The organism is Stenotrophomonas sp. KH_052, from assembly GCF_057838755.1.
Genome location: NZ_CM174475.1, coordinates 1,489,418 through 1,603,240 on the forward strand (window position 1 = coordinate 1,489,418; position 113,823 = coordinate 1,603,240).

At 66.8% G+C, this 113,823-nt stretch carries 100 protein-coding genes and 3 tRNA genes (2 of these 103 only partly in view); 39 read left to right on the forward strand and 64 right to left on the reverse strand.

Features of this window, described 5'->3' with window-relative positions; all coding sequences use genetic code 11:
• The 15 genes from rseP to AC3ITW_RS06885 form a co-directional block, all read right to left on the reverse strand.
• A protein-coding gene (rseP, locus tag AC3ITW_RS06815) for an RIP metalloprotease RseP (protein ID WP_004151030.1) crosses the window boundary here: on the reverse strand, positions 1–231 show its beginning. Its footprint begins 1,128 nt before the window's first position; the window shows 231 of its 1,359 coding nt (coding positions 1–231); its start codon is at positions 229–231; its stop codon lies off the left edge, out of view.
• 55 nt (positions 232–286) lie between these two features.
• Entirely contained in the window at positions 287–1,477 is a 1,191-nt protein-coding gene (locus AC3ITW_RS06820) for a 1-deoxy-D-xylulose-5-phosphate reductoisomerase (protein WP_448122738.1), read from the reverse strand.
• Between the two features lie 2 nt (positions 1,478–1,479).
• Positions 1,480–2,316 carry a phosphatidate cytidylyltransferase gene (locus tag AC3ITW_RS06825; protein ID WP_489390169.1) on the reverse strand — a complete coding sequence of 279 codons (837 nt, stop codon included), beginning with the start codon at positions 2,314–2,316 and terminating at the stop codon, positions 1,480–1,482.
• Positions 2,313–3,080, reverse strand: coding sequence for a polyprenyl diphosphate synthase (gene uppS / locus AC3ITW_RS06830; protein WP_489390170.1), 768 nt, complete (start codon positions 3,078–3,080; stop codon positions 2,313–2,315). The genes AC3ITW_RS06825 and uppS overlap by 4 nt, the downstream gene beginning before the upstream one ends.
• 5 nt (positions 3,081–3,085) lie before the next feature.
• On the reverse strand, positions 3,086–3,640 hold the full coding sequence (frr, locus tag AC3ITW_RS06835) for a ribosome recycling factor (RefSeq protein ID WP_004151064.1): 555 nt from the start codon (positions 3,638–3,640) through the stop codon (positions 3,086–3,088).
• Positions 3,641–3,736: 96 nt separating this feature from the next.
• On the reverse strand, positions 3,737–4,465 hold the full coding sequence (gene pyrH, locus AC3ITW_RS06840; RefSeq protein WP_012510513.1) for a UMP kinase: 729 nt from the start codon (positions 4,463–4,465) through the stop codon (positions 3,737–3,739).
• 120 nt (positions 4,466–4,585) lie between these two features.
• Entirely contained in the window at positions 4,586–6,124 is a 1,539-nt protein-coding gene (locus tag AC3ITW_RS06845; RefSeq protein ID WP_004151067.1) for a GGDEF domain-containing protein, read from the reverse strand.
• Between the two features lie 257 nt (positions 6,125–6,381).
• Positions 6,382–7,257: a translation elongation factor Ts gene (tsf, locus tag AC3ITW_RS06850; RefSeq protein ID WP_004151069.1), complete on the reverse strand. Its 876-nt coding sequence runs from the start codon at positions 7,255–7,257 to the stop codon at positions 6,382–6,384.
• A 125-nt stretch (positions 7,258–7,382) separates the two neighbouring features.
• Positions 7,383–8,186, reverse strand: a complete 804-nt coding sequence (gene rpsB, locus AC3ITW_RS06855) for a 30S ribosomal protein S2 (RefSeq protein ID WP_012510514.1) — start codon at positions 8,184–8,186, stop codon at positions 7,383–7,385.
• Positions 8,187–8,406: 220 nt separating this feature from the next.
• On the reverse strand, positions 8,407–9,120 hold the full coding sequence (locus AC3ITW_RS06860) for a fimbrial biogenesis chaperone (protein ID WP_004151077.1): 714 nt from the start codon (positions 9,118–9,120) through the stop codon (positions 8,407–8,409).
• Positions 9,120–9,359, reverse strand: coding sequence for a hypothetical protein (locus AC3ITW_RS06865; RefSeq protein ID WP_012510516.1), 240 nt, complete (start codon positions 9,357–9,359; stop codon positions 9,120–9,122). The genes AC3ITW_RS06860 and AC3ITW_RS06865 overlap by 1 nt, the downstream gene beginning before the upstream one ends.
• Positions 9,360–9,440: 81 nt before the next feature.
• Positions 9,441–10,460: a Csu type fimbrial protein gene (locus AC3ITW_RS06870; RefSeq protein ID WP_004151079.1), complete on the reverse strand. Its 1,020-nt coding sequence runs from the start codon at positions 10,458–10,460 to the stop codon at positions 9,441–9,443.
• Positions 10,457–12,886: a fimbria/pilus outer membrane usher protein gene (locus AC3ITW_RS06875; RefSeq protein ID WP_081307553.1), complete on the reverse strand. Its 2,430-nt coding sequence runs from the start codon at positions 12,884–12,886 to the stop codon at positions 10,457–10,459. The genes AC3ITW_RS06870 and AC3ITW_RS06875 overlap by 4 nt, the downstream gene beginning before the upstream one ends.
• Positions 12,837–13,571 carry a fimbrial biogenesis chaperone gene (locus AC3ITW_RS06880; protein ID WP_004151081.1) on the reverse strand — a complete coding sequence of 245 codons (735 nt, stop codon included), beginning with the start codon at positions 13,569–13,571 and terminating at the stop codon, positions 12,837–12,839. Before AC3ITW_RS06880 ends, AC3ITW_RS06875 begins: the two co-directional genes overlap by 50 nt.
• Before the next feature lie 10 nt (positions 13,572–13,581).
• Entirely contained in the window at positions 13,582–14,109 is a 528-nt protein-coding gene (locus tag AC3ITW_RS06885) for a Csu type fimbrial protein (protein WP_004151083.1), read from the reverse strand.
• A 173-nt stretch (positions 14,110–14,282) separates the two neighbouring features.
• On the opposite strand from AC3ITW_RS06885, the gene map reads away from it, so the two are divergent.
• Genes map through dapE form a run of 6 tightly spaced genes read left to right on the forward strand, consistent with a single transcriptional unit; the run spans position 14,283 to position 21,245 of the window.
• Positions 14,283–15,125, forward strand: a complete 843-nt coding sequence (gene map / locus AC3ITW_RS06890) for a type I methionyl aminopeptidase (protein ID WP_046983130.1) — start codon at positions 14,283–14,285, stop codon at positions 15,123–15,125.
• 20 nt (positions 15,126–15,145) lie between these two features.
• Positions 15,146–17,755, forward strand: a complete 2,610-nt coding sequence (locus AC3ITW_RS06895; protein ID WP_489390352.1) for a [protein-PII] uridylyltransferase — start codon at positions 15,146–15,148, stop codon at positions 17,753–17,755.
• Complete coding sequence (dapD, locus tag AC3ITW_RS06900) at positions 17,755–18,846, forward strand: 2,3,4,5-tetrahydropyridine-2,6-dicarboxylate N-succinyltransferase (protein WP_489390171.1); 1,092 nt, start codon at positions 17,755–17,757, stop codon at positions 18,844–18,846. Before AC3ITW_RS06895 ends, dapD begins: the two co-directional genes overlap by 1 nt.
• A gap of 2 nt (positions 18,847–18,848) precedes the next feature.
• Complete coding sequence (locus tag AC3ITW_RS06905; RefSeq protein WP_012510521.1) at positions 18,849–19,718, forward strand: hypothetical protein; 870 nt, start codon at positions 18,849–18,851, stop codon at positions 19,716–19,718.
• Positions 19,719–19,749: 31 nt separating this feature from the next.
• A complete protein-coding gene (locus AC3ITW_RS06910) occupies positions 19,750–20,121 on the forward strand; it encodes an arsenate reductase (RefSeq protein ID WP_012510522.1) in 372 nt (123 codons plus the stop codon).
• Entirely contained in the window at positions 20,118–21,245 is a 1,128-nt protein-coding gene (gene dapE / locus AC3ITW_RS06915; protein WP_012510523.1) for a succinyl-diaminopimelate desuccinylase, read from the forward strand. The genes AC3ITW_RS06910 and dapE overlap by 4 nt, the downstream gene beginning before the upstream one ends.
• A gap of 80 nt (positions 21,246–21,325) precedes the next feature.
• Here dapE and AC3ITW_RS06920 read toward each other — a convergent pair whose 3' ends face one another.
• A complete protein-coding gene (locus AC3ITW_RS06920; protein ID WP_012510524.1) occupies positions 21,326–22,204 on the reverse strand; it encodes a tetratricopeptide repeat protein in 879 nt (292 codons plus the stop codon).
• Between the two features lie 335 nt (positions 22,205–22,539).
• Here AC3ITW_RS06920 and asnB point away from each other — a divergent pair, with 335 nt between their 5' ends.
• Complete coding sequence (gene asnB, locus AC3ITW_RS06925; RefSeq protein ID WP_012510525.1) at positions 22,540–24,231, forward strand: asparagine synthase B; 1,692 nt, start codon at positions 22,540–22,542, stop codon at positions 24,229–24,231.
• 100 nt (positions 24,232–24,331) lie between these two features.
• The gene (locus AC3ITW_RS06930) at positions 24,332–25,720 is read left to right on the forward strand and encodes a cation:proton antiporter domain-containing protein (RefSeq protein WP_041864491.1); all 1,389 of its coding nucleotides are present in this window, start codon (positions 24,332–24,334) and stop codon (positions 25,718–25,720) included.
• 82 nt (positions 25,721–25,802) lie between these two features.
• Here the strand turns inward: AC3ITW_RS06930 and AC3ITW_RS06935 are convergent, their stop codons facing one another.
• Complete coding sequence (locus AC3ITW_RS06935; protein ID WP_012510527.1) at positions 25,803–28,130, reverse strand: penicillin acylase family protein; 2,328 nt, start codon at positions 28,128–28,130, stop codon at positions 25,803–25,805.
• Between the two features lie 127 nt (positions 28,131–28,257).
• Here AC3ITW_RS06935 and bfr point away from each other — a divergent pair, with 127 nt between their 5' ends.
• On the forward strand, positions 28,258–28,746 hold the full coding sequence (bfr, locus tag AC3ITW_RS06940) for a bacterioferritin (protein WP_004151115.1): 489 nt from the start codon (positions 28,258–28,260) through the stop codon (positions 28,744–28,746).
• Between the two features lie 304 nt (positions 28,747–29,050).
• Here the strand turns inward: bfr and parC are convergent, their stop codons facing one another.
• Positions 29,051–31,294 carry a DNA topoisomerase IV subunit A gene (gene parC, locus AC3ITW_RS06945; RefSeq protein ID WP_489390172.1) on the reverse strand — a complete coding sequence of 748 codons (2,244 nt, stop codon included), beginning with the start codon at positions 31,292–31,294 and terminating at the stop codon, positions 29,051–29,053.
• A 60-nt stretch (positions 31,295–31,354) separates the two neighbouring features.
• Positions 31,355–32,236, reverse strand: coding sequence for a helix-turn-helix domain-containing protein (locus tag AC3ITW_RS06950; RefSeq protein WP_012510528.1), 882 nt, complete (start codon positions 32,234–32,236; stop codon positions 31,355–31,357).
• Between the two features lie 172 nt (positions 32,237–32,408).
• On the opposite strand from AC3ITW_RS06950, the gene emrR reads away from it, so the two are divergent.
• The 4 genes from emrR to emrB are packed head-to-tail and all read left to right on the forward strand — an operon-like array spanning position 32,409 to position 37,132.
• A complete protein-coding gene (gene emrR / locus AC3ITW_RS06955) occupies positions 32,409–32,852 on the forward strand; it encodes a multidrug efflux system transcriptional regulator EmrR (RefSeq protein WP_025877626.1) in 444 nt (147 codons plus the stop codon).
• Positions 32,849–34,345, forward strand: coding sequence for a multidrug efflux transporter outer membrane subunit EmrC (gene emrC, locus AC3ITW_RS06960; RefSeq protein ID WP_489390173.1), 1,497 nt, complete (start codon positions 32,849–32,851; stop codon positions 34,343–34,345). Before emrR ends, emrC begins: the two co-directional genes overlap by 4 nt.
• A gap of 11 nt (positions 34,346–34,356) precedes the next feature.
• Positions 34,357–35,535: a multidrug efflux MFS transporter periplasmic adaptor subunit EmrA gene (emrA, locus tag AC3ITW_RS06965; protein ID WP_046983118.1), complete on the forward strand. Its 1,179-nt coding sequence runs from the start codon at positions 34,357–34,359 to the stop codon at positions 35,533–35,535.
• 7 nt (positions 35,536–35,542) lie between these two features.
• Positions 35,543–37,132 (forward strand): multidrug efflux MFS transporter permease subunit EmrB, encoded by a 1,590-nt coding sequence (emrB, locus tag AC3ITW_RS06970; RefSeq protein WP_012510532.1) that lies wholly within the window; start codon positions 35,543–35,545, stop codon positions 37,130–37,132.
• A 132-nt stretch (positions 37,133–37,264) separates the two neighbouring features.
• Here emrB and AC3ITW_RS06975 read toward each other — a convergent pair whose 3' ends face one another.
• The 3 genes from AC3ITW_RS06975 to AC3ITW_RS06985 all read right to left on the reverse strand — a co-directional run bounded on the left by AC3ITW_RS06975 (position 37,265) and on the right by AC3ITW_RS06985 (position 38,909).
• On the reverse strand, positions 37,265–37,543 hold the full coding sequence (locus AC3ITW_RS06975) for a hypothetical protein (protein WP_012510533.1): 279 nt from the start codon (positions 37,541–37,543) through the stop codon (positions 37,265–37,267).
• Positions 37,544–37,872: 329 nt separating this feature from the next.
• Positions 37,873–37,959: transfer RNA gene (locus AC3ITW_RS06980), tRNA-Leu, on the reverse strand.
• A gap of 50 nt (positions 37,960–38,009) precedes the next feature.
• Complete coding sequence (locus AC3ITW_RS06985) at positions 38,010–38,909, reverse strand: LysR family transcriptional regulator (protein WP_012510534.1); 900 nt, start codon at positions 38,907–38,909, stop codon at positions 38,010–38,012.
• A gap of 99 nt (positions 38,910–39,008) precedes the next feature.
• On the opposite strand from AC3ITW_RS06985, the gene AC3ITW_RS06990 reads away from it, so the two are divergent.
• Positions 39,009–39,755 (forward strand): sulfite exporter TauE/SafE family protein, encoded by a 747-nt coding sequence (locus AC3ITW_RS06990; RefSeq protein WP_012510535.1) that lies wholly within the window; start codon positions 39,009–39,011, stop codon positions 39,753–39,755.
• 82 nt (positions 39,756–39,837) lie between these two features.
• Here the strand turns inward: AC3ITW_RS06990 and AC3ITW_RS06995 are convergent.
• Positions 39,838–39,924 (reverse strand) — tRNA-Leu (locus AC3ITW_RS06995).
• A 205-nt stretch (positions 39,925–40,129) separates the two neighbouring features.
• Positions 40,130–40,214, reverse strand: a tRNA-Leu gene (locus AC3ITW_RS07000).
• A gap of 128 nt (positions 40,215–40,342) precedes the next feature.
• Between AC3ITW_RS07000 and rnr the strand changes: the two genes are divergently transcribed.
• The 3 genes from rnr to rlmB all read left to right on the forward strand — a co-directional run bounded on the left by rnr (position 40,343) and on the right by rlmB (position 44,342).
• Positions 40,343–42,802, forward strand: a complete 2,460-nt coding sequence (gene rnr / locus AC3ITW_RS07005) for a ribonuclease R (protein WP_012510536.1) — start codon at positions 40,343–40,345, stop codon at positions 42,800–42,802.
• A 103-nt stretch (positions 42,803–42,905) separates the two neighbouring features.
• Positions 42,906–43,400: a GFA family protein gene (locus AC3ITW_RS07010; RefSeq protein ID WP_012510537.1), complete on the forward strand. Its 495-nt coding sequence runs from the start codon at positions 42,906–42,908 to the stop codon at positions 43,398–43,400.
• 198 nt (positions 43,401–43,598) lie between these two features.
• Positions 43,599–44,342 (forward strand): 23S rRNA (guanosine(2251)-2'-O)-methyltransferase RlmB, encoded by a 744-nt coding sequence (gene rlmB, locus AC3ITW_RS07015; protein WP_012510538.1) that lies wholly within the window; start codon positions 43,599–43,601, stop codon positions 44,340–44,342.
• Positions 44,343–44,501: 159 nt separating this feature from the next.
• On the opposite strand, the gene AC3ITW_RS07020 is transcribed toward rlmB, so the two are convergent.
• Genes AC3ITW_RS07020 through AC3ITW_RS07030 form a run of 3 tightly spaced genes read right to left on the reverse strand, consistent with a single transcriptional unit; the run spans position 44,502 to position 49,134 of the window.
• Positions 44,502–45,941 carry an efflux transporter outer membrane subunit gene (locus tag AC3ITW_RS07020; RefSeq protein WP_004151307.1) on the reverse strand — a complete coding sequence of 480 codons (1,440 nt, stop codon included), beginning with the start codon at positions 45,939–45,941 and terminating at the stop codon, positions 44,502–44,504.
• Positions 45,938–47,896 (reverse strand): MacB family efflux pump subunit, encoded by a 1,959-nt coding sequence (locus AC3ITW_RS07025; RefSeq protein WP_489390174.1) that lies wholly within the window; start codon positions 47,894–47,896, stop codon positions 45,938–45,940. The genes AC3ITW_RS07020 and AC3ITW_RS07025 overlap by 4 nt, the downstream gene beginning before the upstream one ends.
• Positions 47,893–49,134, reverse strand: coding sequence for an efflux RND transporter periplasmic adaptor subunit (locus AC3ITW_RS07030; RefSeq protein WP_489390175.1), 1,242 nt, complete (start codon positions 49,132–49,134; stop codon positions 47,893–47,895). The genes AC3ITW_RS07025 and AC3ITW_RS07030 overlap by 4 nt, the downstream gene beginning before the upstream one ends.
• 204 nt (positions 49,135–49,338) lie before the next feature.
• On the opposite strand from AC3ITW_RS07030, the gene AC3ITW_RS07035 reads away from it, so the two are divergent.
• The 3 genes from AC3ITW_RS07035 to AC3ITW_RS07045 all read left to right on the forward strand — a co-directional run bounded on the left by AC3ITW_RS07035 (position 49,339) and on the right by AC3ITW_RS07045 (position 54,687).
• On the forward strand, positions 49,339–50,067 hold the full coding sequence (locus AC3ITW_RS07035; protein WP_057498358.1) for a response regulator: 729 nt from the start codon (positions 49,339–49,341) through the stop codon (positions 50,065–50,067).
• A 6-nt stretch (positions 50,068–50,073) separates the two neighbouring features.
• Positions 50,074–51,483 carry an ATP-binding protein gene (locus AC3ITW_RS07040; RefSeq protein WP_489390176.1) on the forward strand — a complete coding sequence of 470 codons (1,410 nt, stop codon included), beginning with the start codon at positions 50,074–50,076 and terminating at the stop codon, positions 51,481–51,483.
• Between the two features lie 177 nt (positions 51,484–51,660).
• Positions 51,661–54,687 (forward strand): ligand-binding sensor domain-containing diguanylate cyclase, encoded by a 3,027-nt coding sequence (locus AC3ITW_RS07045; RefSeq protein WP_100434343.1) that lies wholly within the window; start codon positions 51,661–51,663, stop codon positions 54,685–54,687.
• 95 nt (positions 54,688–54,782) lie between these two features.
• On the opposite strand, the gene rnt is transcribed toward AC3ITW_RS07045, so the two are convergent.
• The 11 genes from rnt to pstS (AC3ITW_RS07100) form a co-directional block, all read right to left on the reverse strand.
• Complete coding sequence (gene rnt, locus AC3ITW_RS07050; protein WP_004151343.1) at positions 54,783–55,433, reverse strand: ribonuclease T; 651 nt, start codon at positions 55,431–55,433, stop codon at positions 54,783–54,785.
• A 159-nt stretch (positions 55,434–55,592) separates the two neighbouring features.
• Positions 55,593–56,114 carry an HvfX family Cu-binding RiPP maturation protein gene (locus AC3ITW_RS07055; protein WP_012510545.1) on the reverse strand — a complete coding sequence of 174 codons (522 nt, stop codon included), beginning with the start codon at positions 56,112–56,114 and terminating at the stop codon, positions 55,593–55,595.
• Positions 56,115–56,141: 27 nt separating this feature from the next.
• Positions 56,142–56,897 (reverse strand): HvfC family RiPP maturation protein, encoded by a 756-nt coding sequence (locus AC3ITW_RS07060; RefSeq protein ID WP_012510546.1) that lies wholly within the window; start codon positions 56,895–56,897, stop codon positions 56,142–56,144.
• Positions 56,890–57,765: an HvfB family MNIO-type RiPP peptide maturase gene (locus tag AC3ITW_RS07065; RefSeq protein ID WP_012510547.1), complete on the reverse strand. Its 876-nt coding sequence runs from the start codon at positions 57,763–57,765 to the stop codon at positions 56,890–56,892. Before AC3ITW_RS07065 ends, AC3ITW_RS07060 begins: the two co-directional genes overlap by 8 nt.
• A complete protein-coding gene (locus AC3ITW_RS07070) occupies positions 57,752–58,108 on the reverse strand; it encodes a hypothetical protein (protein WP_012510548.1) in 357 nt (118 codons plus the stop codon). The genes AC3ITW_RS07065 and AC3ITW_RS07070 overlap by 14 nt, the downstream gene beginning before the upstream one ends.
• A gap of 258 nt (positions 58,109–58,366) precedes the next feature.
• Positions 58,367–59,080 (reverse strand): phosphate signaling complex protein PhoU, encoded by a 714-nt coding sequence (gene phoU, locus AC3ITW_RS07075; protein ID WP_087986238.1) that lies wholly within the window; start codon positions 59,078–59,080, stop codon positions 58,367–58,369.
• 91 nt (positions 59,081–59,171) lie between these two features.
• Entirely contained in the window at positions 59,172–60,002 is an 831-nt protein-coding gene (gene pstB, locus AC3ITW_RS07080; protein WP_005408788.1) for a phosphate ABC transporter ATP-binding protein PstB, read from the reverse strand.
• A gap of 19 nt (positions 60,003–60,021) precedes the next feature.
• Positions 60,022–60,885 (reverse strand): phosphate ABC transporter permease PstA, encoded by an 864-nt coding sequence (pstA, locus tag AC3ITW_RS07085; protein ID WP_004151398.1) that lies wholly within the window; start codon positions 60,883–60,885, stop codon positions 60,022–60,024.
• Positions 60,885–61,853, reverse strand: a complete 969-nt coding sequence (gene pstC, locus AC3ITW_RS07090) for a phosphate ABC transporter permease subunit PstC (protein ID WP_012510550.1) — start codon at positions 61,851–61,853, stop codon at positions 60,885–60,887. The genes pstA and pstC overlap by 1 nt, the downstream gene beginning before the upstream one ends.
• Positions 61,854–61,935: 82 nt before the next feature.
• Positions 61,936–63,024 carry a phosphate ABC transporter substrate-binding protein PstS gene (pstS, locus tag AC3ITW_RS07095; RefSeq protein WP_180889254.1) on the reverse strand — a complete coding sequence of 363 codons (1,089 nt, stop codon included), beginning with the start codon at positions 63,022–63,024 and terminating at the stop codon, positions 61,936–61,938.
• A 642-nt stretch (positions 63,025–63,666) separates the two neighbouring features.
• Entirely contained in the window at positions 63,667–64,683 is a 1,017-nt protein-coding gene (gene pstS, locus AC3ITW_RS07100; protein WP_049421598.1) for a phosphate ABC transporter substrate-binding protein PstS, read from the reverse strand.
• Positions 64,684–65,236: 553 nt separating this feature from the next.
• Here pstS (AC3ITW_RS07100) and AC3ITW_RS07105 point away from each other — a divergent pair.
• Positions 65,237–66,469 carry a porin gene (locus tag AC3ITW_RS07105; protein ID WP_004151438.1) on the forward strand — a complete coding sequence of 411 codons (1,233 nt, stop codon included), beginning with the start codon at positions 65,237–65,239 and terminating at the stop codon, positions 66,467–66,469.
• Positions 66,470–66,549: 80 nt separating this feature from the next.
• Here AC3ITW_RS07105 and nth read toward each other — a convergent pair whose 3' ends face one another.
• Genes nth through AC3ITW_RS07120 form a run of 3 tightly spaced genes read right to left on the reverse strand, consistent with a single transcriptional unit; the run spans position 66,550 to position 68,382 of the window.
• Positions 66,550–67,242, reverse strand: coding sequence for an endonuclease III (gene nth / locus AC3ITW_RS07110; RefSeq protein ID WP_100434348.1), 693 nt, complete (start codon positions 67,240–67,242; stop codon positions 66,550–66,552).
• Complete coding sequence (locus AC3ITW_RS07115) at positions 67,242–67,595, reverse strand: hypothetical protein (RefSeq protein ID WP_100434349.1); 354 nt, start codon at positions 67,593–67,595, stop codon at positions 67,242–67,244. Before AC3ITW_RS07115 ends, nth begins: the two co-directional genes overlap by 1 nt.
• Before the next feature lie 4 nt (positions 67,596–67,599).
• The gene (locus AC3ITW_RS07120; RefSeq protein ID WP_100434350.1) at positions 67,600–68,382 is read right to left on the reverse strand and encodes an enoyl-CoA hydratase-related protein; all 783 of its coding nucleotides are present in this window, start codon (positions 68,380–68,382) and stop codon (positions 67,600–67,602) included.
• Between the two features lie 167 nt (positions 68,383–68,549).
• Between AC3ITW_RS07120 and AC3ITW_RS07125 the strand changes: the two genes are divergently transcribed.
• From AC3ITW_RS07125 to AC3ITW_RS07135, 3 genes are all read left to right on the forward strand, one after another.
• A complete protein-coding gene (locus AC3ITW_RS07125) occupies positions 68,550–69,251 on the forward strand; it encodes an FKBP-type peptidyl-prolyl cis-trans isomerase (RefSeq protein WP_004151465.1) in 702 nt (233 codons plus the stop codon).
• Between the two features lie 184 nt (positions 69,252–69,435).
• The gene (locus AC3ITW_RS07130) at positions 69,436–70,239 is read left to right on the forward strand and encodes a CoA pyrophosphatase (RefSeq protein ID WP_012510554.1); all 804 of its coding nucleotides are present in this window, start codon (positions 69,436–69,438) and stop codon (positions 70,237–70,239) included.
• Entirely contained in the window at positions 70,236–71,138 is a 903-nt protein-coding gene (locus AC3ITW_RS07135; protein ID WP_012510555.1) for a sulfurtransferase, read from the forward strand. The genes AC3ITW_RS07130 and AC3ITW_RS07135 overlap by 4 nt, the downstream gene beginning before the upstream one ends.
• A gap of 421 nt (positions 71,139–71,559) precedes the next feature.
• On the opposite strand, the gene AC3ITW_RS07140 is transcribed toward AC3ITW_RS07135, so the two are convergent.
• Entirely contained in the window at positions 71,560–72,126 is a 567-nt protein-coding gene (locus tag AC3ITW_RS07140; protein WP_004151497.1) for an N-acetylmuramoyl-L-alanine amidase, read from the reverse strand.
• Positions 72,127–72,198: 72 nt separating this feature from the next.
• Between AC3ITW_RS07140 and AC3ITW_RS07145 the strand changes: the two genes are divergently transcribed.
• Together AC3ITW_RS07145 and rlmKL are read left to right on the forward strand one after the other, a co-directional pair.
• Positions 72,199–72,726, forward strand: coding sequence for an alpha/beta hydrolase (locus AC3ITW_RS07145; RefSeq protein WP_012510556.1), 528 nt, complete (start codon positions 72,199–72,201; stop codon positions 72,724–72,726).
• Between the two features lie 144 nt (positions 72,727–72,870).
• Positions 72,871–75,009, forward strand: a complete 2,139-nt coding sequence (rlmKL, locus tag AC3ITW_RS07150; RefSeq protein ID WP_012510557.1) for a bifunctional 23S rRNA (guanine(2069)-N(7))-methyltransferase RlmK/23S rRNA (guanine(2445)-N(2))-methyltransferase RlmL — start codon at positions 72,871–72,873, stop codon at positions 75,007–75,009.
• Between the two features lie 82 nt (positions 75,010–75,091).
• Here the strand turns inward: rlmKL and AC3ITW_RS07155 are convergent, their stop codons facing one another.
• From AC3ITW_RS07155 to aptA, 7 genes are all read right to left on the reverse strand, one after another.
• On the reverse strand, positions 75,092–75,421 hold the full coding sequence (locus AC3ITW_RS07155) for a DUF3325 domain-containing protein (RefSeq protein WP_489390177.1): 330 nt from the start codon (positions 75,419–75,421) through the stop codon (positions 75,092–75,094).
• On the reverse strand, positions 75,418–77,055 hold the full coding sequence (locus AC3ITW_RS07160) for a PepSY-associated TM helix domain-containing protein (protein ID WP_100434356.1): 1,638 nt from the start codon (positions 77,053–77,055) through the stop codon (positions 75,418–75,420). Before AC3ITW_RS07160 ends, AC3ITW_RS07155 begins: the two co-directional genes overlap by 4 nt.
• Positions 77,052–77,366, reverse strand: coding sequence for a DUF3649 domain-containing protein (locus AC3ITW_RS07165; protein WP_004151582.1), 315 nt, complete (start codon positions 77,364–77,366; stop codon positions 77,052–77,054). Before AC3ITW_RS07165 ends, AC3ITW_RS07160 begins: the two co-directional genes overlap by 4 nt.
• 107 nt (positions 77,367–77,473) lie before the next feature.
• Positions 77,474–79,699, reverse strand: a complete 2,226-nt coding sequence (locus AC3ITW_RS07170; protein WP_489390178.1) for a TonB-dependent siderophore receptor — start codon at positions 79,697–79,699, stop codon at positions 77,474–77,476.
• Positions 79,700–79,991: 292 nt separating this feature from the next.
• On the reverse strand, positions 79,992–81,278 hold the full coding sequence (locus AC3ITW_RS07175; RefSeq protein ID WP_489390179.1) for a DUF445 domain-containing protein: 1,287 nt from the start codon (positions 81,276–81,278) through the stop codon (positions 79,992–79,994).
• Positions 81,279–81,396: 118 nt separating this feature from the next.
• Positions 81,397–82,275 carry a plasmid replication/partition related protein gene (locus AC3ITW_RS07180; protein ID WP_032127886.1) on the reverse strand — a complete coding sequence of 293 codons (879 nt, stop codon included), beginning with the start codon at positions 82,273–82,275 and terminating at the stop codon, positions 81,397–81,399.
• 63 nt (positions 82,276–82,338) lie between these two features.
• Positions 82,339–83,691 (reverse strand): omega-aminotransferase AptA, encoded by a 1,353-nt coding sequence (aptA, locus tag AC3ITW_RS07185; RefSeq protein WP_489390180.1) that lies wholly within the window; start codon positions 83,689–83,691, stop codon positions 82,339–82,341.
• Positions 83,692–83,857: 166 nt separating this feature from the next.
• Between aptA and AC3ITW_RS07190 the strand changes: the two genes are divergently transcribed.
• Complete coding sequence (locus tag AC3ITW_RS07190; protein WP_489390181.1) at positions 83,858–85,354, forward strand: aldehyde dehydrogenase; 1,497 nt, start codon at positions 83,858–83,860, stop codon at positions 85,352–85,354.
• Positions 85,355–85,507: 153 nt separating this feature from the next.
• On the opposite strand, the gene AC3ITW_RS07195 is transcribed toward AC3ITW_RS07190, so the two are convergent.
• Positions 85,508–86,149 (reverse strand): membrane protein, encoded by a 642-nt coding sequence (locus tag AC3ITW_RS07195; RefSeq protein ID WP_032969408.1) that lies wholly within the window; start codon positions 86,147–86,149, stop codon positions 85,508–85,510.
• A 147-nt stretch (positions 86,150–86,296) separates the two neighbouring features.
• Here AC3ITW_RS07195 and AC3ITW_RS07200 point away from each other — a divergent pair, with 147 nt between their 5' ends.
• Positions 86,297–87,598, forward strand: a complete 1,302-nt coding sequence (locus AC3ITW_RS07200) for an MFS transporter (protein ID WP_004151682.1) — start codon at positions 86,297–86,299, stop codon at positions 87,596–87,598.
• Here AC3ITW_RS07200 and AC3ITW_RS07205 read toward each other — a convergent pair.
• The 4 genes from AC3ITW_RS07205 to AC3ITW_RS07220 form a co-directional block, all read right to left on the reverse strand.
• A complete protein-coding gene (locus tag AC3ITW_RS07205; protein ID WP_004151683.1) occupies positions 87,579–88,040 on the reverse strand; it encodes a bacteriohemerythrin in 462 nt (153 codons plus the stop codon). The two genes, AC3ITW_RS07200 and AC3ITW_RS07205, sit on opposite strands and share 20 nt — an antisense overlap.
• Before the next feature lie 85 nt (positions 88,041–88,125).
• A complete protein-coding gene (locus AC3ITW_RS07210; RefSeq protein ID WP_032969409.1) occupies positions 88,126–89,469 on the reverse strand; it encodes a diguanylate cyclase in 1,344 nt (447 codons plus the stop codon).
• A gap of 94 nt (positions 89,470–89,563) precedes the next feature.
• Positions 89,564–91,126, reverse strand: a complete 1,563-nt coding sequence (locus AC3ITW_RS07215; protein WP_004151685.1) for an MASE1 domain-containing protein — start codon at positions 91,124–91,126, stop codon at positions 89,564–89,566.
• 126 nt (positions 91,127–91,252) lie between these two features.
• Entirely contained in the window at positions 91,253–91,426 is a 174-nt protein-coding gene (locus AC3ITW_RS07220; protein ID WP_489390182.1) for a hypothetical protein, read from the reverse strand.
• 187 nt (positions 91,427–91,613) lie between these two features.
• On the opposite strand from AC3ITW_RS07220, the gene AC3ITW_RS07225 reads away from it, so the two are divergent.
• Positions 91,614–92,072: a hypothetical protein gene (locus AC3ITW_RS07225; RefSeq protein WP_229298184.1), complete on the forward strand. Its 459-nt coding sequence runs from the start codon at positions 91,614–91,616 to the stop codon at positions 92,070–92,072.
• Positions 92,073–92,231: 159 nt separating this feature from the next.
• On the opposite strand, the gene AC3ITW_RS07230 is transcribed toward AC3ITW_RS07225, so the two are convergent.
• Entirely contained in the window at positions 92,232–93,824 is a 1,593-nt protein-coding gene (locus AC3ITW_RS07230; protein WP_004151688.1) for an MASE1 domain-containing protein, read from the reverse strand.
• A 225-nt stretch (positions 93,825–94,049) separates the two neighbouring features.
• Positions 94,050–95,327 carry an NAD(P)/FAD-dependent oxidoreductase gene (locus tag AC3ITW_RS07235; protein WP_154354665.1) on the reverse strand — a complete coding sequence of 426 codons (1,278 nt, stop codon included), beginning with the start codon at positions 95,325–95,327 and terminating at the stop codon, positions 94,050–94,052.
• A 161-nt stretch (positions 95,328–95,488) separates the two neighbouring features.
• On the opposite strand from AC3ITW_RS07235, the gene AC3ITW_RS07240 reads away from it, so the two are divergent.
• The 3 genes from AC3ITW_RS07240 to AC3ITW_RS07250 all read left to right on the forward strand — a co-directional run bounded on the left by AC3ITW_RS07240 (position 95,489) and on the right by AC3ITW_RS07250 (position 98,842).
• Positions 95,489–96,250, forward strand: a complete 762-nt coding sequence (locus tag AC3ITW_RS07240; protein WP_004151711.1) for a gamma-glutamyl-gamma-aminobutyrate hydrolase family protein — start codon at positions 95,489–95,491, stop codon at positions 96,248–96,250.
• A complete protein-coding gene (locus tag AC3ITW_RS07245) occupies positions 96,247–97,641 on the forward strand; it encodes a glutamine synthetase family protein (protein WP_012510574.1) in 1,395 nt (464 codons plus the stop codon). Before AC3ITW_RS07240 ends, AC3ITW_RS07245 begins: the two co-directional genes overlap by 4 nt.
• A 91-nt stretch (positions 97,642–97,732) precedes the next feature.
• Positions 97,733–98,842, forward strand: a complete 1,110-nt coding sequence (locus tag AC3ITW_RS07250; protein ID WP_004151739.1) for a polyamine ABC transporter substrate-binding protein — start codon at positions 97,733–97,735, stop codon at positions 98,840–98,842.
• Between the two features lie 56 nt (positions 98,843–98,898).
• Here AC3ITW_RS07250 and AC3ITW_RS07255 read toward each other — a convergent pair whose 3' ends face one another.
• Complete coding sequence (locus AC3ITW_RS07255) at positions 98,899–100,299, reverse strand: flavin-containing monooxygenase (RefSeq protein ID WP_489390183.1); 1,401 nt, start codon at positions 100,297–100,299, stop codon at positions 98,899–98,901.
• A 273-nt stretch (positions 100,300–100,572) separates the two neighbouring features.
• Between AC3ITW_RS07255 and AC3ITW_RS07260 the strand changes: the two genes are divergently transcribed.
• The 4 genes from AC3ITW_RS07260 to AC3ITW_RS07275 all read left to right on the forward strand — a co-directional run bounded on the left by AC3ITW_RS07260 (position 100,573) and on the right by AC3ITW_RS07275 (position 104,925).
• Positions 100,573–101,709, forward strand: coding sequence for an ABC transporter ATP-binding protein (locus AC3ITW_RS07260; protein ID WP_489390184.1), 1,137 nt, complete (start codon positions 100,573–100,575; stop codon positions 101,707–101,709).
• A complete protein-coding gene (locus AC3ITW_RS07265) occupies positions 101,706–102,638 on the forward strand; it encodes an ABC transporter permease subunit (RefSeq protein WP_012510577.1) in 933 nt (310 codons plus the stop codon). The genes AC3ITW_RS07260 and AC3ITW_RS07265 overlap by 4 nt, the downstream gene beginning before the upstream one ends.
• Complete coding sequence (locus tag AC3ITW_RS07270; RefSeq protein WP_008267688.1) at positions 102,635–103,477, forward strand: ABC transporter permease subunit; 843 nt, start codon at positions 102,635–102,637, stop codon at positions 103,475–103,477. The genes AC3ITW_RS07265 and AC3ITW_RS07270 overlap by 4 nt, the downstream gene beginning before the upstream one ends.
• Positions 103,478–103,560: 83 nt before the next feature.
• On the forward strand, positions 103,561–104,925 hold the full coding sequence (locus AC3ITW_RS07275) for an NAD-dependent succinate-semialdehyde dehydrogenase (RefSeq protein WP_153675219.1): 1,365 nt from the start codon (positions 103,561–103,563) through the stop codon (positions 104,923–104,925).
• 161 nt (positions 104,926–105,086) lie between these two features.
• Here AC3ITW_RS07275 and AC3ITW_RS07280 read toward each other — a convergent pair whose 3' ends face one another.
• From AC3ITW_RS07280 to AC3ITW_RS07310, 7 genes are all read right to left on the reverse strand, one after another.
• Positions 105,087–106,109 carry a magnesium and cobalt transport protein CorA gene (locus AC3ITW_RS07280; protein ID WP_489390185.1) on the reverse strand — a complete coding sequence of 341 codons (1,023 nt, stop codon included), beginning with the start codon at positions 106,107–106,109 and terminating at the stop codon, positions 105,087–105,089.
• A 6-nt stretch (positions 106,110–106,115) separates the two neighbouring features.
• Positions 106,116–107,366, reverse strand: coding sequence for a lipoprotein N-acyltransferase Lnb domain-containing protein (locus tag AC3ITW_RS07285; RefSeq protein WP_004151955.1), 1,251 nt, complete (start codon positions 107,364–107,366; stop codon positions 106,116–106,118).
• Positions 107,363–108,244 carry a CorC family transporter gene (locus AC3ITW_RS07290; RefSeq protein WP_004151956.1) on the reverse strand — a complete coding sequence of 294 codons (882 nt, stop codon included), beginning with the start codon at positions 108,242–108,244 and terminating at the stop codon, positions 107,363–107,365. Before AC3ITW_RS07290 ends, AC3ITW_RS07285 begins: the two co-directional genes overlap by 4 nt.
• Before the next feature lie 64 nt (positions 108,245–108,308).
• Entirely contained in the window at positions 108,309–108,866 is a 558-nt protein-coding gene (locus AC3ITW_RS07295; protein WP_004151957.1) for a hypothetical protein, read from the reverse strand.
• 28 nt (positions 108,867–108,894) lie between these two features.
• Positions 108,895–109,503 carry a hypothetical protein gene (locus tag AC3ITW_RS07300; RefSeq protein WP_032969419.1) on the reverse strand — a complete coding sequence of 203 codons (609 nt, stop codon included), beginning with the start codon at positions 109,501–109,503 and terminating at the stop codon, positions 108,895–108,897.
• A gap of 41 nt (positions 109,504–109,544) precedes the next feature.
• Complete coding sequence (gene ybeY / locus AC3ITW_RS07305; RefSeq protein ID WP_004151960.1) at positions 109,545–110,030, reverse strand: rRNA maturation RNase YbeY; 486 nt, start codon at positions 110,028–110,030, stop codon at positions 109,545–109,547.
• On the reverse strand, positions 110,027–111,013 hold the full coding sequence (locus AC3ITW_RS07310; protein WP_032969420.1) for a PhoH family protein: 987 nt from the start codon (positions 111,011–111,013) through the stop codon (positions 110,027–110,029). The genes ybeY and AC3ITW_RS07310 overlap by 4 nt, the downstream gene beginning before the upstream one ends.
• 518 nt (positions 111,014–111,531) lie before the next feature.
• Here AC3ITW_RS07310 and AC3ITW_RS07315 point away from each other — a divergent pair.
• From AC3ITW_RS07315 to AC3ITW_RS07325, 3 genes are all read left to right on the forward strand, one after another.
• Positions 111,532–112,482 (forward strand): HlyD family secretion protein, encoded by a 951-nt coding sequence (locus tag AC3ITW_RS07315; protein WP_032969421.1) that lies wholly within the window; start codon positions 111,532–111,534, stop codon positions 112,480–112,482.
• A gap of 65 nt (positions 112,483–112,547) precedes the next feature.
• Positions 112,548–113,426, forward strand: coding sequence for an ABC transporter ATP-binding protein (locus AC3ITW_RS07320; RefSeq protein WP_004151963.1), 879 nt, complete (start codon positions 112,548–112,550; stop codon positions 113,424–113,426).
• On the forward strand, positions 113,423–113,823 hold the start of the coding sequence (locus AC3ITW_RS07325; RefSeq protein WP_489390186.1) for an ABC transporter permease. Its footprint extends 712 nt past the window's final position; 401 of the gene's 1,113 nt are visible here — the first part of the coding sequence; its start codon is at positions 113,423–113,425; its stop codon lies off the right edge, out of view. The genes AC3ITW_RS07320 and AC3ITW_RS07325 overlap by 4 nt, the downstream gene beginning before the upstream one ends.

A 113,823-nucleotide genomic window follows, 5' to 3' on the forward strand; every position in this document is an offset into this window, starting at 1 on the left:
CTCGCGTTCGTCGAGGAACTTCACGTAGCCACCCAGCGGGATGGCGGCAATGGCGAACTCGGTGCCGTGCTTGTCGCGACGCGACCACAGCGGGCGCCCGAAGCCGACCGAGAAGCGCAGCACCTTGACCCCGCACAGGCGGCCGATCCAGTAATGCCCGAATTCGTGGAAGGTGACCAGCAGCCCGAGGCTGACAATCATCCACCAGACCGATCCGATGAAATCAGTCATGCAGGCTCACATTGGCGGGCAGGGGCGGCGTCGTCATGCTGGGCGAGGCGTTCGTTCAGGCGGCGGCGATGGTGTTCAGGGTGAGCTGGCGTGCCCGCTGGTCGGCGGACAACAGAACCTCAAGTGTATCGGCTGCTTGGGTCGGCAGTGTTGAAAGAGCGTTAGCAACCAGTTCCGGAATGGTCAGGAAACCGATCCGGCCCTGAAGAAACGCTGAAACCGCCTCTTCATTGGCGGCGTTCAGCACGGCCGGGGCGGTGCCGCCGGCCTGCATGGCCTGCCAGGCCAGCGCCAGGCACGGGAAGGCCTCGGTATCCGGGGCCTCGAAATCGAGCCGGCCCTGCGCCAGCAGGTCCAGCCCGGCCACGCCCGATTCGATGCGCTGCGGCCAGCCGAGGCCAACGGCCAGGGTGGTGCGCATGTCCGGCAGGCCCATCTGGGCCAGGGTCGAACCGTCAACGAACTCGACCAGCGAATGGACCAGGCTCTGCGGGTGCACCAGCACTTCAATGCGCTCGCCGGGGACGCCGAACAGGTGGTGGGCCTCGATCACTTCCAGGCCCTTGTTCATCAACGTCGCCGAATCGACCGAGATCTTCGGGCCCATCGACCACTTCGGGTGGGCTATGGCCTGCGCCGGGGTGACCGCGGCGAGGTCGGCGCGGCTGCGGCCGCGGAATGGACCGCCGGACGCAGTGAGCAGAATGCGACGCACGCCGGCGCCATCGACACTGGCGTCGCGCGAGCGCAGGCACTGGAAGATCGCGCTGTGCTCGCTGTCGATCGGGATGATCTCGGCGCCCGCCTGCTGGGCAGTACGGGTCAGCAGTTCGCCGGCCAGCACCAGTGATTCCTTGTTGGCCAGCAGGATGCGCTTGCCGGCTGCAGCAGCGGCCAGGGTCGAGGACAGCCCGGCGGCACCGACAATCGCCGCGACCACGGTGTCGCAGGCGTCGCTGGCAGCCAACTGGTCCAGCGCGGCATGGCCGGCGTGGGCCTCGGTGGACAGGCCGGCTTGGCGCAGGCCGTCGCGCAGCTCGGTAAACAGCGATTCGTCGGCGATCACCGCATGCACCGGCTGGTGCTGCCGGCACAGCGCCAGCAGCGCCTGCACCTGGCGGCCGGCGGCGAGCACGGTGGCCCGGTAACGCTGCGGATGGCGGGCGATCACGTCGAGCGTGGAGGCACCGATCGAGCCGGTGGCGCCGAACACGGCGACCCGGCGCAGGTCTGCGACAGCATTCATGGTCAGAACCCGAAGATTTCCTTGCCCAGCGCGAACACAGGCACGGCGGCGAGAACACCGTCGACACGGTCGAGCACGCCACCATGGCCCGGGATCAGGTGTCCCGAGTCCTTGGCACCGGCGTGGCGCTTGATCAGGCTCTCGAACAGATCGCCCAGCACCGAAGCGAACACCGCCACCACCGAGGTGATCATCAGGCCCGGCAGGTGTGCGATGTCGATGCCGGCCAGCCAGCCCAGGCCGACGGCCACGGCGACACCGGCCAGCAGGCCACCGAACAGGCCTTCCCAGGTCTTGTTCGGGCTGATGCGCGGGGCCAGCTTGTGCTTGCCGAAGTGACGACCCGCGAAATAGGCGCCCGAATCGGCGGCCCAGACCAGCGCCAGCGCGGCCAGCAGCCACAGGTGGCCCTGCTTGCCAGGCGGATCGCCACCAGCGTGGATCAGTACCAGCGCGGCCCAGGCCGGGACGATGGCCAGGGTGCCGGCCAGCATCTTCACGATCCGCGAGGGCGCCGAAGGCTGTGCGCCGAAGTTGAAGAAGCGCAGCCAGACCAGCGCTGCCAGCCACCAGGCAACGCCGGCCAGGGTGGTGATCTGGAACAGCACCAGCGTGCTGCCATCGGCCCAGACCAGCAGCACCATCAGCAGCAGGTTCAGCACCAGCAGCACGGTACGCGCCAGGGTGTCTTCGATCCCGGCCAGTTTCAGCCACTCCCACAGGCCGATCAGCAGCACGGCAGCGGCGGCGGCGGCCAGCCATTGCGTCGGCAGCAGCAGGATCGCGGCAATGGCGACCGGCGCCATGATCAGCGCGGCGAGGACTCGGGTCTTGGTCATGGGCTGGTGGTCTCGGTGGCCAGTGCGGCGATCTGGGCGCTGGTCAGGCCGAAGCGGCGCTCGCGGCTGCCATAGGCGTCCAGCGCCTGTTGCAGCAGGGCGGCGTCGAAGTCCGGCCACAGTGCCTCGGTGAACCACAGCTCGGTATATGCCAGCTGCCACAGCAGGAAGTTGCTGATGCGGGTGTCGCCACCGGTGCGGATGAACAGGTCCGGCGGTGGCAGATCGGCCAGCGCGACCTGGCGGCCCAGCAGCGATTCGTCGATCTGTTCGGGCAGCAGGCGGCCTGCCGCGACTTGGGCGGCCAGTTCGCGCGCGGCACGCGCGATGTCCTGGCGGCCACCGTAACTTGCGGCGATCGACAGGGTCAGGGTGGTGTTGTCGGCGGTGCGCTGCTCGGCCAGCTGCATGCGGCTGACCAGCCCGGCGCCGAAGCGTTCGCGCTCGCCGATGAAGCGCACGCGCACGCCACGCCGATGCAGCTCGTCCACTTCGCGATCGAGCGCGCCGAGGAACAGCTTCATCAACGCATCGACTTCTTCCTGCGGCCGGCCCCAGTTCTCGCTGGAAAAGGCGAACAGGGTCAGCGCCGGGATGCCCAGTTCAAGGCAGCGCTCGATGGTGCGGTTGACCGCGCGCGCGCCGGCACGGTGGCCGATCACGCGCGGACGACGGCGCTGCTGTGCCCAACGTCCATTGCCATCCATGATGATGGCGATGTGGCGGGGCAGGGCAGCCGGCAGCGGAGGCGGGACTGAAGGCATCGACTTCAGACCGACAGCAGTTCTTTTTCCTTGTCGGCGACGACCTTGTCGACGTCCTTGATATTGGCGTCGGTCAGCTTCTGGATGTCGTCTTCGCCGCGCTTCTTCTCGTCTTCGCTGATCGCCTTGTCCTTGTCCAGCTTGGCGATTTCCTTGTTCGCGTCCTGGCGGATGTTGCGGATCGCGATCTTGGCGCCTTCACCTTCCTTCTGCACCTGCTTGGCCAGCTCCTTGCGGCGCTCTTCGGTCGGCGGCGGCATGTTGATGCGGATCGCGGTGCCCAAGGTGTTCGGGGTGAACTCGGCGTTGTAGAGACCCTTCTCGATCTCCTTGATCATGCTCTTGTCGAACGGCGTGACCAGCAGCGAGTGGGCGTCGGCGTTGGAGATCGACGCAACCTGGTTCAGCGGGGTGCTGGCATTGCCGTAGGCATTGACCGTGACGCGGTCCAGCAGGGCCGGCGTGGCGCGGCCAGTGCGGATCGAGGTGAGGGTGTGCTTCAGAGCGTCGATGCTCTTGGCCATGCGCGTCTGCGCGTTGTTCTTGATGTCGTTGAGCATCGCCCGGTCCTGGGTGTAACTGGAATCGGGCGATTATAGGCGAATACGGGACGCTGCCGGGCCTGAATCGGCCCGCAGCTCGCCTGGCGCTCAGGCTCAGGCCGGATCGCGGCCCTGGACCAGGGTGCCGATGTTCTCGCCGTTGAGGATCTTCAGCAGCTCACCGGGCTGGCCCATGTCGAATACGCGCATCGGCAGGTCGCTGTCGCGGGCCAGCGCGAAGGCGGCGGTATCCATCACTTCCAGGCCGCGGCGGATCACTTCGTCGTAGCTCAGGCTGTCGAAGCGGACCGCGTCGCTGTACTTGTTCGGGTCCTTGTCGTAGACGCCATCGACCTTGGTCGCCTTCAGCAGCAGGTCGGCGCCGATTTCAATGGCGCGCAGGGCGGCGCCCGAATCGGTGGTGAAGAACGGGCTGCCGACGCCGGCGGCGAAGATCACCAGGCGGCCCTTTTCCAGGTGGCGGATGGCGCGGCGGCGGATGTAGTCCTCGCACACGTCGTTGATCTTGATCGCGCTCATCACGCGGGCCTTGGCGCCCAGCTTTTCAAGGGCATCCTGCATGGCCAGCGCATTGATGACCGTGGCCAGCATGCCCATCTGGTCGCCGGTGACCCGGTCCATGCCGCCGGCGGCCAGGCCGGCGCCGCGGAAGATGTTGCCGCCACCGATCACCAGTGCCACTTCCGCACCGGCCTGCTGGGCTTCGATGACTTCGCGGGCCAGGCGGTTGATGATCTTCGGGTCGATGCCGTAGTCCTCATCTCCCATCAGCGCCTCCCCGGACAGTTTCAGAAGGATGCGGCGATAGGCGAGCTTGGACATAGGGACCTCGGGTGCGTGGAAATCGCGGGCGATTCTACGCGCATGCAGCGTTGCGCCAAAGTGTTTTGTGCACTGCGGCGTAAAATACCGGCGTTCACCCCGGTCATCCGGGGCGTTCGTTCAGCCCAGTTCGGCGCCGGCAGTGGCTGACAGCTCGTCGTGGCCGAGGGCGCCGGGCGAGCGGGCGATCACCCGGTTGCGGCCCAGGTTCTTCGAGCGGTACAGCACGTCGTCGGCGGCGCGCAGCAGGTCCTGCACGTCAGCGAAGCGCTCGTAGCCGCCCTGGGTGGCCACGCCGGCGGAGAAGGTGACGAACAGCGGCCCGCTCTCGATCTCGGCCATCGGCGTGGCAACGATGTTGGCCAATACCCGGCGGATTACGTCCAGTGCCACCGATTCGCTGGTGTTGGGCAGCAGCGCAACGAACTCCTCGCCGCCGAAGCGGGCTACGGTGTCGCTGTTGCGCAGCTGGCCCTGCAGCTTGCCGGCGAAGGCCCGCAGCACTTCGTCGCCGGTCAGGTGGCCGTGCGCGTCGTTGATCTTCTTGAAGTCGTCGAGGTCGATGAAGGCCACCGACAGTGGCCAGCCCTGGCGGCCGGCGCGCAGGAATTCCTGTTCCAGCACCGCCTCCAACTGGCGGCGGTTGAGCACGCCGGTCAGTGCGTCGCGGTGCGCCTGGTCGGCCAGGCGCTTGGCCCGGGCCTCGAATTCGTCGGCGCGACGACGTGCCTGGTCGGCATCCTGCAGTTCGCGCAGGTTGCGCAGGGTCGCCAGTTCCTGGGCGTGGTCGATCAGTTCGCGCACCCGCGACGGCGAGTTCAGTCCGGCCTCGAACAGGCTGGCGATGTCCGGCAGGGCGGCACTGATGCGGGCCAGCACCTGGTCGAAGCGGGCGCTGTCCAGCTCCAGGCGGTCGTGAACCTGCTGCAGAGCGCGTTCGCGGGCAGCGTCGGCATCGCTATCCAGCCAGATGTCGGCCACCGCGCCGGACAGCTGCACGCACGCCTGGAACGGCGATTCGGCAGCGCCTTCGTCCTCGCTGTGGCTGATGCTTTCCACCAGGTAGCGCGGCAGGCCCCATTGTTCGGCCACCCAGGCGCCGACATCGGCGTGGCTGCAGCCCAGTTCGCTGCGCTCGCGCGCCACCAGGTCGGTGTTGTCGCCGGCCTCGCGCAGCAGCGGCAGGTAGCGTTCCGACTCGGCCTGGGCCAGGCACAGCACGCCGAGGTCCTGCAGCAGGCCGGCCAGCATCAGCTCCTCCAGCCGGCGCAGGCCGCGGGCCTGGCCCAGCTGGCTGGCGGCCAGTGCGCTGAGGATGCTGCGCTTCCAGGCGCGCTGGCGCAGGTCGTGGTCGGCACCGGCACCGCCGGTCAGGCCCTGGGTGACGGTGAAGCCCAGAGCGAGGCTGATCGTGGCGTTCAGGCCGAGCATGGTCAGTGCCTGGCCGAGGTTCTCGATCCGGCGGCGGCTGGCATACAGCGGCGAATTGGCGATGCGCAGCATGCGAGCGCTCAGCGCCATGTCGATGGCGATGATGTCGGCGGCGGTGGCGATGTCCGCTTCCGGGTCCTGGGCCAGTTCGATGATGCGCAGGGCAATACCGGGTGGCGAAGGCAGGTTGCGGCAGAGCGCCAGGGCAGCTGTCAGCTCAGGAGGCATGTCGGGTCGTTCAATTCCATTAGGACAAGAATACCTAGGATTGCATCACAGTCTGCGACTTTCGTTCCTGCTATGTGACTGTGGATTCCCTGCGCCGAGTATCGGCCTGATTCGCGCGCAACGCAAAGGTGTCGGTGTGCGCACCAGCGGTGCGCATCCACCGGCGGGGCATGGGTTCACCCCTTGGCCCGTACATAAAAAAAGAGCCGCGGTTTCCCGCGGCTCCTTCTGGTCGCATCACAGCCGGGAGGCTGGAATCAGACCTGCATCGCCTTGGCAACTTCGGCGGCGTAGTCTTCCACCACCTTCTCGATGCCTTCGCCGACGACCAGCAGCTTGAAGCCTGCCACGTCGGCGCCAGCGGCCTTGACCACCTGCTCGACGGTGGTGTCGCCCAGCACGTAGGTCTGGCCGTACAGGGTCACGTCGCTGACGATCTTGTTGATCTTGCCGCTGATGATCTTTTCCAGGATGTCGGCCGGCTTGGCCTTGTCCTTTTCGGACATCTTGGCCAGCTCGATTTCCTTTTCCTTCTCGACGAACTCGGCCGGGACGTCCGCAGCCTTGTTGTGCGGCGGCTTCAGGGCAGCCACGTGCATGGCCAGGCCACGGGCCAGCTCGACGTCGCCGCCGACCAGGTCGACCAGCACGCCAACCTTGCCGTTGGTGTGGACGTAGGCGCCGATGGTGTTGTTGCCATCAACCTTCACCATGCGACGGATCTGGATGTTCTCACCCAGGGTCTGCACGGCGGTGGCGCGGGCTTCTTCAACGGTGCGGCCGTCGGCCAGCTTGGCAGCCTTCACAGCTTCGACGTCGTTGGCGCCCGATGCCAGGGCGGCAGCGGCGACGGAATCGACGAAATTCTTGAAGTTGACGTCGTTGGCGACGAAGTCGGTTTCCGAGTTGACTTCGACCAGCACGGCCTTGCCGCCATCCTGGGCCAGGCCCAGACGGCCTTCGGCGGCCACGCGGTCAGCCTTCTTGTCGGCCTTTGCAGCGCCGGACTTGCGCATGGCTTCAGCAGCGGCGTCGATGTCGCCGTTGGCTTCGGTGAGAGCCTTCTTGCATTCCATCATGCCGGCGCCGGTGCGCTCGCGCAGTTCCTTGACCAGGGAAGCAGTGATTTCCACGGGATTACCTCACGAAAGAAAGGGGTTGGGCCGGCATGGTGGCCGGCCCGTGTGACAGTGTCCTGTCGTCGCGCCATCGGCAGCGGACAGGACAGGTGGGCGCGTGGCGCCCACCGGGGCCTGGATCAGGCCTGGGCTTCGCCCTTGTCGGCAGCAGCCTTCTTGGCCGGAGCGCGGCGGGCCGGCTTGGCGTCTTCGGCCGGAGCGTCGGCGAACTCTTCTTCACGGACGGTAGCAGCGTGCGGAGCAGCAGCCTTGCCTTCCAGCACGGCGTCGGCAGCGGCGCGCGAGTACAGCTGCACGGCACGGATGGCGTCGTCGTTGCCCGGGATCGCGTAATCCACCAGTTCCGGGTTGTAGTTGGTATCAACCACGGCGATGACCGGGATGCCCAGCTTCTTGGCTTCCTTGATGGCGATGTCTTCGTGGCCGATATCGATCACGAAGATGGCGTCCGGCAGGCGGTTCATGTCCTTGATGCCGCCCAGCGAGGCTTCCAGCTTGTCGCGCTCGCGACGCAGGCCCAGCACTTCGTGCTTGACCAGCTTTTCGAAGGTGCCGTCGGTTTCACCGGCTTCCAGTTCCTTCAGGCGGGCAACCGACTGCTTGACGGTACGGAAGTTGGTCAGGGTGCCGCCCAGCCAACGCTGGTTCATGAACGGCATGCCGCAACGCTCGGCTTCTTCCTTGATGGTTTCGCGGGCGCTGCGCTTGGTGCCCAGGAACAGGACGGTGCCGCGCTTCTGGGCAACCGACGAGATGAAGTTCATCGCATCGTTGAACAGCGGGACGGTCTTTTCCAGGTTGATGATGTGGATCTTGCCGCGGGCGCCGAAGATGTACGGAGCCATCTTCGGGTTCCAGTAGCGGGTCTGGTGGCCGAAGTGGACGCCGGCTTCCAGCATCTGACGCATGGTGACCTGGGGCATTGCAATACTCCTGATATGGAACCGGCGATTCCGCCCGCGGGGATAGGTATGCGGGACGCGTGGAAGCGCGGATGGTTCCGGGGTTGGGCTTCCCTGTTGCCTCCGTGGCCGAACTCCTTGCGGAGCACCCCGGCACGGATGGGGGCAGCAGGTGTGGATTCACCGGTGACGTCCGGTGTGGACGATGTCCCGCGCACAAGGCGGCAGGTCATCCCGGCGATTATAGCCCGGCGGCGGCGGCGGCCGCAAATGACGGGGGAGCGGCCTCCAGCGCGGCCTCGCCGGCATGGTTCAGGCGGGCCCTGAATCCCCCGCCCGCGTAGGCATCGGCTCGCCATGGAAGCGTCCACATGCGGGCGCGCCCCGGCAGCACGTAGCCGGCCAGCCCGTCGATCAGGTGCTGGCGGTGGCCGCGGGAATCAACAAACACCAGGTCCACCAGCTGGGCACGGCCGGAGCCGCCATTATGCAGCCACAGCTGCGGGGGCAGGCCGGGAGGGGAGCGCACCTGCACCTGCAGGGCTGCTGTCACCGGGGTGGGTGGGTCCAGGAACACCGGCAATGAGTAGCGGATGGCCAGCGCAGATGGCAGGTCTGGCGCCGGGCTTATCACCAGCCGGTAGGCCCGCTGCACGCCGGCCGGGGGCGGGGCCAGGCTGACCAGGCGGAGCCTCTGCCGCTGGCCTGCAGCGATCTCCAGTCGGGCCGGGCTCACGGCCACGTCGTCGGCGGGCAACAGCACTTCGCTCTGCTCCTGTTGCTCCCAGCGGTACAGTCGGGCCTGGCCGCTCCAGCCGGTGGCGTCGGTGTTGCGCAACCACAGTTCACCGTCGGCGCGTGCAGCCGACAACCGCACTTCGGTGCTGGACAGCTCCAGGCCGTAGCTGAGGCGCGGTACAGCTGACAGCGCCAGACACAGCAACAGGCGCAGCATCAATAGGTCACCGTCACCAGGGTAGCCGCCGCCTCCGCGGGTGGTGCGGGCGTCAGCGCCTGCACTTGTGGTGGCACCGGTGTGGGGGCGTCGCTGCGTTGCAGGGGCTGCGCGCGTGCATCGGTGATCCGCAGGGTGATGGTCAGGCTGTCCTGTGCCGGCAGGGCGGCAGGTTGTGCGGACCCTACGCAGGGTGCCGTGCCGACGAAGGCGAGGGCGAGAAGGAAACGCAGGTGCATCACATGGAAGGGCGGAAGGGACGCAGCCGGTATCGGCGCATGCGCGGCGATCTGTAATCGGCGGCGGCAGGCAGTGAGTCGTCAGTAGGTAATGGTAACCGTGACCGTATCGGTATAGGCGCCCGGCGGTGTGGAGGTCGCAGGCGTTGGCGCGACCCGGCCGTAGATGGTGAGGTTCTGGGCGGACCCATTGCCTGTCCCGGCCACCGTGCTGGTGTTGAGCACGTTGCCCCAGCGCAGTGTGCGGGCCGCGTTCTGGTACAGCTCATAGGGCACGGTCGCGCCGGTAGTGCCCACGCGCATGCGCCGATTGCCGCTGCCATCGGCATTGCTGCCATTGTCCAGGCCGATCTGGAACGGGCTGCGGTTGACGCAGGTCAGGCTGAACACCGCCGTGCGGTCGATGTTTGCCAGGACCGTGCCGGTGCTGCTGCCAAAATCCATCGGTGCGGTTACATAGGTGCCGCAGGCTGGATTGACCGTGGCGTTGGCGATCACCGACATCGTCGCGGTGATCAGGCCCGAGTTGCCGGTGACGGTGGGGGAAGTCACGGTGCAGTTGGCCGGGTAGGGCGGCGTACCCAGCAGGGGTTCGTTGTAGGCGTACTGGAATGTCGCCGCCAGGGTGCTGGTGAATGTGCCGGCCGACAGCACCTGGCTGGCGGGATAGCGGCCATAGAGGATGACCGTGCCCGACCCCGATCCACCCAGCGCCGGCACCGGGTACTGCATCTGGTACATGGCCCAGGCCGGACTGCTGGCAACGCTGCTGCCGATCACGGTGGTGCGGTTGGCGTCGCTGTAGATCTGGTAGTTGAGGCGGTCGCCGAAGCTGTTGGCGAACGTGCGCGATGGCGTGATGGTGGTGCCGCCCGTTCCCGCCGGCAGGCCCACGCAGAAGGTGACGCGTACATTGGCCAGCAGGGCGACGGCTCCGGTGGTGCAGGTGATGGTGAAGGAGGTGGTGGTATCGACCAGGCCGTTGGAAACCGTGCCGAAGGCCAGGGTGGGGCTGCTCAGCGAACAGCTGGTCGCGGCCTGCGCGGGCAGGGCCTGCATGCCCAGCCACAGCGCCAGCAGCGCACCCAGTAGACGGATCATGGCCGTGGCTCGGCGATACAGCGCACCGCCGGCAACCGGCGCGTGCCCGCTGCCGGCCGCTGCACCTGCGCACGGCAGCGGCCGAGCTCACTGTCGATCAGCAGAGTCGCCGCCTCGGCGCTGAACTCCAGCCAGGCCTGGCCGTCGTGCCCGATAACGGTCGGTGCGATGCCCTGACCCTGCACCCGTGCACCCAGCGGCAGTGGTTTGCCATCGGCGTCTGTCAGCGTCAGCAATGCACCATGCGATTGCCGCAGCGGGAACTCCACCCGCATGCCGGCGCTCTGGCGCGGGGTAGCAAGTGTCTCCACCTGTTCGGCGCGCAGATCGGCGGGCAGGCCAAGGGTGTCGATGGTCAAGCGGTTGCGCTGCCACGACAGCAGGGGGGTGACCAGCAGCAGGCCCTTGTCATCGGTGACGCCTACCGGACGGTTCTCCAGCAGCACCGGAACGCCGGGGCGGCCGGTGGACACCACCGCGAAGGCATCGGGTACCTCGCGCGCGGCGAACACGCTGCCGGCCATCCATACCAGGCTGCCGCTGGCATTGCCGTAAGCGAAGGTCTGGCCGCTGTTGCGGGAAATGCCGGCCGAATAGCGGCCATGAGCGCCCAGTGCGCCAATCTCGGCCAGGCCGCCGCCATCATCGCGTGCCTGCAGGCGCCAGCCGGGGCCGCCGCGGCTGCCATCGCCGGGCACCGGGCGCATGATCTCGGCACTGGCGTAGTGGCGCTCGCCATTGCGCTGGGCCGACAGGCTGGCCTGGCGATCCTCGCCAAGCCGGGTGCCCAGCGATAGATAGACGCTGCGGTTGCGCCGCTGGTCGATGTCCTGGGTGGCTGACAGATAGGCATTCCAGCGGCCGAACGCGCGCGACCAGAACAGGCTCAGGTAGCGGCTGCGGCTGAAGGGCAGCGCCTGCGGCGGCGCCGGCTGCGGTGCGTCCAGCAATGGTTGCGGCTGGTCCAGGCGCAGGTAGCTGATGCTGAACGAGCCCAGATGCTCCAGGTCAACGCCGAAGGAGGCCTGCTCGCTCACCCGGGGCGGTACGTTGTCCTGCAGGCTGCCCAGATCGCGGTAGTCGCCGCTGGTACGGCGGCTGGCCAGATTGACGTTGAAGCGGCGGTTGTTCCAGTTGTAGCCCATGCCGTACTGGCGGCCATTGCGCTGGCCGTCGCGGCTTTCGCTCCAGTTGGCGCTGAGCACACCGGCCCGCCCCAGCAGCCAGGCGCCGCCAAGCCCTGCGTTGACGATGCCGCCTCCGCCTTCGGCATGGGCCTCTGCAGTGAAGCGGTTGTTGACGCCCCGTCGCAGGGTGGCGCTGGCAACCGTGTCGGCGTCGTAGCGGAAGGAGTGGATGCCATAGTCGCGCCGCAGCCGGCCGATGCCCGCCGACCAGTCGGACAGGCCGGCGCCCAGCAGCTGCTGGGTGCCGTAGAAGGAGAAATCCAGCGTCTGCATGCGGCCGAACGCATCGGTGACCACCACCTGCGCCGTGCCCGTGCCGTTGATGCCTGGCTGCGCCGCCAGCTGGAACGGGCCGACCGGCACCTGCCCGCTGTATTGGCGCAGGCCGTCGATGTACAGCTCGACACTGGAGGGGACCACCGCCTCGCCGAGGAAGGCCGGCGTCGGGGTCAGGATACGGTACGGCTGCAGCCCGTAGTTTCGACCGATCTGGATGCCGGCCATGCGCGCCGGCCGTGACCATTCCAGAAAGCCGCTGTAGAAATCGCCTACGGTCAGGGTCAGTGCCTGCTCTGGCAGGTCCAGGCGCCAGCTGGTATCCAGCCGAACCGATTCCTGCTGCCAGCCCTCGCCGGGCAACTGGTAGCTGCGCATCAGTGTGGTGTTGCGCAGGGTGCCGTTGCCGAACCCGAACAGGCGCAGGTCGCTGTTGAGGCTGACGTTGCCCAGCCCGTCGCTGTGGCTAGCATAGACGTCGTAATTGAGAGCCATGCCCGGCGATACCTGCGCCTCCGGAGCGGTCTCGCTGCCCCTGCCCAGCTGTGCCACCGGCAGCTGCAGCTGCTGCAGCGGCACCTGCAGGTCGAGAACCTGAAGGCTGGCGTCGTAATGCACCACCAGCTGCGCGATCTGATCCAGATAAACCGGTGCATCGCCCTGCACCGGAAAGCCGAGCTGGCGCAGCGTGGCAGCGGGCGCCTGCAGTCGCCCGGCCTGCTCGTGGAACAGCAGCAGCCCGCGCGGGGCGTGGTTGAGGCTGGTGTCCAGGTACAGCGCCTGCGGCGCGGTCAATGGTGTGGGGGCCGGCAGCGAGACTTCAGCGGAGATGTCGGCGCCAGCCGGCAGTCCGCGGCCGGCGCCATGCACGGAAACCGATGCCAGTCCGGTGCAGCAGGCCAGCACGCAGGCCTCAGCGAGCCGGCGGCGTCGTGGGCAGGGGCGTAAGCTGCGACCCACCATTGATCCTCGCACTGAAGATGCCGCCTGCCAGTTGTGCAGGGGCCTGCTGCAGCGCCCAACGCATGGTCTGCCCGGGCAGCACATAGCCGACCAGGCCAGGCAGCAACGGCGTGCTGCGTTGGCCCAGCAGGACGGCCAGGTCGGCGACCTGCGCCTGTCCATCGCCGCTGTTGTGCACTTCCAGCATTGCCGGGCCGGCACCGTCCTGGATCAGCCGCGCCTGCAGCCGGGGTGCGGGTGGCTTGCCCTCGGGTTGCACGAACACGGGAATGGAATAGCGCAATACGAACTGCATCCCCTGGCGGGTGGGGTCATAGGCAGGGATCTCATCGACGATGACCCGGAATGCCTGCTGGACGGCGGGAGCGCTGGCATCGACGCGGACCAGGCGGACCAGCTGCCGCTGGCCGGCCGCCAGTGACTGCATGGGCGGGCTGGGCAGCAGGGCGTCACTGGCTTCCAGCTGGTCACGCCCGTCGGCCTGCTGCCATCGGTAGATACGCACCTGCACCTGCACCGGCTCGGTGCCGCTGTTGCTGATCCACAGCGCCTCGGCGTTCTGGTTGGCGCGCAGTTCGAACTGGGTGGGGGATACCTGCAGGCTGGCCGCCATGCAGAAGGCAGGCGGCAACGCGAGCACCATCAACGCCAGCTGTTGCAAGCGGCGTCCGCGGGGCATTGGCATCAGCACGCCCTCAATAGGTGATGGTGGCGGTGATGGTGTCCTGGTAGGAACCTGGGGCGGCGTTGTTGACGCTGGGGTTGGCCACCTGGCCATACACCTGGTAGACCTGGTTGGCGCCGGTGCCGGTGCCGGCCACGGTGTTGGTCCCGGTGCTGGCCCCCCATACCGTGTTGTGGCCCGAATCCTGATAGAGCTGGTAGCCGACGAAGTTGTTGGCGGTCACCCCGGAGTCGGTGTTGCGCATGCGGCGGGTGGTCACATCGCCGGCGGTGCCTGGGTTGAGGCCGGCATTGAGCGCGATCGTGTAGGGAGTGGTCACGCTGCACTGGGCAGTTACCGTGCCTTGCGCATTCAGCGGGGTGACGGAGCTTGAATCAGCATTGCCGAAGTTGACGTTGGTCGCCGCAGCCGCGGTGATGGTGCAGGCCTTGTTGATGGTCAGCAGCACGTTGAAAGTGACGGTGTCGGCAGCGGCGACGGGGCCGGCAACCAGCAGGGCCAGGACCAGGGCCAAGGGGAGACGAACTGTGGATCGCATGGACAACCTCCCTGACCCGAAGGTCTGTTGAACAGAGCGAAGACGGCACGTTCGGCGCCGCTTTGACGACAGTGGCCCCAGCTTAGGCATCGCAAGTGTCTGTATTCCGTGAGAATCGGGGAATCGAAAGGGTGTTGATCATCACGCTTTCACATTCCTTGCCGGAACCGTGCATGGCCCGGATCGCCAGTTGGGTGGCGTTCGTTCAGATTGCGGCCGGATCGGCGATAATGGGCGCCATGAGCGTGAATCTGAAAACCCCGCAGGAAATCGAGATGATGCGAGTCGCCGGCCGCCTGGCCAGCGAAGTGCTCGACATCGTCACCCCCCACGTCAAGCCCGGTGTCACCACCGAGGAACTGGACCGGATCTGCCACGACCACATCGTGAACGTGCAGGGCACCATTCCGGCCAACGTCGGCTACCGCGGCTTCCCGAAGACCGTGTGCACCTCGGTCAACAACGTCATCTGCCACGGCATTCCCAGCGAAGGGAAGGTCCTGAAGGATGGCGACATCATCAATATCGACGTCACCGTCATCAAGGATGGCTGGCACGGCGACACCAGCCGCATGTTCTTCGTCGGCACCCCCTCGGTGATGGCGCGGCGGCTGGTGGAAGCCACCTACGAAGCCATGTGGCGCGGCATCCGCGCGGTGCGTCCGGGCGCGACGCTGGGCGACATTGGCCATGCCATCCAGAGCTATGCCGAAGGTGAGCGTTTCAGCGTGGTGCGCGAGTACTGCGGCCACGGCATCGGCAAGGTCTACCACGACGAACCGCAGGTGGTGCACTACGGCCGTCCCGGCCAGGGCCTGGTACTGCAGCCGGGCATGACTTTCACCATCGAGCCGATGATCAATGAGGGCACCCGCTACAACAAGGTGCTGCCGGATGGCTGGACCGTGGTGACCAAGGACCGCAAGCTGTCGGCGCAGTGGGAGCACATGATCGCGGTCACCGAGACCGGCGTCGACGTGCTGACCCTGTCGCCGGGCGAGTCGCAGGTCTCCTGAGGATGCTGCCGGCGAGTTCGCTGCTGGACACGCCGGCCGCGTCGCTCAATGACACGGACTGGGCTGCTGCCGCGCGCCAGGCGCTGCAGCAGGCCGACGCGCGCCTCTACCGCCGCTTCGACCAGGGCGACAACATCGAGCGCCTGCTGGCGCTGCGAGCGCGCGCTGCCGACCACCTGATCCGCCTTGCCTGGCAGCGATGCCTGCCCACCGACAGCGGCCTGTCGCTGTTCGCGGTGGGCGGCTACGGGCGTGGGGAACTGTTCCCGTGTTCGGACATCGACCTGCTGGTATTCGGAGAGCCGGCGGCGCAGCTGGCCCACGAGGCCGCGCTGGCGCGCCTGTTCGCGCTGTTGTGGGATTGCGGGCTGGCGGTCAGCCACGCCGTGCGCTCGGCCGCGCAGTGCCGTGAGGCTGCTGCCGACCAGACGGTGATGACCGCACTGATCGAGGCGCGCCCGATACTTGCCGAAGATGCGATCCGGCGCGCGCTGCGCGAAGCCATCGATGACCGTGAGCTGTGGCCGGCGCGTGCGTTCTTCCTGGCCAAGCTGGAGGAACTGCGCAACCGTCACCAGCGTTTCGGCGACACCGCCGACAACCTGGAGCCCGACCTGAAAGATGGTCCCGGCGGCCTGCGTGACCTCAATACGCTGGGATGGATGGCGCTGCGCGCGTTCGGTGTGCGCGATCTGGAAGCGCTGGTCGGGTTGGGCCACCTGGGGGCCGACGAAGCGGCTGCACTGAAGCGCGAGCGCGCGGTGCTGGCACGCCTGCGCTTTGGCCTGCACCTGGTGGCACGTCGCCCGGAAGAGCGCCTGCGCTTCGATTACCAGAAGACCCTGGCCGCGCGCCTGGGCTTCGAAGACGACGCCGAGAACCTCGGTGTCGAGAAAATGATGCAGGGGTTCTACCGCGCCGCACTGGTGGTGCGCCGGATCAGCGACCGCCTGCTGCAGCGCTTCGAGGAGCAGTTCGATGGCGAGGCACAGCCGGAACCACTGACCGTTGGTTTCTCCCTGCGTCGTGGCTATCTGGCCGCCAACGAGGCCGAATGGCCGCGTGGCGACATCGGCCAGGTATTCGCGCTGTTCGCCGGTTGGGCCAACAACCCGCAGGTACGCGGCCTGCATTCGTTGACCGCGCGCGCGTTGGCCGAATCGTTGCCACTGCTGCCGGCCTACGACCAGGCCGATTCCGATGCACGCGAGCATTTCCTGGCGCTGCTGCGCGGTCAGCGCCCGGTCGATACGCTCTCGCGCATGGCGCGGCTGGGCGTGCTCGGGCAGTGGATTCCCGCCTTCGCCCAGGTCAGCGGGCGCATGCAGTTCGATCTGTTCCATGTCTATACCGTCGACCAGCACACGCTGATGGTCCTGCGTAACATCGGCCTGTTCGCCAGCAGCCGTGCCGACGAGCGCTTCTCGATCGCGCACGAGGTGTGGCCACGCCTGCGCAAACCGGAACTGCTGTTGCTGGCCGGCCTGTTCCATGACATCGCCAAGGGCCGTGGCGGTGATCACTCGGAACTGGGGGCGGTCGATGCGCGTGCGTTCTGCCAGGCGCACGGACTGAGTGCCTCCGATACCGAGCTGGTCGCGTGGCTGGTCGAGCAGCACCTGCGCATGTCCATGACCGCGCAGAAGCAGGACATCGCCGATCCGGTGGTGATCCATCGCTTCGCCACCCTGATCGGCAGCCGTGATCGTCTGGACTACCTGTACCTGCTGACCTGCGCCGACATCGCCGGCACCAGCCCGAAGCTGTGGAACGCATGGAAGGACCGGCTGCTGGCCGACCTGTACTTCGCCACGCGGCGTGCGCTGCGCGAGGGCCTGGAGCATCCGGTACCGGCCGCCGAGCGCGTGGCCGAAGCACGTGACAGCGTGCGCGCACTGGTGCGCGAGCAGGGTTACGACGACGCCACCATCGATCGCCAGTTCGCGGTGATGCCCGACGAAGGCTTCATCCGCCTGCGCCCGGAGCAGCTGGCCTGGCAGGCCGCTGCCCTGGTGCCGGTGAAGCAGGGGCAGGCGCTGGTGAAGGTGCGCCGGATCAGCGTCGACGATCCTGCGCTGGAAGTCTTCGTGCATTCGCCGGACCGCGACGGCCTGTTCGCCGCGATCGTGATGACGCTGGACCGCAAGGGCTACGGCATCCACCGCGCACGCGTGCTGGACGGTCCGGCCGATACCATCTTCGATACCTTCGAAGTGAACCCGGCCGATACCTTCGCCGATGGCAGCAGTGCCAACCTGGAAGCGGCGCTGCGCGAGGCACTCAGTGGTGACCTGTCGCGCCTGCGGCCGTCACGCCGGGTGGTGCCACGGCAGCTGCGGCACTTCCGCTTCGCCCCGCGCATCGAATTCCGCGATGAGCCGGGCGCAACCCGTTTCGCCTTGGTCGCCCCCGACCGCCCCGGCCTGCTGGCCGATGTGGCGTTCGTGCTGCGCAATCAGGGCCTGCGCGTGCATGATGCGCGCATTGCCACGTTCGGCGAACGCGCCGAAGACACCTTCGTGATCAGTGACGAACACGACCTCCCCCTGACTGAACCTGCCCGGCAGCAGCTGCATGACGCGATGCTGGCCTGCCTGGACCCTGATCGAAACGCCGGAGACCCCGCCTGATGGCCACCAAGCCCGCCAAGAAAGTTCCACAACAGCCGAAGGCTGGTCAGACCGCCGCGACCCCCAAGAGCGCAGCGGCCCGGAAAACTGCTGCCGTCACGCCGGCCGCGAAGAAGGCCGCTGCGCCGAAGAAGGCCGCTGCAGTGAAGGCCCCGGTGAAAAAAGCCGCAGCAGCGAAGAAGGCTCCGGCCAAGAGCGCTGAAACCACGCGCGCCGAGACCATCGCCCGCAAGTCGCTGCGCAAGCCGGCGTCGCCGGGCGTGGAAGAACTTAAGTTCGGCATCGAGAGCGCCTTCGAGCGCCGCGCCACGCTGACCCTGCACGAGCTGGAAGGCTCGACCAAGCCGCTGGTCAACCGCGTGATCGATGGCCTGGAGAGCGGCGAATTCCGCGTTGCCGAGCCGGACGGCCACGGCGGCTGGAAGGTCAACGAGTGGCTGAAGAAGGCGGTGCTGCTGTATTTCCGCGTCAATGACATGGCCGTGGTCGACGCAAAGCCGGCGCCGTTCTGGGACAAGGTCGAATCGCGCTTTGCCGGCTATGACGAGGCGAAGTTCCGCCGTGGCGGCGTGCGCGTGGTGCCGGGGGCAATCGCCCGCCGCGGCACCTACTTCGGCAAGGACGTGGTGCTGATGCCGAGCTTCACCAACATCGGCGCCTACGTCGGCGAAGGCACCATGGTCGATACCTGGGCCACCGTGGGTTCGTGCGCGCAGATCGGCCAGCATTGCCACCTGTCCGGCGGCGCTGGCATCGGCGGTGTGCTGGAACCGCTGCAGGCCAGCCCGACCATCATCGAGGACCACTGCTTCATCGGTGCGCGTTCGGAAGTGGTGGAAGGCGTGGTGGTCGGCCACCACAGCGTGATCGGCATGGGCGTGTTCCTCAGCCAGAGCACCCGCATCTACAACCGTGCCACCGGCGAGATCAGCTACGGCTACATCCCCCCGTACAGCGTGGTGGTGTCCGGCTCGTTGCCGAGCAAGGACGGTACCCACTCGCTGTACTGCGCGGTGATCGTCAAGCAGGTTGATGCCAAGACCCGCAGCAAGACCAGCGTCAACGACCTGCTGCGCGGCCTGGCCGACTGAAGGTGATTGCGCCGGAGGATCTGGCGCAGTCCGCGATCTACCGGCATCCGTCCGACACCCTGGTCGGGCGGATGCTGCCGCGCCTGCTGCACGCTCCGCGCTGGACCCGGCTGCGCCGCGCACTGTCGCGGCGCTGGCCGATGCTGGCGCTGGTCAGTGACGTGCGCGATGTGGTCTACGTGAGCTGGTGGGTCGACGTACGCCACGCACCAACGCCGCCACCGGGCCATCATTACGTGGTCCATGCCGGACGTACGCCTTACACCATCCTCAGCTACCGTCACGGCCACTTCGGGCCGGCGTTGGCCGGGCCGCTGCGTTTCCTGATGCCGTCGCCAAGGCAGAGCAACTGGCGCTGGTACCTGCGCCGCGACGACGATCCGGACGGAACGCCGGTGGTGCTGTTCGATCGCAATGTGATGGACCAGCTGCCCTTCGTGGCTGGCGCGCGTGCGTTCAGCGATGCCATGCAGCCGCATCTGCCCACACGCTTCGAGCATGTGGTGCGCACCGATGGCGATGGGTACACCCTGATCGAAGGCGGGCAGGGCAGTGCGCCGAGGTTGCACCTGCAGTGGCAGGCCGCTGCAGGCCGGGAGGATGCGGCGGCGTGGTCGGCGGCCTTCGGCGGGCACCAGGCCGTGCTGCGTTTCGTCACCTGCCAGGACGAGGCCATCGCCCGTACCTGCGACGCCCGCTGGGCCAGCACCCGCATCGCGCTGCCGGTGGAGATCGCACAGCTGCAACCGCTGCAGCTGGAAGGCGAACCGCAGTGCCCGCGCCTGCAGGCAATGGGCGTGGCGCTGCACGAGGGGCTGGCCTTCCGGCTGCCAAGGGTGCCGTTCCGGGTCGTGTCCGAGCGCCTGTTGTGAGATTCTGGCCCTCTGTTTTCCAGCATCACAGATGGCCATGAGCACCACTGTCTACGGTTTGAAGAACTGCGATACCTGCAAGAAGGCGACCAAGTGGCTGGACCGCTTCGGCGTGCCGTACACCTTCGTCGACTACCGCGACAACAAACCCAGCCCGGAAACGCTGCTGGCATGGGCGGCGCAGCTGGGTGGCCTGGCCGCGATGGTCAACAAGTCCTCCACCACCTGGCGGCAGCTGCCGGACAACCGCAAGGCCGCCGACTCCGAGGCCGAATGGAAGCTGCTGCTGCGCGAGTACCCGCAGCTGATCAAGCGTCCGCTGGTGGTCACTGCCGATGGCACGGTCAGCCAGGGGTTCAGTGACAACGGTTTCAAGGCCCGCTTCGGCGTGGGTGACGCATGAGTGCGGTCCTCGACCTGACCTGCGAACTGATCGCACGACCCTCGGTGACGCCGGATGATGCTGGCTGCCAGACACTGCTGGCGGCACGCCTGAAGCAGGCCGGGTTCCAGTGCGATCACCTGCGCCTGGGCGAGGTCGACAACCTGTGGGCGACCCATGGGCAGGGTGCGCCGGTGCTGGTGCTGCTGGGCCACACCGACGTGGTGCCGCCCGGCCCGCGCGAGGCCTGGGCCAGCGATCCGTTCACGCCGCAGATCCGTGAGGGTGTGCTGTACGGCCGTGGCACCGCCGACATGAAGGGCAGCGTGGCGGCGTTCGTGGTGGCCGCCGAGCAGTTCGTGGCCGCGCATCCCGATCATACCGGCACGCTGGCGGTGCTGCTGACCAGCGACGAGGAGGGCGATGCCATCGATGGCGTGCGCCACGTTGCACGGCTCTTCGCCGAGCGCGGCCAGCGCATCGACTGGTGCATCACCGGCGAGCCGTCGTCGACCGCGACGCTGGGTGACCTGCTGCGCGTGGGTCGTCGCGGCAGCCTGTCGGCCAAGCTGCGCGTGCAGGGCGTGCAGGGTCATGTGGCGTATCCGGAGAAGGCACGTAACCCGATCCACCAGGCGGCGCCGGCCCTGGCCGAGCTGAGTGCGCGGCGCTGGGATGACGGCTACGAGAGTTTCCCGCCGACCAGCCTGCAGATCTCCAACATCCATGCCGGTACCGGTGCCAACAATGTGATTCCCGGCGAGCTGGAGGTGGATTTCAACATCCGCTACAACCCGCACTGGGATGCGCCGAAGCTGGAGGCGGAGATCACTGCACTGTTGGACCAGCATGGCCTGCAGTACACGCTCAAGTGGCATCGCAGCGGTGAGCCGTTCTACACCCCGGAAGGCACGCTGCGTGCGACTGCGCGCGCGGTACTGGCCGAGCACATCGGCCGCGCACCGGAAGAAAGCACCGGCGGAGGCACCTCCGATGCACGCTTCATCGCGCCGCTGGGCGCGCAGTGCATCGAAGTGGGGCCGGTCAACGCCAGCATCCACCAGGTGGACGAGAACGTGCGCGTGGACGAGCTGGAAGCACTGCCGGGGTTGTACCAGCGGCTGGTGGAACGGTTGCTGGTGTGAGCCCCGCAGTGGGGATGCCTCGATCCTGCTGAGGTGGGTGCCGACCGTTGGTCGGCACGCCTCCCGCCGGGGCCGCTTCTCTACTCCGAAAAAATGAAGAACGGCGGCTCGATCGCCTTCTTCCAATAACTTGGCGCGGCCATGTAGAAGTGCTGCGCCTCGGCGCGCGCGAACCAGCGCGCCGCAGCATCGGTGTCCTTCTCCACGCCCGGCGCACTCCGGCCCAGCAGCAGCCCGGCGAAGTACTGGCCGAACACATTGCCCCTCTCACCGGCGCGCTGGTACAGCTGCAGGGCACGGGCAGGATCGCGTGGCAGGCCGACGCCCTTTTCAAGCAGCGCGCCAAGATCGACCTGTGCGTCGGCGTCGCCTGCAGCGGCGCGGCGTTGGATCCTCGCCACCAGCGGATGCACGGTATCGCCTGTGGCCGCTACCGCACCGGGCAGTCCCGACGATGACGACGCATAGCGCTGGTAGACCATCGCGCGCAGGTCCCAACGCAGTGCGCGCTGGGCGTCGTCGCGCTCGCGATAGGCCTTGGCCAGGTCGAAGAACGCGTACGGATTGCCGTGATTGGCGGCGGCCAGAGACCAGCGTTCGCCACGTCGCCAGGACGCGCGCAGCACCGGTGCTGGGTTGATGTGTGGACTGTCGGCATACCGCAGCGTGCCGGAGGTCCAGATCCGGCCCAGCGCCTCTTCCGCCTTGGTGTTGTGGAAGCTCCAGGGCGTGACCGCCGCGGCGCGCTCGTAGTAGGTGACGGCGCGCAGATCGTTGAAGCGCTCGAAGGTCCGCGCGGTTTCCCAGGCACCGTCGAAGCTGCCATCGGTTCCGCGTTGCTCCAGTGCCTGCTGCTGGTCCAGCTGCAGTGTGGAGGGGGGGGGCAGGCTCTGGCAGGCGGCCAGGCTTAGGCAGAGCAGGGCGGCCAGCGCCCCGGTGCGTCCATTGCGGTGTTGCATTCCTGTTACACGGTTCAGGGCGGGCCATTATGCGCTCCAGGCGTGGTTGCCGACGCAACTGTTGCACCGCGCCGGAAACCGGGGTAGGGTCGATGCCATGTCGATCCGCTTGGCCACCGCCGTCAATAACAACAACCGCAATAATCTGCGCGCGAATAATCGTGCGCGGCCGATGCGGGACTGCGCCCTGGGTAGATAGACAGCAACACACGCCCGGACACCAGAAAACCCGCATCAGCCGATGCGGGTTTTTTTGTGCCCGGGTGCAGTCCCACCCGGGCCTGGTTGCCGGTCGAACACCTTCCCCGTGAAATCCCCACAACAGGAGCTCTGCCATGTGTTCGATCTTCGGAATCTTCGGCCTGCAGGCCGGTGACGATCTTCCCGCCCTGCGCCGCCATGCGCTGGAACTGTCGCAGCGCCAGCGCCACCGTGGCCCGGACTGGAGCGGCGTGTACCTCGACGAAGGTGCGCTGCTGGTCCATGAGCGGCTGGCCATCGTCGACCCGGCCGGTGGTTCGCAGCCGTTGTTGTCGGCCGATGGCCAGCTGGCGCTGGCGGTCAACGGCGAGATCTACAACCACCAGCAGCTGAAGGCCACGTTGACCACCGCCTACGACTTCCAGACCGGTTCGGACTGTGAAGTGATCAACGCGCTGTACCGTCAGGGCGGTACGCCAGCACAGTGGCTGGAACAGCTCAACGGCATCTTCGCCTTCGCCCTGTGGGATCGCGATGCTGGCCGTGTACTGGTGGCACGCGATCCGGTCGGCGTGGTGCCGCTGTACTGGGGTCACGATGCACATGGCCGGCTGCGCGTAGCCTCGGAAATGAAGGCACTGGTCGATACCTGTGCCGATGTCGCGCAGTTCCCGCCGGGCCACTATTTCGACAGTGCCAGCGGTGAGCTGGTGCGCTACTACCAGCAGCCGTGGCGGGACTATGGCGACGTGCAGGGCCGCCAGGCCGACCTCGCCGAGCTGCGCCAGGCTTTCGAACATGCGGTGGAACGCCAGCTGATGAGTGACGTGCCGTACGGCGTACTGTTGTCCGGCGGCCTCGATTCGTCGCTGGTGGCGGCGGTGGCCGCGCGCTATGCGCGCCGCCGCATCGAGGATGGCGGGCAGACCGAAGCCTGGTGGCCGCGCCTGCATTCGTTCGCGATCGGCCTGAAGGGCTCGCCCGATCTGGCGGCCGGGGCGATCGCTGCCGAGGCACTCGGCACCGTGCATCACGGCTTCGAATACACCTTCGAGGAAGGCCTCGATGCGCTGCCGGAGGTGATCCGCCACATCGAAACCTATGACGTCACCACCATCCGTGCCTCCACGCCGATGTTCCTGCTGGCGCGGCGGATCAAGGCGATGGGCGTGAAGATGGTGCTCTCCGGCGAAGGCAGCGATGAGATCTTCGGTGGCTACCTGTACTTCCACAAGGCGCCGGATGCACGCGAATTCCACGACGAGCTGGTACGCAAGCTCGATGCCCTGCACAACTACGATTGCCTGCGCGCCAACAAGTCGATGATGGCCTGGGGCGTGGAGCCGCGTGTCCCGTTCCTCGACCGCGAGTTTCTCGACGTGGCGATGCGCTTCGATGCCGCGCACAAGATGGTCGGTGCCGGCTTCGGTGGGCGCCGCATCGAGAAGGCGGTGCTGCGCGAAGCATTCGAGGGCTACCTGCCGGACAGCATCCTGTGGCGGCAGAAGGAGCAGTTCAGCGATGGCGTCGGCTACGGCTGGATCGACGGGCTGAAGGCGCATGCCGAAGCGCAGGTGAGCGACCGTGTGTTGGCGGCAGCGGACAAGCGCTTCGCGCACAACCCGCCGCAGACCAAGGAGGCGTACTACTACCGCCACCTGTTCGAGCAGTTCTTCCCGAGTCGTGCTGCGGCGGAGACCGTGCCGGGCGGCAAGTCGATTGCCTGTTCGTCGCCGGCCGCCATTGCCTGGGATGCCAGCTTCGCGGCAGCGGCGGACCCCTCGGGCCGCGCGATTGCCGGCGTGCACGAGCAGGCACTGGCCTAAGTCCCAAAAAGGGGACGGAGGGGATTAAGTCGTTTTTGCCACAAACGACTTAATCCCCTCCGTCCCCTTTTTCGTATCATCGCCCCCTGCACATTGGGGAATGTTCATGGGCGTACAGACCGGGGGCCAGGCGCCGCCGATGAAATGGGGATGGCGTTATCTGGCCTGGGCCGGCGTGCCATTGCTGGCCGGGGTGCTGCTGGCGCGGTATGCCGGGCCGGCAGCGCCTGCGGCGGTCGCCCGTGCCTCGGTAGCCGCCGAAGGCAGCTGGGCGCAGCACCTTGCCTCACCGCTGGGCCTGTTCCTGCTGCAGCTGCTGGTGCTGCTGCTGGTGGCCAAGGGCGCGGGCGCGCTGCTCAAGCGCTTTGGACAACCGGCGGTGATCGGCGAGATGGCCGCTGGCCTGATGATGGGGCCGCTGGTGCTCGGCAGCCTGCTGCCGCAGCTGCATGGTGCCTTGTTCCCGGCCAGTTCGCTGGGGCCGCTGGGCATGCTCAGCCAGCTGGGCGTGCTGATGTTCCTGCTGGTGGCCGGTGCCGAGCTGGACCTGGCGGCGCTGCGTGGCCGCCGGCGCTTCGCCTTCACGGTCAGCCATGCCGGCATCGCGGTGCCGTTCGTGCTTGGCGTCGCCCTGGCGATCTGGCTGTATCCGCAGCACGGCCCGCAGGGCGTGGGCTTCACTGCCTTCGCGCTTTTCGTTGGTATTTCGATGAGCATCACCGCGTTCCCCGTGTTGCTGCGCATCCTTGCCGATCGTGGGATCACACAGACGCCATTGGGTCAGACCGCGATCGCCTGCGCGGCATTGGGCGATGCCACCGCCTGGTGCCTGCTGGCCTTGATCGTCGCTGCGGCCCAGGCCAGCGGCTGGTTGCCGGCCAGCCTCAACCTGCTGTGCGTGGTCGTGTTCGTGGCGCTGATGCTGGGGCTGGTGAAGCCGTGGTTTGCCCGCCAGCAGATCGCGCCGGGCCGTGAGGGACGTTGGCTGCTGGGCATCCTGCTGCTGTCGCTGGCCAGTGCGCTGGTCACCGAGATGCTGGGCATCCACGCCCTGTTCGGTGCATTCGCTGCGGGCGTCGCGGTATCGTCCAACGCGCAGCTGCGCGACCTGTTGATGGCCCGCGTCGAACCGTTCGCGGTGACCCTGCTGCTGCCGTTGTTCTTCGCCATGACCGGCCTGCGCATGCGCGCCGATGCGCTGCAGGCCAGCGATATCGTGTTGTGCGTGGTGGTGATTGCGGTGGCCACGGCCGGCAAGCTGCTGGGCACCTTCAGTGCCGCACGCAGCGCCGGCATGCCCACACGCGAAGCGTGGCGGCTGGGCGCGTTGATGAACACCCGTGGCCTGATGGAGCTGATCGTGCTCAACCTGGGCTACGAGCTGGGCCTGCTCGGCGACCGCCTGTTCGCGGTGCTGGTGATCATGGCGTTGGTGACCACGGCGATGACCGGGCCGCTGCTGAACCTGATCGAGCGACGCCGGGGCTGAGCGCTGGACGGTAGTGCCGGCCGCTGGCCGGCATCCAGGCTGGTGTGTCCAGCATCATGAGGTTGCCGGCCAGCGGCCGGCACTACCGCGCTGGCACCAGCGTCATCGTGTGCTGCGCTTTGCCGGGCAGGAACGGCGTCGGCCGCCCATGCACCCAGTCTTCGTGGCCGGCGCCCCAGTACGGCGACAGCGGGTGCCCGCTCTGGCCGCCGGGCATGTGCACGATGCCGTCGGCCTCGTGGCCGGGCGAAACCACCATGCGTTCGGAGGCGCCGAAGTTGGGCGTCTGCACGCGCGGCATGTCACGGTCGCCGGGCAGCGGGTCGGCGGGCATGCACAGCCAGCGCTTGGCGACCTCGGGCAACGCCCGTGTGACAGGGTGGCAGAGCGCCGCGGTGTTGCGCTCTCCCCAGGTGCGCTGGGCCAGTGGGCCCTGCTTGGCCAGCTCGCTCTCGGTGCGGCGTGCGGCATCAAGCAGCAGCGCGTCCCAGCTGTCGTAGGCCGGTGGCAACAGGTTGGCGGGGCGTTGCTGCAGCATCGGCCAGGCCACACCTTCAAGTTGTGCCAGGCGTGGGTCCAGATAGTCATCGCCCAGCTGCGCGTTGGCCGGTGCCAGCAGTGCATCGGACAGGGTATCCATCACCTGCGTTCGGAACTCGCGCACCACCCGGTAGCTCACCGAGCTGGCCGAGGCCCGGCCGCCCCATTGGTGGCTGACGGACTTCAACCGCTTCAGCGCAGGATCGTCACTGCGTTCGATGACGTCATGCAGCAACGCCCACCAGCGCTGCAGAAACACGGCGCGATCATCGAGCTGGATCGCCAGCAGGTCGTGTTCGTCGAAGCGGTCCTGGATGGCGAGCAGATCGCGGATCTGCTGCGCACGCGCGCCGAGGTCATAGCCACCGTTGCCGACGGTAGCCAGCGCCTCGCCGTCGAGGACGCGACCGTTGGCGGTCCACAGGCGATGGTTGGGGGGATCGATCAGCGCCGGCGAGGCATCGCTGCGGATCGGCCACGGCGCGCAGTCCTGGTTGCTGGCGGCATTGAAGCCGGCCGGTGCACAGCCGGGGCCGCGGTCAGGACGGGCACCGATCAGCCGCCAGGCAATGCGTCCGCTGCGGTCGCCGACCACCAGGTTCTGCGCAGGAATGCCGGCGCGGTCGGCGAAGTGCAGGGCGCCGTCCAGGTCGCCGGCACGGGCCAGGTCACCGAAGTCCAGGCGCACCGCGCCGGGCAGGTGTGCGACCCAACGCAGCGCATCGCCGCTGCCATCGACATGGGTGTGCAGGATCGGCCCCCAGGCGGTTTCGCGCACCGGAAACACCACATCGGCCTGGCCGGCCACCGCAATGCGTTCCTCGTGCACGGTGACGGCGGCGTTGGCCGGTTCCGTGCGGTAGTCCGCCGTGTCGATGTAGCTGTTGGTGAAGCCCCAGGCGACGTGGCCGTTGCTGCCGACAATTACCGCCGGCAGGCCAGGCAGCGAGAAGCCGGTGACGTCGACCTGGCCGCCAGCAGCCTGCGGGTCGGGGTAACGCAGGCGCACCCGGAACCACAGGCCAGGCGCGCGCAGGCCCAGGTGCATGTCGTCGGCGACGATCGCGCGGCCGTCGGCAGTGAGTGCGCCGGCCACCGCGAAGTTGTTGCTGCCGATGACGTCCGCCTCCTCCTGCTCGGTGCCCTGCTTTCCCTTCAATGTGCGCAGATCGAGCTGGCTTGCATCGGGCAGGGCCGCGTTGCCGGTGGCTTCGCCAAACAGCGGTGCATCCCATTCGGTGCCGTCGTGGGCGATCAGCGCGTACAGCGCCGGCGGCACCACCGCGCGGATGCGGCTCAGGGCAAGCTCGGTCTGGTTGTTCGGGTCCTGCAGGTCGGCGTACATGGCCAGGCCGGCCAGCACGCTGTCACTGGCCTGCCACGGCTGTGGCGATTGCCGCAGCAGCAGGTAGGCCCACGGTCGCACGGAGAGATCGGTCAGGCCCTCGTTGACCCCTCCGACGTAGGCGCTCACGGCTTCGATGTTGTCGCCCAGCGCAGCCTGCATGTTCGCCTCGGTGCGCGCGCGCAGCCGGTGCACGCGCATGCGCTTGTCGGCGTCGATGGCCTTCGGCCCGAACAGCGCCGACAGCTCGCCGGCGGCACTGCGGCGCATCAGGTCCATCTCGAAATAGCGCTCCTGTGCGTGCACGTGGCCGAGTGCACGCATCGCGTCGGCCTGACTGCCGGCAGTGATGGTGACCACGCCCAGCGCATCGCGCTCGATGGTGACCGGCCTGGCCAGCCCAGGCAGTGCATGTTCGCCGTCGAGGTCGGCCAGGCTGCCGCGCAGCAGCAGCCACAGGCCCAGTACGGTAACCAGCACGATGGCGATCAGCACGCCCAGCACCCAACGCCATGTACGTCGCATCGCACGTCCTTTCCGAACTCGTGGGCCGATTGTAGCCGCAGGCGCAACTGCGACTGATTCCGATTAGATCACCGTATTTTGAAATGCGGCACCCTATGTCACATCGATTCACAGGAGCCCCCCCCCCATGAAAGGCAACCCGGACGTCATCGCCTGCCTGAAGGAACTGCTGCGCGGCGAACTCGCTGCCCGCGACCAGTACTTCATCCATTCCCGCCGCTACGAGGACCAGGGCCTGTTCGCGCTGTACGAACGCCTGAACCACGAGATGGAAGAGGAAACCCAGCACGCCGACGCGCTGCTGCGCCGGATCCTGTTCCTCGGCGGCGACCCGGACATGCGCCCGCATGCCACCGAGCCGGGCAAGACCGTGGAGGAGATGCTGCAGAAGGATCTCGACACTGAATACGCGGTTCGGAACAATCTCGCCGCCGGCATGAAGCTGTGCGAAGAGAAGGGCGACTACGTGAGCCGCGACATGCTGCTGGCGCAGCTGAAGGACACCGAGGAAGACCACGCCTGGTGGCTGGAACAGCAGCTGGGCCTGATCAAGCGCATCGGCCTGGAGCTGTACCAGCTGAGCAAGATCGACGGCAACGGCGCCCCGGCGCACTGAGCCGGCACCGCTCACTGTAGAGCCGACCGCTGGTCGGCTGCATTTCGCAGAGCAGCCGACCAGCGGTCGGCTCTACCAGAAGAAGCACAGCGTTCTGTCGCCCGCCAGCATCGGAGCACCGCCAGCCAGCCTTCGCCAGCCAGCTGCTCCACCGCCCGCCAGCCGACAACGAAAAAGCCGGGGAATGCCCCGGCTTTTTCGTGTCTGATCTCCGGCAAGGCGTGTCAACCAAGGTTGACACCTACCAGGGACGTTGCCCGGGGTCAGAGCCCGTTCCGACGGAACGGGATCCGACCCCCAGCCCTCATTCCACCGACAGCCCTTCGACCTTCTGCCAGCCACGCGGCAGCAGGTGGCCGCGGGTGGCGCGGGCGCCGAGGTAGGCGTCGAGCTCGTTGAACTTCAGCCCCATCGTGCGCTGCCCGCTGCGTACCTGCAGGGTCTGCCCCGGGCTGATCGCCACGATGGCGACCACGCGTTCGGTGGCGAGCTTGGCCTTGGGGATCTCGATGATCTTGTTGCCCTTGCCCTTGTCCAGTTCCGGCAGGTCGTTGGCGGCGATTGCCAGCAGGTTGCCCGAACTGGTCACCGCCACGATGCGGTCGGTGGCGACGTTGGCCACCACCGACGGGGTCAGCACGGTCGAACCGGCTGACAGGTTCAGCATCGCCTTGCCGGCCTTGTTGCGGCCGATCAGGTTCTCGAAGCGGGTGACGAAGCCGTAGCCGTGGGTGGAGGCCAGCACGAAGCGGGTCTCCGGCTCGGCGCTGGCCAGGGTCACGAAGCTGGTGCCCGCGGCCGGCGAGAAGCGGCCGGTCAGCGGTTCACCGTTGCCACGCGCGGAGGGCAGGGTATGCACCGGCGTCGAGTAGGCGCGACCCTCGCTGTCCAGGAACGCGACCTGCTGGGTGCTGCGTGCGCGCACCGCACCCTGCAGCGCGTCGCCATCGCGATAGGACAGCGTCGAGGCATCGATGTCGTGGCCCTTGGCGGCGCGGATCCAGCCCTTCTCGGACATCACCACCGTCATCGGCTCGCTCGGCACCAGCTCGGTCTCGTCGATGGCCTGCGCGGCCTGGCGCTGCACCAGCGGCGAACGGCGTGCGTCGCCGAATTTCTTGGCATCGGCGGTCAGTTCGTCGCGGATCAGCTTCTTCAGCTTGGTCTTGCTGTCGAGGGTGCCGAGGATCTTCTCGCGCTCCTTGGCCAGCTCGTCCTGCTCGCCACGGATCTTCATCTCTTCCAGGCGCGCCAGCTGTTTCAGCTTGGTTTCCAGGATGTACTCGGCCTGGTCGTCGGACAGGCCGAAGCGCGCGATCAGCGCGGCCTTCGGTTCGTCCTCGGTCCGGATGATGTGGATCACCTCATCCAGGTTGAGGAAGGCGACCAGCAGGCCTTCCAACAGGTGCAGGCGGCGCTCGACCTTCTGCAGGCGATGCTGCAGGCGGCGGGTGACCGTGTTGCTGCGGAAGGTCAGCCATTCGCTGAGCAGCATCTTCAGGTTCTTCACCTGCGGACGGCCGTCCAGCCCGATCACGTTGAGGTTGACGCGGTAGCTGCGCTCCATGTCCGTGGTGGCGAACAGGTGGCCCATCAGCTGCTCGGCGTCGACGCGGTTGGAACGCGGCACCAGCACCACGCGCACCGGGTTGGCGTGGTCGGACTCATCGCGGATGTCTTCCAGCCACGGCAGCTTCTTGGCGCGCATCTGCGCGGCGATCTGCTCGATCACCTTCGACGGCGACACCTGGAACGGCAGCGCGGTGACCACGATGTTGTTGGCTTCCTTGGTGAAGGTCGCACGCGCACGCACGCTGCCGTTGCCGGTCTCGTACATGTTCCGCAGGTCATTGGCCGCAGTGATGATCTCGGCGCTGGAGGGGTAGTCCGGTCCCTGCACGTGCTCGCACAGGTCGCGCACGCTGGCCTCGGGGTTGTCCAGCAGGTGCAGCAGCGCGCTGACGATCTCGTTGAGATTGTGCGGCGGTACGTCGGTGGCCATGCCTACGGCAATGCCGGTGGTGCCGTTCAGCAGCAGGTGCGGCAGCCGCGCCGGCATCCAGGTCGGCTCCTGCAGGGTGCCGTCGAAGTTCGGCGCCCAGTCGGTGGTGCCCTGGCCCAGTTCGCCCAGCAGCACTTCGGCAATCGGGGTCAGCTTGGATTCGGTGTAACGCATCGCCGCGAACGACTTCGGGTCGTCGCTGGAGCCGAAGTTGCCCTGGCCCTCGATCAGCGGGTAGCGGTACGAGAACGGCTGCGCCATCAGCACCAGCGCCTCGTAGCACGCGCTGTCGCCATGCGGGTGGTACTTACCGATGACGTCACCGACGGTGCGCGCGGACTTCTTCGGCTTGGACGCGGCATTCAGGCCCAGCTCGCTCATCGAATAGATGATGCGGCGCTGTACCGGCTTCAGGCCGTCGCCGATGAACGGCAGGGCACGGTCCAGGACCACGTACATCGAGTAGTCGAGGTAGGCGCGTTCGGCGTACTCGCGCAGCGGCAGTTGTTCGAATCCGTGGAACACGGGGCGGGCAAGATCGGTCATGCGGCGTTGTTACCTATTGTCGGGAGGCGGCGACGGCGGTCGCCGCTCGCAATCCTGTGATTATCCGGATGCGGCCGGGGATGCCAAGCCGCGCGCAGGGTCCAGCCCGGTTTCCAGGCCATGCCCGGCCCGCGCCAGGTAGCGCCCTGGCGGCAAACCGAAGTGGCGGCGGAACACGGTGACGAAGGCGCTGGCGCTGCTGAAGCCCAGCGCGTGGGCGATATCGGCCACGCTGCGGCCGTCGGTCAGCTGGCGCAGCGCCTCGGACAGGCGGGCCTGCTGCCGCCACTGGGCGAAGCTGAGCGTGGTCTCGTCGCGGAAGTGGCGGGTCAGGCTGCGCGGCGACAGGCCCGCCCAGTGCGCCCATTCGGCCAGGCTGCGCTCGTCGGACGGGTCGGCCAGCAGCTGCGATGCGATCTTCAGCAGGCGCCGGTCGTGCGGCATCGGCAGGTGCATGCGCTGGCGCGGGGCGGTGCGGATTTCGTCCAGCAGCACATCAATGATGTGCTGGCGCTCAGGGGTGGTGGCATAGCCCAGCGGCCATTCGCAGATACGGTCGGCCAGCGCCTGCGCCAGCTTGGACAGGCCCAGCACGCAGGGGTCGGAGGGCAGGGCGGCGCAGGCGGGCGCGGCCAGCGCCATGCCCCAGCCACGCAATGGCCCGTCGAGGGTGACCGTATGCGGCTCCAGCGGCGGCATCCAGCCGGCCGAACCCGGCGCCAGCGACCACGTGCCGTGCGAAGTGCGGGTGGTCAACAGACCGCGCTCGACACAGATCAGCTGTGCGCGCTGGTGGTGATGCCAGTCCACTTCACGGACCAGGCCCTGCGGGCTGTCGAAGCGGAAAGCGACAACCGGAGGGCCGTCATTGCGCTCGAACCAGTCCAGTGCGTCATCACGCAGCAGGCGCTTGGGAGGGGGGATTTCTGCCTTGTTCATCATATCCGCTGGCTGAAATGTGTCATCCATTGGCTGAATTGTACTACCGGGCCAGCTGAGTGGGCCATTAAGGTGAGCGCCTTCACTGATCCAGCCCACTGCTGCAACACAGCATTCGATGCCAGATCGAATATTTCCATTGAGAAATATTTTTTTTGGAAGAGAATGCTCCCCCATGATCTGTCCTGCAACCACTCCCCCCAGCTTCGGCCTGCTGCTGCGCCAGGTGCGCGACGGCCTGGTCCGCCAACTCGACGCCTCCATGGCTGAAGAAGACCTCGGCATCGGCTTCACCCACTACATCGGGTTGAAGGTGCTTTCGAACATGGCGCCGTGCACGGCCAATGAACTGGCCCAGGCCATCGACCAGGTGCCCAGTGCGGTGACCCGTCTGCTGGACAAGCTGGAGGCACTGGGCTGCGTACGCCGCGAGCCGCATGCCCAGGACCGGCGTGCGCTGCAGATCGTGCTGACCGATGAAGGCCGCGCGCTGTGGGCGCGGCTGAAGCTGCGTGGCGACGCGGTGATGGATTACGCCCTGCGTGACCTGTCCGCCGACGAACGCACGCAGCTGCTGTCCCTCCTTACCCGAATCCGCGATTCCCTGACGACCCCATGAACCCGATCCCGCATTCCACTCTCCGCCGGTCCGGGCGCGCGCTGCTGGTATCAGCGCTGGCCCTGGCCTTGGCCGCCTGCGCCAGCAGTCGTGGCCTCAACCCGCAGGGCCATGTGCTCGAAGTGGACAGCCTGCACAGTGAACGCACCCTGGCCGACACCGACCTGAGCGCCACCGGCTTCCCGGCGCAGGACTGGTGGAAGGCACTGGGCGATGCGCAGCTGGACGCGCTGGTCGCCGAGGGCCTGGCCGGCCACCCGAGCCTGGACGCTGCCGATGCGCGCCTGCGCCAGGCGCAGTCGCAGGTCGGTACCGCGCGTGCCGATCGCCTGCCCAGCCTGTCGGTGTCCGGTGGCTACACCGGTCTGCGCCTGCCCGAGTCGATGGCCGGCAGCGAGATGGGAGGCCATTACGCTGGCAGCAGCCAGGTCGCGTTTGATTTCAGCTATGGCGTGGACCTGTGGGGCGGCAAGCGCGCTGCCTGGGAGGCCGCCGTGGATGGCGCGCATGCCGCCACTGTTGAAGCCCAGGCCGCGCGCCTGAACCTGTCGACCGGCATCGCCCAGGCCTATGCCGACCTGGCCTACGCGTGGCAGCTCAACGACGTGGCCGAGGAAGAGCTGACCCGCTCGCAGAAGTCGCTTCAGCTGACCCGCCAGCGCCGCAGCGCCGGCATCGACAGCGACCTGCAGGTGCGCCAGGCCGAGGCCCGCGTGCCGGCCGCGCAGCAGCAGGTGCTGGCCGCACAGCAGCGCATCGACGCCGCCCGCACCGCGCTGGCCGCCCTGGTCGGCAAGGGCCCGGACCGCGGCCTGTCGATCCAGCGTCCGCAGGCATTGAACCCGATGGCGCTGCAGCTGCCGGGCGTGCTGCCCAGCGAGCTGCTCGGCCGTCGTCCGGACATCGTTGCCGCGCGCTGGCGCGTGGAAGCGGCCGACAAGCAGATCAAGGTCGCCAGGACCAAGTTCTACCCGAGCTTCAACCTGACCGCACTGGCTGGCGTGGTCGCACCGAACGTGGGCGACCTGCTGAAGAGCAGCTCCACCTACGCCTATATCGGCCCGGCGCTGAGCCTGCCGATCTTCGAAGGCGGCAAGCTGCGCGCCAACCTGGCCAACACCGATGCGCAGTACGACCTGGCGGTGGCCAACTACAACCAGACCGTGCTCGATGCACTGCGCGACGTGGCCGACCAAGTCAACGCGGTGCGCTCGCTGGCGCAGCAGTCGCAGGCACAGCAGCAGGCGGTGGACACCGCACGTTCGGCCTTCGACCTGGCCCAGCAGCGCTATCGCGCCGGCATCGGCAGCTACCTGGACGTGCTGACCGCGCAGTCCACCCTGCTGCAGTCACAGCAGCAGCTGGCCGGCCTGCAGTCGCAGCAGGTGCAGACCTCGGTGCGCCTGAGCAAGGCGCTGGGCGGTGGTTTCCAGCCCAGTGATGCCGACCGCGCTGCGCCGCTTGCTTCCCATTCCGATTCCTCGCATTCCTGAAGATCCCTGCCATGAGCCAGACCCAAGACACTGCGGCCCCGGCCGCCCCCAACCGCCGCGGCAATCTGCTGCGCGGCCTGTTCGTGATCGTCGTGCTGCTGCTTGCCGCACTGGCGCTGTGGTATTTCATGTTCGGCCGTTGGTTCGAAGAAACCGACGACGCCTACGTGCAGGGCAACCAGGTGCAGATCACCCCGCTGGTGGCCGGTACCGTGGTCGCCATCAACGCCGATGACGGCATGCGCGTGGAGCGCGGACAGCTGCTGGTGCAGCTGGATCCGTCCGACACCGCAGTAGCCCTGCAGCAGGCCGAAGCCAACCTGGCCAAGACCGTGCGCCAGACCCGTGGCCTGTACCGCAGCGTGGAAGGTGCGCAGGCGGACTTGAACGCCCGCCAGGTGACCCTGAAGCGCGTGCGCGACGACTTCGCCCGCCGCAAGGATCTGGCCACCACCGGCGCCATCTCCAACGAAGAACTGGCCCACGCCCGCGATGAGCTGGCCGCTGCCGAAGCGGCCGTGGCCGGTTCGCGCGAGACGGTCGAGCGCAACCGCGCGCTGGTCGACGACACCGTGATCGCCACCCAGCCGGATGTGCAGGCCGCCGCTGCGCAGCTGCGCCAGGCCTTCCTCAACAACGCCCGCGCCGGCATCGTCGCGCCGGTTACCGGCTACGTGGCCCGTCGTTCGGTGCAGGTCGGCCAGCGCGTGCAGCCCGGCAATGCCCTGATGGCGGTGGTGCCGACCGAGCAGATGTGGGTCGAGGCCAACTTCAAGGAAACCCAGCTGCGCCACATGCGCCTGGGCCAGGAAGTGGAGCTGAAGTCGGACCTGTACGCCGGTGACGTGAAGTACAAGGGCCGCATCGACAGCCTGGGCCTGGGCACCGGCTCGGCGTTCTCGCTGCTGCCGGCACAGAACGCCAGCGGCAACTGGATCAAGATCGTGCAGCGCGTGCCGGTGCGTATCGCCATCGATGCCAAGCAGCTGGCCGAACATCCGCTGCGCATCGGCCTGTCGATGAAGGCTGAAGTGAGCCTGCGCGACCAGAAGGGCGAAGTGCTGCCGAGCACCCCGGCCAAGGGCACGGTGTTCGACACCGACGTGTATGCCAAGCAGCTGCATGATGCCGACGAGGTGATCCACACGATCATCCAGGGCAACCTGCCGCAGCAGGCGAAGGTGGGCTGAGGTCGCCATGTCCGCACAAGCTCCAGCCGCGCCCGGCACTCCGGGCGCACCGGCGGCGCCGGGTGCGGCCTCCGGGTTCCTGCCGCCCAGCGTCGCCCTGTGCACCATCGGCCTGGCAATGGCGTCGTTCATGCAGGTGCTCGACACCACCATCGCCAACGTCTCGCTGCCGACCATCGCCGGTAATCTCGGTGCCAGTTCGCAGCAGGCGACCTGGGTCATCACCTCGTTCGCGGTCAGCACGGCCATCGCGCTGCCGCTGACCGGCTGGCTCAGCCGTCGCTTCGGCGAACGCAAGCTGTTCGTCTGGGCCACGCTGGCGTTCGTCATCACTTCGCTTCTGTGCGGCCTGGCGCAGAGCATGGGCATGCTGGTGCTGTCGCGTGCGCTGCAGGGCTTCGTGGCCGGCCCGATGTACCCGATCACGCAGTCGCTGCTGGTCTCGATCTATCCACGCGAGAAACGCGGACAGGCGCTGGCGCTGCTGGCGATGATCACCGTGGTGGCGCCGATCTGCGGGCCGATCCTCGGTGGTTGGATTACCGACAACTACAGCTGGGAATGGATCTTCCTGATCAATGTGCCGCTGGGTATCTTCGCCGCGCTGGTGGTGGGCAACCAGCTGAAGGGGCGCCCGGAGCACATCGAGAAACCGAAGATGGACTACGTCGGCCTGGTCACGCTGGTGATCGGTGTCGGCGCACTGCAGCTGGTGCTCGACCTGGGCAACGACGAAGACTGGTTCTCGTCGATGAAGATCGTGGTGCTGGCCTGCGTGGCGGTGGTGACGCTGACCGTGTTCCTGATCTGGGAATTGACCGACAAGGATCCGATCGTCGACCTGAAGCTGTTCCGGCACCGCAACTTCCGCGCCGGTACGCTGGCAATGGTGGTGGCCTATGCGGCGTTCTTCAGCGTGGCGTTGCTGATCCCGCAGTGGCTGCAGCGTGACATGGGCTACACCGCGATCTGGGCTGGCCTGGCGACGGCGCCGATCGGCATCCTGCCAGTGATCATGACCCCGTTCGTGGGCAAGTATGCATCGCGCTTCGACATGCGCATGCTGGCAACCATCGCCTTCGTGTTCCTGTCGATGACCAGCTTCCTGCGCTCCGGCTTCAACCTGCAGGTGGACTTCCAGCACGTGGCCGGCGTGCAGCTGATCATGGGCATCGGCGTGGCCTTGTTCTTCATGCCGGTGCTGCAGATTCTGCTGTCGGACCTGGATGGCCGCGAGATCGCGGCGGGCTCCGGCCTGGCCACGTTCCTGCGTACGCTGGGCGGCAGCTTCGCGGCATCGTTGACGACGTGGCTGTGGGCGCGCCGTACCCAGGTGCATCATGCGGACCTGACCGAGCATATTTCGGTCTACCAGCCGGGCATGCAGGACCAGGTAGCGGCGATGGGGCAGGGCGACCTGCAGCATGGCGCAGCGGTACTGAACAACATGATCAACCACCAGGCTTCGCAGATGGGCTTCAACGACATCTTCTTCCTGCTGGGCTGGATCTTCCTGGCGATCATCACCTTCCTGTGGCTGGCCAAGCCGCCGTTCGGTGCCGGTGCCGGTGCAGCCTCTGCGGGCGGCGGGCACTGATCAATCATTGTTGATGAAAGACAAAACCCCGCCGGAAGGCGGGGTTCTTGTTTGCGTGTTGCTGTCAACGCCAGGTCATGTCTGTCAGGTGGCGTACCGAAGGACATCCAGGGCACGCGCATTGGTGCGAGTCTAGCGTGTGCGATATACGCGCTTGAAAACCACGCGATCGCGGAACAGCTGGGCCAGCGCCCACATTCCTGCCACAAGCACGACGCCGCCGCTGACCCAGCCGGCAGTGGCCTGCGGGTGGCTGCCGACGAATGCGCCGCAGACAAGGGCGGCAACAGAAACAACCGCGTACGCTTCCCTGGAAGCGCCATAGTGGACTTCGGCCTGGCATCCCACGCAGACGCTTACGCCGTGGTTGGAGGCAGTGTGGCAGTGGGGGCAGATGATGCTGCGCTGCATGGAGCGTCCTTTATTGGGGGAAGGCGCGCAGGGGCAGGGCATGGTGGGGTAGCTGCACCCGGCACCCGAGAATCTGCCTGCCGGAGGCGAGGAATCGCGAGTGGATTCCGTCCAGGAGAAGTACGAATTCGAACGAAACGTGGAATGAATCCCGAAAAGGTTGTCGTTCAGGGCGTGATAGCGACGCGCCGGTGGGAGCTCGCACGAGCAGATGGCTGCCAGGGAGGTGCCGGATACGACACGCTGAGCGGCAATCGCAATGCATCGCGCATCCCAAACTGCAGGCATGAAAAAACCCGCTTGCGCGGGTTTGATCATTTGCTGAGTCATGGTGCCCAGGAGAGGACTCGAACCTCCACGAAGTTGCCCCCGCTAGCACCTGAAGCTAGTGCGTCTACCAATTCCGCCACCTGGGCGACTCAGGAGAAGAATTTTGCGGCATGGCAGCGAATGTGTCAACACTGTTTCACACTTTTTTTTCTGCTTCGACGCCGAGGTGCAGCAGCAGGCTGCGCATCGGTGGTGACAGCGCTTTCCAGTGTGCGAAACAGGCGCACAGGCGACGCTGTGCCCACGCATCGGCAAGCGGCACCGCAACGGTATGCGTACTGCGCCGATGCTGGCGGGCGATGGAGCGCGGCACGATACCGACGCCGATGCCATGGCCGATCATGATGCACACGCCTTCGAAGGTTTTCATGCGGATGCGGACGTCGAGACGGCGCCCGATGTCGTGCGCCTGGTCCTCGATGTAGGTCTGCAGTGCGTTGCCATCGGCCAGGGCGACGAAGGTCTCGCCGGCAACATCGGCGAAGGCCACGCTGCGCCGCGATGCGAAGCGGTGGTCTGCGGGCAGCAGCATCACCAGCGGATCTTCGGCAACCACGTGCTGCTGCAGCCCGTCAGCGTCGACCGCGTCGCTGATGATGCCGGCCTCGGCCTGGCCGGCACTGATCGCGCGTACAACCTCAGGGCTGGTGCGTTCCAGCAGTTCTACATGCAGTCGCGGCCGTTCGGCCAGCCAGGGGGCCAGCCGCGACGGCAGGTAGTTGGTCAGTGCGGCGGTATTGGCGTACAGGTGCAGGGTGCCGCGCGCGCCGTGGGCGAACGCCTGCATTTCGCCGCGCAGCTGCGCCTGCTGCTGCACGATCAAGCGTGCATGGTGGGCGAGAGCGGCGCCGGCTTCGGTGAGGCTGACGCCGCGCGGATGGCGGTTCAGCAGTACGGTGCCGGCATCGGCTTCGATCGTGCGCAGGCGTTCGCTTGCTGAAGCCAGTGCCAGGTTTGCCTGCGCTGCACCGGCCGTGATGCTGCCCGCCTCGGCAATCGCCAGGAACAGGCGCAGGTCGGCAATGTCCATCCGCATGGGTTGTCCTCCTCGTGACACCAGAGCCTTCGGTTCAGCCGAAGGCAGGGCCGGGAAGACCGCATTGTGCGCCGATGGCCCGCCCGATCCAATGACGGCATGAACGAAACGACGTACTTCTATTCCCTGCTGGTGGCGGTGTTCGTGCTGGCCGGTGTGGTCAAGGGCGTGACCGGCATGGGCCTGCCTACGGTGGCGATGGGCCTGCTGGGCGGCGCGCTGTCACCGGTGGCGGCGGCATCGATGCTGTTCATCCCGACCTTCGTCACCAATGCGTGGCAGTTGTTGTCCGGCCCCTCACTGGGCCACATCATGCGGCGCCTGTGGCCGATGATGCTGGCGGTGGTGGTGGTGACGCTGGGTTCGGCCGCGTTGCTGGTACGGGTGGATCGCACCTGGTCGCGCATGGCCTTGGGAATGGCGCTGGTGATCTATGCCGCGTACGCGCTGTTTGCACCGGTGTTCCGGGTGCCAGAACGGCGCGAGCGCTGGCTGGGGCCGCTGGTGGGTGCACTGTCCGGCATGGTGACTGGTGCGACCGGCGTGTTCGTGATGCCGGCGGTGCCGTACCTGCAATCGCTGGGGCTGCAGCGCGAAGAGCTGGTGCAGGCGCTCGGGCTGGCGTTCACCGTATCGACGATTTCACTGACGACGGGTCTGGTGCTGCATGGCGCGTTCGGTATCCAGCAACTGGGCCTGAGCGCATTGGCGGTGGTGCCGGCACTGCTGGGCATGTGGCTGGGGCAGGTGATCCGGCAGCGGATCAGCGCACGCGTGTTCCGTGCGTGTTTCCTCGGGTTCCTGCTGCTGCTCGGGCTGGAGCTGGTGCTGCGGCCGTTGTTCTGAAGGAGGTCGCGGTCGACTCTACAGAGGCCCGAATCACAGGCAAGAAAAAACCCGCTTGCGCGGGTTGTTTTCTTTCTCGACATGGTGCCCAGAAGAGGACTCGAACCTCCACGAAGTTGCCCCCGCTAGCACCTGAAGCTAGTGCGTCTACCAATTCCGCCATCTGGGCGTCGAGGAGGAGAATTATGGGGTGTTGTTACGGGGGTGTCAACACCTTTTCTGGACCCAGGGTCGGATCCCGTTTCGCGTGCGGAACGGGCTCTGACCCTATCTCACTCGCCTGGGGTCAGAGCCCTTTCCTGTGGAAAGGGGGCCGACCCTGCCGCCGGATTTCAGGCAAAAAAAATCCCCGCCGAAGCGAGGAGTTTTTTCGTTGGTGCCCAGGAGAGGACTCGAACCTCCACGGTTTTACCCGCTAGTACCTGAAACTAGTGCGTCTACCAATTCCGCCACCTGGGCGTTCCAGAGGCGCAATTGTGAAGATGAATTGGCAGGCTGTCAACGACTTCCCTGAATCTTTTCACGCAGATTCTTCAAAAGGCACGCTGACCCGTTCTGCACGCCGTCAACGGCTACCATGTAGGGCGATGACTACCAAAAAACCAAGCAAGGGCGGGACCACGTCCCGCAGCCAGGCCCCTAAGAAGGGCGCCAAGGCGGGCGCAGCCCGCACCACCAAGCCGGGCAAGCCGCTGCCGGGCTGGCTCCCGGAATTGGCCGACGGTGGCGCTCCGCCACGTGGCCGCAGGATCCGTAGCGCTGATGCCCCGGGCCCGGCCCCTGGCCGCAAGCTGCCGCCGACCGGCAAAGTGATCGACGATCCTTATGCCGCCCGCGAAGCAGAGAAATACGAACAGCCCATCGCCAGCCGCGAGGCCATCCTGGCCCTGCTGGAACGTTGCGAAGGGCCGCAGACTGCCGAGGAGCTGGGTGCACGCCTGGGCCTGGGCGCGCCTGACCGTGCCGAGGCGCTGTCGCGCCGGCTCGGCGCCATGGTCCGTGACGGCCAGCTGGTGCAGAACCGCCGCGGCGGCTTCGCACCGATCCAGACCCTCAACCTGGTCACAGGCGTGGTGATCGCCAACCCGGAAGGGTTCGGCTTCCTGCGTCCGGTCGAGGGCGGCGACGACCTGTTCCTGCCGCCGTATGAAATGCGCAAGGTGATGCACGGCGACAAGGTGCTCGCCCGCGTTACCGGCATCGACCACCGTGGCCGACGCGAGGGCAGCATCGCCCGCGTGCTGGAACGTGGCATGACCCGTCTGATCGGTCGCTTCAGCATCGAGATGGGCATCAATTACGTGGTGCCCGATGACAAGCGCATCCAGCGCAACGTGCAGGTACCGCCGGATCAGACCGGTGGTGCGCGCGACGGCCAGCTGGTGGTCTGCGAACTGACCCAGGCGCCGGACAGCCGGCGTCCGCCGATCGGTCGCATCATCGCGGTGCTCGGCGACAAGCTGACCGCCTCGCTGGTGGTGGAGACCGCCATCCACGGCCATGAACTGCCGTTCGAGTTCCCGCAGGAGGTGTTGGACGAAGCCGCGTCGGTGCCGCTGGTGGTCGAGCCGGCGATGATCGGCGACCGCGTCGACCTGCGCAGCACGCCGCTGGTCACCATTGATGGCGAGGACGCCAAGGATTTCGACGACGCGGTGTACTGCGAGCCGAACGCCGATGGTTTCCGCTTGGTGGTGGCCATTGCCGATGTCTCCAACTACGTGCGTCCCGGCACGCCGCTGGACGAGGAGGCACAGAAGCGTGCGACCTCGGTGTACTTCCCGGGCTTCGTGGTGCCGATGCTGCCGGAGACCCTGTCCAACGGTATCTGCTCGCTGATGCCGAAGGTCGACCGCATGTGCTTCGTCTGCGACATGCAGATCGATCGCGATGGCGTGGTTTCCCACTCGCGCTTCTACGAAGCGGTGATGAATTCGCACGCACGCCTGACCTACACCCAGGTCTGGCAGGCGGTGGGCGAGGACGATGCTGGCGCGAAGGCGTTCATCGGCGACCTGCTGCCGCAGGTGCAGCGCCTGCACCAGCTGTACAAGGTGCTGGCCAAGGCACGCGCCAAGCGCGGCGCCATCGAGTTCGAGAGCAGCGAAGTACGCTTCGTTCTGGACAACCGTGGCGAAGTGACCCAGGCCGGGATGCTGGTGCGCAACGACGCACACAAGCTGATCGAGGAATGCATGATCGCGGCCAACGTGGAGGCAGCAAAGTACCTGCTGTCGCGCCATGTGCCGGCCCCGTACCGTGTGCATGAGAAGCCGCCGGAGACCAAGTACGCCGACCTGCTGGAGTTCCTGAAGGAATTCAAGCTGAGCCTGCCGCCGTGGTCGAAGGTGCGCCCGGGTGATTACACCAAGCTGCTGAAGAAGATCCGCGACCGCCCCGATGCAACGCTGCTGGAGTCTGTACTGCTGCGCAGCCAGAGCCTGGCCGTGTACAGCCCGGACAACAATGGTCATTTCGGCTTGGCACTGGAGGCGTACGCGCACTTCACCTCGCCGATCCGTCGCTATCCCGACCTGCTGGTGCATCGCGCGATCAAGCACGCGTTGTCCGGCAAGCCGCTGGACAAGTTCACCTACAACGCGCGCGAGATGGCGGCGTTGGCGCTGCAGTGTTCCGAGCGCGAGCGCCGTGCCGACGAGGCCGAACGCGAAGTCGACGAGCGCTACCGCGCGGCGTGGATGGAAAAGCACGTGGGTGGCCAGTTCGATGGCGTGATCAGCGGCGTGACCAGCTTCGGTCTGTTCGTTGAGCTGGCCGATTCGAAGGTGCAGGGCCTGGTCCACGTGACCCAGTTGCCGCAGGACTATTACAAGTTCGATGCGACCCGCAAGACGCTGACCGGTGAACGCCGTGGCAGCAGCTACCGATTGGGTGACCAGGTACGCATTCTGGTGCTGAAGGCCAGCATGGAAGAACGCAAGATCGACTTCCGCCTGGTCGAGCACAAGGGCGAGGAAGAGGGTGACGGCCTGCCGCCGCTGCCCGAGCGTGGCAAGCCGGCCAAACGCACCAAGAAGCAATATTGAAAGGTGTGCCGACCAACGGTCGGCACCCACCTCACCCGGTCGGCACCTATCTCACCCGGTAGGTGCCAACCTTGGTTGGCACGACGTTTCGGAGGAACGCACCATGCAGGGCCAACCCGAATACAGCGGCGGCTGCCAGTGCGGCGCGATCCGCTTCCAGGCGCGCGGTGAACTGACCGACAGTTCGATCTGCCATTGCCGGATGTGCCAGAAGGCGTTTGGTGCCTACTACGCGCCGCTGGTCTCGGTGCGCGGCGTGCAGTTCAGCTGGACCCGCGGACAGCCCCGCTATTTCCAGTCGTCCAACGTGGTGCGGCGTGGTTTCTGCGCCGACTGCGGTACCCCGTTGACCTATGAAGCCCCCGACGGCGTGGCCGTGGCCGCTGGTGCCTTTGACCAACCCGAACGCCTGCCGCCGACGATCCAGTACGGGGTGGAGCGCAAGCTGGGGTTCGTCGACAGCCTGTCCGGCCTGCCGGCGCGGCGCACCGAGGAGGACATCGCGGCCTTGGAGTTCCTGGCCACGATCGTGTCCCACCAGCACCCCGACCACGACACCCCGCACTGGCCGCCACGCAGCCGCTCCGCCGAAGGCTGAGCGGCGGGTAGCGCCGGGCCGTGCCCGGCGAGCAAAGGCGTGCGGACCAACAGTCCGCACCCACCCGGACCAACGGTCTGCACCCACCCGGACCAACGGTCTACACACACCGGGTAGCGCCGGGCCATGCCCGGCGAGCGCGCAGCGCGGTCGGCGCCGATGCTCTACCATAGCCACCCCCTTTCCGGTCCTGCCCGCATGAGCAAGAACAGCCAGTGGATCGTCGGCGTCAACGCCGTCGCCTCCTCCATCGAGAACGACGCCGAGAACGTCCGCGAAGTGCTGGTCGAGGCCGGTGCGAAGAACCCGCGCCTGACCGAGATCGAGGAAAACGCCCGCCGCAAGGGCATCGACGTGCGCAAGGTCAACAGCCAGGCGCTGGACGGCGTGGGCGGTTCAGTACGCCACCAGGGCGTGGCCGCACGCTATGCCGCGGCCCGGACCTACAGCGAGAACGAGCTGGAAGGCCTGGTCACGGCCGCCGAAGGCAAGGCCCTGCTGCTGGTGCTGGACGAGGTGCAGGACCCGCACAATCTCGGCGCCTGCCTGCGTTCGGCTGCCGCTGCCGGTGCCACCGCGGTGATCATTCCCAAGGACAAGTCGGCCTCGGTGAATGCCACCGTGCGCAAGACCTCGGCCGGTGCCGCCGATCTGATCCCGGTGGTGGCGGTGACCAACCTGTCGCGCTGCCTGAAGGATCTGCAGAAGCAGGGCGTGTGGATCTACGGCCTGGCCGGTGAAGCCACCGCCTCGCTGTACCAGCTGGACCTGAAGGGCAACATCGCCCTGGTGCTGGGCGGCGAAGCCGACGGCCTGCGCCGCCTGACCCGCGAGAACTGCGATGGCCTGGTCAAGATCCCGATGCCGGGCGAGATCGAGAGCCTGAACGTCTCCGTCGCCGCCGGCGTCAGCCTGTTCGAGGCCGTGCGCCAGCGCGGTTGATCGGCTTTCCGGTAGCGCCGGGCCATGCCCGGCGGATTGCTTCGCCGGGCATGGCCCGGCGCTACCAGCGATCCGATTCACGCATGGCGTGGATCGGCCGTGTCGACCAAGGTCGACACCTACCGGTAGTCGCCAACCTTGGTTGGCGCTCCCGCCGCCTCACCCCGCGCTGCCGCCCAGTGCCTTGAACAAGGTCACGTCGTTGTTCAGCTGGCCTTGGCGCACGCGCGCCAGCGACAGCTCGGCGTCGCGCCGGGTCTGCTGTGCTTCCAGCCAGGTGCGCAGATCGGTGGCACCCACGCGGTAGCGCACTTCCTGCGCGCGCTCCACTTCCACCGCTTCGTCGTACGAGGCCTGCGAGGCCGCGACCTGGCGGACCAGCTGCTCGCGTGCCGAGAGTGCGTTGTCCACTTCCGAAAGCGCGGTGTACAGCGTCTTGCGGAAATTGGTTGCAGCAATCTGGTACGCGGTGCCGGCGATGTCCGTATCCAGCTGCGCGCGCTGCAGGTTGAGGAACGGCAACGACAGGCCGGCGCCGAGCGTGGCCACCGGGTTGCGCAGCACATCGCCCAGCGAGGTTGCACTGGAACCGAGGCTGCCAGTGAGGCTCAGCGCAGGGTAGTACTGGGTGGCGGTGACCTTGATGGTCTTCAGGCTGTTGCGCAGCCGCAGTTCGGCCGCGCGCAGGTCGGGACGGCGGCCAAGCAGGTCGGTCGGAAGGCCCTCGGCGATGCTCGGGCTGCGAGCGCCGAGCAGGTCCTGGGGTTCGTCCTGCTGCGGCCACGGCGTGCCGTCCAGCAGGACCGTCAGCGCATTGCGCACTTCCACACGCTGCTGTTCCAGCGCGCTCTGCGAGGCGCGTTGCGACTGCAGGTTCTGCAGCGCCTGGCGCACTTCCAGGCGCGATACCGCACCGGCGTCGAAGCGTGCCTGCACCAGTTCGCGGGTGCGCTCCAGCCGCTCCAGGTTGGCCTGGCCGGTGGCGATCGACTGGTTGAGGTAGGCCAGCGTCCAGTACTGGGTGATGCTGTCGCCGATCACCAGCAGCGCGGTGTTCTGCCGGTCTTCCTCGCTGGCCTCGGCTTCCCAGCGGGCGATGTCGCGCTGGGTGCGCAGGCGGCCCCACAGGTCCACTTCCCAGCCCAGCGAGACGCCGGTGGAATAGCTGCGGCGCCAGTCGTCGGCCTGGTCGGTGGCGCGGCTGGCGCTGCCACTCACACCTGAAGACGAAGGCTGCGGCCACAACGCGTTGCTGGCCAGGCCAGCCTGCAGGCGTGAGCGCTGCACGGCCAGGCCGGCGGCGGCCAGATCGCTGTTGGCCGCCAGTGCCTGCGCCACCAGGCGGTCCAGTCGTTCATCGCCGAAACCGGTCCACCAGGTGTCCTGGCGGATGTCGCGCCCCGGAGTATCCAGGCTGCTGCGCGGATCGTCGGCGGGCGCATTGAGGGTGGCGTCGCCACGACCGTAAGTCGCCGCCACGTCGGGGGCCTGCACCGGATAGCGGCCCATGGATGCGCAGCCGGACAGGGCGAGCAGTACAGCGCCCGCCAGCAGCAGGCGCGAGGGGGCAGGGAAGGGCAGTCGGGTCATCATCTTCATTCGCGGGCCAGGGCCTCCACCGGGTCGAGCTGCGCGGCGTTGCGCGCGGGCAGGAAGCCGAACGCCACGCCGATCAGGGTCGAGCAGGCGAACGCGGCAACGATCGAGGCGGTGGAGAACAGCACCTGGAAGTCGCTGGCGAAGCGGCCGATCATCGAGCCCAGCAGCAGGGCCAGGCCGATGCCGAGCACGCCGCCGAGCAGGCACACCAGCACTGCTTCGATCAGGAACTGCTGGCGGATATCACTCTGCCGTGCACCGACGGCCATGCGCACGCCGATCTCGCGGGTACGCTCGGTCACCGACACCAGCATGATGTTCATCACGCCGATGCCGCCCACCAGCAGCGCGATGGCAGCGATGGCGCCGATCAGCAGGGTCATCGTGCGCGTGGTCTGCTCGATGGTCTGGCGGATCTCGGCGCTGTTGCTGAGGAAGAAGTCCTCGGTGCCATGGCGCATGGTCAACAGGCGGGTGATCGCTTCCTGTGCCGCATCCATCGGCGTGGCGTCGTCCACGCGCACGGTAATGCTGGACACGTGGCTCTGGCCGAGCATGCGCGACATCACCGTGGTGTACGGCAGCCACACGCTCAGGCTGGTGCTGCCGCCGAACCCGAAGCTCTGGCGCTTGGCCACGCCGACCACGCGTGCCGGCACGTTGCCGAGCAGGATCACCTGGCCGATCGGATCGACATCGGGGAAGAACTGGGTCTGGGTGTTCTCGTCGATCACCGCGACCTGGCCGAGGCCCTTCACCGCATCGGCATCGAAGAAGCTGCCGCTGAGCAGGGTCACGCCCTTGACCCGGAAGAACTGCTCGCCAACGCCGCTGACCTGGGCGGTGGAGGACTGGTTGCGGTAACGCGCGGTGACCGAGGTCGACACGCTGGGGGTGGCGCTGTCCACGTAGCTCTGCTTTGCCAGTGCATCGGCGTCGCTGGCCTTGAGCGTCTGTACCCGCGCCGAGCGCATGTCGCCGAACCCGCGGCCGGGGTAGACGTCGATGGTGTTGGTACCCAGCGCACTGATGTTCTGCAGGATCTGCTGCTGCGAGCCATTGCCCAGCGCCACCACCGAGACCACCGAGGCGATGCCGATGATGATGCCGAGCATGGTCAGGAAGGTGCGCAGCCGATGTGCATTCATCGCCAGCAACGCCATGCGGAACGCTTCGGTGAAGCGGTCGCGCGCGGCCCGCCAGCTGTTGCCGCGGGCGACGCCGGTGCTGGCCTCGCGCTGCGCGCGGTAGGTCGGTGCATTCGGATTGGCGCGGTCGGCGATGATCTCGCCGTCGCGGATCTCGATGATGCGCTGCGCGTGTTCGGCCACGCTCATGTCGTGGGTGACGATGATGATGGTGTGGCCTTCGGCGTGCAGCTCGCCGAGGATCGCCATCACTTCCTCGCCGGATTTCGTGTCGAGCGCGCCGGTCGGTTCGTCGGCCAGGATCACCTCGCCGCCGTTCATCAGGGCACGGGCGATCGACACGCGCTGCTGCTGGCCGCCGGACAGCTGGCCCGGCTTGTGGTGCATGCGGTCGCTCAGGCCCAGCCGCTGCAGCAGTTGTTCGGCACGCGCGTTGCGCACCGGGCCGGGGCTGCCGGCGTACACCGCCGGCACTTCCACGTTGCCGCGTGCATCGAGGTCGCCCAACAGGTGGTAGCGCTGGAAGATGAAGCCGAAATGCTCGCGGCGCAGTTCGGCCAGCTCGTCCGGCGCCATCTTCCCGGTTTCGCGGACGGCCACCTGGTAGCTGCCACGGGTGGGACGATCGAGGCAGCCGAGGATGTTCATCAGCGTCGACTTGCCTGAGCCGGACTGGCCGACGATGGCCACCATCTCACCGGCGTGGATGTCGAGGTTGACGTCACGCAGCACGGCGATCACATCGTCGCCGGCCGGGAATTCGCGTCGCAGGTCACGCAGGCGCAGCAGCGGCGCCGTCGTGCTCATCGGCGCCCCATGCCCGGGCCGCCGACCCGCATCTGCATGCCGCCGCGGTTGCCGCCGCCGGCGCTGGCACCGGCCGCACCGGCTTCGCCGACCACTACGCGCTCGCCTTCCTTCAGTCCCGACAGGATCTCGGCCGAGGCGCCGTTGTTGATGCCCACGGTAACCTTGCGCGGCTGCGGCTGGCCCTTGTCGTCCAGCACCCGCACCATGCGCTCGTCGCCACGGCGCTTCGGCCCCAGTGCCACCGCCGGCACCATCAGTACGCCCTTGGCCTGCTTCAGCAGTACCGAGACCTGCGCGGTCATGTCGATGCGCAGGGTGCCATCCGGGTTTTCCACGTCGAACAGCGCGTTGTAGTACACCGCGCTGCTGGAGCTGGAACTGGACGAGCTGCTGGAACTGGACGAACTCTCGTTGGCGATCGAGGCCGGCGCCGGATTGATCTGGCGCAGCGTGGCGTGGTACTTGCGATCCGGATCGCCCAGCGTGGTGAAGTACACCGGCATGCCGGCCTTGATCTTGACCACGTCGGCCTCGGAGATCTCGGCATTGACGGTGACCACGTCCAGCCGCGCCAGCATGACGATGGTCGGTGCGGTCTGGTTGGCGTTCACGGTGCGACCTTCCTCGGCCACCACCGCCACCACGGTGCCGTCCATCGGCGCGGTGATGCGGGTGTAGGCCAGGTTGGCGCGGGCGGTGCCCAGCTCGGTCTCGCGGCCCTTGATCTGTGCCTCGTAGGACTGCAGCTGGGCACGTGCGGTCTTCAGCTGTGCTTCGGCGGCATCGTACTCCTGGCGCGAGGTGGCCTCGGCGGCCAGCATCTGCTGCTGGCGCGCGAATTCCAGTTCGGCCTGGCGCAGGGTGGCCTGCTGCACGGCGCGCTGGGCGGTGACCTGGTCCAGCGAGGCCTGCGCATTGAGCACCTGGTTCTGCTGGGTGGTGGCGTCGATCTCGGCGATCAGGTCGCCTTCCTTCACGGTATCGCCCAGCTGCACCTTCAGCGATTTGATCTGGCCAGAGGCCTGCGCACCGACGCTGACCAGCTTGTAGGCGTCGATCACACCGGTGGCCTCCACCGTCTGCTCGATGTCACCACGACTGACCGGCGTGGTCGCCACCGCCGGGGCGGCGGGCTTGCGCAGCAGCCACCAGGCGGCTGCGGCGACGATCAAGGCGAGCAGGGCGATCAGTATCAGGCGACCCCGGCGGGTCGCAGGCAGCAGGCGGAACGTCACGTCGTGGCTTCACTCTCGGGGCCGCGGTGGCGGCGTTGGTGGGCATTGTGAAGACCGGGCGATGGACGGCTCAATCCTCAGGGTATGTCTCTATGTAACACTGTCGGTGAATACGCGTAACCACAGGTATCCCGCCCATGGCTGGATACACTGGTACGCATTGCCCCGGATGCGGTTCAGCTGCCGACACGGGATGATCGCGACATGGAGACTGAAAACCCGATGCATCGACTGCTGATCGTCGACGACGACAACGACATCCGCACCCTGCTGGCCGAGCAGCTCGGCCGTGCCGGCTACCAGGTGAGCACGGCCGCCGATGGCACCGCCATGCGCCAGCTGCTGGACCGTGAGCATGTGGATCTGATCGTGCTCGACCTCAACCTGCCTCGCGAGGATGGCCTGACCCTGTGCCGCGACCTGCGCGCGCGCTCGAACACGCCGGTGATCATGCTGACCGCGCGTGCCGAGCCGATCGATCGCGTGCTGGGCCTGGAAATGGGCGCGGACGACTACCTGGCCAAGCCGTTCGAACCGCGCGAGCTGCTGGCGCGCATCCGCAACGTACTGCGCCGGACCGAGGCGTTGCCGGCCAACCTGGAGCCGCTGGCGGTGCGCCGCGCGCGCTTCTCGCGCTGGGTGTTCGACCTGGAGCATCGCCACCTGGTCGATCCGGACGACCGCGTGGTGGTGCTGTCCGGTGCCGAGTTCCGCCTGCTGCGCGTGTTCATCGCCCATGCCAACAAGGTGCTGTCGCGCGAACAGCTGGTCGCGCTCAGCAGCGGCCGCAACTACGAGGCGCAGGATCGCGCGATCGACCTGCAGGTCAGTCGCCTGCGCAACAAGCTGGGCGATGACGGTGGGCCGGATGGCCTGATCAAGACCGTGCGCAACGAAGGCTACGTGCTGGCCTCCTCGGTGAACCTGGAATAAGCCGTCATGAAGCGCCTGCGCCATTTCCTGTCCTCGATGGTCGGGCGGTTGTTCGTCATCCTGCTATTGGGGATGAGCGTGGCTGCGATCGGCGCGACCATGCTGGCCACCTCCAAACGTCAGCAGGAGTTCGAGCGGCAGAACCTGAACCGCATCGCCGACCGCCTGCAGGGCTACGTCAACCTGCTCGATGGCAATCCCGAACTGCGCGAGCGACTGCTTGAGATCGGTGGGCCCAGCGTGCGGGCGCTGCAGCCCGGCGCGCGCCTGGGGCGGGCGGATACCGCACTGATGGAAGTCCTGGATGACCGGCCCGGCCCGGTGTCGCGCGCGCATGTGCATTTCACCTCGTTCCGTTCCTGCATTCCCAAGCTGCAGGATCTGCTGCCGCCACCGCCGCCGGGGCACCGACGGCATCCGCGTGAGCGCGATCCGGCCTTCATTCCGCCCAAGTGCCGCGCGGTCGATGTGACGCTCAACGACGGTACGCTGCTGAAGCTGGCGCTGGATTCGCCAGCAGTGGCCCACAACGGCATTCTGGCCGTGGACCCGTGGTTCCTGACCCTGCTGGTGCTGGCGATTGCCGTGCTGGCCTATATCGTTGCGCGCATGGCCAGTGCGCCGCTGCAGGAGCTGGCGGCGGCCGCGGAGGATCTCGGCGACGATCTGCAGCGCGATCCACTGCCGTTGCGCGGGCCGCGCGAGGTGCAGCGCGCCGCCGAGGCCTTCAATGCCATGCAGCACCGCCTGCAGCGGCACCTGGCCGAACGCACGCAGATGCTGGCGGCGATCACCCATGACCTGCAGACCCCGTTGACCCGCCTGCGCCTGCGCCTGGAGAACGTCAGCGACGAGGTGCTGCGCGAGCGCCTGATCGGCGATCTGGCGGCGATGCAGGCACTGGTGCGCGAAGGCCTGGAGCTGGCCCGCAGCACTGAGAGTGCCGAGCAGCGCGCCGCGCTGGACTTGGATTCGCTGCTGGAAAGCATCGTCGAAGACACGGCCGAGGGCGGCGGCGATGTGGTCTTCGAAGGTGGCAGCGGGGCGGTGCTGATGCTGCGTCCGCTGGCCATGCACCGCTTGTTCTCCAACCTGGTGGACAACGCGGTGATGTACGCCTACCGGGTGCGGGTACGGGTCGAGCGCAGTGGTGGCGCGATCACCGTGGTGGTGGCCGATGATGGCCCCGGCCTGGCCGAAGATCAGCTGGAGGCGGTATTCGACCCCTTCGTACGGGTGGAGACCTCGCGTTCGCGCGAGACCGGCGGTGCCGGGCTGGGCCTGACCATCGCCCGCGCCCTGGCCGAAAAGGATGGTGCTCGCCTGTGGCTGCGCAACCGCGCCGAAGGTGGGCTGGAAGCGGTGGTGCAGTGGCCGGCAAGCGCGCAGGTGACGCCACCGGGGCGCGGCGGCTGAGTATCGCCGTCCCCGAGCGGTGACGCCGGGGGCGGGGTTTCGCCTATCATCTGCGTACTTCCCCAGTTCCTCTTCAATGAGCCAGCCCGTACCCGCCGGCATGCCGTTCCGCGTTGCCCGGCCGTTCCCGCACGCTGCCAGGCCTGGCAGCCGCACCCGGCCACCGCCGCTGCGCTGATGGGCGGACAGGGGGACAACGGGCGCTGGGTGGAGCGCTGTGGCACGGGATTCGGTCGGGCGTTGCGGCAGGGCCTGCTGTGGCTGCTGCTGATGCTGTCCCTGCCGGCCGTGGCGCAGGAGGGCGCACCGCCGCTGCGCGACTACGCCATCGATGTATGGACCTCGCGCAACGGCCTGCCGCACAACTCGCTGCGCGACATCGCGCAGACCCCCGAAGGCCACCTGTGGTTTGCCACCTGGGAAGGCCTGGTGCGTTACAACGGCCTGGATTTCACCGTGTTCGACCGCAGTACCCGACCGGGACTGCGCGACAACGGCATCGGCGCGCTGCTGGTCGACCGCCAGGGCGGATTGTGGATCAGTGATTCACGCGGCAACGTCAGCCATCGCGGCAACGACGGCCAGTGGCGGGTCTGGGAGCATCAGGCCGGTACCCCGCAGGTGCTGATCCAGTCCATGCAGATGGACAGCCAGGGGCGGCTGTGGCTGCTGTACGAGGGCAAGGGCATCGGCTACCTGGTCGCGGACAAGGGCATCGTCTACCAGGCGCCGGCGGCTGACCTGCCGTTGGCGATGAGCTTCACCAAGCTGGTGGTCGATGCACAGGACCGGGTCTGGATCGGCACGCTCGACGGGCTGGTGCTGCGCGACAACGATGGCGTGCTCAAGCGTGCACCGGCGGCCTGGGGACTGGGCGCCGGCAGTGGCCTGTCATGGCCGTACCGGGCGCCGGATGGCGCGTTGTGGATCGTCGCCGGCGAGCGCCTGTACCGCGTGGAGGACGATCAACTGGTGCTGGTGCATCGCCTGCCGGGCCAGTTGCATCTGACCTCGATGCTGCAGGACCGCCATGGCGACCTGTGGCTGGGCACCGAGAACCAGGGGCTGCTGCGCATCTCCTCACATGGCCTGGAGCGGTTGCCGGCTGGCCTGAACCTGCCGGGCGGACGCGTGGTCAGCCTGCGCGAGGATGCCGAGGGCAGCATCTGGGTGGGTGCGAACGGCGGCTTGTACCGCCTGCGCGAAACGCTGTTCAGCAGCTACACCGAGCGCGATGGGCTCAGTGGCGACTACGTGCGCACTGTGTTCGAGGATCGCGACCGCCAGCTGTGGGTGGGCAGTGCCAGCGGCCTGGACCTGCAGGCGGCGGACGGTCGCTTCCGCGCGGTGCCGCTGCACAACCGCGGTGGCAAGGCACCGTCGGTATTGAGCCTGGCGCAGGGCCCGGACGGCGATCTGTGGGTCGGTACCTTCGGCGATGGCGTTTACCGGCTGGGCCGCGATGGTCGCCTGCGCCACACCTATGCAGCGGCCGACGGCATGCCTGGCGGCAACATCCGTGCGATCAGCGTCGACCCGCAGGGCGTGGTCTGGGCCGGCACGCAGAAGGGGGTGGTACGCATCGACGGCGACCGTGTGCAGGTATCGAGCGTGCCGGGCATGCCCAGCGGCCTGATCACCGCGCTCGAGCATGACCACCAGGGCAATCTGTGGATCGGCACCATCGAAGGCATCCGCGTGCTGCGCGGCAACCGCGTGCAGTCGATCGACCTGGCACCGTTGGGCGGTGGCCGCAGCGTGTTCGGTTTCCACCAGCTGGGCGATGCGATGTGGATCAGCAGCGACCGCGGCCTGTACCGCTGGCAGCACGGAACGCTGGCGCGGGTCGGGCTGGAGCAGGGCATGCCGGTGGACGCGGTGTTCCAGCTGGTGCCGGACCGCCTGGGCAACGTCTGGATCAGCAGCAACCGCGGCGTGCTGCGCACCGACATGGCCACGCTCAATGCGGTTGCCGACGGGCGCGCGCCGCGGGTGGTGGTGGAGCGCTACAACGAGATTGATGGCATGGCCAACGCGCAGGCCAACGGCAGCTCCAGCCCCTCGGCGATCCTGCGCCAGGACGGCACGTTCTGGGTGGTCACCGCTGGTGGCCTGAGTACGGTGGATCCGCAGCGCCTGCAGCGTTTCCGCGAACGCCCCTCGCCACCGGCAGCGATCGAAAGCGTGCAGGTGGATGGCGCGCCGGTGCACTGGGAAGGCCCCGAGCGAAATTACATCCCCGGTGGCCGCCGGCTGGCGGTGAGCTATGTCGGCCTGAGCTACCTGATGTCTGACCGGATCCGCTACCGCACCCGGCTGGACGGACTGGATGCCGGCTGGGTCGAGCGTGGCCCACAGCGCAGTGTCGAATTCGTCGGCCTGCCACCGGGCGACTACACCCTGCACGTGGCGGCGGCGCATCCGGGCGGCAGCTGGGCGCAGCAGGAAGCGGTGTGGAGCTTCACCGTGGAGCCGTTCTGGTGGCAGCGACGCAGCGTGCAGGCGCTGGGAGGCCTGTTGCTGCTGGCCGCGCTGGTGGCGCTGTACCGGTTGCTGTTGCAGCAGCTGAAGGCCAGCAACCTGCGCCTGGCGCGGCGTGTGGACGAGGCCACTTTCGACCTGCAGGCCAAGACCGTGCACCTGCAGGCGCTGAACCAGGAAAAGACCGAGCTGGCCGAACGGTTGGCGCGGCAGGCCGAGGCCTTCGAGCGCCAGGCGCGCGAAGACGCACTGACCGGCCTGGCCAACCGCCGTGCCTTCGATGAAACCCTGGCGCGCGACTTTGCCCGTTCGCAGCGCAGTGGCCATCCGCTGTGCCTGGTGGTGCTCGACATCGACCACTTCAAGGACGTCAACGACCGCCACAGCCACAGCATCGGCGATGCGGTGCTGGTGCAGGTGGCAACGGTGATCGCCGCCGCCTGTCGTGACTCGGACCTGCCGGCGCGTACCGGCGGCGAAGAATTCGCGCTGCTGCTCAACGACACACGCCTGGAAGAAGCCGCGCAGCTGTGCGCACGCCTGCGCGGCCTGTTCCACGACCACCCGGATTGGGCCGGCGTGGACGGCCTGCGCGTGACCTTCAGCGCAGGCCTGGTGGAGCTGGATGCCGACGACCGTACCCCGGCGCTGCTGTACCAGCGTGCCGACCGTGCGCTCTACCGCGCCAAGAGCGACGGCCGCGATCGTACGAGTATTGGGTGATCGCATCCACGCATGGCGTGGATCTACCGTCCGGTGAGTGGTGGGTGCGGACCGTTGGTCCGCACTGCGTGGATGCGGTTGCGCCGTTGGCTGGCTTACCGCGGCCAGGCGTTGGCAATCGTGCAGAACAGCCGCGCGGTCTGCTCGGTGTCGTACACCGCGCTGTGCGCCTCGTTCGCATCCCAGCCCAACCCGGCGGCATTGGCCGCACGTGCCAGCACTGTCTGCCCGTAGGCGATACCGGCCAGGGTCACCGTATCGAACACGCTGAAGGGATGGAACGGATTGCGCTTGTGGCCGGTGCGCGCCACGGCGGCATTGACGAAGCCGAGGTCGAAATGCGCGTTGTGGCCGACCAGGATCGCGCGCTGGCAGCCGTACTTCTTCATCGCTGCCCGCACCGGGGTGAAGATGTGGTCCAGTGCCGCCTTCTCTTCCTTGGCCAGCCGGAACGGGTGGTCGAGGATGATGCCGGTCACTTCCAGTGATTTCGGGTCGATCTCCAGGCCCTCGGCCGGCACCACGTGGGCGCTGGCGGTCTGGCCGGGGTAGAGCAGGCCGTTCTCGTCCATCTCGATCGGCACCGCGGCGATTTCCAGCAGCGCGTTGCGCTGGCTGTCGAAGCCGCCGGTTTCCACGTCCACCACCACCGGCAGGAAGCCGCGGAAGCGTTGCGACATCGCGCGCTGCGCCTGGGGAACTGCGGAATCGGGAGCGGCGGCAGGTGCGGGGGTGGGGTCAGTCATGCGTGAATTCTAGCAGAGCGACCCTGAGCGCCCGGCCAGCCTTCGGAGCATGGGTGGAGCGTGTCGACCAAGGTCGACACCTACCGGGGCACCGCGCGCTCAGGATTCCGGTAGGTGCCAACCTTGGTTGGCACACGGTGCGCCGACCAGGGTTGGCGATTACCGGACTGCTGGCCGCGCAGGCGTGGCCGAGGGAGACCACCGCGCCAACCATGCATCCACGCTCAGCCTGCCGGCACCGGTGAAGATCAGCGGCAGCAGCATGGCCATGAACAGCACCGGCAGCTTGAAGTTGCCGAAGCCCTGGTCGCTGATCGCATAGCCCATGGCGAGGTCGGCCAGCGAGTTCCATTCCATTGGCCAGTGCACCGCATAGGTGGCCACCACGGTCAGTACCAGCAGGCTGGCGGCAGCAAATCGGGTACCGAACCCGAACAGCAGGCAGGCGGCGCCGATCAGCTCGAACCAGGTCGCAAGCTGCCAGTTCAGCGCGGCCGGCAGCTGGTCGAACGGGAACGGGAAAGCGTCCTGCAGGTCGGCGAACCAGTTCTGGCCGCGCAGTTTCTCGCGGCCGGATTCGAAGTATTCCCAGGCCAGCAGCAGGCGCAGGCCGAGCGGGGCCAACCAGGGGGCGAGACGGTCCAGCTGGCCACGCGTGGCGGCCAGGGTCGGAAGGTTCATCGGTGGTTCTCCGTGGGGGAAGGGGCGTCAGCCAGGGACTGTGAGCGGGCCGATCACGCCGGCCTGCAGGAACTGCTGCAGCAGCACGGCACCGGGCCCGGCCAGCGCCTCCTCAGCCAGGCCGTTCGCAGCGGCCAATTGCCGCAGATAGGCATGTCCATCGAGGCCGGGTTGTTCGCCGATGCTGGACAGCAGGTACACCGCCAACGGGCTGAGTGCGGCGAAGCGCACTTCGCCATCGGCCTCACGGCGCACCAGCAGGCCGGTCGGTTCGGCCGGCGGCTGCATTGGCGCATCCTCGGCACCGAGTCGATGCACCGGCCACTGGTACAGCAGCGGCCAGGCCAGTGGTGAGCGCTGCAGCGGTACCTGCAGCGGATCGATGTTGCCGGGTGCCGGCAGCGGCTCGGCCTGCAACTGGTACAGCGCGGTCTCCACCCACTCGTAATGAGCGAGTTCGGCCAGCGCCGGGTGCGGCAGCTGCAGCTGTGCCTGCAGCCATTGCACGAATTCGGCGGCCAGCTCGGTGAACAGCGGTGCCTGGCAGCGATGGGTCGCGAAGTACTGGCGGACCAGCGCGCTCCAGGCCGGTTCGCCGAGCAGGCGCACGCAGACCGGGAAGCCGTTGCTCAACAGGCCCAGCAGATTGTTGAACAGCAGCCGTTGGTACACCGCGACCCGGCGTGGCTCCAGCCCGACTGGCGGTGGCACACCCTGCGGATCGCGCAGGTGTGCGGTGAACGCATGCTGCTGTGCGCGCAGCCTGTCGGGAGCATCAGCCATGTGCGCTCCCGGCGTGCGTGGCCTGCAGGCGGCGGATGGTCTGCAGTTCGCCCTGCAGCTCGGCGTACGGGGGGAAGTTGAAATCGCGTTCGAGCAGGGTCGGACGCGCGCCGATGCGTGCATAGGTACGCGCCAGCAGTTCCCAGACCGGGTCGATCACAGCACTGCCATGGGTATCGATCTTCAGGTCCGGTGCCTCATCCAGGTGCCCGGCCACGTGCAGGCAGACGATGCGCTCTGCGGGCAGCCCGGCAATGAAGGTGTCGGCGTCGTAGCCATGGTTGCAGGCATTGACGTAGACGTTGTTGACGTCCAGCAGCAGGTCGCAGTCGGCCTCGGCGAGCACGGCATTGGTGAAGGCCAGTTCGTCCATCGCCGGTTCCGGTGCCAGGTAGTAGGAGACGTTCTCCACCGCGATGCGGCGGCCGAGAATGTCCTGCACGCGCGCGATGCGTGCCGCGGTATGGCGCACGGCTTCGTCGGTGAATGGAATCGGCAACAGGTCGTAGAGGTGGCCATCGTCGCTGCAGTAGCTCAGGTGTTCGCTGTACAGCGGCACGCGATGCGTGTCGAGGAAGTTCCCGACCTGCTCCAGCAGCTGCGTATCCAGGGGTGCACTGCCGCCCAGTGACAGCGACAGGCCATGGCAGCTCAGAGGATGGCGCTGTGCCAGTTCGGCCAATGCATCACCGGCTGGGCCGCCGACATGGATCCAGTTCTCTGGCGCGCATTCGAGGAAGTCGAAGTCACCGGCCGGCGCGTCGCGCAGATCCTGCAGCAGCGCCCGGCGCAGGCCCAACCCGGCGGCCGCCGCACGAAGCGGCGACCGCGGGTGGACGACGGCGGCGCGGACGTCAGTGCTTGGCACCGCACTTGCCTTCGCCGCACTTGCCTTCGGCCGACTTCTTGTCGCCGGTCTTGGCCTTGGCGCCTGCCGCAGCACCGGCGGCCTTGCCCTTGTCGGCGCCGCACTTGCCTTCAGCGCTCTTGCCGTCGGCACCACATTTGCCTTCGGCGTGCTTGGTCGCATCAGCGGCCATCTTGGTGTCCGCTGCCTTGGCATCGGTGGTGGCCTTGGCGGCCTGGCCAGCAACCAGATAGCCCTGGGCCAGGTCACTCATGCTCAGCGCCGAAGCGCTGGCGGTCATGCCCAGGCCAGCGGCCAGGGCGGTAGCAGTCAGCAGGGACAGGGTCTTGTTGGAACTGCTCATCGGTGGTGCTCCTGGGTGGTGTGGGCAGATGCCCGGGTAGCCGGCAGGGATGCCGGTGGAAGCGATGGTGCAGCGATCCTACTCAACGAATCCTCGCCAAGAACTCAAATTTTCGTGAGGTTTGTTACAGAAGGGGAGACCAGCGGCCTGGTAGGCCACGCCATGCGTGGATGAACTGCCGGAACGCCCAAAACAAAAAGGCCGCTGTCAGCAGGACAGCGGCCACCTTGGAGTCAACTCCGGTGTTGCAGTGCAGTATCAGATCTGGTCGGTGCTGGAGGTCTCGTCGCGCTTTTCACGCGGCGGCAGCGGCTGCTCGCCATGCACCAGGAACCACACGTTCTCGGCGATGTTGGTGGCATGGTCGCCCACGCGCTCCAGGTTCTTGGCCATGAACAACAGATGGGTGCACGGGGTGATGTTGCGCGGGTCTTCCATCATGTAGGTCAGCAGCTCGCGGAACAGCGCGGTGTACTGCGCGTCCAGGCGGGCGTCGTCCTCGCGCAGTTCCAGCGCGGCGTCGGCGTCATTGTCGCGGTAGGCGGCAATGGCACGGCGGACCTGCTGCGCGGCCAGGCGGCCCAGCGCACGCAGGCCCTGGATCTGCGGCAGCGGCGGCACCTTGCCCAGCGCGATCGAGCGCTTGGCGACGTTGGCAGCGTAGTCGCCGATGCGCTCGATGTCGGCCGGAATGCGCAGGCCGGCGAGGATTTCGCGCAGGTCGCGCGCCATCGGGCCACGCAGCGCCAGGCGCATCACGTCGTGGCTGATCTGCTGCTCCAGCGCATCGATCGCTTCGTCGTTGGCGATGATGCGATGGGCGGCGTTCTCGTCGCGCTTCTCGATCACGTCCATCGCCGCTTCGAGCTGGGCGACGGCCATCTCGCCCATGCGCACGATTTCGGCCACCAGGCGCTGCTGCTCTTCGTCGTAGCTCTTGACGATGTGGTCGTTGGGAAGATTCATGTTCATTCCACTCTGTAGAGTCGAGCCACGCTCGACTGACGTGATTTGTAGAGTCGAGTCATGCTCGACTGACATTGTCTGTCTGTCGACTGGCGTTTCAGCCGAAGCGACCGGTGATGTAATCCTCGGTCTGCCGCTGCGACGGCTGCGAGAAGATCACTTCGGTGCGGTCGTGCTCGATCAGGTCGCCCAGGTACATGAAGGCGGTGTAGTCGGACACGCGCGCGGCCTGCTGCATGTTGTGGGTGACGATCACGATGGTGTACTCGTGCTTGAGCTCTTCGACCAGCTGCTCGATGCGGCTGGTGGAGATCGGGTCCAGCGCCGAGGTCGGCTCGTCCAGCAGCAGCACCGACGGGCGCAGGGCCACCGCACGGGCGATGCACAGACGCTGCTGCTGGCCACCGGACAGGCCCAGTGCGCTCTGCCCCAGCTTGTCCTTCACTTCGTCCCACAGCGCGCCCTGGCGCAGCGCCTGCTCGACGCGGTCGGCCATGTCGGCCTTGCTCAGCTTCTCATGGTGGCGGATGCCGTAGGCCACGTTCTCGAAGATGGTCATCGGGAACGGCACCGGCTTCTGGAACACCATGCCGACCTTGCTGCGCAGGCGGTTCATCGGGTACTTCGGCGACAGGATGTTCTCGCCGTCCAGCAGCACCTCACCGCGTGCTTCCAGCTTCGGGTACAGCGCGTAGATGCGGTTGAAGATGCGCAGCAGGGTCGACTTGCCGCAACCGGAGGGACCGATCAGCGCGGTCACGCGCTTTTCCGGAATCTCCAGGTTGATGCCCTTCAGGGCATGGAACTTGTCGTAGTAGAAGTCCAGTCCACGCGCAGCCAGCTTCACCGGCGACGGCGTGTGCAGGCTCTCGTGCGAGGACGGCACGGCGATGCGCTGCATCGGCACGGCGTTGGAAAGGTCGTTCATGGCGTTATCCACGGAAAGGTCAGTCATGGGAGATACGGTTGCGCAGCAGGATGCCGCGGGCGGCAAGGCTGACCAGCAACACGAAGACAGTCAGCACCAGGGCACCGGCCCAGGCCAGCACCTGCCAGGATTCATACGGGCTGCCGGCGAACTGGTTCATCACCACCGGTACCGAGGCCATCGGCTGGAAGATGTTGTTGTTCCAGTACTGGTTGCCGAAGGCGGTGAACAGCAGCGGTGCGGTCTCGCCGGAGATGCGGGCCAGCGCCAGCAGGATGCCGGTGATGATGCCGGCCGAGGCACTGCGGTACAGCACCTGCACGATCACTTTCCACTGCGGGATACCCAGCGACAGCGCCGCCTCACGCATCTGCGAGGGCACCAGGCGGAGCATCTCGTCGGTGGTGCGCACCACCACCGGCAGCACGATGAAGGCCAGCGACAGTGCACCGGCGAACGCCGAGAAGTTGCCGCCGGTCTGCATCACGTACAGGGTGTAGACGAACAGACCAAGCACGATGGACGGCGCCGACAGCAGGATGTCGTTGACGAAGCGGACCACGGTGCCGGCCTTGCGGGCGTTGCCGTACTCGGCCAGCCAGGTGCCGGCCAGCACGCCGAGCGGGGTGCCGATGCCGATTGCCAGCGCACACATCACCGCACTGCCGAAGAAGGCATTGGCAAGGCCGCCTTCCTGCATCGGCGGCGGCGTCATCTTGGTGAACAGATCCAGGTTGATGCCGGCAAGGCCCTTGGAGGCCAGGGTGAACAGGATCCAGCCCAGGAAGAACAGGCCGAACAGGGCGGTGGCGCAGGACGCGGCAATGGCGATGACATTGCCGATGCGGCGGCGCAGATACAGCGAATCAGCGGTGCTGGACATCAGTTGCCCTCCTTGCGGGACAGGCGCATCAGCATCAGGCGGGCAATGGCCAGCACCACGAAGGTGACGATGAAGAGGACGAAGCCGAGCAGCAGCAGGGCCGAGCGGTAGGTTTCAGTGGCTTCGCCGAAATCGTTGGCGATCAGCGCGGCGATGGTGGTGCCCGGTTCCAGCAGCGACGGCGACAGGCGCACGCTGTTGCCGATCACGAAGGCCACCGCCATCGTCTCGCCCAAGGCGCGGCCGAGGCCGAGGAAGATGCCGCCGATCACCGCCGAGCGGGTGTAGGGCAGCACGATGTCCCAGCTCACTTCCCACTTGGTGGAACCCAGCGCATAGGCCGATTCCTTCAGGCGGGTCGGCACGGTCAGGAACACTTCGCGCATCACCGAGGAGATGAACGGAATGACCATGATGGCCAGCACGAAACCGGCAGTGAGCATCCCGATGCCCAGCGGCGGGCCCTGGAACATGGGACCGATGATCGGCCATTCGCCCAGGGTCTCGTTGAGGAACGGAGTGACGTACTCGGTCATCACCGGCACCAGCACGAACAGGCCCCACATGCCATAGATGATCGAGGGAATGCCGGCCAGCAGTTCGATGGCGGTACCGACCGGGCCACGCAGCCAGCGCGGCGCGACTTCGGTGAGGAAGAAGGCGATGCCGAAACTGACCGGCACGGCGATGACCATCGCGATGGCGGCGGTGACCAGGGTGCCGTAGATCGGGGCGAGGGCACCGAACTTGTTTTCGACCGGATTCCAGTCGGCAGAGAAGAAGAAGCTCAGGCCCTGCATCTGCAGGGCATGGCGGCCGCCCCACAGCATCGACAGCGCGGCGCAGGCCAGGGCAATGAGGACGAAGATGACGGTGCCGACCAGCACCCATCGGAACAGTTTGTCGTTGCGGGCATCACGCGCATCACGCGTGGACGGGGCGGCTACAGGCTGGGCGATGGCATTCATGGGGACGGCGGGGCCAGGAAGGGGCGGGGCGGCACGGCGTGGCAGAGGCGGTGCCCGCGCGGGGCGGGCACCGTCGTTTCCATCACTTCAGGTCGGTCGCCCAGTAGGCCTCGATCTGCTTGACCAGTTCGGCCGGCAGCGGCACGTAGTGCAGCTCGTTGGCCTGGGCCTGGCCGTTCTCGAAGGCCCACTTGAAGAAGGCCAGGGTGTCCTGATTGCGCTTGGCGTCCTTCGGCTGCTTCTGCATCAGCATGAAGTTGGTGGCGGTGATCGGCCACGCCTGCTCGCCCGGGGCGTTGGTGATGACCAGGTTGAAGTCCTTGGCGCTGGCCCAGTCGGCGCTGGCGGCCGCAGCGGCGAAGGTTTCCGCGCTCGGCTCGACCCAGTTGCCGGCGGCGTTCTGCATGGCGGTGTACGGCATGCCGTTCTGCAGCGCGTAGGCCAGTTCGACGTAGCCGATCGAGCCCTTGATCTGCTTCACGTACGAAGCGACGCCTTCATTGCCCTTGCCACCGACGCCGTCCGGCCACTGCACCGAGGTGCCTTCGCCGACCTTGGTCTTCCACTCCGGGCTGACCTTGGACAGGTAGTTGGAGAAGTTGAAGGTGGTGCCCGAACCGTCCGAACGGTGGACCAGGGTGATCTTGCCGTCCGGCAGCTTCACGCCCGGGTTGGCGGCGACGATGGCCGGGTCGTTCCAGGTCTTGACCTTGCCCAGGAAGATGTCGGCCAGCAGGGCGCCGCTGAGGCGCAGCTTGCCGCCTTCCAGGCCTTCGATGTTGACCACCGGCACCACGCCGCCGATGGCGGACGGGAACTGCGCCAGGCCGGCCTGGGCCAGCTCTTCGCTGCTCAGGGGCTTGTCGGAGGAACCGAAGTCGACGGTGCCGGCCTTGATCTGGGCGATGCCGCCACCGGAGCCGATCGACTGGTAGTTGATCTTGGCGCCGGTGCTGGCGTTGTAGTCAGCCGACCACTTGGACACCAGCGGGAAGATGAAGGAAGCGCCGGCGCCGGACACTTCGGCGGTCACCTTGGCACCGGCAGCGGCCGGGGCGGCGGCACCGTTGGCAGCCGGCTGCTGCGCGGCCTGCTTGTCGCCACCGCAGGCCGACAGGCCCAGGGCGATGGCCAGGGAAAGGGCGGCGAGGCCGGCCGAGTGCAGTTTCATGGTCACTCCATAGCGGGGTAGAGCCGACGGCGTCGGCGGATGCGGCTATGAAATGATGTTTTTGTTACAGCCGTATTACGACGATGACAGAGGTGTCCTGGATCACGTTCTGACAAGGGTTTCACGGGGTTGGCCCCGATTCCGCGGGCCCCCGGGGACCCCCGATCTGCGCACCGACCATGACGGTCGGTTGGCCCTTGTAGAGTCGAGCCAGGCTCGACTGCTCCTCGCCCTCGGCAGGTGCGGACTCCTTGCCCTCGGTAGGTGCGGACCGTTGGTCCGCACGCTCCAGCACCCAGCCGAGCATGGGCTCGGCTCTACAAACGCCCTTGCCTTTGCTCCCGCTCTTGCCTTCCATGACCCCACCGCGCCCCCGATGAACTGTCGAGAGGCGGTGGGCCAGGACGTGCAGGACCGTCCACGGCATGGATGCCGTGGCCGAGCCCCCAAGGAAGGGTTTACGGCGTGTCCTGCACGCCCTAGCCCACCGACTCACCCACGGATCAGCGAAGGCGCAAACGCTCTTCACGACCGACCCCCAAAAACAAGAAGAGCGCGAGATCTCGAGGATCTCGCGCCCGGGTGGGATCGGCGGGGGAGAGAGGACCCGCCGATCCCGTTCCTGCGGGGGAACGCGCTTGCTTACTTCAGGTTCTGCGTCCAGTAGGTCTCGATCTGGCGCACCAGGCTGTCCGGCAGCGGCACGTAGTCCAGCTGGCGGGCCTGGGCGTCGCCGCTCTTGTAGACCCAGCGGAAGAACTCCTGGGTGGCCTTGCCGTTGGCAGCGTTCTTCGGCTTCTTGTGCACCAGGATGAAGTTGGTTGCGGTGATCGGCCAGGACTCGGCGCCCGGGGCATTGGTCATCACCAGGTAGAAGTCCTTGGCGCTGGCCCAGTCGGCGCTGGCAGCAGCGGCGGCGAACGAGGCGTCGCTCGGCTGCACGAAGCGGCCGGCGGCATTCTTCATCGCGGTGTACGACAGCTTGTTCTGCAGCGCGTAGGACAGTTCGACGTAGCCGATGCCGCCCTTGATCTGCTTCACGTAAGCGGCAACGCCTTCGTTGCCCTTGCCGCCGATGCCGGCCGGCCACTGGACCGAGGTGCCTTCACCGACCGAGCTCTTCCACTCCGGGCTGACCTTGGACAGGTAGTTGACGAAGTTGAAGGTGGTGCCCGAACCATCCGAACGGTGCACGACGGTGATCTTGGCGCTCGGCAGGGTCACGCCCGGGTTCAGCGCGGCGATGGCCGGGTCGTTCCAGGTCTTGATCTTGCCCAGGAAGATGTTGGCCAGCACGGTGCCGTCCAGCTTCAGCGCGCCCGGGGCGATGCCGGCAACGTTGACCACCGGCACCACGCCGCCGATCACCGACGGGAACTGAGCCAGGCCCGCAGCGGCCAGTTCTTCCGGCTTCAGCGGGGCGTCGGAGGAGCCGAAATCAACGGTCTTGGCCTTGATCTGGGCGATACCACCACCGGAACCGATCGACTGGTAGTTGACCTTGTTGCTGGTGGCGGCGTTGTAGTCGGCCGACCACTTCGACATCACCGGGTAGATGAACGAGGCGCCCGCGCCGGTGATTTCAGCGGCGTTGGCGGCGAACACGGACGACGCTGCGAAGACGGCAACGGCAACGCGCGACTTGAAGGCGTGGATCACGGGGTGGCTCCTGGGTTGATTGGGATGCGGGGTTACCCGCCCGGCGCACATTCCATAACGGTTCGATGACAGCGCAGGGACCGTTGTATGACGCAACCGTTACAGCGCTGCCCGGCGCCCGCACAGCCAGGGGCGTGAAGGTTCTAAGTGCTGCGGGCAACGTGATGACCAATGCGCCGGAGACGGACCTGGCCCGGTTGCGATCACGTTCTATATGTCGCTGATGGCCTGCCCGCTGTGGTCGTCAATGCCGTCGCGGCCTGGCATTCCGCAGTGATGCCGCGTCATCCACACGAAACCATCGATGCAGGTGAGGGCTGCGCGGCGGTCGGCCCGGGCCGAGACGCTGATACGTGACGCCATATGCGGCAAGGGATCGACAAGGATGTGGCGGCAAATGAGTCGTACGCATGACCGCATGAAGAAATCTGTGGTTGGTGCTCAAGTTGTCATTCGGCTGTCATGGTTTTAACGGAATGTTCGCAAAACGCTTGACCGGCCTGCCGGCGTGGCGTTCTGCCCAAGCCATTCCAACCCTCTGGAGAAATCCAAAATGCGTTCCCATTTGCTCGCCGCCGCGGTCGTTGCAAGCCTCGGTCTGGTTTCCGCCGACGCCTTCGCAGCTCCCGCCAGCACGGGCGTATCCCAGGCACAGCTGCAGCAGCTGCAGGCGCAGATCGCTGCCCTGCAGGCCCAGGTCCAGCAGTTGCAGAACGATTCGCAGGCGCTGCAGGCACAGTCTGACGCGCAGTCCGAAGTGAACATCACCCAGGCCCAGGCTCTGGAAGGTGCACAGAAGACCCAGACCAGCGTCGACAAGCTGGCCAAGCTGGTCAATGACAACAAGATCGGCGGTCGCATGTTCTTCGACCTGACCAACATCGACAAGACCAGCAACGGCAAGGACACCGCCGCCAGTGGCACCGGTCTGGACGTCAAGCGCTTCTACCTGACCGTCGACCACAAGTTCAACGACATCTGGTCGGCCAACCTGACCACCGACTTCCAGTACAGCTCGGCCATCGGCAACACCGAACTGTTCGTCAAGAAGGCCTACGTGCAGGGCAGCTTCGACCCGGCCTTCAACCTGCGCGTCGGTGCCGCCGACATGCCGTGGATTCCGTACGTCGAGAAGTTCTACGGCATGCGTTATGTCGAGAACACCCTGACCGATCGCCTGAAGTACGGCAACTCGTCCGACTGGGGCCTGCATGGCTTCGGCAACCTGGGCAACAACTTCAACTACGCGGTCTCGGTCGTGTCCGGCGCCGGTTACAAGAACCCGACCCGCAGCAAGGGCATGGATGTGGAAGGCCGCGCGGCCTATACCCCGAACGAGAACTTCGTGGTTGCCGTCGGTGGCTACAGCGGCAAGCTGGGCAAGGAAACGGACATCCAGAGCGCCGAGAACACCTACACCCGCGCCAACGCGATGGTGGCCTACGCCAGCAGCGACTTCCGCGTCGGTGGCGAGTACTTCCAGGCCAAGAACCTCAACAACGTGATGACCGTTGCCACCGACAAGACCAGCGGCTGGTCGGTGTGGGGCAGCGTGCGCGTCACCGACGGCGGCATCAACGTGTTCGGTCGTTACGATGACACCGACGTCAGCAAGACCCTGGACCCGACCCTGAGTGACAAGTACTGGAACGTCGGTGTCGAGTTCCCGGTCATGAAGAACCTCAAGCTGTCGACCGTGTACAAGTACACGCACCTGGCCAACGCCGGCGACAAGAAGAACGACAAGACCAAGGAATTCGGCGTCTGGGGCGACCTGTCGTTCTGATCACCTGAAGCACCTTGTCTGCAAACGAAGACGGCGGGCCCTGCGCCCGCCGTCTTTGTTTTGTCACACCACGAACGCGGTCACGCCTCGGCCGTGGTCTTTTCCTTGAACCGGCACAGGTCGGCGATCACGCAGCCCGGGCAATCCGGCTTGCGCGCCTTGCACACATAACGTCCGTGCAGGATCAGCCAGTGATGCGCGTCGAGCAGGAACTCGGCCGGAATCACCTTCACCAGTTTGTCTTCCACTTCGCGCACGTTCTTGCCTGGTGCCAGGCCGGTGCGGTTGGAGACGCGGAAGATATGCGTGTCCACCGCCATCACCGGTTCACCGAACGCGGTGTTGAGCACCACGTTGGCGGTCTTGCGGCCCACCCCCGGCAGCGCTTCCAGCGCGTCGCGATCACGTGGCACTTCACCGCCATGCTTTTCCAGCAGGATCGCACAGGTGGCGATCACGTTCTTCGCCTTGGCATTGAACAGACCGATGGTGGCGATGTACTGCTTCAGTCCGACCTCGCCAAGTGCGAGGATCTTCGCCGGCGTGTTGGCCACCGGGAACAGCCGGCGCGTGGCCTTGTTGACGCCCACGTCGGTGGCCTGCGCCGACAGCGCGACCGCCACCAGCAGTTCGAACGGCGAGCTGTATTCCAGCTCGGTCTTCGGGTGCGGGTTGAGTTCGCGCAGCCGGGTGAACATCTCCACCACGTCGGCGCGCGGCATCACGCTGCCACGGCGCGCCGGTGCGCGCGCGGTCTTCTTCGCAGTGGCCATTACTGTTCCTTGCCGGTGGCGCGGGCCTTGGCCCGGGCGAGAATCGCGGCCGCCGCAGCGGGCAGCGCGGGCTTCACGTCCGGTGCCGTGGCGGGCGTGCGCCTTGCTTCGCGTTCGGCCTCACGTCGCGCCAGACGCACGGCACGGGTGCGGTAGCGTTCGCGTGCGGCCCAGGCATTCTGCAGCTGCTGCTGGGCCTGGTGCAGGCGCTGTGGAAGCTCCGGGTGGCCGGGCAGCAACTGCTCGTCGCCGGCGCGGGCCACATAGTCCATCAGTCCGGCATGCAGGGCGCCATCGAGATCGTCTGCCTGGACCCGGGCGAACAGCTGCGCGGGGTTGGGTCGGGATGCCATGGCGTCAGCGGTTCTGGAAGGCCGGCGGACGGCGCTGCAGGAAGGCGCTGGTGCCTTCGCGCATGTCCTCGGTGGCAAACAGCAGGCCGAACTGCGCGCTCTCGTACTCCAGCCCGGCATCCAGGCTGCATTCGCCGCCCACGTGCACTGCGTCAAGCAGGCCACGCAGGGCCAGCGGCGCCGAACGCGCCAACTGGCGCGCGACGTCCTGCACACGATTGTCCAGTTCGGCGGCGGGGACCACCTCGTTGACGATGCCCAGTTCCAGCGCACGCGCCGCGTTGATCGGAGCACCCAGCATGCACAGTTCCAGGGTGGCGGCGCGGCCGCACAGGCGCAGCAGGCGCTGGCTGCCACCGAAGCCGGGAATCAGGCCGAGGTTGATTTCCGGTTGGCCGACTTTGGCGGTATCGGCGGCGATGCGCAGATGGCAGGCCATGGCCAGTTCCAGGCCGCCCCCCAGCGCAAAGCCGTTCACGCGGGCGATGACCGGCTTGGGCATGCGTTCGATCTGGCGCATCAGGGCCTGGCCCAGCAGCGAGAAATCACGTCCCTGAACCGCGCTGAGTGTGTTCATTTCGGCGATGTCGGCACCGGCCACGAAGGCCTTCGGGCCGGCACCGGTCAGCACCACCACGCGTACCTCCGGGTCGGCGGCGGCGGCGCTGAACGCCTCGGCCACGGCCTGCAGGGTGGCGGCGTTCAGGGCGTTGAGCTTGTCCGGGCGCTGGACGGTCACGGTGCGGATGGCGCCGTCGTCGGCGACAGCGATCAGGGCATCTGCCACGGGGAAACTCCAGAAACGTTAAAAAATAGTGATATTGAACTCTGCAAACGCAGACGGGTCTTAGCCTGCATCGTGAGTAGCGGTTACACGTTGCGCCCGTTATCCTAACCCGTCGCCTCAGGGCGGCGCAGAACGTCCCTGAGTTACCACCCCTGGAGAACTGTTTGATGAAGTTGCGTTCTATCGCGGTCGCCGTCGCGGCCCTGGCCCTGACGGGCAATGCCTTCGCCCAGGACATCGCGTCCGAGAAGGGCAAGCTGAGTTATTACTTCGGTTACGACTACGGCAACAACCTGGCGGAGCTGACCGGTCGCGGTGAGCAGCTGGACATCAACTCGGTGGTGAAGGGCCTGCAGGACGCCTACGCCAAGAAGCAGCCGGCCATCACCGCCGAGCAGCTGAAGCCGGCCGTTGAAGCGTTCCAGAAGCGCGAGCAGGGCCGTGCCCAGGCTGCCAAGGCCGAGTACGAAAAGGCTGCTGCCGAAAACAAGACCAAGAGCGATCAGTTCATCGCGGCGAACAAGGCCAAGGCCGGCGTGCAGTCCCTGCCGAGCGGCGTCCAGTACCGCGTGGTCGAAGCCGGCAAGGGCGCCAAGCCGACCCAGGCCAGCACCGTGCAGCTGGAAGTGGCCGGTCCGTTCCCGTACGGCCAGCGCCCGACCGAAGCCCGCCCGGCCCAGCAGATTCCGTCGATCAAGGTCAGCGAAGTCGAAATGAAGGCCATGCGCGAGACCCTGCTGCAGATGCCGGCAGGCTCGAAGTGGGAAGTCACCCTGCCGCCGGACCAGGCCTACGGTGCCGACCCGCGCACCCCGTTCCCGCCGAACGTGGCTGTGCAGTTCGAGATCAAGCTGGTCAGCGTCAAGTAAGAAACAGCGTCAACATCAACGCGCCGGTGATCCCACCGGCGCGTTTTTGTTTGCGCGCGGTTGCAGAGTCGACTGACAGTCGACTCTACCGTTCACGGTCCGCCTCGCGGCCAGCATGCCGCGCGCCGCATCTTCAATCCGCGCAAATCCAGCGTAATCGCGCTACTGTTGCCGAGTGCAAACAATGGAAGAAACGGCGCGTGTTGTCGCAAGTCCCTGCATCGGCGTGTGCAAGCTGGATCCAGACCGGCAGTGCACCGGCTGCGGGCGGCATCTCGATGAGATCGCACGGTGGTCGTCGATGAGTGACGACGAACGCAGTCGCATCCTGCATCGCGTGCAGCCATTGCGCGAACAGCTCCAGCAATCCCTGCGCGGCTCACTGGCCGACCATCACCGCCTGATGCGCGCGCTGCATCCGCTGGCCGATCCCCCTGCGGGTGATGGCTGGAACCGCAGCGAACTGATCGACCTGTTGCCGCCGGGACCGCCGGTGGAAGCGGCCGTGCTGGCCGGTATCGTGCCGCGCGCCAACGGTGCACAGGTGATCCTCACCCGCCGCACCGAAACCCTGCGCACGCATGGTGGCCAGGTCGGATTCCCCGGTGGCCGTACCGAACCCGATGACCGCGATGCACTGGCCGCCGCACTGCGCGAGAGCCAGGAAGAGATCGCACTGGCCCCCGGCCAGGTGCAGGCATTGGGCTATCTCGATCCGTTCGTGACCATCACCGGCTACCGGGTCACCCCGGTGGTGGCGGTGGTCGATCCGGATTTCGTGCCGGTGCCGCAGCCCAGCGAAGTGGCCGAGGTATTCGAGGTGCCGCTGGACTACCTGATGGCCGCCGACAACCTGCGCCAGGTCGAAATCAATCATCGCGGCCGCGTCCGCCATGTCCTCGAGTACGGTTGGCCGGGCCAGCGTATCTGGGGGGCAACCGCGGCCATCCTGTACAACCTGCGTCGCCGCTTGGAGCAAGTGCAATGAAGCCGATCGATCCGCCGTGGACCACGCTTGTCGATGTCGCCACCCTGGCCGCAGTGTTGGGCGAAGGTGTGCGCGTGGTCGATGCACGTGCCACCGCCAGTACAGCCGTGCGCGTGGTCGATGCGCGTTCCTCGCTGGCCGATCCACAGGCCGGCAGCGGCCAGTACCTCGCGGGACATGTTCCGGGCGCGGTGTATGCCGACCTCAATCGGGACCTGTCGGATCTGACCCGCAGCGACCACGGCCGTCACCCGCTGCCGGACAGCGATGCCTTCGCCGCGAAGCTCGGCCAGTGGGGCATCGGTCCCGACACCCAGGTGGTGGTCTACGACGGCAGCGATGGCAGCATGGCCGCCTCGCGCCTGTGGTGGCTGCTGCGCCTGATCGGGCACAGCAAGGTGGCCGTGCTCGACGGTGGCATCGCCGCCTGGCAGGCCGCAGGTCACGCGTTGGCAACCGGCCAGGGCGAAGTAACGGCGCTGCCGGCTTACCCGGGCCGTTTCGACACCACCCAGATCGCCAATGCCGATGAAATCACCGCCCGGTTGAAGCATGCGCCGGGCTGGTTGGTCGACGCACGCGCAGGCGAGCGCTTCCGCGGCGAAGTGGAGCCGCTGGACCCGGTCGCCGGTCATGTGCCCGGTGCGGTCAACCGTCCGTTTGCGCTGAACGTAGTCGACGGCCACCTGCGCGATGCACAGGAACTGCGTGCCGAACTGCAGGGCGTGATCGGTAACCGCGATCCGCAGCAGGTGGTGCTGATGTGCGGCTCCGGCGTGACCGCCTGCCACCTGCTGCTGGCGATGGAAGCGGCCGGTCTGTCCGGCGCACGCATCTATGCCGATTCCTGGAGCGGCTGGGTCAGCGACAGCACCCGCCCGGTGGCCAGCGGCGCCTGAGCCGCGCGGGGTCGGATCCGTTTCCCAACGGGAAACGGCTCTGACCCCCTTGTGCCCGATCTGCACGCAAAGAGCAGTCGAGCGTGGCTCGACTCTACAAAGGCACCTTCCAATCGATTCGATCCCGTGCCGACCAACGGTCGGCACCCACCAACAGCAGCGGGAACCTGTCGAAGGCGGGGTGGGTCCGGTTGCGGGGGCGTGAGCCGCATGGGCCCGAGGCATGCCTCGGGCGGGTTGGGCAGGACGCCCAACCCCGGTCTTGCCGTGTGCGCAGGACAGCGCACACGAGCAAGCCGCGGCCAAGCCCCATGGACGTACTTGCGGCGTCCCTCGCAACCGGACCCACCGTGCCATCCCACGGAATGCAAGCTCTTGACGTTGACGTTGCCTCTGCAGGTGCAGGGCGCAGCCCTGCTGCTTACTCCAACCCCTGCAGCGGCACCTTCGCCAGCACCCGCGCCCAGGGGAACAACGGTCCCGGGTCGCGTTTGCGCGCCACCATCAGCGCCGGGTCATCGCTGGCCGGCACCTGCTCCAGGTCCAGCTGGTCGTGCCCGGCAATCCGCCGCAGCGACGGGTAGCGCGCTACCAGCGCCAGCAACAGCTGCTCAAGCGCCTGAAGCTGCGCCTCGGTGTAGGGCTCGTCCATCGCCTGCTGGCGGCTGTCGAACCAATACGGGTAGCGGCCGGTATTGACCAGCTCAATGCCCAGCGTGTGTGCGTTCATGCCACGCACGTGGTGGGCCACGCGTTCCGGTGCCACGTACTGCAGCACGCTGCCATCGCGGTCGATGTAGAAGTGGCCGCTGTTGCCAGCGCCGCTGTCATACAGCACGCGCTCGCCGTACTCGCGGGCCATCGCCAGATCGGGCAGCTCGGTGCAGTGGATCACCACCATCTCCAGCGTGGCCGGGTCGCGCAGCGGCAGGCGGTCTTGGTAGGGCAGGGGCTGCAGCTGCAGGCCGGGCAGGAGCGGGTTGGGCATTCGGCGATGCTAGCATTGCGGCATGAACCTGCCTTCCCTTTCCTCGTCGGCCTGCTCCCATGGAGCGCGCGCATGAGCCGCGGCCACTGCATCCTGTCCCACGGTTTCGAGAGCGGCCCGGAGGCGACCAAGGTCACCGCGCTGGCCGACGTGGCGCAGCGCCTGGGCTGGACCCATGAGCGCCCGGACTACACCGACCTCGATGCGATGAGCGAGGTCAGCAGGGTGGGCGATGTGCCGACCCGCCTGCGCCGCCTGGTCGAACGCACCGCCATCGCTGCCCAGCAGGGCCCGGTGGTGCTGGCCGGCTCCAGCCTGGGTGCCTACATCTCTGCCATCGCCTCGCTGCAGGTGCCGGTGGCCGGCCTGTTCCTGATGGTGCCGCCGACCACCATGGGCCCGATGCCGGCGCTGGACGCCGCGCCGGTGCCGACCACGGTGGTGCAGGCCTGGCATGACGAGGTGGTGCCGGCCGCAGGCGTGATTGCCTGGGCCCAGGCGCGTTCGGCCCAGCTGCTGCTGGTCGACGACGGCCACCGCCTGGAACGCCATGTGGAGGCCTCTGCGCAGGCCTTCGAGCGCCTGCTGCACCAGCTGTGAAGCCCGGGCGCACGGCGCGCCCGCCCGCATTGACTACAATGGCAGCCCCGCCGCCCCCGGCGCGGGCCTGCCGGCCGTGTCCACGGCCCTCCTTCTTGAATGGCCCGGCTCCCTGCCGTGCCTGACCACCTGTGAACCGATCCCGTGAAATTTTTTGTCTCCTGCGCCAAGGGCCTGGAATACCTGCTTGCCGATGAGCTGTCGGCCCTGGGCCTGGAAAAGGCCACTGCCACCATTGCCGGCGTCAACGCCGAGGGCGAACTGGAGCAGGCGCTGCGGATCGTGATGTGGTCGCGCCTGGCCAGCCGCGTGCTGTGGCCCATCGACGCGTTCGAGTGCCCGGACGAGCAGGCCCTGTACGACGGCGTGCGCGCCCTGCCGTGGCACGAGCACATCAAGCCGGAAATGACCCTGGCGGTGGATGCGCACGTGTCCGGCGACAAGATCACCCATGCGCGCTTCGCCGCGCAGCGGATCAAGGACGCCATTGTCGACCGCATGCGTGACGAAGGCCTGGAACGCCCCTCGGTCAACACCGATCTGCCCGACGTGCGCGTGAACCTGTCACTGCGCAAGGGCCGTGCCTCGCTGTCGATCGACCTCGGCGGCGGCTCGCTGCACCGCCGTGGCTGGCGAGGCGCCGCCCACGAGGCGCCGCTGAAGGAAAACCTCGCCGCCGCCCTGCTGCTGCGCGCGCAGTGGCCGCGTCTGCACGCCGCCGGTGGTGGCCTGCTGGACCCGATGTGCGGCAGTGGCACGCTGCTGATCGAAGGTGCGCTGATGGCCGCCGACGTCGCCCCCGGCCTGATGCGCCACGGCAGCCTGCCGCCGAGCCGCTGGCTGGGTTTCGACAAGGCCGCCTGGAAGGCGATCCAGAGCGAGGCACGTGACCGCGAAGCTGCTGGCCTGGCTGCGCTGAAGCCGGTCATCCACGGCAGCGACATCGACCCGACCGCAATCCAGGCCGCGCGCGAAAATGCTGAAGTGGCCGGCGTCGCCCATGCGATCCGTTTCACCCGCGCCGATGTGGCCGACCTGGCTGCGCCGGAGCAGGAAATCGGTGCGGTGGTCTGCAATCCGCCGTACGACGAGCGCCTGGCCGCCGATCCGGCGCTGTACCGTGCGCTGGGCAACGCGCTGCAGAAGGCGGTGCCGCAGTGGCGTGCGAGCCTGCTGTGCGGCAACGACGAGCTGGCCTTTGCCACTGGCCTGCGTGCGGGTAAGAAGTACCAGATGTTCAACGGTGCGCTGGAATGCGCGCTGATCATCTGCGACCCGATCGCCGTGCCCGGACGCGACCCGGCTCAGCCGCGTGAGCTGAGCGAAGGCGCGCAGATGGTGGCCAACCGCCTGCGCAAGAACCTGAAGAAGTTCAAGAGCTGGCGCGCCCGAGAGGACATCACCTGCTTCCGCGCCTATGACGCCGACCTGCCGGAATACGCGGCGGCCATTGATGTCTACGAGGAAGACGGTGGCCAGCGCCGTACCTTCCTGCACGTGCAGGAATATGCCGCGCCGGCCGCGATTCCGGAAAACGACGTGCGTCGTCGCCGCAACGAACTGTTGGCCGCTGCACGGGAAGTGTTCGGCGTGCCGCCGGAGCAGGTGTCGATGAAGTCGCGTGAGCGCGGCAAGGGCGGCAGCAAGTACGGCCGTTTCGAACAGCGTGATGAATTCATCGTGGTGCGTGAGAACAATGCGCTGCTGCAGGTGAACCTGTTCGACTACCTTGACACCGGCTTGTTCCTCGACCACCGCCCGCTGCGCCGGATGATGGCCGAGCAGGCGCTTGGCAAGCGCTTCCTCAACCTGTTCTGCTACACCGGCGTGGCCAGCGTGCAGGCCGCCGTGGCCGGTGCGGCCAGCACCACCAGCGTCGACTTGTCGGCGACTTACCTGCAGTGGTGCTACGACAACCTGGCGCTGAACGGGCAGGGCGGCAACCAGCACCTGCTGGTGCAGGCCGATGCGATGGCCTGGCTGGAAGGCGACCGCGGCCAGTACGACGTGATCTTCTGCGATCCGCCGACGTTCTCCAACTCCGCGCGTGCCGACGACTTCGACGTGCAGCGAGAGCAGCTGAAACTGCTGCGCGCAGCAGTAGCGCGGCTGGCACCGGGCGGCGTGCTGTATTTCTCCAACAACTTCCGCCGCTTCAAGCTGGAAGAGAACGCCATCGCCGAATTCGCCCAGTGCCGCGAGATCACCGCGCGCACCATCGGCCCGGATTTCGAGCGCAACGCGCGCATCCACCGTGCGTGGGAACTGAAGCGGTTGGGGTAAGCCGATGTTCGGGGTCGGATCCCCTGCGTGAAGCGCAGGGGATCCGACCCTGGTAGCGCCGGGCCATGCCCGGCGGCTTTCGTTACAGCACCGCTACCAGCAGCCCGATCACGGGCAGTGCCAGGGCCAGCGGTGCGATCCACTTCGGCCGGTACGGGTACAACCCGAACGACAACACCACGCCGCCCACGGTCATCACGCCCAGCCACAGCACCGGGCCCATCGCCCAGCCGTGGTCGACCACGCACAGTGCAAACGCTACCGTCAGTAGCGCCCAACCCAGCACCCGCCACTGCGTGCGACGTGCCGGCGCGGCCGCGGCCTTGCCATGCAGGTCATGCTGGTGTTTCTCCATCGCCAGCGACAACGCGGTGAACGCAGAGAACGACAGGGTCAACGCCAGCAACATCATGCGCTGGCCTCCGCTTCGGCGGTTTCCGCAGCGTCAACCGGGGTTTTGGGCGCCGCCGCGGCAGCCGCACGTTTCTTTTTCTCGGCCGCGCTCAACGGTGGCGTCCAGCGCTGCATGCGCCAACCGCACAATGCCAGCATCGCACCGAAGGCGATCATCGACAGGTCAAAGCCGGCCAGCACCCAGTCGCCGTTGCGCAGGGTGTTGCCCAGGTGCGCATGCGTGGTCAGTGCATTGACCACCGGCACCAGCGCGAACGCGGCTGCGCCCAGGTACAGCTGCCACGCCCACATCATCCGCTTCGGCCAGATGAAGGCGGCCAGCAGTGCCGCGCCCCAGGCGTAGAAGAACACGTTGGCCTCGGCGCTGGAGCGCTCGGCGATGTCCAGCGGCAGCAGGCGGTTGCCCCAGAAGTACGCTGCAAAGGCGACCGGCAGGCCGGCCACGGTGCCGATGTTCAACGCATCGACCAAGCGCAGGCCGAAACCGATGCGGCCGCTCTTGGCGTGCTTGGGGCGTTCCTTCACCGCCCACAGCACCACGCCGCTGGCCACCATCAGGCAGCCGACCAGGCCGGACAGGAAGAACAGTGCGCGCAGGCCCCAGTCGGCGAAGCGCGCCAGGTGCAGGCCGTACAGCACGCCGCGGGTGGCGGTGGCGCCACCGGAAGGCGGAGTTTCTTCCAGCAACGTGCCGTTGACCATGTCGTAGCGCACGGCCGGGGTGTCGGTGGACAGGCGCTTGCCGTCACGCTGGCGGATGTCGATCACTGCATTGGCCGCGCCCGGGTTGGAAACGGTGAAGCCGGCCACCTCCACGCCGTGCCAATGCGCTCGCGCGCTGTCCAGCAGCTGCGCGATCGGCAGCGGGGGGGCGCGGCCTTCGGCAGGTGTAGTCACCTCCGGCATGCCACCGAAGGCCTCGCTGTAGAAGGCATCCTCGTCCTGCGGGTAGGCCACCTTCACGCCCCACGGCAGGTACATGATCATCAGGGTGACGATGCCGGTGTAGGTGATCATCGCGTGGTAGGGCAGGGCCATCACCGCGCTGACGTTGTGGAAATCGAGCCAGGAACGCAGGCCTTTGTCCTTGCGGAAGGTGAAGAAGTCCTTGAAGATTTTCTTGTGGGTGATGACACCGGTGATGATCGCCACCAGCATGAACATCGCGCAGAAGCCGACCAGGTAGCGCGCCCACAGCACAGGAATGTAGTGCAGGTCAAAATGCAGGCGGTAGAAGAAATCACCGCCTCGGGTCTCGCGGGCCTTCAGTGCCTGGCCGGTGTTCGGGTCCAGTGTGGCATCGCCGAAGCCACCGCGACGGCCACGGCTGGGATCGGCCAGCTCCGGCGGCAGCCGCCAGAACATCTGCATGGCGGGATTGCGCGGCTGCGGCAACGTTACGAACCAGTTCTCGGCCTGCGCGGCATTGGCCTGCAGGTAATCCACGGCACGCTGCGCGGCGACGTCGATGCTGACGTTGCTGGAGGGCAGCTCAGGACGCATCCAGCGGCTGATTTCCTCGCGGTAGTAACTGGCCGTGCCGGCCATGAAGATCAGCAGCAGCAGCCAGCCGACCAGCAGGCCGGTCCAGGTGTGCAGCCAGGCCATCGACTGACGGAATCCGTTCTTCATGCCCAGGCCCCCAGCATGCGCGCGATGACTGCCATCAGCAGGGTGGGGGCGAGGATGCCGACCCACGCACGCAGCGCACTGCGCGTGGCGAACGCCCACAGCGCCGCGCAGGCGGCCACCAGAATGGCCAGCAGCATGCCGGTCAGCACGGTCTGGCCACGTGCGCCGGGCAGCGCCACCGCGCAGAACACGCTGGTCACAGAAGCCAGCGCGTAGCCGCCGAAGATCGCCGCCAGCGAGCGTGACAACACGCTCCAGCGCGGGTTGGAGAAGAAGGTGCGGGGGCTGGCGGTTGCGGGCGAGCGGTCCACGGCATTCCTGCAGGTTTCAGTGAAAAGGAACCGGCGCACCGCAGCGCGCCGGGGTTGGCCATCCGTGGCCGGGCACCGGTCGCAGAACCGGTGCCATCCATCGAGGGTCAGAGCTTCCAGCGCAGTGTCATCGTCACATTGCGCGGTTCGCCCCAGAACACGCCGTCATAGAAACCGACGCGGTTGTAATACTTCTTGTCCAGCAGGTTGTTCACGTTTACCTGCGCGGTGAAGTTCTCGTTGAAGCGATAGCCCGCCGACAGGTTGAGCAGGTAGATGTCGCCCTGTTCGATTGCCACGCGGTCGCGCTTGCCGCTGGTCAGGAAATCCGCACGCGGCTTGTTGCTCAGGCTCCAGATACCGCTCTGCCAGGTGGCGCCACCGCCCAGCCAGAAGCGGCCTTCAGCGCCGCCCGGTCGCCAGCTGGCGTTGAGGCGGAACAGATCGACCGGGACGACGGTGTTCTGGCGCACGCCCTGCGCATTGCGGCTGACGGTGTGGGTGAAGCCGGCCGCCAGGTTCCAGTTCTCACCAAGGCTGCCTTGTGCTTCGATCTCCCAGCCCTTGACCTTGTTGCCCTTGCCGGTGGATCGGTAGGCACTGACCCCACCCGGCAGCGAGTTTTCCGGCACCGAGTCATCGAGCTCGGCAACGTTGTCCTTCTGGCCCTTGAACACGGCCGCGGAAGCATTCAGCAGACCGTCGAAGAACTCGGCCTTGACGCCGGCCTCCCACATGTCACCGACCACCGGTTCGAGGTAGTTGTTGTCCCGGTCACGGTAGTTCTGCGGCTGGAAGATGTCGGTGTAGCTGACGTAGCCGCTGAAGTAACGGTTGAAGTCGTAGATGAAGCCGGCATACGGAGTGAGCGAGTCGTCCGGCTTGTAGCCGCTGCGACGCGTATCGGTCAGGCGACCGGCGGCGTCATGGGTGTAGTTCCAGGTGCGCGTTTCCCAGCTGCCGTAGCGCGCGCCGAGCACCGCGGTCAACGGATCGGCCAGCTGCAGGCGCGTCGCCAGATAGGCCGCGCGCTGGCGCAGTTCGTCTTCAGAAGCCAGATAGCCCAGGCGGGTGACCTGCAGCGGCGCGACGTCGCCGTTCCAGTGGTGCCAATCAGGTACACGGGTGTAGCTGTCCGGGTAGGCAGCGGTGTCGGTGGCAGGCACTTCACCCTTGCGCACCGATTGGCCGAAACCGAGCACCAGCTCGTGTTCCCGGCCGAACAGCCGGAACGGACCGCCAACGTTGAAGTCGAACACCTGCATATCGCCGTTCTCGCCGAAGCTGCCGACGAAGGCGCTGATGCCGCTGCCATCGGCATTCGGGTAGCCGGAAGCCCCGTACCACACCGCACCGTCGGTTTCGCGCTTGGAGCGGGTATAGGCGGCCTTCGCGGTCCAGCCGTTGCCCAACTGCTGCTCAAGGCGTGCGAATGCGCTCTTTTCGATGATCGGCCAACTGCTCCAGCGGGCGGACAGGTTGGTCGAGCGCGGCAGGTTGGCGGGCTGGCCATCGGACCCCCAGTACGGCACCACGCCCCAGGTCACGCCTGTGGTGCGCGGCGACTGGTATTCGTAGCCGGCCTCGAGCAGGGTCGTGTCGGTGATGTCGGCCTGGACGATGCCGTAGAACACGTCCTTGTCCAGTTTGTAGACATCGCGGAACGAGTCACTCTGTTGTTTGGCCGCCACCACGCGCGCGCGGATGCGGCCGTCGAGCGCAACCGGGCCACCGAGGTCGGCCTCCAGGCGCTGGTTGCCCCAACGCCCGAGGGTCAGGTTGGCGCTCATCTGGAAGCTGTCGGTAGGACGCTTGCGCACGAAGTTGATGGTGCCCGAGGGATCGCCGGCACCGGTGGTCAGGCCGGTTGCGCCGCGCACCACTTCGATGCGGTCATAGATCACGCTGTCGGTGTTGGTCTTGATGTATCCACCGAAGGTGTTGAGCATCCCATCGACCTGGAAATTGGTGATGTTGTAGCCGCGCGAGACGTAGTTGATGCGCTCGCTGTCGGTAACCGATACCGCCACGCCGGTGACCTGGCCCATCACATCGGACAGCGAGAACAGGCCCATGTCGTCCAGGCGCTGGCGGGTGACCACGGTCATCGACTGCGGCGTCTGGCGCAGCGACAGGCCGAGCTTGGTGGCCGTGCTGGCACGCTTGACCGTATAGCTGTCGACGATATCGCCGTCAGCGGTGACCTGGACCGTATCCAGCGTGCGCGCGGAAGGATCGGCAGTGCCGTCGGCGTGGGCCAGCGGGGCGATCATCAGTGCGGTCACGGCCAGGGCCAGCAGAGTGGGACGAGGGTGGTTCAGCGGCATTGCCATCGGTGCGATTCCATGCAGGACGAAACAAGCGATGGAATGCGCAGACGCAGCAGCCGTGCGCTCCGCGCACGTCGCCCAGCGAGTCCCATCGACGGTGCGCCACCCGTGTAGTGCGGGCGACCCGGTAGTCGGGGGATGTACACGGGCGAAGGGGCGGGTGGGTGCGTGCTTCCGTGCCCCGCTTGGCTAAGCGTACAACCGATCGGCAAATGATAGGCATTCGCATTTCGTTAATCAAGCGTGACGAATTACGCCCCTTGCGCAGGGCGTGGATCGACTGCCGGATGGGGTCCTAGAACCTGAACACCACCGTCGCGGCGTGCAGCAGCAGGCCGATCAGGCCGCCCACCAGGGTGCCGTTGAAGCGGATGAACTGCAGGTCGCGGCCCACGCTCAGTTCCAGCTGTTCGACCAGATGCCGTTCGTCCCAGCTCTTCACGGTCTGCGCGATATGCGTGGTCACGCCTTCGCGCAGGCGGCCGGTGAGGCGCTGGGCGCCCTCCAGAAGATGCTGGTTCAGCGCGTCGCGCAGGGCCGGGTCGGCCTGCAGGCTGCTGCCCAGTGACGCGAGGCTGCGCTGCAGGTGCCCGACCAGCGCCGAATCCTCACGCTGTAGGTCGGCACGCAGGCTGGCATGGATGCGCGCCCACAGCCCCTGCACGTACTCCTGCAGGGCGGGGTGGTCGATCATTTCCTGCTTGAGCTGTTCGATGCGCTCGGCCAGGACCGGGTCCTCGCGCAGGCGCTGCACGTAGTTCTGCAGCCAGCTCTCGTAGTCCTGGCGCAGCGGATGCTGCGGCTCGGCCAGCACCTGCTGCAGTTCTTCCAGCACCGCCCGCGCCAGTCGCTCGGCCAGGCTGTCGCCGATCTCGTCGATCGGCTTGACCCAGTTCACCGTGCTCGACAGCGTCGGCCACTCGCGCTGGATGTAACGCACGATCAGCTGCGAGGCGCGCTCCTTCACTTCCGGCTGCTCCAGCCAGCGTCCCAAGCGCTGCAGGCCCTCGTCCAGCACGCGCTGGTGGCGCCCATCGGCGGTCAGCAGGGCCAGCAGCTCACCGGCGGTGGCGGCGGCATTCCACTGCCGCAGCTGCTGCACCACGAAGGCGTGCAGCTGCCGACGCACCGCGGTTTCGTCGAAGAAGTCCAGTGCCTGCAGGGCCCAGCCGCGGGCCATGTCGGCCAGCATCCGCGAACGTGCAGGGTCGGCCAGCCAACTGCCGAGACGGCTGGCCGGGTCGAATACCTGCAGCTTTGCCAAGAGGACCTGTGGTTCAAGGAACTGGTCGCGCACGAACAGGGCCAGGCTGTCGCCGATGCGTTCCTTGCTGCGTGGGATGATTGCCGTATGCGGGATCGGCAGGCCCATCGGCCGCCGGAACAGCGCGACGACCGCGAACCAGTCGGCCAGTGCGCCTACGGCCGCTGCTTCGCAGAAGGCCGAGACCCAGGCCCAGATGCCGCGCTCGCCCTGCCAGTGGCTGACCGCGAAACCGGCCAGCATCAACAGCAGCAGTCCCAGCGCGAGGGCTTTCAGGCGCCGCAGCTGTGCGCGGCGCGGATCGTGGGCAGGCGTCATGCCGGAAGTCTAACCGGCACGGCATGAGCATCTGGTAGTGCCGGCCGCTGGCCGGCATGCGCAACGCACCCGGAACGTTCATGGGGTTGCCGGCCAGCGGCCGGCACTACCCGTTGGTTCAGAGCGCTTCGAGCTGCTTGCGCAACGCAGCCAGCTGCGCGCGCAGGGTGTCGTTCTCGCGGGTCAGCGCGACCACGCGGCGGCGCAGCGCCGGGGCATCCTCGCCCAGCTGCTCCAGTGCCGACAGCACCTCGGCGTCGCGGCTGGCGATCTGCTCTTCGTCCGCTTCCTCGAAGTCCATCTCGGCTGCTTCCGGCTTCGGTGCACGCGGCTTGCGCTTGGACTCGCGCACGCGCTTGGCGGCCTGCTTCAGCTCATCCTTGCCACCGGCGGCAGCGGCGCGCTGCTCGTCTTCCGGCAGGTCGGCCACGGCAGCAGCAGCGCTGATCGAGATCACGCCGGCCTTCACCGCTTCCACCACCTCGGCCGCGGCCTGGGCGTGGATGCGTTCGATCATGCCGACCTGGCTGGTGCTCAGCTTGGCCTCGCGGGCCAGCTCGGCGCGGCTGATCTTCGGTGCCGGTTCCCACGGCGGGCTGTCCTCACCCGCGTCCTCGATGGCTTCGGCGGTGCCGTCGCTCTCGCGCTGCAGCTGCGCCTGCTCGATCTGCTTGCGGGCGGCCAGGATGTCGCGCTTGCGCAGCGCCAGCACGCCGCGCTGGAAGTCGGACACGCTGCGGCGGCCCAGGTGCTGCTCGATCATCCACAGGTGCACGTCTTCCATGCTCTGGAAGCGGGTGTTCTGCACGGTATTGAAGGGCAGGCCATGCTTCTGGCAGATGCCGAAACGGTTGTGGCCATCGACCAGCACATCACCCCACAGCACCAGCGCATCGCGGCAGCCTTCGGCCAGGATGCTGCGCTCCAGCGCGTCATGTTCGTCCGCGGTCAGCGGGTCGATGTAGGCCTTGAGTTCTTCTTTGACGACGATATCCATGGGCACGGCAGCGAGCAGGAGCGGAACCGCCCATTGTACCCGCTCGCCACCGCCGGCCCGGGCTCAGGCGGTGGCCCGGATCATCTCGCCCAGGGTGCCGGTGATCTGGTCGATCTGTGCCTTGTCCACGATCAGAGGTGGCGACAGCGCGATGATGTCGCCGGTACAGCGCACCAGCAGCCGGCCGTCCTGGAAGCAGCGCCGGAACACCTCGTAGCCACGGCTGCCGGGGGCATCGCGGCGCGGCGCCAGCTCGACCGCGCCGACCAGCCCGAAGTTGCGGATGTCGATCACGTTGGGCAGGCCCTGCAGCGCGTGCAGCCGTTCCTGCCAATATTCGCCCAGTTCGATGGCACGCTCGAACAGGCGCTCCTCGGCATAGACCTCCAGCGTGGCCAGCGCTGCGGCGCAGGCCAGTGGATGGCCGGAGTGGGTGTAGCCATGGAACAGCTCGATGGCCTGCGGCGGCGCCTGCATCAGGGCCGCATGCACGGCATCGCTGGCCAGCACGCCGCCCAGTGGCACCGCGCCATTGCTGACCGCCTTGGCGAAGGTCAGCAGGTCCGGGGTGACCCCGAAGCGCTGTGCGGCGAACGGCATGCCGACCCGGCCGAAACCGGTGATGACCTCGTCGAACACCAGCAGGATGCCGTGGTGGTCGCACAGCTCGCGCAGCCGCTGCAGGTAGCCCGGCGCGGGCAGGATCACCCCGGCCGAACCGGCAATGGGCTCGACGAATACGGCGGCGATGGTCGAGGCGTCATGCAGCGCAATCAGCCGCTCCAGGTCGTCGGCCAGCTCTGCACCCTGGCGCGGCAGGCCCTTGCTGAATGCATTGCGCTGCAGGTCCAGGGTGTGCCGCAGGTAGTCCACGCGACCCAGCTGCAGGCCGAACGCTTTGCGGTTGTTGGGCAGCCCGCCCAGCGCCATACCGCCGAAACCGACCCCGTGATAGGCCTTCTCGCGGCTGATGAAACGGGTGCGCTGGCCCTCGCCGCGCTGGCGGTGGTAGGCCAGCACGATCTTCATCGCGGTATCCACCGCCTCGGAGCCGGAACTGGTGAAGAACACATGGTTGAGCGGAGGCGGCGCCAATGCCGCCAGCCGCTGTGCCAGCGCAAAGGCCGGTGGCGACCCCATCTGGAAGGCGGGCGAGTAATCCAGGGTGCGCGCCTGCTCGACGATGGCGTTGACGATGTGCGGCCGCGCGTGGCCGGCATTGCAGCACCACAGGCCGGCGGTGCCATCGAGGATCTGGCGGCCGTCGACGTCCTCGTAGTGCATGCCATCGGCCCGTACCAGCATGCGCGGTGCGGCCTTGTACTGGCGGTTGGCGGTGAACGGCATCCAGTACGCGTCCAGTGACTCGGGGCGCTGGGTGGCCAGGTCGTGCAGGTCGCTTTCGGGACGCTTCATGCCAGCTCCATCGGGTCCGATGCGATGAATGTAGCGCAGCCGCGTCACGGCGAGGTCGCGGCGGCTGTCCGCCGGGCCATGCCCGGCGGGCACATTGGATCGCTGATCACGGTCGGGTCGCGACCACATCGGTATAACCAAGACTTGTTGACCGCTGGAGCTTCCCATGGCCGATTTCCCCGACCGCAGCCATTGGCAGACGCTGGCCCTCCAGCTGTCGATGCCGGGCCAGGCCTTCATCGACGGCCGCTATGTCGATGCCGCCAGCGGCGCCCGCTTCGACTGCATCAGCCCGATCGACGGTCGCGTGCTGGGCGCGGTTGCCGACTGCGACGCGCAGGATGTGGAGCGCGCGGTACTGGCCGCGCGGCGCAGCTTCGAGGCGGGCCACTGGTCGCAGGCGAGCCCGGCGCATCGCAAGCGCGTGCTGCTGGCGCTGGCGGCATTGGTGGAGGCGCACGCTGATGAACTGGCCCTGCTGGAAACCCTGGACATGGGCAAGCCGGTGCGTGACGCCCGCCGTATCGACCTGCCCGGCGTGGTGCGCTGCCTGACCTGGACCGCCGAAGCGGTGGACAAGCTGTATGGCGAGATCGCGCCGACTGGCCCGCACGAGCTGGGCCTGGTCACGCGCGAGGCTGCCGGCGTGGTGGCCGCCATCGTGCCGTGGAATTTCCCGTTGCTGATGGCCTGTTGGAAGATCGCGCCGGCGCTGGCGATGGGCAACTCGGTGGTGCTCAAGCCTTCGGAGCGGTCGCCGCTGAGTGCGCTGCGGCTGGCGGCGCTGGCCGCCGAGGCGGGCCTGCCGGAGGGCGTGCTGAACGTGCTGCCGGGCCATGGCGCGCGCGTCGGCGAACCGCTGGCCCTGCACATGGATGTGGATGTGTTGGCGTTCACCGGTTCCACTGCCACCGGCGCGAAGCTGCTGGAGTATTCCGGGCGATCCAACCTCAAGCGGGTCTGGCTGGAATGCGGTGGCAAGAGCCCGCACGTGGTGTTCACCGACGCTCCCGATCTGGACGCGGCGGCCAAGGCCGTGGCGCAGGGCATCTTCTTCAACCAGGGCGAAGTCTGTACCGCCGGGTCGCGCTTGCTGGTGCAGCGCTCGATCCGTGAGGATTTCGTGCACCAGGTGGTTGCTTATGGCCACCACATGCAGCCGCAGCATCCGCTGGACGCCGACGCGCCGATGGGCGCGCTGGTGGACGCCGCGCATCTGGACAAGGTGATGCGGGATATCGCACGCGCCGAAGCTGAAGGTGCCCGCCTGCTGTTGGGCGGGCATCGTGCCGAGGTGGAGGCGGGTGGCAGCTATGTGCAGCCCACGGTGTTCGACCAGGTGCGCCCGGAGCAGGCCTTGGCACGCGAGGAAGTGTTCGGGCCGGTGCTGGCGGTGCTCGGTTTCGACGACGAGGCCGAAGCCGTGCGCGTGGCCAACGACAGCCGCTACGGACTGGCCGCCGGTCTCTGGACACGCGATCTGGGCCGCGCGCATCGGGTTGCGCGCCAGCTGCGCGCCGGCAGCGTCTGGGTGAACGGCTGGGATGGCGGCGACATGACCGCACCGTTTGGTGGTTACAAGCAGTCCGGCAACGGCCGCGACAAATCGCTGCACGCCTTCGACAAGTACAGCGAGATCAAGGCCACCTGGATCCAGCTGTAACGACGCGGCTGCTTGACCGCTGTTCGCTCTTTGTAGAGTCGAGCCTTGCTCGACTACTTTTCGTTCTTCGGTAGAGCCGAGCCATGCTCGGCTGCTTCTCGCGAAGAGCAGTCGAGCCTTGCTCGACTCTACAGAAGGAAGACAGCTGTCGAGCTACCGGCAGCGGGCGCTCACCTGCAGCACTGCCGCACGCAGCATGTCGCGGTCGGCTTCTTCGACGGCATTCTGGAAGTAATCCATGTCCTGCCGGCCCAGCTCACACGGGTCGACGATGTATCCCGGTGGCCACAAACCCAGCAGTTGCGCTACGCCATGCACGATCTGCTCGGGGGTCATCTGCCGACGGATCCGGAAGTAATTGCGGCGCGGCGCGAATGCCGGGTGTATCTCGCGGCGACCAATAAGGCGCGGAGCGACACCCGCAGCGCTGATGCCGTCGCCACCGTCGATGCTGCCCGCCGGGAGGCCCAGGATCAGCGGCGCCGCAACGGCCGTTTCCTCTGCGGCTGGTAGGGTGGAATCTGTCTGGGCAGCCGGGGCAGGACGTGGCATCGCCGAAGCGGCCGGACGCGTCACCTGTGCGGAGCGCAGGGTAGGCTGTTGAGGCGCCAGCGTCGGCGGTTCCGGCGGCAGCCAGCGCAGCGAGATCCTTGCGTCGTCGTTACTGCGCAGCATGATCCTGCCGCTGCCCAGCAGCCACACTGCCATCAACCCATGCACCAGCAGCACCATCAGCCATGCCGCCATGCGCGGCAGCTTCGGCGAATCGGACCACGACAGCGCGACTGCAGTCATCGGCAAAGCATCCATGCAGGGACCGGTGGCGCAGCCTAGCGGGTGGCCCGAAAAATTCCGTTGGCATCGGTGTCGGCTGAAACCATCGCCCCGTGCGGCCACCGACCCGTGGCAGAATCGGGCGATCCGCCGTTACCCGTGTTGCCGATGTCGACGATCACCGCTGCCGCGCCGTCCGTGAATTCCCCCAGTCGAGTCCTGCTGGCCAGCCTGATCGGCACCACCATCGAGTTCTTCGATTTCTACATCTACGCCACGGCCGCGGTGCTGGTGTTCCCGCACCTGTTCTTCCCGGACAGCAGCGAACAGGCGGCGCTGCTGCAGTCACTGGCAACGTTCGCGGTCGCGTTCATCGCGCGTCCGGTGGGCTCGGCAGTGTTCGGCCACTTCGGTGACCGTATCGGCCGCAAGGCCACGCTGGTGGCCGCGCTGCTGACCATGGGCCTGTCCACGGTGCTGATCGGTTTGCTGCCGACTCACGCGCAGATTGGCTTGTGGGCCCCCGCGTTGCTGGCGCTGTGCCGCTTTGGCCAGGGCCTGGGGCTGGGCGGCGAGTGGGGTGGGGCAGTGCTGCTGGCCACCGAGAACGCACCGCCGGGCAAACGTGCCTGGTACGGCATGTTCCCGCAGCTGGGTGCGCCGCTCGGCTTCCTACTGTCGGCCGGCATTTTCCTGGTGCTCGGCCGCTGCCTGAGCCAGGATGACTTCCTGCAGTGGGGCTGGCGTATCCCGTTCGTGGCCAGCGCACTGCTGGTCGGCCTTGGCCTGTGGGTGCGCCTGAACATCCACGAGACGCCCGATTTCAAGAAAGCGCTGGAGCGCAAGGCGCCGGTGCGGCTGCCGATGTGGATCGTCCTGCGTGACCATCCGGTGCCGATGCTGCTGGGCACGCTGGGTGCGTTCGCCACCTTCGTGCTGTTCTACCTGATGACGGTGTTCAGTCTCGGTCATGGCACCGCGGTGCTGGGCTACAGCCGCGAGCAGTTCCTGCTGATGCAGATGGCCGGCATGCTGTTCTTCGCGCTGGGTATCCCGCTGTCGGCGCGCTATGGCGACCGTTGGGGCACGCGACGCACGATGATCGTCGCCAGCGTACTGATCGTCGGTTTCGGTGTGCTGTTCGCGCCGCTGTTCCAGCCGCACAGCCCGTGGCTGGTCACTGGCTTCCTGTGCCTGGGCCTGTTCCTGATGGGCCTGACCTACGGCCCCTGCGGTACCTTCCTGGCCGAGATCTACCCGGTGGAGGTGCGCTATACCGGCGCGTCGCTGTCATTCAACCTGGCCGGCATCCTTGGCGCGGCACCGGCGCCGTACCTAGCCACCTGGCTGGCCGAACGCTTCGGCCTGGTCGCGGTGGGTTACTACCTGTGCCTGACTGCGGTGGCGACCCTGTGCGCGCTGGTGGCACTGCACCGGCGCGCCCTGAGGCTCAACCAAAGAAGCGCTTGAGCGTACGCCCCAGCCAACCGCCCCCTTGGTGCTCGCGGGCGAACTGGTTCAGGTGCGCCTTGACCTGTTCGGCATAGGCCTGGTCATCACCGCGTATGTGATTGAACAGCCAGCGTGAGAGCATGGTGCGCAGTTCGTCGCTGATGTCCTCGCCGGCCTGGAAGCGCATGCGGTATTCCGATACCCGCTTGATGAAGACCTCATGCACGCGCTTGTGCGCGGCACAGAACGGGTAGCCCGCTTCTTCCATCAACTCTTCTTCAAATGCGAAGTGCGACATGGTGTAGTCCACGACCTCGTCGATCACTTCACCCACCGCCGCACGCTGCATGCTGGCCTGGGCCACGTGCAGGTGGTTGAGCATTTCGATGATGCGGCGGTGTTGTTGGTCGATCACATCGATGCCGATGTTCAGATCGTCCTGCCAGACCAGTAGTGCCATCCCCGGCTCCCCTTCATGCGTATGTCGGGGCCGACTGTAGAGCCGCCGCGCGGGTGCGGCGTTGATCAGGATCAAAGCGGGCCGGTCAGGGTAGCGCAGGCTCGCGCGGGCGCAGCGGGCTGGCCACCGTGGTGCAGCTGACCCGGTTGCGGCCACCGGCCTTGGCTAGGTACAGCTGGCGATCGGCCTCGGAGATCAGCCGATGCAGTGCATCACGCTGCGGGCGCAGGCAGCACAGGCCGATGCTGACGGTCATGCGAAGCGTCGCGGTGCCGATGTCCACTTCCAGTGCGGCGATGCGCTGTCGCAGTTCCTCGAAGTACTGCAGTGCCTCGTCCTGTTCCATGTCCGGCACCAGCAGGCAGAACTCCTCGCCACCGAAGCGTGCGATCAGGTCCTGGCTGCGTGCATGCGCGGCCACCGCACCGGCCACCGCACGCAGCGCATCGTCGCCGGCTTCGTGGCCATGGGTATCGTTGATGTGCTTGAAGTGGTCGATGTCGATCATCGCCACCGCCACGCACTGGCCATGCAGCTGCAGCTGCGGCAGCTGGCGCTGGCTCTGTTCCAGGAAGCAGCGGCGGTTGGGCAGACCGGTAAGGAAGTCTCGGGTGGCCAGATCCTGCAGGGTGCCGATCAGTTCCAGCTGGTCCACGTTCTGCGAGACCCGGCAGAAGAATTCCTCGCGCGAGAATGGCTTGCGCAGGAAGTCGTTGGCACCGTTCTTCAGGAAGCGCGGGATCAGCGATGCGTCGGTGTTGCCGGAGATGCCGATCACCGCCACCTTGTCGCGCGAGCGCAGGGTACGCAGGCGGCGGGTGAATTCCACGCCCTGCATGCCCGGCATTTCCTGGTCGACCACCGCCAGGCGGATTGCCGGATGCGCCTCGATCGCGGCCAGGCCCTCGTTGCCATCGGCCGCTTCGTGCACCTCATGGCCATACATGCGCAGCAGGGCGGCGGCATAGCCGCGCGCGGACGGCGAATCGTCCACCACCAGCGCCGCGATGCGACGGTTGCGTTCCAGCCGCTGTACCAGCCACACCAGGTAGTCGATGCTGCCGGGGGTGTTCTTCAGTACGTAGTCGATGATCTGCTGCTGCAGCACGCGCTTGCGCAGGTCCTCGTCGTACACGCCGCTGACCACCACGGTCGGCAGGTCGCGCTTGAGGAAGAACTCGACCACCGCATCGCGGTCGCCGTCGGCCAGCACCAACCCGGTCAGTACCAGGAACCAGCCCCCATCTTCGCTTAGCAGGCGATCGGCCTCGGCCAGGGTGGAGGCGATCACCACCGGCAGTTCCAGGCGCTGCTCGATGGCCTCGCGCAGCATGCCGGTGAAGGCACGGGAGTTTTCGACCAGCAGGATCCGCTGCGGCAGCGGATCGGCCAGGTCGCCATCGACGGCGGCCTGCGGCAGGACGGGCATGATGCGGTGGCTCACAAGGGAGGGCTCGGCACGGATAGCGGCGGTTTCGGGCGCAACTTTAGCGGAGCAGCATGCCCTGCGCGTCGTTCCCCGATCAGGCAGGCGATGCGAATGCCGCCGGTGTACCCGCAATCGATTCATGCAGGATGAGCCGGAGCCGGTTGCCACGGCAATGCACCGTGCCGCCGTAGGCCATTATCCGTCCGGCCAGACGCTCGGTGGCCTGCTGAACGGTCCGGTTCGACAGTGTGCAACCGCGATCAAGCAGGCCCACGACCACCAGGATGCCGCGGCGATCGCCAGTCTGGCCGCTCCGGGCGCGCACGCTGACCTGTCCCGATTCCAGCTCCAGCAGCAGCGACACCGCCTCGATCAGCGAGCGATAGATGGCAAGCTGCAGATCCACAGTCAGCAGGCAGGGGTTGCCCTCCAGCCGGGGCGGAATCACGCGATGGGTGTTGCTCCAGTTCTCGCATGCGCCGCCAACCCGCAGCGTGATGTACAGCCCAACCTGCTCCAGCCCTGTCGGGTACACCAGACTGGCCTGCTCACGGAACAGCCGCGAGTGCACGGATGAGGCGTGCTGCAGGCTGTTGGCCACCGCATGATGCCCCTGTTCCTTCAGCCAGCTGACCATCTCGCCGAGCGAACTGTCCATCCCTTCGCCCAGCTGCTTGAGATGGGAGGCGCGCTCGCGCAGCTCGCGCTCGCTGGTCTGGTGCGAGCTGCGTGCGAGGCGCAACGTGGTTTCCTCTGCCAGGCTTCGTGACTGCGCGCGTTGATGGTGATAGCTGATGCTGGATCCCAAGGCGAGCAGCGCGACGCTCATCACGGCCATGTTCTGCTGGGTGGCAAACGTGCCCAGGTCGAACGAGGACGGTAGGCCGGTGCTGGGGGTGGCAAAATGGAGTGGAAGGTTCAACAGCGGAATCGCGATGGCCGCGCCACGCCAGCCATGCATGAAGGTCAGGGCGATGGCGGGCAGGGCGGCCAGCAGCACCATATGCGTCCGCGTGGTGTGGGCGCTGATGGCCGTAAGCTGCAAGCACAGCCCCAGCACCAGCATCACCAGGATCGCCGGGACGGTGGGTGCGACAAAACGGTGGGCCCAACCTGGATCGGCGTGCCGTCGCGACCAGAGGAATGCCAACGGCACCAGGGTGATGATGGCGGCGAAGTGACCAAAGATCGTGCGATCAACTGCGCTAAGCAGGTTGCTCGGCGGCGGATTCGACCAGAGAACATATGAAATGCTCAGATTGAGAGCTGGTACGAACAGTGCGGTACAGATCGACAACGAAAGCAGCCAGAGGCCCGTGGCTGCCTCGGACGGCATTCTTTTCCGGTGCAGATAAACCACCAGCATCGCCATCGGCATCAGCAGCGTCGACGCCAGGATGACCCAGTCCAGCCCGTAGCTGTCGATCATGGGGATGCGCAGGGTTGCGAAGTACGCATACTCGCCGAACAGCAGGTAGGGCCACAGGCGGGTCGGGACGGTCAGGAGTGCCGCTGCCCGGATGCCCGCGGGCAGGAAGAATTGATCCAGCGAGAACTGACGCGAGACAAGGCAGCTCAAGGCGTAGACGGCCGCGAGAGCGATTCCGACGGGTCGGATCCGGAAGCTCAGTTCAATTGCTTCTTTGAATCGGTCCAAGCCCCCGCCTCTTGTCTCCCGGCCAATGATGGCTGGTCATTTCTGCAGACACTAGCGACAGTTGGAGATGGGCGCAATCGAGGTGTCTGGCCTCCCTTTGCGCTGCAATCGGCGGCTTCCCACGCTTCATGGCGACATGCTCAGCAGTGCGGCGGCATGGCCACCTGCGGACGGTGAATCATCCACAATCAGCGCGCCCATGTGTCGATCGCGTTCCAGCCGCTGTACCAGCCACACTCGGTGGTTGATGCTGTTCGATGTGTTCGCCATCACACAATCGACGATATCCTGCTGTTGCACGCGCTTGTCCAGGTCCTTGTCGCAGATGCCCCTGGCCCGCACCGTCGGCGGATTTCACTGCAGGTATTGGCGATTTCGGACGCAGCTTCGGCGTGGCAGGGGTTTGCATCGATCCAGTGGATTATGTCCGATAGGTACTGCGGAGTGCGCCCGGTATATGCTGATGCGATTGGCGGTAGCATCCTTCTTGATCCGTATTGCATCCAACCTGGAGGTCAGTGTGAGAAGTTTCCGAATTCATGCATTTGCTGGTGCATTGATGTTGGTGCCGGTATCCGTTTTTGCATTTGCCCCGAGTGACGACCATGGAATCAAGATGGCCGGCCAAGGGCTGGGCCAGTCGATTCCGCAGGCACAGGACCTGAGCGTGGATCCCGGCTGGTTGGTCTATGGGTTCGAGCGCGATGGCATGGATTATTTCCAGGTAAACGATCTCGCGGGGCACGTGCACATCGTGATCGGCAATGCTGCCGGCACGTTCTGGGTGCTGCCGGCAGGTGACCCATCTGCGAAGGTGTCGTTGCCGGAGCAGCGCCTGCCTGTTCCCGCCAAGGCCATCAGAACGGTTGTCTATCGGGCCCCCGCATTCACGCTGGTCAGATATGCAAGCGGAGCTGATGTGTTGTGGGCGGTCGAGGCACCCTGATACTGCCTGTTGCCGGGATATCGGCAAGCGTCAGTATCAGACCGCGTGGGTACCCGGTGTTCGCCGGGTGCCCATGACGCCCTGGGTCAGGGGGAAGAGCGGGAGGCTCATGCGATTCTGCTGCGTTGGTTCGATCCGGTCGCTTGACTGTGAAATGCACTACTGCAGCGCAGAGGGTGCGGGGCAGCTGTACCGCGATGGAGCACTGGGTACTGTCTCAAGTTTGGTTTCGCGGTCGAGGAACAGGATCCTGACCCGGTTGCGATAGCAGTCAACGGTCCCGTCATAGGGGAGGGTTCGCCCGGTCAGTCGCTCGAACGCTGCCATGGTTGTCTGCTGGGAAAGGCGCCTACGCTGTTCCAGCAGTGATACGACCATGAGGATTCCGCGCTTGGAGCCCATTCCGCCGCATCTTGCACGAATGCGAATCTGACCACCTTCATGCTTGAGAAGAATGGAGACCGCATCAATCAGTGTCCGGTAGGCGGCCAACTGCAGTTCCACGCTCAGGTTGCAGGGGTCGCCTTTCAGGTCCGGGCGGAGAACGCGCTCCGTCAGCTTCCATGACTCACGGATGCCACCCGCCTGCAAGGCCACGTAAAGCCCAAGATGCTCCAGGCCCGAGGGATAGACCATGCTGGTCTGTTCGCGAAAGAGCCGCGAATGTACATTCGAGGTATGCAGGAGGCTGCTGGCCACTGCGTGGTGTCCCTGGGCCTTGAGCCAGTCGGCCAGCTCAACCAGCGACGTATCGATGCCGTCGCCGAGTTTGCGAAGGTGCAGGGCACGTTCACGCAGCTCCATCTCGCTGGCCAATTGCGAGCTCCTCGCAAGATGGATGGCGTCCCTTTCCCCCATCTCGCGCAGCCGGTAACGATGGTAGAAGTGGGTGATGCGTGATCCGAGCAGCAGCAATACGATGCCGCTGATCGCCATGATCTGCTGGGTGATGAAGGCCGCGGGATCGAATGCGGTTGGATGGGTGTTGGGCGTGGTCAGGCCGATGACCATGTTGAGCACCGGCACTGCAAGGGCAGCACCCTTCCAGCCATACAGGCAGGTAAGTGCGGCCGCTGGGAGTGCCAACAGCAGCAGGAACGTCGCCTTCAATGCAATCCAGTCTGTGGGCAGTTGAGTCGCTGCCATCCCGATCAGCAGCATCGATGAAAGGGCTGCCAGCATCGGAATCTTTCGCCGTGCGTTCCACTCCTGCCCCACGTCCTGTCGCGCCCACAGCATGGCGATGGGGGCGACCGTCAGAATGCCGATGAAATCACCCACGCTGAAGCGCGCGGCATTGGTCAGGAAGGGCGTGGAAGGGGGTGTTGGCCAGAGCAGATGGGAAAAGCTCAGGTTGAGCAGCGTAATAACGACGCTGGAAGCGGCGGCAATCAACAAGAGGCCGATCGTCTGCGACTCCGCCATCAGTCGCCGTTGCAGCTTCACAATCAGCATCACCGCTGGCATGAGGAACGCGGATGCAACAATGACCCATGTCAGACCGTACTTCTCGATCATCGGCACGCGGGACTGTGCAAAGTACGCATATTCGCCCAACAGCAGGTAGGGCCACAGGCGCGGCGGGCACAACAGCACGGCTGCCACCCGGATGCCGGCTGGCAAATAGAACTGATCCAGCGACAGCTGTCGGGTTGTCCAGTAGGCAACTGCATAAAGCAAGGCAAGCATCAGACCAGCCGGACGAATGCGCACCTTCAGCAACAATCCTTCTTTCCACCAGTCCAATCGCACGTCCCCCTCTCCTACGTGTCCCCTGTCAGCATCCATTCGCCGCGGGGCCCGGTTTCTCAGGACGGTATCGGTCTGCGAACGATTATGCAATTGCACAGCTGCGCATTTAGGAAATTGTCCAGCCATCCATCACAGATATTGCGTGAAATTCTGTGACGTGTGCAGCACGATCAGCGCTGCGGTACGTTTGTCAGAACGTTCAATACAGGTGGAGATGCAGAATCTTCACCACAACGCATCCCGCAACTTGTACCAGGACATCGCCGCCACCAGCAGCGGCGTGCGCAGCAGCCGGCCGCCGGGGAAGGGGGCATGCCGCAGGCGCTGGAACACGTCAAGGCGCTCACTCTGGCCGGCAATGGCGGCGGCGATCACCTCGCCGGCCAGCCCGGCGGAGGCCACGCCATGGCCGGAGAAGCCCTGTGCGAAGTACAGGTTGCCATCCAGCCGGCCCCAGTGCGGGGCGCGGTTGCGGGTGATGTCCACATAACCGCCCCAGACCTGGTCCAGGGCCACGTCGGCCAGCTGCGGGAACACCTGGTGCATGCGCCGCTGCATCACGCCGCGCAGGCCGGGTGGGGGCAGGGCCGAGTAGCTGGCGCGGCCGCCAAACAGCAGGCGGTGGTCGTGGCTGAGACGGAAGTAATCCAGTGCCCAAGCGGTGTCGGCCACGGCCATATTGTTGCCAATCAGCGCCCGGGCGCGTTCAGCACCCAGCGGTTCGCTGGCGCCGATATAGGTGCCAACCGGCATGATCCGCCGTTCCAGCTCGGGCAGCAGGCCCTGCAGCCAGGCGTTACCGGCCACCACCAGATGCGCAGCGCGCACGCTGCCCTGAGCGGTATGCAGGGAAGGCTGTGGTCCCCGCTGTACGCGGGTCACTGCGGAATTCTCGTGGACCACCACGCCAGCGGCGCGCGCCGCATCGGCCAGGCCGCGTGCATAGGCCAGCGGATGCAGATGGGCGCTGAGCGGGTCGAATATCGCGGCGCGGTAGCGCGGGCTGTCCAGCTGCGCGCGCAGGGCATCACGGTCCCACCATTGCATCGGGTAGTCGTAGTGGCGCTGCAGGTGCTCGCAGTTGGCCAGTAATTCACGCTCATGCCGTTCACGGATGGCGACGCTGGCATGGCCTTCCACCCAATGGCAGTCGATGCCGTGGCGATCGATGCGCGTGCGCATTGCCCCGACCGCGTCACGTGACCAGTCGAACAGGTGGCGCGCGTCGTCGCGGCCGAGCTGGCGCTCCAGCTCGTCCACCTCGCAGCCATAGCCGACCAGCGCCTGGCCACCGTTGCGGCCGGACGCGCCCCAACCGATCCGCTGCGCTTCCAGCACCACTACGCGCTGTCCACGCGCGGCCAGCTCCAGCGCGGCGGTCAGGCCGGTGTAGCCGGCGCCAAGTACCGCGACATCGGCCTGCACATTCCCCTGCAGCGAGGGAAGTGCGGGCGGCTCGGGCAAGCTGGCGGCGTACCAGCTGGGCGGGAAGGCGGCGCTCATCGCAGGCCTTGCGGGCGCAGTACGGACGGGCGGAGCGGGGGAGGGCGATCAGCGTTCACGCGCTTAGTTTCGCCGATGCGTGACGGCCATGGTGTGACGGCGACGACTTGCCGCGTTCGCCGGGCGACGGGTAACGTGTCGGCACGCCAAGGAGTTTTCCCATGCGCCGCCTGCCCTGGGTGGGCCTGCCCACCGACAGCACCGTGCTCGGCCATCACCGCTTTGCGGTGGCCGGCGAGAAGTACGTGCGCGCGCTGGCCGAGGCGGCCGAGGTGACCCCGGTTGTGTTGCCGAGCCTGCAGCCTCCTTTCCCGGCTGGCGAATGGCTGCAGGGGCTCGATGGCCTGCTGTTGACCGGCGCGGTCAGCAACATCGAACCGCAGCACTATGAGGGCGGCCGCAGCTGGCCAGGCAATCCGCACGACCCGGCGCGCGATGCCAATGCCTTTGCGTTGCTGCACGAGGCGCTGGCGCTGGATCTGCCAGTGCTGGCGATCTGCCGCGGCTTCCAGGAAGTGAATGTCGCGCTCGGAGGCAGCCTGCATCCGCAGGTGCATGCGGTGCCAGGCCTGGCCGACCACCGCGAAGACCCGCAGGCGCCGGTGGAGGTGCAGTACGGGCCGGCCCATGCAGTCACCCTGGCCGCCGATGGCTGGCTGGCCACGTGGCAGGGCAGCGATCGCGCGCAGGTCAATTCGGTGCACGGGCAGGGCATCGCCCGCCTCGCCGAAGGCCTGCAGGTCGAGGCCTGGGCCGACGATGGCCTGATCGAGGCCGCACGCAGTCCGCACCATCGTTTCGTGCTCGGCGTACAGTGGCACCCGGAGTGGCGTGTCATGCAGGCGCCGTTCTATCACGCTATTTTCCGTGCGTTCGGCCAAGCTTGCCGGCAGCACCAACAGAACCGACTGGATTCCCGATGAGTTCCCGAACGCGCCCGCGCAAGACGGCTACGCCCCCCGCACCGCAGGAAAGCAGTCTGCTGCGCTGGCTGAAGGAGCGGCGCATCACCGAGGTCGAATGCCTGGTGCCGGACATCACCGGCAACGCGCGCGGCAAGATCATTCCCGCCGACAAGTTCTCTCATGATTACGGCACGCGCTTGCCGGAAGGCATTTTCGCGACCACCGTAACCGGCGAGTTCCCGGACGATTACTACGACCTGACCTCGCCTTCGGATTCGGACATGATCCTGCGTCCGGACCCGGATACCGTGCGCATGGTGCCGTGGGCCACCGATCCGACCGCGCAGGTCATCCACGATTGCTACACCAAGACCGGCGAGCCGCACGAGCTGGCGCCGCGCAACGTGCTGCGACGCGTGTTGGACGCTTACACGGAGCTGGGCCTGCGCCCGGTGGTGGCGCCGGAGCTGGAGTTCTTCCTGGTGCAGAAGAACACCGATCCCGATTTCCCGCTGCTGCCGCCGGCCGGTCGCTCGGGGCGGCCGGAAACGGCTCGCCAGTCCTACTCGATCGATGCGGTCAACGAATTCGACCCCATCCTCGACCTGATGTACGACTACTGTGATGCGATGAAGCTGGACGTGGATACGCTCATCCACGAGTCCGGCGCGGCGCAGCTGGAAGTCAACTTCACCCATGCCAATGCGATGGACCTGGCCGACCAGGTGTTCCTGTTCAAGCGCACCATGCGCGAATCGGCGATGCGTCACGGGGTGTATGCCACCTTCCTGGCCAAGCCGATGGAGAACGAGCCGGGCAGCGCCATGCACATTCACCAGAGCCTGCTGCGGATAAGCGATGGCCAGAACGTTTTCACCGGCGAACATGGCGGGGAAGATTTCAGCCCGTTGTTCGCGCACTACCTGGCCGGCCTGCAGAAGTATGTGCCGATGGCCATGGCGTTCTTCGCGCCGAACGTGAATTCCTACCGCCGGCTGGTGTTTGGCGAGGTCTCGCCGAGCAACGTGCACTGGGGCTTCGACAACCGCACCTGCGGCCTGCGCGTGCCCTTGGATACGCCGGAGAACATGCGTGTGGAGAGCCGCTTCGCTGGCTCTGACGCCAACCCTTACCTGGCGATGGCTGCGACCCTGGCCTGTGGCCTTCTCGGTATCCACGAGCGGCTGGCACCGGATGCCCCTGTGACCGGCAGCGCCAAGGAGCTGGGCTACAACCTGCCGCGCTCACTGGGCGAAGCGCTGGACGGGCTGGAGCAGTGCAGCGAGCTGCAGGCCCTGCTGGGCGAGCGCTTCTGCCGTGCCTACATTTCGGTCAAGCGCAAGGAATACGAGACCTTTTTCCGTGTCATCAGTTCGTGGGAGCGCGAGTTCCTGCTGCTGAACGTCTGAGCATCTGGAATAGAAAAATCCGCCGCCGGGGGGTAGGCTGGCACCCGTCGCCGGCCCCGCCGGCCCCCCTTCCCGCATTCTGGAGCACCCGATGAAGCTGCGTATCCTCACGCTCGGCCTGGCCTCCGCCATGCTTGCCGCCTGCAGCGGTGGCAATGGTGGCGCGCAGGACAGCCAGGTCCTGAACGTCTACAACTACAGCGACTACATCGCCGAGGACACCATTCCGACCTTCGAGAAGGAGAGCGGGATCAAGGTGACCTACGATGTGTTCGACAGCGATGAGATGGTCGAGACCAAGCTGCTGGCCGGCAACAGCGGCTACGACGTGGTGGTGCCGACCCTGAACTTCTTCGGTCGCCAGATCCAGGCCGGCGTGTTCCTGCCGCTGGACAAGAGCAAGATCCCGAACCTGGCCAACCTCGATCCGGCGGTGATGAAGCGCATCGCCACCCAGGATCCGGGCAACCAGTACGGCGTGCCGTACATGATCGGTACCACCGGCATCGGCTACAACGTGGAGATGCTGAAGCAGCGCTTCGGCGGCAGCACCGACATCGCCAACAGCTGGGACCTGGTGTTCAAGCCGGAGAACATCAGCAAGATGAAGGACTGCGGCGTGACCATCCTGGACACGCCGGCGGACATGATCCCGATCGCGCTGCATTACCTGGGCCTGGACCCGCACAGCGGTGACCCGGCCGAGCTGCAGAAGGCGGCCGACCTGCTGAAGTCGATTCGCCCCTACGTGCAGAATTTCCACTCCTCGCAGTACGTGGGGTCGCTGGCCAATGGCGGCACCTGCCTGGTGGTCGGCTGGTCGGGTGACATCATCCAGGCCCGCGACCGCGCCGAGGAGGCCAGCAACGGCGTGCACGTGGCCTATTCGATCCCGAAGGAAGGCGCCCCGCAGTGGTTCGACATGCTGGCGATCCCGAAGGATGCCAAGCATCCGGAAGCCGCATACGCCTTCATCAACTACCTGCTGCAGCCGAAGGTTGCCGCGGCCAACACCAACTTCATCCACTACGCCAACCCGGTGCCGACCGCGACTCCGCTGGTGGATGAGGCGATCCGTACCGACCCGACCATCTACCCGCCGGCCGACGTGGCCGAGAAGATGTTCACCTATTCGATCAACACGCCGGAAACCGACAAGCTCTACACCCGGCTGTGGACCGAAGTGAAGACTGGCAGGTAAAGGGTCCTGCCCGCTGGAAGACAGCGGTAGCGCCGGGCCATGCCCGGCGGATGGCCTCAGCCCTTCCCGGAGGCGGCACCGCCGCCCCGGCGAAGGTGCCGCAGGATCGCCGGCAACAGGTCACGTGCATCGCGACCGCCGTTGCACAGGAACGACGAACTCATCCGCTGCAGGTTGTGCATGCCGATGAAGAACAGCCCCGGATGCGGTGAAACGCCGAACTCGCCGAGCGGATAGCCATGTGCGTCCAGCACGCCCTGCACGTCGAGCCACGGCCATTCGGCGACGAAGCCGGTGGCCAGCACCACCGAACGGATGCCTTCCGTCCGCAGATCCAGTTCACGCGGGGCGGCGTCCGGCTCCCAATGCAGATAGACCTCGTCGGGAATGTAGCGGGCATCGTCGGTGCGCGGTTCGGGCCGCGTGGCGTAGTACGCGCTGGCCAGCGAATCGAGATAGGCATATTCGGTCCGTGTCGCCTCGATCGCGGTGCGCAGCTGCGGGCGCACATCGGCGAAGCGGGCGACGTTTCCATCGAAGCCCTGCAACCGACCCAGCAGCCTGATGCCTGCGCGGTGCATCGCCAGCAGGCTGATCGAGCTGCCCAGGCCGGCACGCCCCTTGCCGGAAATCAGCGGGAATTCGGCGGTACGGGCCTTGCGCAGCGCATCCGGTTCTCCGGCCAGGACGGCGGCCGCTTCACTCACATGCTGGTGGATACGCCCGGCCATGTCCCACCAGGTCATCGAGTCCTTGCCGCGCAGCCGGCGGGTATGCGAATGCCGCTGGGCCAGTGACCAGTGCACGCTGCGACCGCTGTCGCGCAGGTCCTGGGCGATCTGCGCGCCGGACTGGCCGCCACCGATGACCAGCACGCCGCCGTCGGGCAGCTGGCGGGGGCTGCGGTAGTCGCCGGAGTGCAGCACCGTCAGACCCCGCGCAGGCGCGAACGGGACCCGCGGCATCCGCGCGCGCCGGTACTCGCCGGTGGCGACCACAACCGCCCCAGCGCGGATCAATCCGTGGCTGGTTTCGATGGCATAGCCGCCCGATTCGGGCGTGACCCGCTGAACCGCACAACCTTCGCTGATCGGCAACGAACGTTCGTCGGCATAGTCGCGCAGCCGCCGGATCACCTCCGGGGCCCCCATGAAACCTTCCGGGTCGTCACCCGCATAGGCATGGCCGTGCAGGGCCATCGTCGCGTTGGCGGTGTTGGTCTGGAACGAATCCCAGCGCCGCTGCCAGCTGGCGCCCACGGTTTCGGCCTCCAGCACGCGATGCTCGACGCCGGCTTCCTGCAGGAGCGCGCTGAGGGACAGCCCGGCCTGGCCGGCGCCGATGATGACCAGCGGCAGCGTTGCAGGCAGGGAGCCCGGCATGCGGGGCGGGAAAGGGGAGGGGCGGTCCGGGGAAGTCACCAGGGTGGGTCCATGCAAGTGCTTGATCCGGGCCATTGCGCGGGGAATGCCCCGGGCCTTCAACAGATCCGGTTCTGAAAAACGTTGCAGATCGAGGCGTCGCCTGTGGTGTCTGGCCGGGACGACCGCAGGGTCGTCCAGGGGAGCCCGGGCCTTTGCGCGGACAGGCCACCATGGCGGGGGAAAACCGACACTCCTAGGGCCCCCGGGGCTGGCCAGCGGCCGCTTCCGCCTGCCGCCGTCATATCCCCTGGGCCCCCCGGCCGTTAGAATGGCGGCCGCTGTCCACCGCCCGCTCCCGGAGCCCCCATGCCCGTTGAAGCCCAGCCGGTAGCCACCGTCGTCGACACGACCGGTGCGCCCGGCTATCTCTCCATTCGTGACCTGCGCAAGGAATTCGACGGTTTCGTCGCCGTCGACGACGTCAACCTGGACGTGCGCAAGGGCGAGATCTTTGCCCTGCTCGGTGGCTCCGGCAGTGGCAAATCGACCCTGCTGCGCTGCCTCGGCGGCTTCGAGACGCCCACCAAGGGCAGCATCACTCTCGATGGCCAGCGCCTGGACGCGCTGCCGCCGTACCAGCGGCCGGTCAATATGATGTTCCAGTCCTATGCGCTGTTCCCGCACATGACGGTCGAGCAGAACATCGCCTTCGGCCTGAAGCAGGACGGGATGGCAAAGGAGGCGATCAGCAAGCGTGTCGGCGAGATGCTGGACCTGGTGCAGATGGGCCACCTGGGCAAGCGCAAGCCGCACCAGCTGTCCGGCGGCCAGCAGCAGCGCGTGGCGCTGGCGCGGTCGCTGGCCAAGGGGCCGAAGCTGCTGCTGCTGGACGAGCCGATGGGCGCGCTGGACAAGAAGCTGCGCTCGCAGATGCAGCTGGAACTGGTCAGCATCATCGAATCGTCGGGCGTGACCTGTGTGATGGTCACCCACGACCAGGAAGAAGCGATGACCATGGCCACCCGCATCGCAGTGATGGATGCCGGCTGGATCCAGCAGGTCGGCAAGCCGGACGAGGTCTACGAGCAGCCGGCCAACCGCTTCGTCGCGGGCTTCATCGGTTCAGTCAATTCCTTCGACGGCGTGATCGACGAGGACCTGCCCGAGTACGTGACCGTGCGGACGCCGCTGTTCCCCGCGCCGATCTACATCGCCCATGGCATCACCTGCTATGAAGGGCAACCGGTCGCGTTCGCGCTGCGCCCCGAGAAGGTGATGATCGGCAAGGACGAGCCGGAAGGGCACACCAACAAGGCGCAGGGCGTGATCGAGGACATCGCCTACTTCGGCAGCCATTCGGTCTATCACGTGCGCCTGCCCAGTGGTGCCAAGGTGCTGGCCAACTTCGCCAACTCGCAGCGCTGGGCCAGTGACGGCCTGACCTGGGGCGACGAAGTGTGGGTGCATTGGCGCGACAACGACGGCGTGGTGCTGACCTCATGAGCGTCGCCGGCCTGAAGCGCTGGCTGCCGGGGCTGCGTGCCACGGTGATCGGCATTCCGTACCTGTGGCTGCTGCTGTTCTTCGCAGTGCCGTTCCTGATCGTGCTGATGATCAGCTTCTCGCACAGCCGGGTCGGCTCGCCGCCGTACACCTGGCTGCTGCAGTACGTGGACGGCGCGTTCTCGCTCAAGCTCAACCTCGAGAACTACCTGGCCCTGTTCCGCGACTCGATCTATGCGCAGGCCTTCCTGAGTTCGATCAAGATCGCGGCCATCTCCACTTTCCTGACCCTGCTGATCGGCTACCCGATGGCCTATGCCATCGCCCGCCTGTCGCCGGCCGCGCGCAACGTGGCAATGATGCTGGTGGTGCTGCCGTCGTGGACCTCGTTCCTGATCCGCGTGTATGCGTGGAAGGCGATCCTGGACCGCAACGGCCTGCTCGACCAGTTCCTGCAGTTCACTGGCCTGCAATCGCTGATGACCAGCATGGGCCTGCCCAAGCTGCAGCTGATCGACACCCCGACCGCCGCCTACATCGGCATCGTCTACTGCTATCTGCCGTTCATGGTGCTGCCGCTGTACGCCAATCTGGTCAAGCATGACCACCGCCTGCTGGAAGCCGCCTACGACCTTGGTGCCAAGCCGTGGCAGGCGTTCCTGCGCATCACCCTGCCGCTGTCCAAGGCCGGCATCATCGCCGGTTGCATGCTGGTGATGATCCCTGCGATCGGCGAATTCGTGATTCCGGAAATGCTGGGTGGCTCGGAGACGCTGATGGTCGGCCGCCAGCTGTGGAACGAGTTCTTCAACAACCGCAACTGGCCGGGTGCCTCGGCGATGGCGGTGGCGATGATCCTGTTGCTGCTGGTGCCCATCCTGCTGTTCAACCGTTCCCAGCAGCGCCTGCTGGAAGGGAAGCAGGCATGAGCCCGCGTAGCGCAAAGGGCCTCGGGCTGGGTGTGCTGCTGCTCGGCTTCGCCTTCCTGTACCTGCCGATCCTGTTGTTGATGTTCTATTCGTTCAACAGCTCGCGGCTGGCGATGGTCTGGGCCGGGTTCTCTACCCGCGCCTACAGCGACCTGTTCGCCGACCGCGCGCTGATGGATGCGATGTGGACCAGCCTGGTGGTCGCGTTCTGGACCGCCTGTACCGCCACCGTGCTGGGCACGCTGGCGGCAATGGTGATGACGCGCTTCAAGCGCTTCCGTGGCAAGCCGCTGTTCGGCGCGCTGGTGACCGCGCCGCTGGTGATGCCGGATGTGATCCTGGGCTTCTCGCTGATGGCGCTGCTGGCCTCGATGGGCGCGATTCCCGGCTTCCCGGCGCGCGGCCTGACCACCATCTGGATCGCCCACGTCACCTTCACCCTGTGCTTCGTCACCGTGGTGGTGTCCTCGCGGCTGCAGGAAATGGACCTGTCGCTGGAAGAAGCCGCGATGGACCTGGGCGCCAGCCGGCTGACCGTGTTCGGGCGCATCACCCTGCCGATCATCGCGCCGGCGCTGGTGGCCGGTTGGCTGCTGGCGTTCACCCTGTCGCTGGATGACGTGGTGGTGGCCAGCTTCGTCGCCACGCCGGGCTCGACCACGCTGCCGATGAAGGTGTTCGCCTCGGTGCGCATGGGCATCAGCCCGAAGATCAACGCGTTGGCCACCCTGCTGGTGTCGGCGGTGTCGATCGCCGCGGTGATCGGCTGGTACATCAACGCGCGTGCCGAGAAACGGCGCCAGCGCGACCTGCAACTGGCACGCCAGGACAACGGCTGAGCACACGGTTTGTCGACAGCGTCGGCAACATCCGGCTCACGGCCGGCGGCGCACAATGGGGGTCTACCAGATGGAGATCCCCCATGACCGTCGAGATTGTCGACCCGGCCACCGGCCAGGTGACCTACCGCCATGAACTGATGGGTGCTGCCGACATCGAGCAGCGCCTGCAGGCTGCTGCCGATGCCTTCCCCGGCTGGGCCGAGCGCTCGCTGCAGGAGCGGGGGGCGATCCTCAAGCAGATCGCTGGTCAACTGCGTGCGCGCCGCGATGATCTGCAGCAGGCGATGACCCACGAGATGGGCAAGCTCAAGGCAGAGGCGTTGGCCGAGGTCGACAAGTGCGCGGCGGCCTGCGAGTACTACGCCGACCATGCTGCCGACTATCTCAAGCCGCAGCTGATCGACACCGAAGCCCAGCGCAGCTATGTGCGCTACGAGCCGATCGGCTGCGTGTTCGCGGTGATGCCGTGGAATTTCCCGATCTGGCAGGTGTTCCGTTTCCTCGCGCCAGCCTTCATGGCTGGCAACGTGGCCCTGCTCAAGCACGCCAGCAATGTGCCCCAGTGTGCCGACCTGATCCTGGCGGTATGCCGTGACGGTGGCCTGCCGGACGGCGTGTTCGATGTACTGCACATCGACAACGACCAGGCGGCTGACGTGCTGCGCGATGCACGGGTGAAGGCAGTGACCCTGACCGGCAGCGAACGGGCAGGGCGCTCGATCGCATCCAACGCGGGCAGCCAGCTGAAGAAGTCGGTGATGGAGCTGGGTGGCAGCGATGCCTTCGTGGTGCTCGACGATGCCGACCTCGACAAGACTGTGGCGGCGGCGGTGAAGTCGCGCTTCGACAACAGCGGGCAGACCTGCATCGCGGCCAAGCGCTTCATCGTGGTCGATGCGGTGGCCGATGAGTTCACACGTCGTTTCGTTGAAGCGGCGGGCGAGCGGCAGTACGGTGATCCCGACGAGCGTGGCACCACGCTGGCGCCGATGGCGCGCGCGGACCTGCGCGACGAACTGCACAAGCAGGTGCAGGCCAGCGTGGCCAAGGGCGCGCGGGTACTGCTGGGTGGTGAGCCGATTGCGGGTACACATGCCGGCTATCCGGCCACCGTGCTCGATCAGGTCGGCCCGGGCATGCCGGCCTACGACGAGGAGCTGTTCGGGCCGGTGGCTGCGGTGATCCGTGTCAAGGATGAGGCCGAGGCACTGCGCGTGGCCAACGACACCCGCTTCGGCCTGGGCGGCAGCGTGTGGACGCGCGATCCGGTGCGCGGCGAACGTTTCGCCCAGCGCATGGAATGCGGTGCCGCGTTCGTCAACGCCATCGTCAAGAGCGACGCGCGGCTTCCGTTCGGCGGCAGCAAACAGTCCGGTTTCGGCCGGGAGCTGGCCGACCACGGCATCCATGAATTCATGAACATCAAGACCGTCTACGTGGCCTGATGCCCAACGGTAGTGCCGGCCGCTGGCCGGCATTGCCTGGTTGCCGGCCAGCGGCCGGCACTACCAGGTGTTTCTGCCACGACCAACGGTCGTGGCCTACCGGTTTGGTGGGTATCGACGTCCCCCGTGCCTGGTGGGTATCGACCGTTGGTCGATACGCCCTACAACCACTTCGCGCGCTTGAACAACCGGTACAGCCCCACGCACACGCCACCCACGCCCACGATCATCAGCGGGTAGGACCACGGCTCGCTCAACTCCGGCATGTGGCTGAAGTTCATGCCGTACCAGCTGGTGATCAGCGTCGGCGCCGCCAGCAGCGCGGCCCATGCACCCAGCCGCTTCACCGTCTCGCCCTGCGCCAGCGTCACCAGCGACAGGTTCACGCTCAGTGCGGTGCCCAGCATCTCGCGCAGCGTGTCGATCACATCGCTGATGCGTACCGCATGGTCGTGCACATCGCGCACGTACAGCTTCACTTCGTCCGGCACCAGCTCACCCTGGTAGCGCCGCAGCTGTGCCAGTACATCCTGCAGCGGCGCCACCGCCATCCGCATCTTGTTCAGTTCGCGCTTGAGCTCGTACAGCCGCACCACCGTGCTGCGCTTGTAGGTGTCGGCGAAGATGTCCTTTTCCAGCAGGTCCAGGGTGTCGCGGAAGCGGTGCACGATGGGCAGGTAGTTGTCGACCACGAAGTCGGTCACCGCGTACAGGCAGTACGACGGGCCCATCTTCAGCAGCTGCGGCTCGCGTTCCACCCGCGCACGCACCGGGGCATAGGACAGCGAAGCGCCATGGCGTACCGTCACCAGGAAGCGCGGGCCGAGGAAGGCATGGGTTTCGCCGTACTGGATGCGCTCGTCGACCATCTGCGCGGTGGTCACCACCACGAACATGGAATTGCCGTAGGTCTCGACCTTGGGCCGCTGGTGCGCGTTGCGCGCATCCTCGATGGCCAGGTCGTGCAGGCAGAACTCTTCCTGCAGTTTCAACAGCACATCGTCGTCGGGGTCGTACAGGCCGACCCAGACGAAGCCGTTGCCACTGGCAATGACATCGCTGATGGCGTCCAGGGTGATGTCGTGGCGTTTGCCCTCGTCATCGTAGTGGACGCAGTTGATGACGCAGGCGGGGTTGGCCGAGGCGGGCGCGGCAGCAGAGGCGGGCAATGACATGCCCGCCATCGTGCGTCAGGGCTGTGTCTTGGACAAGTGAGGATGGCGCCCCAGTACCCACGCCAGCGCCACATGCACCGGCAGCAGCAGCACGATCCACTGCACGTTGTACTGTGCCTGCAGGCTCAGCCAGTGCAGTACCAGCGCGGCCACCGCCTGTACCGCCAGCAGCCACAGCACGATCCTGAACATGCGGCCCGGCACGCGCCGGCGCAGCAGGGCGATTGCACCCGGCAGCAGCAGCACCGCCAGCGGCGAGAGCAACAGCAGGTTGCGGTTGGCCCATGCGGCGTAGTGGATGCTGAAGCCCCACAGGAACACCAGCACGCCACCAAACAGGGCGCACAGCAGCCAGAACGGCAGGGCCAGCCCGGCCAGCAGGCGCGGGCGGTTGCGCAGCGCCAGCACGCCGCCGGCCACGATCAGCCCGAGCAGCAGCCACGGCCACCAGCGGCGCGCGAATTCCTTCGGCTCCGGATCGATACGGTGCGGCAGCAGTTCCTGCTCGGACTGCACCAGCGGACGGCCATCGCTGTTGCGTGCCTGGCGCAGCGCATCGGCCAGGCGCATCGGCACGAAGGCTTCCTGCCAGCGCGACAGCGGCTGGTCGGCGAACGGCCCGAGGCCGACATCGAAGCCCAGCCACATCCACGGTGCCGGCGACGCCAGGCGGACCGATTCACTGCGGTAGGTGTTGCCGCGCGAGCGCCCCGACAGCTGCGACTGCAGGCCGCCACCCAATGCCTTGTCCAGCGTGTCGCGCACCATCGTGGCGCAGTTGGCGGTGTAGTAATCGTAGTGGTAGCGCGCGTTTTCAGGCTTGGCCCGCTCGGCCAGGTCGGCGGCCAGCGAACGTGCCTGGTCCGGGCGCAGGTCCAGCCACTGCACGCTGGCACCGCGGCCGGTCTCGTCGTAGTACGACAGGTCCTGCTGCAACGGCAGCGCCACCAGGTAATACATCATGTCGCCGCGTGCGAAGCGGCTGATGAAATCGTCCTCGGACGGATCGAAGTAGCCGAAGTTGTACGAGGTTGCCTCACCGCTCACCGGATCGAGCACGACGATGGCATCGTGACCGAAGCGTTCGAAGAACACGGTGCCCGGCTGCATGGTCACCACGCCGATGCGCGGGGCAGGGGCTTCAGCGTTGGTCGCGGGTACGGCAGGTGTGGCTGCCACCGGCTGCGCGAAGGCGGCCAGCGGCAGGGCCATGGCCAGCACGCACAGTACCAGCCACACCATGAGGATCAGGCCGCGGCGCTTCAAGCGTCGTCCTGTGCGTCCGGCGGCAGCACGGTCACGTGGAAGGCCTGCACCCGGCGCGCATCGGCGCGGGCCACGCGGAACATGAAACGGTCCAGCGCCAGCTCGTCACCGACTTCCGGCAGATGGCCCACGGCCTCGGTGACCAGGCCACCGATGGTGTCGTAGTCCTCGTCGGAGAAGGTGGCACCGAAGCGCTCGTTGAAGTCGCCGATCGGGGTCAGCGCGTCGACCACGTACTGGCCGTCGGACTGGATGGCGATCTGCGCCGAGGGATCTTCAGCCTCGTCATGCTCGTCGTCGATGTCGCCGACGATCTGTTCCAGCACGTCCTCGATGGTGACCAGCCCGGCGACACCGCCGTACTCGTCGACCACGATGGCCATGTGGTTGCGCGACAGGCGGAACTCCTTCAGCAGCACGTTGAGCTTCTTCGCTTCCGGGATCAGCACCGCCGGGCGCAGCAGCTCGCGCACGTTGGCCGGGCCGTTGTCGGCAACCACGCCGCGCAGCAGATCCTTGGCCAGCAGGATGCCAAGGATGTCGTCCTTGTTCTCGCCGTGCACCGGGAAGCGCGAATGGCCGGATTCGACCACCTGCTTCATCAGTTCCAGGAAGGGCGCTTCGACCGGCAGCGAGACCATCTGCGAACGCGAGATCATCACGTCGCCCACGGTCAGCTCGGCCACCGAAATGGCGCCTTCCATCATCTTCAGGGTATCGGCGGCGATCAGACCCTCTTCCTGCGCGGTGTGCAGGACAGCGACCAGCTCGTCGCGGGTATGGGGTTCGCCGGAGAAGGCGGAGGTCAGGCGTTCAAGCCAGCCGCGCTTCTTTTCACTGTGCTCCGCAGGGGAGCTACTACTGTCGTCTTCTGACATCTCTGGAAAAAAGGCACCCGGCAGGCCGGGCGTTGACCCAAGTCTAGCAGGATGTGGCGGCCTGTCAGTGACTGCCGGTGGCCGGGGTTGGGGCGGCCGGGGCCGGCTCATCCTCGGGCAGGTCCAGGCTGTAGGTGCAGCCGGCCAAGGTCTTGCCGGGGTGGGAGGCCACGGTGGAGATGCTGAGGATGATCGACTCGATCTGCGCCTCGCCGGTCTTCGGGTCGGTCACGTCGCGGCTGACCAGCTCGCGCCCGGCCATGAACTTGCCGTCCTGGTCGTAGCCGGTCTCCAATTCCAGCCGTTTGGCCAGCGGGCGTGGGTCGGCCTGGTCGAGCACCGCCATGATGCTGGCGCCGGCCACCGCCACCCGCTCGGTCTGTTGGCCGAAGACGGTGATCGGGCTGGCCAGCCGGAACTCGCTCATGAACTGGTTGCCCTGCGGCAGCGGCTGCAGGCCCTGGGCCACGGCCTTCAGCGGATCGGCCAGCAGCGGCGCCAGCGCGGCCTGCTCGGCCACGCCCTGGCGACATTCGATCAGGGCCGGCAGGTCCAGGCTGGAGGCGAAGGCCGACGGGACCGCAAGGACACACAGCAGGGGCAGGCAGCAGCGCAGTGACACGAGCGGTTTCCGCAGGCGGGGGCCGCCATCATAGCTCCGGCGAGCGCCTGAACGGCCAGGTGAGAAGGCGCAGGAAACCGATCATCGCCCGCCGTACGACCATCAGCGACAGGGTCAGCACGACCGCAAGCATGGCGATCTGCATCGATTGCCCTGCGATGCGTGCCACGGCCGGCCACAGGCCCTGGCTGGTCAGCCAGGGCATCAGTTCCGCTGCGGCTGTCCTGGCCACGTTCGTGTAGATCGCGGCCAGCACGAACAGCACCAGCAGAGAGGTGCGGCTGGCATGGAAGAACGGGAGCGCGTTCACGGAGCGGCCCAGGCGGCGGTGCAGGATCATCCGCCACAGGACCGGAAGGGTCAGTGCACCCACCAGCGTCAGCACCATCGACGTTTCAAGCAGACCGGGGAGATGGGCCGGTTCCAACCGTCCGCTGAGGTGCGGGCCGATCATGCCGATCGCCAGCCCGGCCAGCAGGCACACGGGCGAGAGCAGGGCCAGGCTGCGCGGCAGCCAGTGCCTGCCGGCGGGATCGCGGGTGCTGATGCAGCGCACGGCATACGCGCCCAGCACCAGCAGCATGGCGAACAAGGTGGCGCCGATCACAAACATCATTGAGCCGTTTCCCGAGGTCATCCTTGTTCCTCTCGTGATTCTTGGCGACGGGCGTGTCCCGCTCAGCGCTCGCCAGCGTACGGGTCAGCGATGCCGAGCTCGGCCAGGATCTCGCGCTCCAGCTGTTCCATCGCCTCGGCTTCCTTGTCGTCCTCGTGGTCCCAGCCGAGCAGGTGCAGCACGCCGTGCACGGTCAGGTGCGCGTAGTGCGCGTTGAGCGCCTTGCCCTGTTCGTCGGCCTCGCGGGCCACCACCGGTGCACAGATCACCAGGTCACCCAGCAGCGGGAACTTCACGCCCTTGGGCAGGCCTTCGGGCACGTCGGCCGGGAAGCTGAGCACGTTGGTGGCGTAGTCCTTGCCACGGTAATGGCGGTTCAGCGACTGCCCTTCCTTGGCATCGACCACGCGGATGGCCAGGTCGGCCTCGCGGATGCGGCCCTTCAGCGCAGCGGCCACCCACTTGCGGAAGCTGACGGCCGCCGGCAGGCCGGCACGCGGCAGGGCATAACTGACGGCGACGTCCAGTCGCACGGGACCACGGGTCATGGAGTCGCTCCAGGTTGGATCTGATGCAGGTCGCGGCGGTCGTAGGCACTGACGATACGCGCCACCAGCGGATGACGGACCACGTCGCGGGATTCGAAGAAGGTGAAGCTCACGCCCTCGACCTCGCGCAGCACATCGATGGCATCGCGAAGGCCGGACTTCACATGCTTGGGCAGATCGGTCTGGGTCAGGTCACCGGTGACCACCGCGGTGGAGCCATAGCCCAGGCGGGTCAGGAACATCTTCATCTGCTCGATGGTGGTGTTCTGTGCTTCGTCCAGGATCACGAATGCATCGTTGAGCGTGCGGCCCCGCATATAGGCCAGCGGTGCGATCTCGATGACGTTGCGCTCGAGCAGCTTCACCACCTTTTCCACACCCATCATCTCGTACAGGGCGTCGTACAGCGGTCGCAGGTAGGGGTCGACCTTCTGGCTGAGGTCGCCGGGCAGGAAGCCCAGCTTCTCGCCGGCTTCCACCGCCGGGCGCACCAGGATCAGGCGCTGCACCCTCGATTCATTCAGAGCTTCGACCGCGCTGGCCACGGCCAAGAAGGTCTTGCCGGTGCCGGCCGGACCGATACCGAAGTTGATGTCGTGGCTGGCGATCTGGTGCAGGTAGCGGCTCTGGTTGGCACCGCGTCCGCGCACCGTGCCGCGCTTGACCTTGATCGCCACGTCCTGTGCTTCGTAGGAGCGCTCTGCGATCTGTTCGACATTGGCCTGTGCCAGGCGCAGATGGATGGCGTGGTTGTCGAAGGTGGTCTCGCCGGCTTCGGCATACAACGCCTCGACCAGCTTCTGCGCCTCGACGATGGCCTCGTTCGGCCCGCTGATGCGGAACACGAAGCCACGGTTGGCGATCTCCACGCCGAGCTTCAGCTCGATCTGGCGCAGGTGGCCATCGAAGGGGCCGCACAGGTTGGCCAATCGCTCGTTGTCTTCCGGCGACAGGGTGAAGTCTCGATGATCGATGCTTTTCATTGCCTTGGGTGGGGCGGAAGCCTTCCACCGCAGTGTATTCAGGGAGGACAAGGGTAGCGCGCGCACGGGGCGCACGGCCAGAAGGAGGGCGATACAGCGTTTTCCACACCCGGTGTGGACGGGAGCTGAGGAAACCTGTGGATAGACCTCTGCAGTGCTTGTGCCACAAGCCTCATGAGAAGCTGGTGAAAAAATCGTCACGGCCGTAAGGGCTCCCGCATCGACAGGACGGGCGCGTCGTGAGGAGGGCACATCGCAGCGTTCCGCCATGCACTCCGGGATTCATCGTGATGGCAGCGCAGGTTCCACTGCCAGGCGAGCAACGGGACCGTGCCGAGCCGGTTTTCCACACCCGCTGTGGAATGATGCTGAATCAACCTGTGGATAGGTGGTTCAGACCCTTGTCGCAAGGGCTTCGCCACGCCGTGGTGAAAAAACCGCCAGGGCTGATCGGGATCATTGTGGGTGCACGGGGCACATGGCACCGTAGCGCCGTCGCAGGAGGGGCTGGCACGGATATGGGCAATGGCATGCGTCGATTTGGGCTGGTAGGCGTCGGTCTGCTGGCAGGGTGTGGGCAGGCACCGCCCACCGCACTGGGCACGCTGGAATGGGACCGGATCACGGTGCCGGCGCCGGCAGCCGAAGTAATCGCCACGGTGGACGTGCACGAAGGCCAGCAGGTCAAGGCCGGCGCGGTGCTGATGCAGCTCGACCCGGCCCGCGGCGACGCGCAGTTCGCTGCCGCTCAGGCCGACACGGCGCGAGCGCAGGCGCAACTGGAAGAACTGAAGATCGGGCCGCGCCAGGAGCAGATCGCGCAGGCACAGGCACAGCTGACCGCATTGCGCGCACAGGCGGCCGAGGCCAGTGCCTACTACCGCCGGGTGCAGCCATTGGCGCAGCAGCGCCTGATCGCCGCCGCCGAACTGGATCGCGCGCGCGCCGCCGCCGGCAATGCCGAGGCCAGCGTGCGTGCTGCCGAGCAGGCCTGGCTGGAGCTGGTGCACGGCAGCCGCGCGCAGGACATCGCCCAGGGCCAGGCCGCCGCCGAAGCCGCACAGGCGCAACAGGTAGTGCAGGGGGTCAACCTGCAGAAGCTGCAGCTGCGCGCGCCACGCGATGGCGTGGTCGATGCCTTGCCGTACCGGCAGGGTGACCAGGCCCCCATCGGCGCACCGCTGGCGGTGATGCTGGTCGGCGAGCGTCCCTACGCGCGTGTCTACCTGCCGCAGCCGCTGCGCCTGCAGGTCACCGTTGGGCAGGCCGCACAGGTGCAGTTGGAAGGGGGCGGCACCGTGCTGAAAGGGCGCGTGCGTTCGATCCGCAGCGAGCCCTCGTTCACGCCGTACTACGCACTGACCGGCGACGACGTCGCGCGCTTGAGCTATCTGGCCGAGATCGAAGTGGACGAGGCTGCAGACATGCGCAAGCTCCCGGCCGGGTTGCCGGTGCAGGTGCGCTTCTGAACACCAGTGAGGACATCGCGGTCCGCGCACGAGGGCTGACGCGTCGCTTCGGCGAACTTCTGGCCGTGGACAACGTCGACCTGACCGTGCCGCGCGGCCAGGTCTACGGCTTCCTGGGCCCGAACGGCTCTGGCAAGTCGACCACCATCCGCATGCTGTGCGGCCTGCTGGAACCCAGCGCCGGGCAGATCGAGGTGCTGGGCCTGGCGGTGCCGGAGCAGGCAGAGGCGCTGCGCCGGCGCATCGGCTACATGACCCAGCGCTTTTCGCTGTACGAAGACCTGTCGGTGCGCGAGAACCTGGAATTCCTCGCCGCCATCCAGGACCTGCCACGTGCGCAGGCGCGGCAGCGGATCGAAGCGCTGCTGCAGCAGTACCGCCTGCAGGACCGGCAGCCGCAGTTGGCCGGCACCCTCAGTGGTGGGCAGAAGCAGCGCCTGGCGCTGGCCGGTGCGGTGATACATGGGCCGGAACTGCTGTTCCTGGACGAGCCGACCAGTGCGGTCGATCCGGAATCGCGCCGCGACTTCTGGGAGGCCCTGTTCGAGCTGGCTGACGCGGGCACTACGGTGCTGGTGTCGACCCACTACATGGACGAAGCCGAGCGTTGCCACCGGCTGGCGATCCTCGACCGTGGCGCACTGGTGGCCGACGGCACGCCGGACCAGCTGTGTGCACAGCTGCAAGGCCGCACGTTGCAGGTCACCTCGACGCAGCCGCGCCAGGCCAGCCGCGCGCTGGCCGCATTGCCTGGCGTGCTGAGCGTGGCGCAGATCGGCACTCAGCTGCGCGTACTGTGCAGTGAGGAGATGGCAGATGTCGCTGAGCTGCGCCATGCACTGGCCGGTGCCGATCCGCAGGCCAGCATTGAGCCGGTGGCGCCGAACCTGGAAGACGTCTTCGTGGCCGCCACCCGCGGCCGCGGCCGGGAGCCGGCGGCATGAACCTGCGCCGGCTGTGGGCGATCATGCTCAAGGAACTGCGGCAGCTGCGCCGTGACCGCATCACGCTGGCGATGATCATCGGCATTCCGGTGATGCAGCTGCTGCTGTTCGGCTATGCGATCAATCTCAATCTGCGCCATCTCAACGCCGGTGTCGCCGACCAGGCCAACAGCGCGGCGTCACGCGCGCTGGTGCAGGACATGGTCGCCACCGGCGTGATCACGCCGCGCAGCGAGGCGTACACGCCCGATCAACTGATGCAGGCGCTGCGCCGTGGCGAAATCAGTGTCGGCATCGTGGTGCCGGCCGACTTTGAGCGTCGTCGCTTCGATGGACGCGAAGCGGTACAGGTGCTGGTCGACGGCAGTGACACGGTGGTGCAGAGCGCGGCGATCCA

Excerpts from the sequence above, each read along its gene's own strand:
- AC3ITW_RS06820 (WP_448122738.1), bottom strand. The coding sequence starts at position 1,477 with ATGAATGCTGTCGCAGACCTGCGCCGGGTCGCCGTGTTCGGCGCCACC.
- AC3ITW_RS06825 (WP_489390169.1), bottom strand. The coding sequence starts at position 2,316 with ATGACCAAGACCCGAGTCCTCGCCGCGCTGATCATGGCGCCGGTCGCC.
- uppS (WP_489390170.1), bottom strand. The coding sequence starts at position 3,080 with ATGCCTTCAGTCCCGCCTCCGCTGCCGGCTGCCCTGCCCCGCCACATC.
- frr (WP_004151064.1), bottom strand. The coding sequence starts at position 3,640 with ATGCTCAACGACATCAAGAACAACGCGCAGACGCGCATGGCCAAGAGC.
- pyrH (WP_012510513.1), bottom strand. The coding sequence starts at position 4,465 with ATGTCCAAGCTCGCCTATCGCCGCATCCTTCTGAAACTGTCCGGGGAG.
- AC3ITW_RS06845 (WP_004151067.1), bottom strand. The coding sequence starts at position 6,124 with ATGCCTCCTGAGCTGACAGCTGCCCTGGCGCTCTGCCGCAACCTGCCT.
- rpsB (WP_012510514.1), bottom strand. The coding sequence starts at position 8,186 with ATGCCCCAGGTCACCATGCGTCAGATGCTGGAAGCCGGCGTCCACTTC.
- AC3ITW_RS06860 (WP_004151077.1), bottom strand. The coding sequence starts at position 9,120 with ATGCTGCGCCTGTTGCTGTGTCTGGCGCTGTCAGCTGTACCGCGCCTC.
- AC3ITW_RS06865 (WP_012510516.1), bottom strand. The coding sequence starts at position 9,359 with ATGCACCTGCGTTTCCTTCTCGCCCTCGCCTTCGTCGGCACGGCACCC.
- AC3ITW_RS06870 (WP_004151079.1), bottom strand. The coding sequence starts at position 10,460 with ATGATCCGTCTACTGGGTGCGCTGCTGGCGCTGTGGCTGGGCATGCAG.
- AC3ITW_RS06875 (WP_081307553.1), bottom strand. The coding sequence starts at position 12,886 with ATGGTGGGTCGCAGCTTACGCCCCTGCCCACGACGCCGCCGGCTCGCT.
- AC3ITW_RS06880 (WP_004151081.1), bottom strand. The coding sequence starts at position 13,571 with ATGCCAATGCCCCGCGGACGCCGCTTGCAACAGCTGGCGTTGATGGTG.
- AC3ITW_RS06885 (WP_004151083.1), bottom strand. The coding sequence starts at position 14,109 with ATGCGATCCACAGTTCGTCTCCCCTTGGCCCTGGTCCTGGCCCTGCTG.
- map (WP_046983130.1), top strand. The coding sequence starts at position 14,283 with ATGGCCCGGATCGCCAGTTGGGTGGCGTTCGTTCAGATTGCGGCCGGA.
- dapD (WP_489390171.1), top strand. The coding sequence starts at position 17,755 with ATGGCCACCAAGCCCGCCAAGAAAGTTCCACAACAGCCGAAGGCTGGT.
- AC3ITW_RS06910 (WP_012510522.1), top strand. The coding sequence starts at position 19,750 with ATGGCCATGAGCACCACTGTCTACGGTTTGAAGAACTGCGATACCTGC.
- dapE (WP_012510523.1), top strand. The coding sequence starts at position 20,118 with ATGAGTGCGGTCCTCGACCTGACCTGCGAACTGATCGCACGACCCTCG.
- AC3ITW_RS06920 (WP_012510524.1), bottom strand. The coding sequence starts at position 22,204 with ATGCAACACCGCAATGGACGCACCGGGGCGCTGGCCGCCCTGCTCTGC.
- asnB (WP_012510525.1), top strand. The coding sequence starts at position 22,540 with ATGTGTTCGATCTTCGGAATCTTCGGCCTGCAGGCCGGTGACGATCTT.
- AC3ITW_RS06930 (WP_041864491.1), top strand. The coding sequence starts at position 24,332 with ATGTTCATGGGCGTACAGACCGGGGGCCAGGCGCCGCCGATGAAATGG.
- AC3ITW_RS06935 (WP_012510527.1), bottom strand. The coding sequence starts at position 28,130 with ATGCGACGTACATGGCGTTGGGTGCTGGGCGTGCTGATCGCCATCGTG.
- bfr (WP_004151115.1), top strand. The coding sequence starts at position 28,258 with ATGAAAGGCAACCCGGACGTCATCGCCTGCCTGAAGGAACTGCTGCGC.
- parC (WP_489390172.1), bottom strand. The coding sequence starts at position 31,294 with ATGACCGATCTTGCCCGCCCCGTGTTCCACGGATTCGAACAACTGCCG.
- AC3ITW_RS06950 (WP_012510528.1), bottom strand. The coding sequence starts at position 32,236 with ATGATGAACAAGGCAGAAATCCCCCCTCCCAAGCGCCTGCTGCGTGAT.
- emrR (WP_025877626.1), top strand. The coding sequence starts at position 32,409 with ATGATCTGTCCTGCAACCACTCCCCCCAGCTTCGGCCTGCTGCTGCGC.
- emrC (WP_489390173.1), top strand. The coding sequence starts at position 32,849 with ATGAACCCGATCCCGCATTCCACTCTCCGCCGGTCCGGGCGCGCGCTG.
- emrA (WP_046983118.1), top strand. The coding sequence starts at position 34,357 with ATGAGCCAGACCCAAGACACTGCGGCCCCGGCCGCCCCCAACCGCCGC.
- emrB (WP_012510532.1), top strand. The coding sequence starts at position 35,543 with ATGTCCGCACAAGCTCCAGCCGCGCCCGGCACTCCGGGCGCACCGGCG.
- AC3ITW_RS06975 (WP_012510533.1), bottom strand. The coding sequence starts at position 37,543 with ATGCAGCGCAGCATCATCTGCCCCCACTGCCACACTGCCTCCAACCAC.
- AC3ITW_RS06985 (WP_012510534.1), bottom strand. The coding sequence starts at position 38,909 with ATGCGGATGGACATTGCCGACCTGCGCCTGTTCCTGGCGATTGCCGAG.
- AC3ITW_RS06990 (WP_012510535.1), top strand. The coding sequence starts at position 39,009 with ATGAACGAAACGACGTACTTCTATTCCCTGCTGGTGGCGGTGTTCGTG.
- rnr (WP_012510536.1), top strand. The coding sequence starts at position 40,343 with ATGACTACCAAAAAACCAAGCAAGGGCGGGACCACGTCCCGCAGCCAG.
- AC3ITW_RS07010 (WP_012510537.1), top strand. The coding sequence starts at position 42,906 with ATGCAGGGCCAACCCGAATACAGCGGCGGCTGCCAGTGCGGCGCGATC.
- rlmB (WP_012510538.1), top strand. The coding sequence starts at position 43,599 with ATGAGCAAGAACAGCCAGTGGATCGTCGGCGTCAACGCCGTCGCCTCC.
- AC3ITW_RS07020 (WP_004151307.1), bottom strand. The coding sequence starts at position 45,941 with ATGAAGATGATGACCCGACTGCCCTTCCCTGCCCCCTCGCGCCTGCTG.
- AC3ITW_RS07025 (WP_489390174.1), bottom strand. The coding sequence starts at position 47,896 with ATGAGCACGACGGCGCCGCTGCTGCGCCTGCGTGACCTGCGACGCGAA.
- AC3ITW_RS07035 (WP_057498358.1), top strand. The coding sequence starts at position 49,339 with ATGGAGACTGAAAACCCGATGCATCGACTGCTGATCGTCGACGACGAC.
- AC3ITW_RS07040 (WP_489390176.1), top strand. The coding sequence starts at position 50,074 with ATGAAGCGCCTGCGCCATTTCCTGTCCTCGATGGTCGGGCGGTTGTTC.
- AC3ITW_RS07045 (WP_100434343.1), top strand. The coding sequence starts at position 51,661 with ATGGGCGGACAGGGGGACAACGGGCGCTGGGTGGAGCGCTGTGGCACG.
- rnt (WP_004151343.1), bottom strand. The coding sequence starts at position 55,433 with ATGACTGACCCCACCCCCGCACCTGCCGCCGCTCCCGATTCCGCAGTT.
- AC3ITW_RS07055 (WP_012510545.1), bottom strand. The coding sequence starts at position 56,114 with ATGAACCTTCCGACCCTGGCCGCCACGCGTGGCCAGCTGGACCGTCTC.
- AC3ITW_RS07060 (WP_012510546.1), bottom strand. The coding sequence starts at position 56,897 with ATGGCTGATGCTCCCGACAGGCTGCGCGCACAGCAGCATGCGTTCACC.
- AC3ITW_RS07070 (WP_012510548.1), bottom strand. The coding sequence starts at position 58,108 with ATGAGCAGTTCCAACAAGACCCTGTCCCTGCTGACTGCTACCGCCCTG.
- phoU (WP_087986238.1), bottom strand. The coding sequence starts at position 59,080 with ATGAACATGAATCTTCCCAACGACCACATCGTCAAGAGCTACGACGAA.
- pstB (WP_005408788.1), bottom strand. The coding sequence starts at position 60,002 with ATGAACGACCTTTCCAACGCCGTGCCGATGCAGCGCATCGCCGTGCCG.
- pstA (WP_004151398.1), bottom strand. The coding sequence starts at position 60,885 with ATGTCCAGCACCGCTGATTCGCTGTATCTGCGCCGCCGCATCGGCAAT.
- pstC (WP_012510550.1), bottom strand. The coding sequence starts at position 61,853 with ATGAATGCCATCGCCCAGCCTGTAGCCGCCCCGTCCACGCGTGATGCG.
- pstS (WP_180889254.1), bottom strand. The coding sequence starts at position 63,024 with ATGAAACTGCACTCGGCCGGCCTCGCCGCCCTTTCCCTGGCCATCGCC.
- AC3ITW_RS07105 (WP_004151438.1), top strand. The coding sequence starts at position 65,237 with ATGCGTTCCCATTTGCTCGCCGCCGCGGTCGTTGCAAGCCTCGGTCTG.
- nth (WP_100434348.1), bottom strand. The coding sequence starts at position 67,242 with ATGGCCACTGCGAAGAAGACCGCGCGCGCACCGGCGCGCCGTGGCAGC.
- AC3ITW_RS07115 (WP_100434349.1), bottom strand. The coding sequence starts at position 67,595 with ATGGCATCCCGACCCAACCCCGCGCAGCTGTTCGCCCGGGTCCAGGCA.
- AC3ITW_RS07125 (WP_004151465.1), top strand. The coding sequence starts at position 68,550 with ATGAAGTTGCGTTCTATCGCGGTCGCCGTCGCGGCCCTGGCCCTGACG.
- AC3ITW_RS07130 (WP_012510554.1), top strand. The coding sequence starts at position 69,436 with ATGGAAGAAACGGCGCGTGTTGTCGCAAGTCCCTGCATCGGCGTGTGC.
- AC3ITW_RS07135 (WP_012510555.1), top strand. The coding sequence starts at position 70,236 with ATGAAGCCGATCGATCCGCCGTGGACCACGCTTGTCGATGTCGCCACC.
- AC3ITW_RS07140 (WP_004151497.1), bottom strand. The coding sequence starts at position 72,126 with ATGCCCAACCCGCTCCTGCCCGGCCTGCAGCTGCAGCCCCTGCCCTAC.
- AC3ITW_RS07145 (WP_012510556.1), top strand. The coding sequence starts at position 72,199 with ATGAGCCGCGGCCACTGCATCCTGTCCCACGGTTTCGAGAGCGGCCCG.
- AC3ITW_RS07155 (WP_489390177.1), bottom strand. The coding sequence starts at position 75,421 with ATGATGTTGCTGGCGTTGACCCTGTCGTTCTCTGCGTTCACCGCGTTG.
- AC3ITW_RS07160 (WP_100434356.1), bottom strand. The coding sequence starts at position 77,055 with ATGAAGAACGGATTCCGTCAGTCGATGGCCTGGCTGCACACCTGGACC.
- AC3ITW_RS07170 (WP_489390178.1), bottom strand. The coding sequence starts at position 79,699 with ATGGCAATGCCGCTGAACCACCCTCGTCCCACTCTGCTGGCCCTGGCC.
- AC3ITW_RS07175 (WP_489390179.1), bottom strand. The coding sequence starts at position 81,278 with ATGACGCCTGCCCACGATCCGCGCCGCGCACAGCTGCGGCGCCTGAAA.
- AC3ITW_RS07180 (WP_032127886.1), bottom strand. The coding sequence starts at position 82,275 with ATGGATATCGTCGTCAAAGAAGAACTCAAGGCCTACATCGACCCGCTG.
- aptA (WP_489390180.1), bottom strand. The coding sequence starts at position 83,691 with ATGAAGCGTCCCGAAAGCGACCTGCACGACCTGGCCACCCAGCGCCCC.
- AC3ITW_RS07190 (WP_489390181.1), top strand. The coding sequence starts at position 83,858 with ATGGCCGATTTCCCCGACCGCAGCCATTGGCAGACGCTGGCCCTCCAG.
- AC3ITW_RS07195 (WP_032969408.1), bottom strand. The coding sequence starts at position 86,149 with ATGACTGCAGTCGCGCTGTCGTGGTCCGATTCGCCGAAGCTGCCGCGC.
- AC3ITW_RS07200 (WP_004151682.1), top strand. The coding sequence starts at position 86,297 with ATGTCGACGATCACCGCTGCCGCGCCGTCCGTGAATTCCCCCAGTCGA.
- AC3ITW_RS07205 (WP_004151683.1), bottom strand. The coding sequence starts at position 88,040 with ATGGCACTACTGGTCTGGCAGGACGATCTGAACATCGGCATCGATGTG.
- AC3ITW_RS07210 (WP_032969409.1), bottom strand. The coding sequence starts at position 89,469 with ATGCCCGTCCTGCCGCAGGCCGCCGTCGATGGCGACCTGGCCGATCCG.
- AC3ITW_RS07235 (WP_154354665.1), bottom strand. The coding sequence starts at position 95,327 with ATGAGCGCCGCCTTCCCGCCCAGCTGGTACGCCGCCAGCTTGCCCGAG.
- AC3ITW_RS07240 (WP_004151711.1), top strand. The coding sequence starts at position 95,489 with ATGCGCCGCCTGCCCTGGGTGGGCCTGCCCACCGACAGCACCGTGCTC.
- AC3ITW_RS07245 (WP_012510574.1), top strand. The coding sequence starts at position 96,247 with ATGAGTTCCCGAACGCGCCCGCGCAAGACGGCTACGCCCCCCGCACCG.
- AC3ITW_RS07250 (WP_004151739.1), top strand. The coding sequence starts at position 97,733 with ATGAAGCTGCGTATCCTCACGCTCGGCCTGGCCTCCGCCATGCTTGCC.
- AC3ITW_RS07255 (WP_489390183.1), bottom strand. The coding sequence starts at position 100,299 with ATGGCCCGGATCAAGCACTTGCATGGACCCACCCTGGTGACTTCCCCG.
- AC3ITW_RS07260 (WP_489390184.1), top strand. The coding sequence starts at position 100,573 with ATGCCCGTTGAAGCCCAGCCGGTAGCCACCGTCGTCGACACGACCGGT.
- AC3ITW_RS07265 (WP_012510577.1), top strand. The coding sequence starts at position 101,706 with ATGAGCGTCGCCGGCCTGAAGCGCTGGCTGCCGGGGCTGCGTGCCACG.
- AC3ITW_RS07270 (WP_008267688.1), top strand. The coding sequence starts at position 102,635 with ATGAGCCCGCGTAGCGCAAAGGGCCTCGGGCTGGGTGTGCTGCTGCTC.
- AC3ITW_RS07275 (WP_153675219.1), top strand. The coding sequence starts at position 103,561 with ATGACCGTCGAGATTGTCGACCCGGCCACCGGCCAGGTGACCTACCGC.
- AC3ITW_RS07280 (WP_489390185.1), bottom strand. The coding sequence starts at position 106,109 with ATGGCGGGCATGTCATTGCCCGCCTCTGCTGCCGCGCCCGCCTCGGCC.
- AC3ITW_RS07290 (WP_004151956.1), bottom strand. The coding sequence starts at position 108,244 with ATGTCAGAAGACGACAGTAGTAGCTCCCCTGCGGAGCACAGTGAAAAG.
- AC3ITW_RS07300 (WP_032969419.1), bottom strand. The coding sequence starts at position 109,503 with ATGACCTCGGGAAACGGCTCAATGATGTTTGTGATCGGCGCCACCTTG.
- ybeY (WP_004151960.1), bottom strand. The coding sequence starts at position 110,030 with ATGACCCGTGGTCCCGTGCGACTGGACGTCGCCGTCAGTTATGCCCTG.
- AC3ITW_RS07310 (WP_032969420.1), bottom strand. The coding sequence starts at position 111,013 with ATGAAAAGCATCGATCATCGAGACTTCACCCTGTCGCCGGAAGACAAC.
- AC3ITW_RS07315 (WP_032969421.1), top strand. The coding sequence starts at position 111,532 with ATGGGCAATGGCATGCGTCGATTTGGGCTGGTAGGCGTCGGTCTGCTG.